This window comes from Rhodococcus sp. NPDC057297, from assembly GCF_042667435.1.
Classification (GTDB): Bacteria; Actinomycetota; Actinomycetes; order Mycobacteriales; family Mycobacteriaceae; genus Rhodococcoides.
Window position 1 is genome coordinate 57,672 of the sequence record NZ_JBHUZE010000004.1, and the last position, 115,343, is coordinate 173,014.

Here is a 115,343-nt window from a genome sequence, read left to right on the forward strand (position 1 = left end):
GGGTCGATGCGCGTTCGTGCGCAGGCCGAGAAAGAGGGGCTGGGCGAGATTTTCACGGCTGCGGGAGCCGAGTGGCGTCAGGCCGGGTGCTCGATGTGTCTGGGAATGAACCCGGATCAGCTTGCCGTGGGGGAGCGGTCGGCATCGACCTCGAACCGAAACTTCGAAGGCCGTCAGGGTAAGGGAAGCCGGACCCACCTCGTCTCGCCTTTGGTGGCGGCTGCCACCGCGGTGCGCGGAACTCTCTCGTCGCCCGCCGATCTCGTGGACGCACCCAGCAGCCATTAGTTCCGGAGCCTGAACCGGCGTCGCCCGATCAAGTCTTTCCGAAACCTGTACTTCTTAGGAGATTTTTCGATGGAACCCTTTACCCGCCATAAAGGAATCGGCGTCCCACTGCGTCGCTCGAACGTGGACACGGATCAGATCATTCCTGCCGTGTATCTGAAACGTGTGACTCGCACCGGGTTCGAGGACGGTCTGTTCTCGGCATGGCGCAATGATCCGGAGTTCGTGCTCAACGTTTCCCCGTACGACAAGGGCTCGGTTCTGGTTGCCGGCCCCGACTTCGGAACTGGGTCCTCCCGCGAGCACGCGGTGTGGGCGCTATCGGACTTCGGATTTCGGGTCGTGATCGCGTCTCGGTTCGCCGATATCTTCCGCGGCAACGCAGGCAAGGCCGGTCTGCTCGCCGCCGAAGTCGACCAAAGTGACGTCGAATTGATCTGGAAAGTGCTCGAAGAGCAGCCGGGATTGGAAATTCTCGTCGACCTGGAATCGAAGACGGTGACCGCTGGAACCTTGGTGGTGCGCTTCGCCATTGACGACTACACGAGATGGCGTCTGCTCGAAGGTCTTGACGACATCGGATTGACGTTACGCCAGGTAGAGGCCATTGCCGAGTATGAAAAGGCAAGGCCTTCATGGAAACCGACAACCCTCCCGGCGCGCATCGAGGAGCCGTCCGAAGGGTAGCGAAAACGGCCTTCGACACGCATTGAGCCCGTGAATCATTCCGCCACGCCGGATGAGAATTGGCGTGGCTCATAGACTCTTGACGCCTTGGGGTTTACCGTTGTAGTAGTCGGTCCGACGATGGGCCACAATATTGCGGAGGAAATCCATGAACAAGGCAGAGCTGATTGACGCCCTGACCGAGAAGTTGGGGTCTGACAGGAGGAGCGCCACAGAGGCTGTCGAGAACATCGTCGACACCATCGTGCGCGCGGTTCACCGTGGCGAGAGCGTGACCATCACCGGATTCGGTGTGTTCGAGCAGCGTCGTCGCGCAGCGCGCGTGGCCCGTAACCCGCGCACCGGCGAGACTGTCCGTGTCAAGCCGACCAACGTCCCGGCATTCCGCCCGGGTGCTCAGTTCAAGGCAGTCATCGCCGGTGGACAGAAGCTCCCCGCCACCGGACCCGCCGTCAAGCGTGGCTCGGCGTCCGCGCCCGCCAAGAAGACTGCGGCAGCAAAGAAGACCGCGGCCAAGAAGGCAGCCGTCAAGACCACTGCTCGCAAGACGACCGCCGCCGCCAAGAAGGCAGCTCCGGCCAAGACGACTGCTCGGAAGGCAGCCGCTCCCGCCAAGAAGGCAGCTCCGGCCAAGACGACTGCTCGCAAGACCACTGCTGCGGCCAAGAAGGCTCCGGCCAAGACCGCTGCGAAGAAGACCACCACCGCGGCAGCAGCTAAGAAGGCTCCGGCCAAGACTGCAGCGAAGAAGACCACCGCTGCAGCAGCCAAGAAGGCTCCGGCGAAGACTGCAGCAAAGAAGACCGCGGCCAAGAAGGCTCCGGCAAAGCGCACCGCACGCAAGTAATCTCGCGCAGCAGAAATCTTGCACAGCAGAAATCTTGCAGATCGGTGAGGGCCCCGGACGTACGACACGTCCGGGGCCCTCGTCGTGCACTGTCGACCGTCCGTGAAACATCAGCCGTCCGCGAAACATCAGCCGTCGGCGAAACATCAGCCGTCCGCGAACATCAACTGTCGGCGAACATCAGCCGTCCGCAGGAATGACCGGGAGCGGACTCGCGAGGTGATCCGCGGCGATCATGGTGCCGTCGTGGAACGACAGAACCCACACACTGCCCTTGCGATTACGGTTGGGCGGTAGTGCGACACCGTCCCTGTCCGCCCACCACTGCAGCAGATCCGGGATGACTTTTCCTTGGCTGCAGATGGTACGGACGCCACCGAGAGCGGAGATGGCGACCGCGCGGCGGCGAGCTTCGTGTAGCTCGGCCCAGTAGCCCTCCTCGGACAGCAGCGGCTCCAGCGTTATCTGCTCTCCCTTCTCGTCCGCCGAGGGTTGAATCGTCGATACACACCGTCGACGATTCGCGGCATGGAACTTGTCGGCCCCGAACGCGGACAACAACGGCACGAGCGCTGCTGCCTGTGTCTCGCCGACGGCATCGAGCGGGCGAAGTGCATCGTCTCCTCGATATCGTGATCGTCGACCGGCTTTGGCATGACGAACCAGCAGCACGGTGTCGGTGTCCGCCGGCTGCTTGAGGAAACGACGAAGGATCTTGTGATCCATCGGGTACGACAACTGGTCCGCCGCCTCGGACGGGGTGACCCAGCGAAGTTCGTCGACCTCGGAGTTCGGTTCGAACTCGCCTCCGATGGCTTCGGCCGCCCAGTAGTCCACCTTCTTCAACTTGCGGTGACCGGGAATGGGGTAGGTGACCTTCGAGAGGTAGCGACCGAGGCGTACGTCGAATCCGGTCTCCTCCGACACTTCTCGCACCGCTGCACCGACCGTCGTCTCACCCGGGTCGAGCTTGCCCTTGGGGAACGACCAGTCGTCGTACTTGGGACGGTGGACCAGTGCGACGGAGATCTCGCCGGCGCGGTTGGGTGTGTGACGCCACAGAACCGCACCCGCAGCGAAGATGTTGGCGCGCAACGAGTTGTCGGAACCCGACATCAGGAGCCTTGATTCCGCCGGCGTCGCATGGATTCCACCTGGTGCTCGCGGACGGTCTCGCCCTGTGCCGGTGACGCTGCCCATCCGCCGTCGGGGCGGAGGATCCAGCATCGTGTCGTCGGGTCGAGAGCCGATTCGAAGATCTCGTTCAGCTGACCGGTGAGGCGTGGATCCTTGACCTGAGCCATCACTTCCACCCGTCGATCGAGATTGCGGTGCATCATGTCCGCACTGCCGATCCAGAACTCGTCGGAACCCCGGAAATGCAGGACACGCGAGTGTTCGAGGAATCGACCGAGAATGGAACGGACCTCGATGTTCTCGCTGAGCCCCGGTACTCCCGGCTTGAGCGCACAGATCCCTCGGACGACGACGTGCACGGGGACACCGGCCGCCGACGCTCGATACAACGCGTCGATCACCTGCTCGTCGACCAAGGCGTTGGCCTTCAGCCTGATTCCGGAGTCACGTCCGTTGCGGTGGTGCTCCACCTCCGCTTCGATTCGCTCGATGATTCCACGGCGAACCCCGTACGGTGCGACGAGAAGGTTGCGGTAACTGGTCTTCCGCGAGTAGCCCGTCAACGAATTGAACAGATCCGTCAGGTCGGCGCCGATCTCCGGAGAGGAGGTCAACAAGCCGACGTCCTCGTAGATCCGGGCAGTCTTCGGATTGTAGTTTCCGGTTCCGATGTGGCAGTAGCGACGAATGACCGAGCCTTCGCGCCGCACCACGAGGCACGTCTTGCAGTGTGTCTTCAGGCCCACGAGACCGTAGACGACGTGGACACCCGCCTTTTCGAGCTTGCGCGCCCATTCGATGTTCGCCTGCTCGTCGAATCGGGCCTTGATCTCCACCAGCGCGACGACCTGCTTGCCCGCACCCGCGGCGTCGACCAGAGCGTTGACGATCGGCGAATCACCGGACGTGCGATACAGAGTCTGCTTGATCGCCAGGACCTGAGGGTCGGCCGCGGCCTGCTCGATGAAGCGCTGAACACTGGTGGAGAACGAATCGTACGGGTGATGCACCAGCACGTCGCCGTCGCGCAGCGTGGAGAACACGCTCTTCGGAGTCTCGCGCTCGCCGAACGCGGGGTGCGTCGCCGGAACGAACGGTGCGTCCTTCAAATTGGGCCGATCCACGCCGTACACCTGCCACAGGCAGGACAGGTCGAGCAGGCCCGGCACCTGAATCACGTCGCCGGGGTCGACGTCGAGTTCGCGCAGCAGGAGTTCGAGCATGTGCTCGGTCATGTCGTCGGCGATCTCGAGGCGCACCGGCGAGCCGAACCGACGACGAGCCAACTCGCGTTCCAGTGCTTGGAGCAGATCCTCGTCGCGATCTTCTTCGACCTCGAAATCCGCGTTGCGCGTGATGCGGAACGCGTGACTCTCCACCACGTCCATGCCAGGGAAGAGAACGTCGAGGTGAGCGGAGATGACCTCTTCCATGGACAGGAAGGCGTCCACGCTCTGGCCGCCGTCGCCGCGTCGAACGCGTACGAAGCGGTCCACGTTGTCGGGGACCTTGACGCGCGCGAAGTGTTCACCCGACGTTGCGTAATCCTTCACCGTGACAGCCAGATTGAGACTCAGGCCGCTGATGTAGGGGAACGGGTGCGCAGGGTCGACGGCCAGCGGTGTGAGGACAGGGAAGACCTGCTCGTGGAAGTACGTGGACAGGCGTTCGCGCTCGTTCGCGTCGAGGTCGGACCAGCGGATGATCTCGATCCCTACCGATGTGAGTTCCGGCAGGATCGAATCGAGAAGGACACGCGCGTGCCGGCGCGCCAGTTCCTGAGTGCGTTCACCGATGAGCGCCAGTTGCTCGCGAGGAGTGAGGCCGTCGGCGGAACGGACGGACAAGCCCGTCTCGTCGCGACGCTTGAGCCCCGCAACACGAACCATGTAGAACTCGTCGAGGTTCGACGCGAAGATCGCCAAGAACTTCGCGCGCTCCAGCAACGGAAGGGAAGAATCCTCGGCGAGAGCGAGAACACGCGAATTGAAGTCAAGCCAACTCAATTCGCGGTTGAGATAACGGTTTTCGGGAAGCGAATCCTTCGCGTTCGGGGCATGCGGCTCGGTAGCCGCGGGCAACGCCGCCGGGCTGCCCGCCGGCGAGGTCGCCGGCGGCGGAACGACCGGGCGCTCCTCGGCACCGGATGGTTGCCCTGAGGGGGAGGCTGCGTCGGTCTCGGTTTCGCTTTTGCTCACAGCTCGATCATCCCCTATTGCGGTGTCGGGTGAAACTCGGATCGGCGAATCTCGTGGAAGGAACGAGCGGCCGACGAATCTAGTTCCACCCGAGCGAACGCAGTACCTCACCGGTCGCAGGACCGACACCGAGCCGGTGCGCGGCACGGACGTCGTCGATCGTGTCGACGTCGAGTCGAAGCCCCGGCCACACCCCGGTCAGATCGAACGCACCCGATTCCAGATGTCTCTTCGCGGACGCCGGACCGAACAGCGGACTGAAATCTGCCGCGGCACCGTCGACGATCAGCGCGGCGGTTCCGGTGCCGTGGTGGTCGCTGACCACGGACCGGGAATGACCCGAGGACAGACGGTATGCCTCGGCGAGCTCGGACGTGCGCAAGGCAGGCAGATCGGCCTGCAGGGCGATGATGTCGTCCTTCCCCTCCTGTCGTACCAGCGAAGCGGCTGCCTCGAACGCGGAGTTGAGTCGTGCCACCGAATCGAGCGGGTCCTGGTCGCAGGGTTCACCGACGACACGGGCGCCGAGGCTCCGAGCGGCACCGGCGATCGACGGATCGGGAGTGACCACGGTGACGGCAGCGACCTGATCGACTGCCCTGGCTGCGACGACGGTGTCTCGGAACATCGCAACGACCAGACGGGCGCGGTCGTCGTCGGCGAAAGCATCGGCCAAGCGGGTCTTGGCTGCGGCCAGATCCTTGACTGCAATCACCACGTGCGCACTACTCATGGCCTCGATCCTGCCAGCGTCACCCGCAACGAGGCCGTTCGACCTCTCCGGCGCGATCGAACTACGCGGGCAATCACCGGACGTTAGTGTGAGGCGGCGGCGCGCGCGGGCCGCACGAGTGTGATCGAGACGTTCCGATACGGATCAAGAAGGTGGCCAGCGATGACGAGAGCAGCGGTACTCGGTTCAGGGTCCTGGGGGACTGCGTACGCGAAGGTGCTGGCCGACGCTGGAACCGACGTGACGATGTGGGCCAGACGCCCCGAACTCGCAGACGCGATCGCGTCCGAACACGTCAACTCCGACTATCTCCCCGGCATCACGCTCCCCGAGAACATCACTGCAACCAGTGATCCCGGGCGGGCGCTCGACGGTGCCGACATCGTGGTTCTCGCCGTGCCATCGCAGTCGTTGCGTGCCAACCTCCAGGACTGGACGGACGCAATACCCGCCCAGTCGACGTTGCTCTCTCTGGCCAAGGGAATCGAGACGGGCACCCTTCTTCGAATGAGTCAGGTCATCGCGCAAGTCACGGGAGCGGATCCCAGTCGCATCGCGTCGCTGTCCGGGCCGAACCTCGCACGCCCCATCGCGGAGGGTCAACCTGCTGCGACCGTCATCGCATGCTCGGACTCGCGCCGTGCCCTCGAAGTTCAGAAGGCATGTGCCACCGGCTATTTCCGTCCCTACACCAACACCGACGTCATCGGATGCGAAATCGGCGGCGCGTGCAAGAACGTCATCGCACTTGCCTGTGGCATGGCCAGCGGAGTCGGGTACGGCGAGAACACGCTGGCGTCGATCATGACGAGGGGCCTCGCGGAGATCATCAGGCTCGGAACCGCGCTGGGCGCGAAACCCGCGACACTCGCCGGGCTCGCGGGGGTCGGCGACCTCGTCGCGACGTGCTCGTCGACTCTGTCGCGGAACCGCACCTTCGGTGAGCGGCTCGGCGCGGGCGGGTCGATGGAGAGCGCTCAGGAGGCTGCACACGGTCAGGTGGCCGAGGGCGTCAAATCGTGTACATCGGTGCGCGCGCTCGCCGAGAGTTACGACGTCGAGATGCCGCTGACCGACGCCGTTCACCGTGTGTGCCATGCGGGACTGTCCGTTCCCGACGCCGTCGGTCATCTGCTCGGACGTCGGATCAAGCCCGAATAGCGCGTAAAGCACGTGAGGGTCGGCGCACTGAAATGCGCGGACGGTACGGTGGATGACCGTGAGTCAAACGCGTACCAGAGTCGCCGTGGTGTTCGGCGGACGAAGCAACGAGCACGCGGTGTCCTGCGTCTCCGCAGGAAGTGTCCTCCGGCACATCGATCGGGAGCGCTACGACGTGGTGCCCGTCGGAATCACGTCGGAGGGGTCCTGGGTTCTCGGTCCGTCCGACCTCGAAGAACTGGCCATTCACGGCCGGGTGCTCCCGAGCGTGGATCGGAATTCGCGCGCGCTCGCTCTGTCCACGGATCCTTCGCGCGCAGGCGACCTGCTCTCCCTCGACGCCGACGACGCCGGAGCCGTGCTGTCGTCGGTGGACGTGGTGTTCCCACTTCTCCACGGCGCCTACGGCGAGGACGGCACCATCCAGGGCCTTCTCGAACTCGCCGGAGTTCCGTACGTCGGCCCCGGTGTGCTCGCGAGCGCAGCAGGGATGGACAAGGAATTCACCAAGAAACTACTGGCGGCCGACGGACTGCCCGTCGGACGGCAGATCGTGCTCCGGCGAGGCGACGACACCGCCACTCCCGATCAGCGTGACTACATCGGGCTGCCTGCGTTCGTGAAGCCCGCCCGCGGCGGCTCCTCGATCGGCATCACGCGAATCACTTCCTGGGATCAACTTTCCGACGCGATCGCCCACGCCCGCTCCCACGACCCGAAGGTGATCGTGGAAGGCGCCATCACCGGCCGCGAGGTCGAATGCGGAGTTCTCGAATTTCCCGACGGCACCGTGCGCGCGAGTGTGGTCGCCGAGATCCGGTTGCCGGACGCACCGGCCGACGATCATTCGTTCTACGACTTCGACAGCAAGTACCTCGACGATGTGTGCGAATTCGACGTCCCCGCAGTGCTTTCCGAGGAGACGAGCAACGAGATCCGCCGGATCGCCGTGGACTCGTTCCGCGCGCTCGATTGCCAAGGGCTCGCGCGCGTAGACCTCTTCGTCACCGACGACGGGCCGGTCATCAACGAGATCAACACCATGCCCGGATTCACGTCGATATCGATGTTCCCCAAGATGTGGGGCGCCACCGGGCTGGACTACACGGCGTTGATCGACACGCTCATCGAGACAGCGCAGGCCCGAGGAACGGGCCTGCGCTGACGATCGAGATCCGAAGCGTCACTCACTCGAGCGGCGCCGGGTCCAGCGGGGTCTGAGGCAAGGCCGAGGAAATCGCGTCCGACGCATCCTGGAGCGGCGTCGGTCCCGAACCGCCGGGAACCGTCAGTGCCACGTACACCGGACGGTCGACGGTGTACCACGTGCTGGCATCCAGACCGGAGTCCGCACCGGAGACCTCGAACCACTGCACCCCGTTGATCACCTGCAACGACGACGCCACGTCGAATCCGAGCGGGCGGGGGAGTCCGCACCGCATCACGATCGGCTCGGACACGTCGTCGTCCGGTGCCCATGCTCTGGCACCGACCGGTGCCGGATCGACCAGCTCGGCGCGGGCGTACTCGCCCAGCGAATCGGGGAGAGCGTCGAGCACCGCGGTGCAGTCGGCGCTCTCGGCGGACGGGGCGTCGACCGGCCCCAATGCTTCCGGCGGACGCGTCGACGTCCCGGACACGGTCACGGCCACGACGATCACGCCGATCAGCAGAGCGACCGGTAGCGCAACGGCGGTCGCGATCACGGCAGGGTGGCGTCGTAGCTCGGTCGGTTCGGCGTCCGAGGAGACGGGTTCGGTCGAATTCGGTTCGCTGGTCATCGCTTCGAGTGTGACTGCCGGACGGTGCGCGTGTTCAGGCGGGGGTGTCCGCGATCTGGCAGGTCAGTGTCCGCGTGATCGCGTCGGTCTTCTGGATCACGCCGACGACGACTGCGAGCGTGCTGTCGTTCTCGGCTGCGACACGAACCACGACGTCGTACGGGCCGAGAACGGCCTCCGCGGACTCGACCCCGCGGACGTCGCGAAGCGCAGCCGCCACAAGAGCCGAACGTCCCACTTCGGTCTGTACCAGGATGAAGGCGTGCACCATGGTCGGCCCTTTCCTTTTCGTCCCCGCCGCACCCGAAGGTAAGGTCGGATGAATCACATTGCGTGCTGTCCGGCCGGAGCATGTCGTCCTGTCCTGGACGCTCACCGGTCGGTAAGAAGGTACCGCAGTGTCGAACCGTGCTCCGCGCAGACGGAAAAGAGGAAGACGATCGACTCCCGTACCGAACCCCGCGCCCCCGGTTCGACTGTTGCCGATGTCGGCGAATTCGGCGTCATCGACCGCATCACCTCCGGGTGGGCGCAGTCCTCGTACACCGTCCTCGGCCCGGGCGACGATGCCGCGATCGTCACCGCGAGCGACGGCCGAGTCGTCGCGGCGACGGACATGTTGGTCGAGGGCAGGCACTTTCGGCTCGACTGGTCCTCGCCGGAGGACGTCGGACGTAAAGCCATTGCCCAGAATGCTGCCGACATCGCAGCGATGGGCGCACGATGCACCGGCTTTCTCGTTGCTCTGGGATGCCCATCCGACACCGACGTCGATGTGGTGGACGGCCTCTACCGTGGCTTGTGGGCCGAGGCGCAGCGCGCGGGTGCATCGATCATCGGTGGCGATCTCGTTCGAACGGACAATGTGGTGATATCCATCACGGCGCTCGGCGATCTGGAAGGTCGGTCGGCTGTGCTGCGGTCCGGCGCATCAGTCGGCGACGTCGTCGCCGTCGTCGGCGATCTCGGTCGGTCGGCGGCCGGACTGGATGTGATCCGCGCCGGAATATCGGGGCACGACGGTCTCGTGTCGTCGCACCGAGTGCCCACTCCCGACTACGAGCAGGGTCGGATGGCAGCACTCGCCGGCGCCACCTCGCTCACCGACATCTCCGACGGACTCGTCGCGGACCTCGGGCATGTCGCCGCGGCATCGTCGGTCACCATGGATCTGGATGCGCACGCGCTCGACATCGGCGCCGATCTTCGTTCCGCCGCAGAAGAACTGGGGGCGTCGGCGCTGGCGTGGGTGCTCGGCGGCGGTGAGGATCACGCGCTCGCGGCCACGTTCGCCGACGCCGTGACCGTGCCGGACGGCTGGACGGTGATCGGGCGCGTCGGTGCGGAACCGTCCGACGGCTCGGCCGCCCAGCGCATCTCCGTCGACGGGGTACCGTTCGCCGGTATCGCAGGGTGGTCGAGCTTCGGTGCCTGACCCCGTCGTCGACGGACACAGCAGGGACTCACGAGAACAGGAGATGTCGATGACAGCACGGCCACTCGAGGACCTCGTCGACCCGGGATGGGCGGCAGCGCTGGATCCGGTGCGCGACGACATCGCCCGCATGGGGCAGTGGCTCCGAGACGAAATGGACGCCGGCCGTTCGTACTTGCCGTCCGGGGAGAACGTTCTGCGGGCTTTCGCTCGACCCTTCGACCGCGTCCGTGTCTTGATCGTCGGTCAGGATCCGTATCCGACGCCCGGGCATGCGGTCGGGCTCAGCTTCTCGGTTTCGCCGGATGTACGGCCGGTACCGCGTAGTCTCGCCAACATTTTCAAGGAGTACTCGGAGGATCTCGGTCTGCCCATTCCCTCCAGTGGTGATCTGTCGCCCTGGGCAGATCAGGGAGTGCTGTTGCTCAACCGTGTGCTGACGGTCGAGCCGGGTACCGCGGCGTCGCATCGCCGCAAAGGCTGGGAACCGGTGACGGAGCAGGCAATTCGAGCGCTGGTGGAACGGGAGGAGAAGGACGACTCGGCCGGACTGGTGGCGATCCTGTGGGGCCGAGATGCGGCGACGCTGAAGCCGATGCTGGGCCGGACGCCCGTCGTCGAATCGGTGCATCCGTCTCCGCTGTCTGCTTCCCGAGGGTTCTTCGGCTCGAAGCCCTTCAGCCGAGTGAACGAGATACTCGTCGCAGCCGGACACGAGCCGATCGACTGGGCGCTGCCGTGACGGTGTTCTGCCTCAGCTGAAGTCGGGGCGGCGCTTCTCTACGAACGCGTCCACACCTTCCCGTCCCGTCGGTCCGTCGGCGGCAGCCGAAATCGATGCGGCTTCGGCTTCCAGTTGCTCCGCGAGAGTGTTGGTTTCGGAGTTCTGGAGCAATGCTTTGGTTCCGCGGAACGCCTGGGTAGGCCCGGCCGCGAGGGTTCGTGCAAGACGCTCGGCTTCGCTTCCGATGATGTCGTCACCCACGAGCCGGCTGAGGATGCCGAGGCGAACTGCCTCCTCGCCGTTGAGGATCGCATCGTTCAGCAGAATGTCGCGTGCTCGTGCCGGGCCGACGATGCGAGGAAGCGTCCAGGTCAATCCGCCGTCGGGAGTGAACCCGATGCCGGGGTAGGCGGGACGGAGTTTGGTGGCGCGGCCCCCGATGGCCACGTCGGCGTGGCACACCAGGCTCATGCCTGCGCCTGCCGCCCAGCCTTGCACTCCGGCCACCACCGGCACGGTGGCGGCGGCGAGTTCGAGCACGAAACGGTGGAACGCGTCGGCGACGGTGCGCACGTACGCGCCTCGCTCGGGTGCGGAAGCGAATGCACGGACGTTCCCACCCGCGCAGAAATTCTTCCCGGAGCCGACGAGAAGGACGCTCCCCGCAGCAAGCTCACCGGAGTTGAGAGCATGCAGTGCGTCCGCACCGGCAACCATGGCGTTGCCGTCCAGGGAGGTGCCTGCAGCGTCCGTCGCCACGGTGATGTGCAGTACACCGTCGAGTAGTTCCACGTAGCCGGTACTTTCGGTTTCGATCACGCTTCGCACTGTAACGCGCACGTTCGCAGCGCACGAGAAAGCCCCCACCACCGATGTCGGTGGCGGGGGCTTTCGTCGTTGCTCGGGGGCTGAAATCAGCCGCGAACCACTTTGCCGGCCTTCAGGCAGGAGGTGCAGACGTTCATACGCTTCGAGTTACCGGGGGCAACCTGGGCGTGAACGGTCTGGATGTTCGGGTTCCAACGACGGTTGGTCCGTCGGTGCGAGTGCGAGACCGACTTACCGAAGCCGGGCCCTTTGGCGCATACGTCGCAGACGGCAGCCATAGTCGCGAACTCCTTGATAGATGATTGATCGTTAACAGTGGGGCGTACGCCCGACGAACCTCGACGTGCAGGAGCACGCCGCTCCTCATCGGGCAACCCTGCAAGAATAGCGGCGCGGTGCAGATTGTCCAAACCGCCAGCCCACCGTCGGTGCCTGACCGGCACTCGCGGGTGCTTCGAGTCTACTGTTGCTCGGGACGAAGCAGGCGAGATCGGGGGAGCGGCGCAGATGGGTGAGCAGTCCGGCGGCCGGATTCGTCGACCGCACACCGAGCTCACCGTCGACCTGATCAAGCAGTGGGCCTATCGGTGCGTCGACGGATTGAGCGACCGATGTGACGAGATGAACGAACTCAACGTCTTCCCGATCCCCGATTCGGACACCGGAACCAACCTGGTCTTCACCGTCCGCTCGGCCGTCGAGTGCATGCGCACCGTCGGAGCCGACGCCACGCTGTCGGAGGCGGCCGCGGCTCTCGCCCGCGGAGCCGTGTCCGGGGCGCGCGGAAACTCCGGTGTCATCGTGTCCCAGGTGCTGAGGGCGGTCGCCGAGCAGTGCGCCGCGGGTGCCCTCGACGGCGCAGGAGTGCAGGCTGCGTTGGCCCGTGCGGCGGACCTGGTTCTCGAAGCGGTGAGCGTTCCGATGGAAGGCACCATCGTGACCGTCCTCGCTGCTGCGTCGACGGCAGCGCAGTCCCGCCCGCCCGGCGACTTGGAGGCGGTCGCGTCGAGCGCGTCGGAGGCAGCGGCGTCGGCTCTGGACGCCACCCGCACCCAACTACCTGCCCTGGACGTCGCCGGAGTCGTCGACGCGGGTGCACTCGGTCTCGTCGTGATGCTCGACGCGCTCGCGTCGATCGTGACCGGCACCGAGGTGACGCGTCGGCGATACCACCGAACCGAACTCGGAACCGTGCGACCGGCTCCCGACACCACGGTCGAGCCCGTACATCGCCTCGCACGGCCTTCCCCTGGTTTCGAGGTGCTCTATTCCGTCCTCGGTATCGACGATCACGAGGTGCCGAGGTTGCGTGCCGCCCTCGGTGAACTCGGCGATTCCGTCGTGGTCGCGGGCGACGGTGCGGGATCGTGGACCGCCCACGTGCACACGGCGAATGCAGGCCTCGCGGTCGAGGTAGGTCTGCGGTTCGGGCAGCTGCACAATGTTCGAATCGAGGTACTCGACGCAGGGGGTTCCCACGACGGCAGCCACGGAACCGACGGCGAGCACACGGGAGTTGTCCGTGGACGCGACATCCTCGCCGTCGTTGCAGGCGACGGAGCGGAAGAGTTGTACAGCGTCGAAGGAGCCTCGGTGTTGCGCTGCGACACCGCCGAGGTCGGCCCGGCCGAACTGTGCGCCGCGATCGTCGGGGCACCGCACACCGAGGTTCTGGTTCTGCCGAACGGCGCGCTGTCCGCCCAGGAACTGGTGTCGGTGTCCATCGCGTCGCGCACGGCCGGGAAGGACGTCCTGATGCTGCCGTCGTCGTCGATGGTGCAGGGGTTGGCCGCGCTTGCCGTGCACAACCCAGCCCGCGCGGCCGTCGACGACGCCTACGCGATGTCCGAGGCCGCAGCGGGCACTCGGTGGGCATCGCTCAGAATTGCGGACGAGCGATCTCTGACCTGGGTGGGTACGTGTGAGCCCGGTGACGGCCTCGGTCTGGTCGGGCACGACGTCGTCGTGATCGGCGCCGATGTGATCACCGCGGGAAAAATATTGCTCGATCAACTTCTGTCGGTGGGAGGTGAGATGGTGACGATGCTGCGCGGTGCGCCCGGCACCGGCGACGGTGACGGTGAGAGGGAACCTGACGTCGTGGATGCGCTCGCTCACCATGTCGCGGAGCATCATCCCGGGGTCGAGGTGATCCTCTATACGGGAGGGCAACCCGGCGACGTGGTCCAGTTGGGCGTGGAGTGAACGAGAGAGGGTCGGGTAGGCAACGACGATGGTGAACATGGCAGATCGCCTCGATGCGGTACTCGGCAAGAAGATCGCCGAACCGTTCGCCCAGCACTTCGACCTGCACACCGTCGAAGATCTGCTGCGGTACTACCCCATCCGATACATGACCCAGGGCGCCGAGCTCACCGAGAAGGAGCCGCCCGAGGGTGAGCACATCACCATCGTCGCGACCATCACCTCCGCGGTTCTGAAGAACATGAAAGCAAGAAAAGGGCAGTTCCTGGCGGTGTCCCTCGCCGCCGAAGGGCAGGTCATCGACGCGACGTTCTTCAGCCCGCACAAGCTCAAGCACGTGCTGGTGCCCGGTAGGAAAGGCATGTTCTCGGGCAAGGTCAAGTATTTCGGCCGCAAGTGGAATCTCACCCATCCCGGCTACGTGATCCTCGGCGGTGACGACGAGGACGGAGCCGTCGTTCCCTCGGGTCGCATCGTCGGCGGCGGCGCACTGGCCGGCGTGGCGCGGGGCGCCGTCGACGACTCCGGCAGCGTCGACATGACGATCTTCGAGCGCAGTTTCGTACCGCTGTACGCCGCATCCAAGGACGTCGAGAGCTGGACGTTCATGCGGGGCATCCGGTGGATCCTCGACAGACTTGCGCCGGTGGAGGACCCGGTTCCCGACGTCGTGCTGGCCGAGCGAGGTCTGGTCTCGCTGGACACCGCGCTCCACTGGATTCACTTTCCTGATTCGGTCGAAGAGAAGCAGCACGCCAGGGATCGCCTCAAGTTCGACGAGGCACTGGCGGTGCAGTTGGTACTCGCCGCCAGGCGGCGCGACGTGTCGACGCGGACAGCCCCGGTATGCGCCGCACGCGACGACGGGATCGCGGCCGAGTTCGAGCGTCGGCTGCCCTTCACACTCACCGAGGGGCAACGCAAGGTCGCCGGTGAGATCTCGGCCGACCTGTCCGGTGGGCACCCCATGTCGCGGCTGCTGCAAGGTGAAGTCGGCTCGGGTAAGACGATCGTCGCGCTGCGGGCGATGCTGCAGGTGGTCGACGCAGGCCATCAGTGCGCACTGCTGGCCCCGACCGAAGTTCTCGCGTCCCAGCACGCGCGCTCGATCACCTCGATGCTCGGCACCCTTGCGGGCGCAGGCGAACTGGGTGCGGACGCACTCGCCACGCGGGTGACGTTGCTGACCGGGTCGATGGGAACGGCGGCGAAGAGGAAGGCTCTGCTCGACGTCGTGACCGGTGACGCGGGAATCGTCATCGGGACCCACGCACTGATCCAGGACCGGGTGTCGTTCATGGACCTCGGCATGGTCGTCGTCGACGAGCAACACCGATTCGGCGTCGAGCAACGCGACGCGCTGCGCGGGAAGGCGAAAGACGGCATCAGTCCGCATCTGCTCGTCATGACCGCCACGCCGATTCCGCGCACCATCGCTCTCGCGTCGCTCGGCGACCTGGAGACCTCGATCCTCGACGAACTGCCGCGCGGACGTTCGCCCATCGTCAGCAGCGTCGTCTCGTCCGCGGACAAACCGGCGTGGGTCGACCGTGCATGGCAACGTATCGGTGAGGAAGTCGCCCAGGGCAGGCAGGCGTACGTCGTGTGCTCACGAATCGGCGACGACGAGGAAAAACAGATGGAGAAGAGACGGACGCGGAGCGCGATGACGGATGGTCCGAACCTCCCGGAGACCAAGTCGGCGCTCCAGGTGTACGAGCTGCTGAGCACGGGGCCCCTGGCCGATCTTCGAGTGGGTCTTCTGCACGGGCGTATGCACCCGGACGACAAGGACGCCGCAATGTCCGAATTCAATGCAGGCGAGATCGACGTTCTCGTGTGCACCACCGTCGTCGAGGTCGGCGTCGACGTACCCAACGCGACGGTCATGGTCATCGAGGACGCGGACCGTTTCGGTATCAGCCAGTTGCATCAGCTCCGCGGCCGAATCGGGCGTGGCGGCCATCAGGGTCTGTGCATCATGATCAGCCAGCTCAGCCCGAACGGACAGTCCTTCTCGCGTCTTCAGTCCGTGGCCTCGACCAACGACGGCTTCGAGCTGGCCAATCTGGACCTCGCGACCCGTAAGGAAGGCGATGTCCTCGGCGCTGCACAGTCCGGAACCGTCAGCAGCATGCGCCTGTTGTCGCTGATCGAGGACGAGGACGTCATCGACGACGCGCACTCCTGCGCGCGCACCATCTTCGAGGGCGATCCCGAACTGGAACGTCACCCCGGAATCGCGTCGATGATGAAGTCTGCGTGGCGATCGGACCGAGCCGAGTATCTCGACAAATCCTGAACCGGTTCCCGATTCGGAGCGTACGAGCGCCGGTATTTTCGGGACTGCACCGTTTCAGATGCGGCAGTTGGGCTTTTCATCCCACATTTCGAGACGGGTTGCCCATCGGCGGGGATCTTCGGCGGTAGGTTTGGCCAATGTTCTCCAAAGTGTTGGTTGCCAATCGCGGTGAGATCGCCATCCGTGCGTTCCGCGCGTCGTACGAGTTGGGTGCCGCTACCGTGGCCGTCTTCCCGTTCGAGGACCGTAATTCGGTTCATCGGACGAAGGCCGACGAGGCATACGAGATAGGTGAGAAGGGGCACCCCGTTCGCGCGTACCTCTCGGTCGACGAAATCGTCGCTGCCGCGAAGCGCTCCGGCGCCGACGCGGTGTACCCGGGATACGGCTTTCTGTCGGAGAATCCGGACCTGGCCGCGGCCTGCGCCGAGGCGGGAATCACCTTCGTCGGTCCGTCGTCCGAGGTACTCGAGCTGACGGGCAACAAGGCCAGGGCGATCGCGGCCGCCAAGCGAGCGGGTCTGCCGGTGCTGGCGTCGTCGGAGCCGTCGAGCGACGTCGACGAGTTGGTTGCGGCGTCGGAATCGATGACGTTTCCGGTGTTCGTCAAGGCAGTGGCCGGTGGTGGGGGGCGCGGTATGCGCCGCGTCGCCGAGCCTGCCCAGTTGCGTGAGTCGATCGAGGCCGCTGCACGTGAGGCCGAATCCGCCTTCGGCGACCCCACTGTCTTCCTCGAGCAGGCCGTCATCGATCCGCGCCACATCGAGGTTCAGATTCTCGCCGATGGCCAAGGCAACGTGGTCCACCTCTTCGAGCGTGACTGCAGCCTGCAGCGTCGTCACCAGAAGGTCATCGAGCTCGCTCCCGCGCCCAACCTGCCCGACGGTGTTCGAGAGAAGATCTGCGCGGACGCCGTCGCCTTCGCGAAAGAGATCGGCTACTCCTGCGCGGGCACGGTCGAGTTCCTCCTCGACACCCGCGGTAACCACGTCTTCATCGAGATGAACCCGCGAATCCAGGTCGAGCACACGGTCACCGAAGAAGTGACCGACGTCGACCTCGTGCAGTCCCAGCTCCGAATCGCGTCGGGGGAGACCCTGGCCGATCTGGGCCTGAGCCAGGACACCATCGTGTTGCGCGGCGCCGCGCTGCAGTGCCGCATCACCACCGAGGACCCGGCCAACGGCTTCCGTCCCGACACCGGCCGCATCACCGCCTACCGCACACCGGGCGGCGCGGGTGTTCGCTTGGACGGCGGAACCACCCTCGGCGCCGAGGTGGGTGCCTACTTCGACTCGATGCTCGTCAAGCTCACCTGTCGAGGACGCGATTTCGACACTGCCGTCGCGCGTGCGCGTCGGGCAGTGGCCGAGTTCCGCATCCGCGGCGTCGCGACCAACATCCCGTTCCTGCAGGCTGTGCTCGTCGATCCGGACTTCACGGCCGGACGTGTGACGACGTCGTTCATCGAGGAACGTCCGGAGCTGCTGACTGCCCGCACTTCCGGCGATCGCGGCACGAAGATCCTGACGTACCTCGCCGACGTGACGGTCAACAAGCCGCACGGTGAACGTCCGTCGGCGGTCTACCCCCAGGACAAGCTCCCCGAGGTCGATTTCTCGGCACCGATTCCCGACGGCAGCCGCCAGCGTCTTCTCGAACTCGGGCCCGAGGGCTTCGCCCGGGATCTGCGCAACCGCAAGGCCGTCGGCGTCACCGACACGACGTTCCGCGACGCACACCAGTCGCTCCTCGCGACTCGCGTGCGCACGTCGGGCCTGTTGATGGTGGCGCCCTACGTGGCACGCACCACCCCGGAACTGCTGTCGATCGAGGCGTGGGGCGGAGCGACCTACGATGTGGCGCTGCGGTTCCTGCACGAGGATCCGTGGGAGCGGCTCGCGGCGCTGCGCGAAGCGGTACCGAACATCGCGCTGCAGATGTTGCTACGCGGGCGGAACACCGTCGGATACACCCCGTACCCGGAGAAGGTGACGCGCTCGTTCGTGGCCGAGGCGACCGACACCGGTATCGACATCTTCCGGATCTTCGACGCGCTCAACAACGTCGATCAGATGCGTCCCGCCATCGACGCCGTTCGTGAAACGGGAACGGCCGTAGCGGAAGTGGCGCTGAGCTACACCGGTGATCTGTCGAATCCGAACGAGTCGCTCTACACGCTGGACTACTACCTGAAGCTCGCGGAGCAGATCGTCGACGCCGGTGCGCACGTGCTCGCCATCAAGGACATGGCCGGTCTTCTGCGGGCCCCGGCGGCGAAGACGCTTGTGACGGCGCTGCGGTCCAACTTCGATCTGCCGGTGCACGTGCACACGCACGACACCCCTGGTGGTCAGCTGGCGACGTATCTCGCGGCGTGGGAAGCGGGAGCCGACGCGGTCGACGGTGCCAGCGCCGCGATGGCAGGTACGACGAGTCAGCCCGCGCTGTCCGCGATCGTCGCTGCCGCGGCACATTCCGAGTACGACACCGGCCTCGATCTGCAAGCAGTGTGCGATCTCGAACCCTACTGGGAAGCGTTGCGAAAGGTCTACGCGCCGTTCGAGTCCGGACTCCCTGCGCCCACCGGCCGCGTGTACACACACGAGATTCCAGGAGGGCAGCTGTCCAACCTTCGTCAGCAGGCCATCGCACTGGGACTCGGAGATCGATTCGAGACCGTCGAGGCGAATTACGCTGCAGCGGACCGGATGCTGGGACGTCTGGTCAAGGTCACCCCGTCGTCGAAGGTCGTAGGTGATCTCGCGCTCGCTCTGGTCGGCGCGGGCGCTTCGGCGGAGGAGTTCGCGGAGAATCCACGCAAGTACGACGTGCCCGACTCGGTCGTCGGCTTCCTGCGCGGTGAGCTCGGCACACCTGCCGGCGGTTGGCCGGAGCCCCTGCGGACCAAGGCATTGGAAGGACGGTCGGAGCCCAAAGAGGAAACACCGGTCTCGGCCGAGGACGAGAAGGCGTTGGACGGAACGTCGGCGCAGCGCCGAGACACCCTCAACCGCTTGCTGTTTCCCGGTCCGACCGCCGAGCTTGCTGCGCACCGCGAGAAGTACGGCGACACTTCGAGGTTGTCCGCCAATCAGTTCTTCTACGGTCTGCGCCAGGGCGAGGAGCACCGAGTCAAGCTCGAGAAGGGCGTGGAATTGCTCATCGGTCTCGAAGCGATATCCGACGCCGACGAGCGCGGTATGCGCACGGTGATGTGCATTCTGAACGGACAGCTGCGGCCCGTGTCGGTCCGGGACCGCTCGATCAGCTCGGACGTTCCGTCGGTCGAGAAGGCGGACAAAGCCAACTCGGGTCACGTGCCCGCACCGTTCGCCGGAGTGGTGACGCTGTCGGTGTCCGAGGGCGACAACGTTTCAGCAGGCGACGTCGTCGCCACGATCGAGGCCATGAAGATGGAAGCGGCGATCACCGCTCCCAAGGCAGGTGCGGTTTCCCGACTCGCCATCGGTGGTGTCCAGCAGGTCGAAGGTGGAGACCTGCTCATCGTCATCGGCGGTGATTCGGCGGACTAGCCGTGCACGCCGGATGCGTAAACTCCCGTGGATGACTCGGATCGTCGCAGGCATCGCGGGAGGCCGGAAGCTGAAGGTGCCGCCTCGCGGCACTCGCCCCACATCGGAGCGAGTGCGCGAGGCGGTGTTCAGTTCACTGGGTGCCCGAATGGATCTCGAGGGCGCATCGGTGCTCGACTTGTTCGCCGGATCCGGAGCGCTCGGACTCGAAGCGCTCTCCCGCGGGGCCGACAAAGTGGTGCTGGTCGAGTCCGACGCGCGTGCCGCGGCAGTGGCCCGTGAGAACGCCGCAGCGGTGGGAATCGCCGGGGCATCGGTCCGCTGTGCGCCGGTCGCGTCGGTGTTGGCAGGGTCGGCGGATACCGCGTTCGATCTGGTGCTGGCCGACCCGCCCTACGCGGTGACCGACGCCGCCGTCGGACACATGCTCGAAGCACTCCTGGAGGGAGGGTGGCTCGCGCGTGATGCCGTCGTCGTCCTCGAGCGATCGAGTCGCTCGGCCGAAACCGCGTGGCCCCCTGGGTTGCTGCCGGAGAAGGTGAAGAAATACGGCGAGACGCGCATCGAGATCGCCACCACGGACGACGAACCCGCCGGTGATAGCGTGCAGCCATGACTGGAGCGGTGTGCCCTGGATCCTTCGACCCGGTGACCAACGGTCACCTCGACGTCATCACAAGAGCTGCAGCGCAGTTCGACGAGATCGTGGTGACCGTCATGATCAACAAGAGCAAGCGGGGCCTCTTCACGGTGGACGAACGCATCGAGATGATCGCCGAAGCGACAGCGCATCTGGACAACGTACGGATCGCATCGTGGTACGGACTGCTGGTGGACTACGCCAAGGAGCAGGGGTACACCGCGATCGTCAAAGGCCTGCGTGGAGCGAACGATTTCGACTACGAACTGCAGATGGCTCAGATGAACCAGAAGCTCTCGGGTGTCGACACGCTGTTCATCCCAGCCAATCCGACGTACAGCTTCCTGTCGAGCTCGTTGGTCAAGGAGGTCGCGACGTTCGGCGGCGACGTCGCGGACATGGTGCCCGAGCACGTACACACGCGATTGCTGGCCAGAATCGAGGAGCGCGCGGCCGAGTGATCACAGCGCCCCGAGTCGCGACTGCGCCGCCCACATCGAGCGACACACCGACGTCGGTGTTTCGCGCACGTGGCAATCACCAGGCAAACTGGCAGTCACTGGACCGACCACGGCCAGTACCTAGAAGTACCTAGACGATTGGGGTGGGCGGTGTACCGCGTATTCGAGGCACTCGACGAACTCGTTGCCATCGTCGAGGAGGCGCGCGGAGTTCCCATGACTGCCGGCTGCGTTGTACCTCGTGGCGATGTGCTGGAACTTCTCGACGACGTTCGCGACTCCATTCCCGGAGAACTCGACGACGCCCAGGATGTTCTCGACCACAAGGACAAATTGGTCGGCGACGCGCGGGCGACGGCGGAGAAGACCGTCACCTCCGCGAACAACGAGGCACAGGACACGGTAGAGAACGCCCGGGACTCTGCCGACCGCATCCTCGCCGACGCCAAAGCGCAGGCGGATCGCATGGTCGCCGAGGCGAAGGCGCATGCGGAACAGCTCGTCGACGACGCCACCGACTCCGCCGAGCGCACCGTCGAGCAGGGGCAGCAGGAATACGACGCACTCACGAGCAGGGCGCGGTCGGAAGCCGATCGCATGATCGAGGCCGGCCAGGCGTCCTACGATCGGTCCGTCGCCGACGGTACCGAGGAGCAGGCACGCCTCGTCGCACAGACAGAGGTGGTGCAGGCGGCGCACGCCGAGTCCGCACGGGTGATAGACAGCGCCCACGCCGAGTCCGACCGCATGCGCAGCGAATGCGACGTGTACGTCGACACGAAGCTGGCGGAGTTCGAGGAGTTTCTCACCGGCACCATCCGATCCGTCGGACGGGGTCGTCAGCAACTGCGCACCGGATCCGGGGTCCCCGATTACGGATCCGACGCGGCGGACGACTTCCGTCGACCCAGACGCTGAATCGGGCGCCGGCGGGCCCCGAATTTGCTCACACATGCGTGAATGCGTATCGTCGAGTGGTTGCCCGCTCCCGTATCGACGGCGGCAGGCGACAGTTCGTGAGAACGTTCCCCTGTTTTCGAGAAGAAAGAATCGTTGTGTCTACCCGTCGCAGTACCCCCAGTTCCCCCGCGGGCTCGGGTTTCGCTCTGGATATCGACAACCTCGGCCGTCGGCCTGGCTCGATGAAGGAGATCCAGCGCACGGTGGCCGCGCCGACCCGAATCGGACTCGATGCAATCGCGATCGAAGCCGGTACGCCCGTCGAACTCGATCTGAGGCTCGAAGCAGTGTCCGAGGGCGTGCTGGTGACCGGCACCGTCCGTGCCGACACCGCAGGTGAATGCACCCGTTGTCTGGAGCCGGTGACCGGTTCGGTGGATCTGTACCTCACCGAGTTGTTCGCCTACCCGGACAGCGTCACGGAAGAGACGACCGACGAGGACGAGATTCATCGCGTTCTCGACGATCGAATCGACCTCGAACCGGTCATCGTGGATTCGGTCGGGTTGGAGCTTCCGCTCCACCCCGTCTGCCGCGAAGACTGCGAGGGATTGTGCCCCGAATGCGGCGTTCGCCTGGCGATTGCGGAATCCGGCCACAGTCATGACATACTTGATCCTCGCTGGGCTGGTCTTGCAGCCAAATTTGGCGTGGAATCAGAACCGAGCACAGAACTTGTGAACAACGAAGTCGAGGAGAAGTAAGTGGCTGTCCCGAAGCGCAAGATGTCGCGTTCCAACACGAGGTCGCGTCGTGCACAGTGGAAGACCACTGCGCCTACCCTCGTCACCTGCCCCAACCGTGGTTGCGGCGAGAAGACTCTGCCCCACATTGCGTGCCCGTCCTGCGGCACCTACAAGGGCCGCCAGGTCGCAGCAGCAGTCTGATCTTCTCGGGATCGGACGCGCTGTGATCGACAAAGGCAGCCCAGCTGTACGTAGCCCTGCTACGAAAAAAAGCGCAACAGCCGGCAGCGGCGAGGACGACCATGGGTCGCTCCTCGCCGCTCTCGGCGTTGTTCTGGAGAATTCACTTCTCACGCTGGCATTGACACACCGCTCGTATGCGTACGAGCGTGGCGGTCTGCCCACCAACGAACGACTCGAGTTCCTCGGCGACTCCGTCCTCGGCCTGACCATCACGGAGCGGCTTTACCTGGCGCACCCGGAGAAGTCCGAAGGTGAGCTCGCAAAGATCCGGGCAAGCGTTGTCAACATGCACGCGCTCGCGGAGGTCGCACGCGGCCTGGGCGAAGGCGGACTGGGCGCACACCTCCTGCTCGGCAAGGGCGAGGAGCAAACCGGTGGCCGAGACAAAGCGAGCATTCTCGCCGACGGCATGGAATCGCTTCTGGGTGCGATCCACCTCCAGCACGGTATCGACACCGCACGTGAAGTCGTGCTGCGACTCTTCGCGGAACTGCTCGAGCGCGCACCACGACTGGGTGCAGGACTCGACTGGAAAACGAGCCTGCAGGAGCTGACGGCAGAACAGTCTCTCGGTGTCCCCGCGTACGAGATCTCGTCGACCGGCCCGGATCACGACAAGGAATTCACCGCCACCGTTCTGGTCGGCGGCCGTGCACTCGGTGTCGGTGTCGGCCGAAACAAGAAGGAAGCGGAGCAGAAGGCAGCCAGCACTGCCTGGAATGCTCTGTCCGTCGACACCGACCCCGACGTGAATGCCTGAGCTTCCCGAGGTCGAGGTAGTCCGACTCGGGTTGGCCACACACGTGGTCGGCTCCACGATCGCATCGGTCGACGTCCTGCACCCCCGCGCGATCCGCAGGCACCTACCCGGTTCACGGGATTTCGTCGGACAACTGCGCGGGCGTCGCATCGCGGCGGCCGAGCGTCGTGGCAAGTATCTGTGGCTTCCCCTCGAACCCCGCGACATCGCCGTCGTCGTCCACCTCGGAATGAGCGGGCAGATGCTGGTGCAGCCTCCGACAGTGCCGGACGAGAAGCATCTTCGTATCCGCGCACGCCTGGACAACGGGGCAGATCTACGGTTCGTAGATCAGCGCACGTTCGGGGGTTGGGCAATTGCACCACTGACGGACGTCGACGGGACCATCGTTCCCGAACCGGTTGCGCACATCGCCCGGGATCCGGTCGATCCGCTGTTCGACGCAGAGTCGGTCGTGAACGTCCTGCGAGGCAAACACACCGAGATCAAGCGAGCGCTCCTCGATCAGACCGTTCTGTCCGGTGTCGGAAACATCTACGCGGACGAAGCATTGTGGCGGGCCAAGATTCACGGAAACCGGATCGCCGAGACCTTGAGCAGGCCGACGTTGCGTCGGTTGTTGACTGCAGCGCACGCTGTGATGGGTGAAGCGCTGGCACAGGGTGGAACGTCGTTCGACGCCCTGTACGTGAACGTCAACGGCGAATCGGGATACTTCGATCGCTCCCTCGACGCGTACGGGCAGGAAGGTTTGCCGTGCTCGCGGTGCGGAAGCCCCATCCGTCGTGAGAAGTTCATGAACCGCAGCTCGTACAGCTGCCCCAAGTGCCAACCCCGACCGCGCACGACCCGACCGGTGAGCTAGGCCCCTACAATCGGCTCTCATGGCTGAGACGAGCACTCCTACTTCACTCTGGGTCGAGCGCACCGGGACCCGCCGATACACCGGCAAGAGTTCACGCGGCGCCGAGGTTCTGATCGGATCGGAGTCGGTCGACGGCGTGTTCACGCCCGGCGAACTGCTCAAAATTGCACTCGCGGCCTGCACCGGAATGAGCTCGGATCTGCCGCTGTCCCGCAGACTGGGGGACAACTACGACGCCACCGTCGAGGTATCCGGTGCCGCCGACCGCGAGAACGAGCTGTATCCGGAGCTGAACGAGATCTTGAAAGTCGACCTGAGCGAACTGGATCCGGAGGCTCAGCAACGCCTCCTGACCGTCGTCGAACGCGCAATCGACAAGGTGTGCACCGTCGGTCGCACCCTGAAGGCGGGCGCCACGGTCAACCTCGATATCGAGATCGACCACTGAGGTGTGGACGCCTGACACGATGGTCGGTGCTGCGGTCGCGGCCGGAACGTTGGCCGCGGGACTGCTGGTGACTGCTCCCGCCGCGAGCGCAGCACCCGCGTGCACCGAATGGACGGTGAGCACCGTGGCCACCGGCTACGGCATGCTTGAGAACCTCGTGTTCGGCGACAACAGCACGATGTACCTGTCCGAGACCTCCCCTCTCGGTCCCGGGCGGATCCAGGCGCTCTCGCCGGACGGCGTCAGGTCCGTCGCCGTGGACGACGTGAGATCGCCCGGGGGACTCGTCGTCGACGGCTCGGTGCTGTACTTCACGACCGGAAACGGCACCGCAGCAGGTCTTTTCGATATTCCCGACGGGACCGTGGATACACTCGATCTCGTATCTGGAGCGCGTTCCACGTACGCCGCCCGTCTCGTGATGCCCAACGGTCTCGCACGGACGGACGACGGAGCATTGTTCACCACGCGCAACCTCGGACTCACGACAGGTCTGACCGTCGTTCCGTCGGCCTCACCGCACGTGCCGTCGGTCATCCGCACCGACCTCGGCACCGCCAACGGCATCGCGGTGGACGCAGACGCGCTGTACGTGGCCGACACGTTCGAACCGTCGTTGCGCATCACCGCACTCGACGTCGACGATCCAGCCGGCCCGGCGAGAATCCTGCCCGTCGACGGGTTCGGTCCGTTCGCTGCATCGGACGACATGACCGTCGGGCCCGACGGCATGATCTACCTGGCTCAGAATCTCGCCGGACGCGTTCTGCGTGTCGATCCCGCCACGGGTGACTCCTGCGTGGTCGGCACCGGTGTGCCGCTCACGTCCTCGGTGGAGTTCGGTGGACTGGGCTGGGACGAGAATTCCTTGTACGCAACGAGCTTCGACGGATCAGTGCGAAAGCTGACGCCATGACCGACCGACGATTGACGGCCTGGGTACACGGACACGTGCAGGGCGTCGGGTTCCGATGGTGGACGCGATCCCGCGCGCTCGAGCTGGGGTTGGTCGGATCAGCGACGAACCATGCCGACGGCCGCGTCCTGGTGGTCGCGGAAGGCCCGCGAGATCGGCTGGAGAGCTTGCTGTCACTTCTACGCGGCGGCACGACGCCCGGGTCGGTCACTCTCGTCGTCGAGAGCTGGGACCCGCCCCGAGGCGGAATCACCGGATTCGTCGAACGCTGAGGCATCGGTGTGATCTGACGCGCGTGTGACTCGATGTGCGTGTGACCGCGCGTCGGTGCGACCCGGTACTGTCAAACGCCATGCATCTCAAGAGTCTGACGCTGAAGGGCTTCAAGTCCTTCGCCTCGGCGACGACTCTTCGATTCGAACCGGGAATCACCTGCGTGGTCGGACCCAACGGGTCGGGTAAGTCCAACGTCGTCGACGCGTTGACCTGGGTCATGGGCGAGCAGGGGGCCAAAGCACTACGCGGCGGAAAGATGGAAGACGTCATCTTCGCCGGTACATCCGGGCGCGCACCCCTCGGCCGTGCCGAGGTGACGTTGACCATCGACAATTCCGACGGCGCACTTCCCATCGACTACACCGAGGTCTCCATCACACGGCGTATGTTCCGCGACGGTGCCGGTGAGTACGAGATCAACGGCAATTCGTGCCGCCTCATGGACGTACAGGAGTTGCTGAGCGACTCGGGTATCGGACGTGAAATGCACGTCATCGTCGGACAGGGTCGCCTGGCCGCGATCCTGGAATCGCGTCCCGAGGACCGACGTGCGTTCATCGAGGAAGCCGCCGGTGTCCTCAAGCATCGGAAGCGCAAGGAAAAGGCAGTACGCAAACTCGATGCCATGCAGGCCAACCTCGCGCGGTTGACGGACCTGACGGCCGAGCTGCGGCGTCAGCTCAAACCCCTCGGCAGACAAGCCGAGGTCGCGCGACGGGCACAGACCGTGCAGGCCGACCTGCGCGACGCACGGCTGCGGCTCGCTGCCGACGATCTGGTCGCTCGCCGTGAGGAATTCGCCAACCAGACACAGGACGAAGCCGCCGCGCGGGAGCAGTACGCAGCCGTCCAGGACACTCTGGAGGCAGGCAATGTCGCGCTCGGTGAACTGGAGCAGTCGGTGGCAAGACTGACCCCGAGCGCCGAGGCGGCCGGGCAGACCTGGTTCCAGCTGTCCGCGCTGTCCGAGCGGGTCAACGCGACCATCAGGATCGCGAAGGAGCGCGCCCGGCATCTCGACTCGGCTCCGACTGGAGGCCGCGGTCAAGATCCCGACGAACTCGAGCAACAAGCCGACCGCGTGGCGGAGGAGGAGCTCGAGCTCGTCGAGGCCGTCGAGATCGCTCGTGAGAATCTCGAAGTAGCACGCGAGCAACTGGCCGAGCGCGAGTCCGCCGCCGCGGAAGCCGAACGGGCGCACATGGCGGCCGTTCGTGCCGTCGCCGACCGCCGTGAGGGGTTCGCGCGGTTGTCGGGCCAGGTCGATACCTTCCGAACGAAAGCCGAGTCCATCGATGCCGAGGTCGCTCGGCTCTCCGTCGCGATCGACGAGGCACGCGAACGAGGTGACCGGGCGCAGGAAGAATTCGAAAGCGTCCAGGACCAGATCTCCGGTCTCGACGCGAGCGAACTGAGCCTCGACACACACTACGAGCGCGCTGTCGCCGCGCTGCGCAGTGCGGACGCTCGTGTCACGGAACTGCAGAACGAGGATCGTGTCGCAGGCAAGAAGGTGGCGTCGTACCAGGCTCGTATCGAAGCTCTGACGATGGGATTGGAGCGCAAGGACGGCGCAGGCTGGCTGACCTCTCGCGGCCAGGCGGGCGTTGCAGGCCTCCTGGCCGAGCGCATCACCGTCGAAGACGGGTTCGACGTGGCCGTCGCCGTGGCGATGGGGCCCGCCGCCGATGCAGTGTTCGCCGATTCTTACGAGGTCGCTCGCGATGCGGTCCGTGCGCTGCACGACGCCGACGGCGGCCGCGCCGTGCTGGTCTTCGAATCGGATTCGGCCGAGCGCCCGAAGCCGGGTGTCCTGCCCGACGGTGCGCGGTGGGCACTGGACGTGGTCCACTACCCCGAGTCGCTGGCATCGGCCATGCAGTCGCTGCTCGGCGACGTCGTGATCGTCTCGTCGTTCGACGACGCGCAGTCGGTCATGGGCACCGTGTCCGGTGTCCGCGCCGTGACCACTGCGGGCGACTACATCGATTCCGGCTGGGTGTCGGGCGGATCGGACCGCAGACCGAGCACGCTGGAAGTGCAGGCTGCGATCGACACGTCGACCGTCGAGCTCGCGGCGGCGGAACGTCGATCGGCCGAACTGGAAGCAGCGCTGTCCGGTGCACTGGCAGAACAATCCGATCGGCGAGAGTCCGCCGAACAGGCCCTGGCTGCACTGAACGAGTCCGACGCGGCGATGTCCGCGGTGTACGAGCAACTCGGTCGATTGGGCCAGCTGGCAAGATCTGCTCACGCGGAGTCCTCACGGTTGTCCGATCAGCGAGCGAAGGCCGAGAGCGGACGTGAGGACGCGCTGCAGGCTCTCGCCGAACTCGAAGAACGACTCCGGCTGGCCGAGGACGAACAATCCGATTCTTCGGGTGCTCCCGATTCGGAGGACTCGACCTACGCACGCGAGGCAGCGGCCGCAGCGCTGGCCGAGGTGCGATCGGTCGAGGTGGAAGCACGGCTGAACGTACGCACTGCCGAGGAGAGGGCGCAGTCCCTGCGCGGGAAAGCCGATTCCTTGCGTCGCGCGGCGCGGGCCGAGCGCGAGACCCGGGCCCGTGCGGAGCGGGAGATGGTCGCTCGACGTCACGCCGCAGCCGTCGCGGAATCGGTTGTCACGGCAGGGGAGCGGGTGGCGACCCGACTCGCCGATGTCGTCGCGGCCGCTGCATCCCGCCGGGACGAACTGGCCGAACAACGCGCCAACACCACGGCAGAACTCGAACGCGTCAAGGAACAGGTCCGTGCGCTACAGGGCCAGTTGGCGTCCATCACCGACGCCGTTCACCGTGACGAGGTGGCGCGCGCGCAGGCGGCGCTCCGTATCGAGCAGTTGGAGTCCACCATTCTCGAGCAACACGGCATCGGTCTGGACGATCTGATCGCGGAGTACGGACCCGATGTCGCGCTCGCGCCGACCGAGCTCGAGATGTCCGAGTACGAAGCCGCCAAGGAACGCGGGGAACAAGTCGTCGCACCGGCTCCGATGCCGTTCGATCGCCTCACTCAGGAGAAGCGAGCGAAGCGAGCCGAACGTGATCTGGCGACTCTCGGCAAGGTGAACCCGCTCGCGCTCGAAGAGTTCGCCGCACTGGAGGAGCGCTACAACTTCCTGTCCACCCAGTTGGAGGACGTGAAATCGGCTCGAAAGGATCTGCTGGACGTCGTCGCGGACGTCGACGAGCGCATCCTGCAGGTCTTCACCGATGCCTGGATCGACGTCGAGCGGGAGTTCACTCAGGTCTTCGCGAAGCTGTTCCCCGGAGGCGAGGGACGTTTGATCCTGACCGAGCCCGGAGACATGCTGACGACCGGAATCGAGGTCGAGGCACGTCCGCCGGGCAAGAAGGTCAAGAGGTTGTCGCTGCTGTCGGGTGGCGAGAAGTCTCTGACGGCTGTGGCCATGCTGGTGGCGATCTTCCGCGCACGGCCGTCCCCGTTCTACGTCATGGACGAGGTGGAGGCTGCGCTCGACGACACCAACCTCCGGCGTCTGATCGGGTTGTTCGAGCAGCTGCGGGAGAAGTCCCAGCTGATCGTGATCACCCACCAGAAGCCGACGATGGAGGTGGCCGACGCTCTCTACGGAGTGTCGATGCGGGGCGACGGCATCACGACCGTCATCTCGCAGCGGCTCAACCGCGATCGTGTGGAGACGATCGGCAGTGTGACCGCGCCGGACGAGGAAACGGCGGCCGCGCCCACTTCCTGACGGAGTGGCGTAGCGCACGCCCGCGCACTCGAAGAGCCCGCCGCCCTGACAAGATGGACACGTGAGTAGCCAAGCGTGGATCATCCTCGCGGCCGTTCTGGCCGTCCTTGTCGTCGCACTCGTCGCCGGGCTGGTGCTGTCCCGGCGGCGCCGTGTCTCGTTGAAGTCGTCCGACACCCCGACGATCGAGGAGCAGAAAGATCGTTCCGGTGGGTACAAGGCGGGCGGTGGATTCTCGTTCAGCCAGGGCACCGCAACCGCGGAGCCCGAGCCTGTCGTCAGGCCCGATCCCGTCGTCGAGCCCGATCCCGTCGTTAGACTCGAACCAGTCGTCAGACCCGAACCAGTCGTCGAGCCCACACCCGAGCCGCTGCCGACTCCGGAGCCGACACCCGAGCCGGAACCGACTCCCGAGCCTGCCCCGACACCGGAACCCCAGCCCGAGCCGACACCGGAACCCGAGCCGACACCCGAACCCGCCGGACGGGTTCTCGACGACATCGCGCCCACCGATGGGCGGCTCGATCGCCTCCGCGGCCGGTTGTCACGGTCGCAGTCCGCAGTGGGCAAGAGCTTGCTCGGCCTGCTCGGCGGTGGAGATCTGGACGAGGACTCGTGGGAGGAGGTCGAGGACACGCTCCTCATCGCAGATCTCGGCTCGACCACGACGCAGGAGATCATGACGGCTCTGCGACAGCAGATGGCAGCGAGGAGCATCAGAACCGAGGCCGACGCTCGGGCGTTGCTGAAGGAGATTCTGGTGTCGCAGTTGCGCCCGGAACTCGACCGCTCGATCAGGGCGCTGCCCCACGAGGGAACTCCCGCGGTTCTGTTGGTTGTCGGTGTCAACGGCACCGGCAAGACCACGACCACGGGGAAGCTCGCCCGCGTTCTGGTGGCGGACGGCCGTCGGGTTCTGCTCGGCGCGGCGGATACCTTCCGCGCTGCTGCTGCGGATCAATTGCAGACGTGGGCCGAGCGAGTCGGTGCCGACGTCGTGCGCGGCAAGGAAGGCGCTGATCCGGCCGCAGTGGCGTTCGACGCGGTGACCAAGGGCATCGAGCAGGGCGTGGACGTAGTCGTGGTCGACACGGCGGGTCGACTGCACACCAAGTCAGGGTTGATGGACGAGCTCGGCAAGGTGAAGCGGGTGATCGAGAAACGCGCACGAGTCGACGACGTGCTGCTCGTGCTCGACGCCACCGTCGGCCAGAACGGGTTGACCCAGGCCCGGGTGTTCGCAGAAGTGGTGAACATCACCGGCGTCGTCCTCACCAAGCTCGACGGTACGGCGAAGGGCGGCATCGTTTTCCAGGTGCAACGAGAGCTCGGTGTGCCCGTGAAACTCGTCGGTCTCGGGGAGGGCGCGGACGATCTCGCGCCCTTCGAACCGGAAGCATTCGTCGACGCGTTGCTCGGTTGATTCGGCCCCTCGATTTCGGACCGCGTGAGGGCTCACGCGGTCCGAAATCGGGTGAGCGCGGGATTGCAAAAAATGCGAACTGCCTGGACGAAACGTGTTGGCAACAGATTTCGCCCATGCGTTCACATGAGCGAAACACCAGAGTGTCATCGATGAAACTTCTTAAAACCACTCTTTGTTCTTGACGGCGCACCGACCGGTAGCGCAGGAGAAATGGAGGGTGTACGTGAGTCCCGAGGATGTATTGGCCAACTCCGGCAATGCCGCTTGGATGCTGATCGCAGCATCACTGGTGCTGCTGATGACGCCGGGCCTGGCGTTCTTCTACGGCGGAATGTCGCAGCAGAAATCCGTCCTGAACATGATGATGATGTCGTTCGGGTCGATGACCGTCGTCGCGATCATCTACTTCCTGTGGGGATGGTCGATGTCGTACGGAACCGAGGACGTCGGCGGTCTGTTCGCCAACCCCTTCGAGTTTTTCGGTCTCAAGGATTCCATCACCGACGCCGACGGTAACTTCATCGCCGGGGCTTTCGGATACGCCAACATCATCGATGTTGCTTTCCAGGTCACCTTCGCGATCATCACTGTCGCCCTGATCTCCGGATCCATCGCAGGCCGCGTCAAGTACGGAACGTGGCTCGCATTCGCAGGCATCTGGGTCACCCTCGCGTACTTCCCGCTCGCACACATGGTGTGGGGTGGAGGATTGCTTTCGGGTTCCGAGGACGGACTCGCCGCGAAGATCTTCGGCACCACCGACGACGGAGAGGGCGGACTGGTTGCGTCGGTCGCGCCGATCGACTTCGCCGGAGGCACTGTCGTTCACATCAACGCCGGTATCGCCGGCCTCGTTCTGGCCCTCATCATCGGCAAGCGCATCGGCTTCGGCAAGATCGCGTTCCGTCCGCACAACCTCCCGTTCGTCATGCTCGGTGCGGCACTCCTGTGGTTCGGTTGGTTCGGCTTCAACGCCGGTTCCGCATTCGCCGCCGACGGCGCAGCCGGTCTCGCCTGGGTCAACACCACTGCTGCCACCGCGGCCGCCATCGCGGGCTGGCTCATCACCGAGCGCATCCGTGACGGACACGCCACCAGCCTCGGTGCCGCGTCGGGCATCGTCGCCGGCCTCGTGGCCATCACCCCCGCCGCGGGAGCACTCACGCCCGTCGGCTCGATGATCCTCGGCGTCATCGCAGGTGTCCTCTCCGCACTTGCTGTCGGCCTGAAGTTCAAGTTCGGTTACGACGATTCGCTCGACGTCGTCGGCGTGCACCTCGTCGCCGGCCTCTGGGGCACCATCGCGATCGGCTTCCTCGGTTCCGAGACCGGCCTGTTCTACGGTGGTGATTACAAGCAGCTCGTCGTGCAGATCGTGATCGCGCTGTTCGCACTCATCTTCACCGCCATCGTCACTGCGGTTATCGCCTTCGCTCTCAAGCCGCTCGGGTGGCGTGTGTCCGACGAGGAAGAAGCCAACGGAATCGACGAGGCAGAACACGCCGAGACCGCGTACGACTTCGCCTGACAAGGTAGAGATAAGAGCGAGAACTCTCGCTCCGCATGCAACCGGGCACATCAAGAGCTTGTGAAGGGAAGCAGAACAATGAAGCTGATCACGGCAATCGTCAAACCGTTCACGCTGGAGGACGTCAAGACGGGCCTCGAACAGGCCGGCGTGCTTGGCATGACGGTCAGTGAAGTTCAGGGATACGGGCGCCAGAAAGGCCACACCGAGGTCTACCGCGGCGCCGAGTACTCCGTGGACTTCGTCCCGAAGGTGCGCGTCGAGGTCGTCGTCGACGACGCGGCGGTCGAGAAGGTCGTCGAGGTCATCGTCGAAGCCGCTCGCACCGGCAAGATCGGCGACGGCAAAGTATGGGTCTCGCCGGTCGACTCGGTCATCCGAGTGCGCACCGGAGAACGTGGCGCCGATGCGCTCTGACCCACACGGGTCTCGGACAGGCGGCCTCGATTCCTCGGCTAACGCCGGGGGATCGGGGCCGTCGGTCTCGAAGGGCTCCACACCGAAGGGCTCGGCGTCGAACGACAGGTCCGGCGCGGCCGCCGACCTCGCGCGCGCCAGGAAACAGCTGCTCGACGGCGGGGCACGCAACCGTCGACTCGACGCGCCCTCGCTGCGGCAAGCCCTCGTCGATCTACACGAGTTCTGGCTCACCACCAAGGGATCCGAGCTGGGAATCAAACCCGATTCGGGATTCGCGATCGTGGCTGTCGGTGGCCTCGCGCGGCGCGAACTGCTTCCGTACTCCGATCTCGACCTGATTCTGCTGCACGACGACATGAGCCCCGAGATCGTTGCCGAGGTCGCCGACAAACTGTGGTACCCGCTGTGGGACGCGCACATCAAGCTCGACCACAGTGTGCGGACGGTGCCGCAGGCACTGCAGGTCGCTGCGACGGACATGACCGCGGCGCTCGGGATGCTCGAAGCTCGTCACATTGCCGGTGACGTGGAACTCAGCAACTTGCTGATCGGCGGAGTACGTAGGGAGTGGCGCACCGGGATACGGTCGCGCTTCGACGAACTCATCACCCAGACCTCCTCGCGGTGGACCAGAAGCGGTGAAATCGCCCACCGCGCCGAACCGGATCTCAAGAGCGGCCGGGGCGGGCTCCGTGACGTCCAACTCCTCGACGCCCTCGCCATCGCGCAATTGACCGACGGCATGCCGGGTCTCGGCCCGTCCTCTCCCGGCGGTGGACTGGCCTTCGCGCACGGTCGACTTCTCGATGTCCGCACCGAACTTCACCGCGTCGCCGGTCGAGCGCGCGATCAACTGCGTGCACAGGACGCCGACGAGATCGGTGCTGCGTTGCGTATCGGCGATCGATTCGATCTCGCACGCGTTCTCAGCGACTCGGCCCGAACCATCAGTTATTCCGTAGACGTGGGTTTGCGTACGGCGGGGAACTCTCTGCCACGACGCGGGCTCTCGCGGCTGCGACGCGCGCCGGTCCGTCGCCCCCTGGACGAGGGAGTTGTCGAGCATGCAGGCGAAGTGGTGCTCGCGCGCGATGCACGTCCGGGGAAGGATCCGGGACTGATCACGAGAGTGGCCGCCGCATCGGCGCAGACGGGCATGCCGATGTCGGCGTCGACGCTCAATCGATTGTCCGACAGCGCACCCGAATTGCGCGAGCCGTGGCCGAAGGAAGCGTTCAACGACCTTCTGGTTCTGCTCGGTTCCGGACGTCGCGCCATCGCGGCGATCGAGGCGCTGGACCGAACGGGGCTGTGGGGTCGGCTGATTCCGGAATGGGGTGCCGTGCGGGATCTTCCGCCCCGCGACGCCGTGCACACCTGGACGGTGGATCGGCACCTCGTCGAAACCGCCGCGTACGCAAGTGCTCTGACGACTCGGGTGGCTCGTCCGGATCTTCTGGTGCTCGGCGCGTTGATCCACGACATCGGAAAAGGACGCGGGGGAGACCACAGTGTGGTCGGCGCGGAGCTCGCGACGCAGATCGGTAACAGGCTGGGACTGTGGCCGTCGGACGTCGCGTTGCTCAGTGCGATGGTTCGCTTTCACCTCCTCCTTCCGGAGACCGCGACCCGCCGCGACCTCGACGACCCGGCGACGGTGGAGACCGTCGTGAACACTCTCGGTGCGGACACGGTTCTGCTGGAACTGCTGCACGCACTCGCCGAAGCAGATTCCCTCGCGACAGGCCCCGGAGTGTGGGGTGACTGGAAGGCGTCGTTGATCCGGGAACTCGTGCGCCGATGCCGCATGGTGATGGCGGGCGAAAGCCTCCCGACGCCCGATCCGCTCGATCCCGCGCACATCGCTCTGGCGGAGAAGGGCGGCGTCCACGTCGATCTGCAGCCGACCGACGGAATGCACACCTATGTCGTGACCGTCGTCGCCCCGGACACACCAGGTCTGCTGTCCGACGCTGCCGGTGTGCTCGCGCTGCACTCGTTGCGGGTGCTGTCGGCGTCGCTGGGGAGTCACGAGGGTTCGGCGGTCAATTCCTTTGCCGTCGCTCCGCTGTTCGGGACTCCGCCTCAAGCCGGGCTGCTGCGTCAGGAGATCATCCGAGCTCAGGCAGGCGAACTGGACCTGATCGCGCTGCTCGACGCCAAGGAACGTGACGCTCAGCCGATTCCGCTCGACGATCGAGCCGGGGAGACGACCGAGCCGGAGGACGATTCGGCGGTTCCGGTCGTCTACGCGCAGGCGCCTCCGCGGGTGCTGTGGTTCGACGGGTCGGACTCGGGGCAGGTGGTGCTCGAGCTCAGAGCCGAGGACAGGCTGGGACTGCTGTGTCGTCTTGCGACTGCGTTGGAGAAGCTGGGCGCAGACGTGAGATGGGCACGGGTGGCCACGCTCGGTACGTCCGTCGTCGATGCGTTCTGCATCGATCTGTCGGGGACCGACACCCGGGCGACACGGGAGGAGATCGAGAGTGCGCTGCTCGATGTGGTCCCGGCCCCGGAACCGCCGAAACCTCCGGAAAAACCGGAAGGAACCTGACGAGGCCGACCGATCGACCCGCCGTACCGACTCCACTTGTGAGTTCTCATGAAGATTCGGTTACGGTGTTTCCGGGCGAGATCGTTTTGTTATGTTTCTCGCCACAGGAACAACTTGTGAACGAGAGCGCAATTCATGCGAAACAGCCCGGCTCGGGGTGACTTTCCATGTCTCGCCGACGACTGATGAGGTACTAACTGTGGGAGCCCACCGGCGGTCGAACATTTACGTTCCGGCCACGACAGATTCGACGACACCACGCGGGCGTCACAGAGCGCAGGAGGACACGAAGGACTCCGGTATCAAGACGGCGACCATCGTTGCCGCGACGGGTGCAATCGTCGCCGGTGCGGCGCAACTGGGAACCGGGACCGCCACGGCAGCTCCGGCTCCGCTGCCCGACGCCCCCGCGGCGAGCCAGGCGTTCGGCATTCCACAGAATCTGCTTCCCGCAGGTTTCGAATTACCAGCCGGAGTTCAATTGCCGGAGAACCTGATTCCGGGAGGCTTCCAGTTGCCGCCGGGTGTCGAGATCCCGGACACCTCTGATCTGCCCGCGCTGGGACTCCCCGACGTGGGGGCTGCAGCTCAGGATCTGCTGCAGGGGCTTGCACCGCTCAAGGACAAGGCAGTGCAGCCGGTGTCGGGAGTGCTGACATCGACGTTCGGCCAGCGCTGGGGTTCGCACCACGGCGGAATCGATATCGCTGCCCCGATCGGCACGCCGGTACTCGCAGCTGCCGACGGAGTGGTGACGGCCGCGGGACCTGCGTCCGGTTTCGGCCTGTGGGTGAAAGTACTGCACGCCGACGGGACCGAGACGGTCTACGGCCACGTGGACACCTACGAGGTCGCCGAAGGGCAGCAGGTCGCCGCAGGTCAGCAGATCGCGACGGTCGGAAACCGCGGCCAGTCCACCGGTCCGCACCTTCACTTCGAGGTGCACGACGCGTCCGGGACCAAGACCGATCCGTCCGTCTGGTTGGCCACGCGGGGAGTGTCCGTCACGTGGAACGACACCGCGCGCAACGCTTGACCGAGCACGCGCTGTCCACGCCTCGCCGCCGCGGGCGCTAGGCTGGGTGCGACGTACGTGGCGGGGCGGCAGGCTCGACCCGCTGTCGGCTAATACTCGCTATCGGCTCAGGAGTGCAATCGGTGTTCGAATCCCTTTCCGACAGGTTGACCGGAACCCTCAAGGACCTGCGGGGCAAGGGGCGGCTCTCCGGCGCCGACATCGACGCCACAGCCCGTGAGATCCGGCTCGCGTTGCTCGAGGCCGACGTGGCTCTGCCCGTCGTCCGCGAGTTCATCACCCGCATCAAGACCCGCGCCAAGGGCGCGGAGGTCTCGGGTGCTCTCAACCCCGCGCAGCAGGTCGTCAAGATCGTCAACGAGGAACTCGTCGGGATCCTCGGAGGCGAGACCCGCCGCTTGCAGTTCGCGAAGACCCCGCCGACGGTGATCATGCTCGCCGGTCTCCAGGGATCGGGTAAGACCACGTTGGCGGGCAAGCTGGCCAGGTGGCTGAAGGACCAGGGGCACACACCCCTGCTCGTCGCGTGTGACCTCCAGCGCCCGGGCGCCGTCAGCCAGCTGCAGATCGTCGGTGAACGAGCAGGTGCAACGGTGTTCGCGCCGCACCCGGGAACGTCCATCGGCGGCGGAGAGAACGCGCTCGGTATCTCGGCAGCCGATCCCGTCGAGGTCGCACGCGCAGGCGTCGCCGAGGCTCGCGCCAAGCAGTTCGACATCGTCATCGTCGACACCGCAGGCCGCCTCGGTATCGACACCGAACTGATGAACCAGGCCGCGGGTATTCGCGACGCGGTTCAGCCGGACGAAACACTGTTCGTCCTCGACGCGATGGTCGGCCAGGACGCGGTCAGCACCGCGCAGGCCTTCCGGGACGGTGTCGGATTCACCGGTGTCGTACTGACCAAGCTCGACGGCGACGCACGCGGCGGCGCGGCACTGAGCGTCCGCGAGGTGACCGGCGAGCCCATCATGTTCGCGTCGACCGGTGAGAAGCTCGAGGACTTCGACGTCTTCCACCCCGACCGCATGGCCAGCCGCATCCTCGGTATGGGTGACGTACTCAGCCTGATCGAGCAAGCCGAGCAGCACTTCGACGCCGAGCAGGCCGAGGCCACGGCCAACAAGATCGGCTCCGGCCAGCTCACGCTCGACGACTTCCTCGAGCAGATGATGGCGGTTCGCAAGATGGGCCCCATCGGCAACCTCCTGGGCATGCTGCCCGGCGCCGGCCAGATGAAAGAACTGGCCAACGTCGACGAGAAGCAGTTGGATCGAGTGCAGGCGATCATTCGCGGCATGACGCCGCAGGAGCGCACCGATCCCAAGATCATCAACGCGTCACGTCGTCTGCGTATCGCCAACGGCTCGGGCGTGAAGGTCTCCGACGTCAACCAACTCGTCGATCGTTTCTTCGAAGCTCGAAAGATGATGTCCGCCATGGCAGGCCGGATGGGTATGCCGGGCGCGCGCAAGCAGGTCAGGAACAAGAAGGGCAAGAAAGGCAAGAAGGGTGGTCGGGGGCCGACGCAGCCCAAGATCCGCGGCGGATTCCCGGGCATGCCCGGAGGTATGCCTGCGGGCATGCCGGACCTGTCGTCCATGCCCAAGGGGCTCGACCAGCTTCCTCCGGGACTCGAAGGTATCGACCTGTCACAACTGAAGCTGCCGAAGAAGTAGATCGGCCGTGGCCGCGTATCGGGTACGAGGACGGGCACTTCCGTCCGAGAGCCTCGTCGAGATCTGGATAGTCGACGGCGCGGTGTCGTCGGAGCCCGTCGCGGGGGCCGACACGCTGGCCGATGACGGTTGGATCCTTCCCGGCCTGGTCGATGCGCACTGCCACGTCGGCATCAAGTACGGCGGCGGTCACGAGGATCTGGCGGGGTCGATCGAGCAGGCCCGCACCGAACGTGACGTGGGTGCGCTGCTGTTGCGCGACGCCGGATCACCGGTGGACACCCGTGTCCTCGACGACTACGAGGATCTGCCGCGAATCATTCGGGCGGGACGGCACATAGCGTCGCCGAAGCGGTACATCCCCGGTCTGGCGGTGGACATCGAGGACGAGTCGCAGTTACCCGACGCCGTCCGTCAGCAAGCCCGATTCGGGGACGGTTGGGTCAAGCTCGTGGGGGACTGGATCGACCGCAGTGTCGGGGATCTGCGCCCGCTGTGGGACGAACAGATCTTGAAGGCCGCGATCGACGCCGCCCACGAGGAGGGTGCACGCGTCACCGCGCACGTGTTCGGCGAGGATGCGCTGCCCGGGTTGATCGGTGCCGGCATCGATTGCATCGAGCACGGTACCGGGCTGACCGACGAGACCGTGGACATGATGGTCGAGCACGGGACCGCGCTGGTACCGACACTCGTCAACATCGAGACCTTTCCGTCGATCGCCGATTCCGCGACGAAGTATCCGGTGTACGCACGCCACATGCGCGACCTGCATTCTCGCGTCGCGGACACGGTGGGTCGCGCGCACGACGCGGGTGTGCCTATCTTCGCGGGCACCGACGCAGGCGGATCGATTCGCCACGGCCGGATTGCCGACGAGGTCCATGCACTCACCCGTATCGGGATGTCTCCCACCGACGCACTCGGCGCTGCCAGTTGGAACGCGCGGAGCTGGCTCGGTCACCCCGGTCTCGAGCACGGAGCGCCGGCCGATCTACTCGTGTACTCCGAGGACCCGCGAACCGGGCCGGATGTATTGTCCTCGCCCGACGTGATCGTGTTGCGCGGAATTCCGACCAAGCGCCCGGCGTGACATCACCTTCCGGACCCGACCCGCGCACCGGCCCCGACTGGACCGGCGAGCCCAGCTGGACGGGAATGGCACCGATGAATGCGGTGCACCACGACAGTTCCGGTTCTGCCTCGTACTGGCGAGCCGAGGAGGCCGCTGCACGCCGACGGCCGGATGGTCGGTGGGGAATCCCGGCGGCGTCGACGGTCCTGCTCGTCAACCTCACGGGCTTTCTTCTCGCGCCCCTGGTGTTCGACACCGACGTGCCGGGCGTCTACGTGATGGCGATCATGCTTCCGAGCCTGGCAGCCCTGACCTTGTCGCTCGCGATCAGCTGGAGGCGCGGCAACGGGCCCGTCGTCGACTTCGGCCTTCCCACCTCCGCGACGGAGTTCGGCAACCAACTCAAAACGGGTCTGGTCTGGGGTCTTGCAGCGTTGGCGGGCGCGATCGTGCTGGCCTTGGTCGTGCTGTCGCAGACGGACCTGGGGGACCAGGTGCCCCTCGCCGGGCTCGGGGTGTTGTCGCCGACGTGGAAAATCGTTCTGGCTCTGTGGATCTGGCTCGGTGCACCGTTCTGTGAGGAGGTGATGTTTCGCGGCATGGCCTGGGGCGCTCTCGAACGGCGTGTACCCCCGATGCGGGGTGCGTGGCTGGGAAACAAGTGGGTGATTCTCGTCGTCACCGCTGTTGCGTTCGCGCTCTGGCACCGGGAGGGATGGCGGCTCGTGATTCTCGTGTGGGGAGGCTTGGCCATCGGTATCGCACGCATGAGATCCGGCTCGGTGATGTCGTCCACGATCGCCCACTCGACCAACAATGCGCTCCCTGCGCTGGCGATTCTGCTCGTCGCTTGACACCGATTAACCGACATCGGGGCGCGTCTGGCACAATAAGACGCTGTTCGCCCGTCACCGGTTACGTACCGTACGGCGGTCACAACACCCCCATCAACGCAAAACCGGGTGCGCAGTCCGTGCGCACCGCTGAATTGCGCCGTGACCACAACGAAAGAGGCTTCACCTTCATGGCTGTCAAGATCAAGCTCATGCGTATCGGCAAGATCCGCACCCCGCACTACCGCGTCGTCATCGCGGACTCTCGCACCCGCCGCAACGGCCGTGCGATCGAGACCATCGGCAAGTACGAGCCCAAGCAAGACCCCAGCATCATCGACATCGACTCCGAGCGCGCACAGTACTGGCTGGGCGTCGGCGCTCTGCCGACCGAGCCCGTCGAGGCTCTGCTGAAGATCACCGGTGACTGGCAGAAGTTCAAGGGCCTCCCCGGCGCCGAGGGCACCCTGCGCGTCGCAGAGCCCAAGCCGTCCAAGCTGGACCTGTTCAACGCAGCACTCGCTCAGGCCGACGCCGAGCCGCTCGGTGACGCAACCACGGCCAAGAAGAAGAAGGCCCCCAAGGCCGACGACGCTGCACAGGCCGACGACGCCGCTGCCACCGAGACGGCAGACGCGCCGGCCGCCGAGGCTGCTGAGAAGTGAGTGCAGTTGTCGCCGATGCCGTCGAACATCTCGTTCGCGGCATCGTCGCCAATCCTGACGACGTACGCGTGGAGCTGATCACCGGACGCCGCGGGCGCACCGTCGAGGTGCACGTGCATCCCGACGATCTCGGCAAGGTGATCGGACGCGGTGGCCGCACGGCCACAGCGCTGCGCACGCTCGTCTCCGGTATCGGCGGACGCGGAATCCGCGTCGACGTCGTCGACACCGATCAATAAGAACCGACGATGGAACTCGTAGTCGGTCGTGTTGCGAAGTCGCACGGCGTCAAAGGAGAGCTGGTCGTCGAGGTTCGCACCGACGATCCGGATGCCCGCTTCGCCGTCGGCTCGGAGCTTCGCGGACGTGCACCACGTAACCGAACCGACACGATGTCCTTCACAGTGGAAGCCGCCCGGGAACACTCCGGGCGGCTTCTGCTGCGCTTGAAGGGCATAGCGGACCGGACGGCCGCCGATGCCCTTCGCGGCACCCTGTTCTTCGTCGAGTCGGACGACCTGCCCCCGTCCGACGATCCGGACGAATTCTACGACCACGAACTGGAAGGCCTGTCGGTCCGCCACGTCGACGGCACCGAGGTCGGGACGGTGAAGGAAGTGCTCCACTCCGCCGCGGGAGAGCTGCTGTCGATCTCACCGGCCGACGGATCCCGCGCCGAGATTCTGGTCCCGTTCGTCGCGGCGATCGTCACGTCCGTATCGCTGACCGACGGTGTCGTGATCGATCCACCCGAGGGTTTGCTGGATCCGGAGCCGTGATGCGCCTCTCCGTGGTGACCATCTTCCCGGAGTATCTGGAGCCGCTTCGAACAGCGTTGCTGGGCAAGGCGATCGACAAGGGCCTCGTGTCCGTCGACGTGCACGATCTGCGCGCCTGGACCCACGACGTTCACAAGGCCGTCGACGATTCTCCGTACGGCGGTGGACCGGGAATGGTCATGAAGCCCACGGTGTGGGGTGATGCGCTCGACGACGTTCTGACGCCGGAGTCTCTTCTGGTCGTTCCCACCCCTGCCGGGGTGCCGTTCACGCAGCGCACAGCCGAAAGATGGTCTCGGGAACAGCATCTGGTGTTCGCGTGCGGACGTTACGAGGGTATCGACCAACGGGTCTTCGACGAAGCCTCGACGCGTGTACGCGTCGAGGAAGTGAGCATCGGCGATTACGTGCTCATCGGCGGTGAGGCCGCCGTGCTCGTCATGAGCGAAGCCGTCGTGAGACTGATGCCGGGCGTACTCGGAAACCAACAATCGCATCAGGAGGATTCGTTCTCCGACGGGTTCTTGGAAGGGCCGAGCTACACGCGACCGGTGACGTGGAGAGGGCACGATGTCCCCGACATTCTGCTCTCCGGTGATCACGCCAGAATCGCGGCGTGGAGGCGCGAGCAGTCCCTTGCCCGGACGCGGGAACGACGACCGGATCTGCTCGCCGATTCGAACGGGCAGTCCGACCTGTAGAACCCGGGTCAGTCGACCTTCCCGTCGGGGAACAACATCGTCACGAACCCGGTGAGTGTGTCGCGCGCATGCTGAGCGCTGCTGTCGTCGGTCACGTCCACCACGGCGGTATCGGGGTAGTGATCCATGTCGTCCTCGTAATGGATCTCTTCCCGCGAGATCAAGGCCACCACGAAACGGTTGTCGACACCGACGGTGCCGGTGGACAGATGCAACCAGCGATCCGCGATGCAACACATCCACCCCTGCTTGATGGCGTGCACCGGCTCACCGGGAAGTCCGTCCACGATGCCGAACTGCTGGTGATAACCGTCGGTGGCCACGGGAGTCGACTCGCGGAGAAGGCCGATCATGAGCGAGGTCGACGCGGGGGACAGCCCACCGGACCCGTCGAGCACCGCACGGTAGTAGCGGACGAGTTCGGCGGCCGTCGTCGTCGTGTTCCACCACTGGCCGTCCCACGGCGGCGCCGTTGCGGTCAGGCCGTATCGCTGCGCGACGCGGGTAACGATGTCACCCGCGCCGTACTTGTACCAGAGGGTGTTCGCGGCGTTGTCGTCCGACGACTCGAGCATCGTCGTCATTGCCTCCAGGTCGTCGGCGGCGACCGGTACGCCTGCCAGTTCCGCGCCCTTCAGTACGTCGTCCGCGATGAAGAGCTTCGACACCGACGCCGTCTCGATCTGCTCGGTGTCCCCCGCGGCGAAGTAATCTCCAGTTACGCGATCCAACAACGCGAAGTCCACGTCTGCGCCACGTTCGGCGGAGGAACGGAGTGCTTCGGGGATGCGGGAGTCGAGGTCGAGGTCGTCGACGACCTCGGTATCGGGAAACGGTGATTCGCTCGTGCTCGGAGTGCCGCTGACGGCCGAGTCCTCGGGGACGCTGCAGCCCGAGAAGAGAACCGTTACCGCGGCGACGAGTGCGGCGCAGGAAACTGCCAGGACTTGCATCGGCCTGGACATCTCGAGTTCTCCCACACTGGTCCGTCGAACAACATGTCCCACACTAGCTGTAGGGTCGTGCGCCGTGACGATTGCTCTGAAAACTGTGAACAAGCGCATAGCCGAGGAACTCGACGTCCGCGAGGATCAGGTCACCGCAGCGGTGGACCTTCTCGACGGCGGATCGACGGTCCCGTTCATCGCCCGGTACCGCAAGGAAGTCACCGGCATGCTCGACGACGCGCAACTGCGGCAACTCGAAGAGCGCCTGCGCTACCTGCGTGAGCTCGACGAGCGTCGTGACGCAGTCATCGAGTCCATTCGCTCGCAGGGAAAACTGGACGAGGCGCTCGAACAGTCGTTGATGCTGGCCGAGACCAAAGCCCGCGTCGAGGACATCTACCTGCCGTTCAAGCCGAAGCGGCGCACCAAGGCTCAGATCGCTCGCGAAGCCGGCCACGAACCGGTCGCCGACGCGCTCATCACGAACCCGGATACCGATCCTGCATCGTTCGACACCGAGCAGCTCGACGGTGCGCGGGCCATTCTGGTCGAGCGGTTCGCCGAGGACGCCGACCTCGTCGGTGAGCTTCGTGAGCTCATGTGGACCCGTGGCCAGTTGACGTCGACGGTGCGCAAGGGCAAAGAAGACGAGGGCGCGAAGTTCGCCGACTACTTCGAATTCTCCGAGCCGTTCACGACGCTGCCGTCGCACCGCATTCTCGCTGCACTGCGTGGAGAGAAGGAGGAGGTGCTCTCGCTCGGTCTCGAACCCGAGCAGGAGGAGCAGGCCCCCGGTGTCCCGACGGTGTACGAAGGTCGAATCGCCGCGAAATTCGGCATCGCGGATCGTGGTCGTCGTGCGGACCGCTGGTTGCTCGACACCGTCCGGTGGGCGTGGCGAACCAAGCTCGTCGTGACGCTCGCGATCGACGTTCGCATGCGACTACGTCAGTCCGCGGAGAAAGACGCCGTCGACGTGTTCGCCTCCAACCTGAAGGATCTGCTGCTGGCGGCACCAGCAGGCAACCGCGCGACGATGGGGCTCGACCCGGGGTTTCGTACCGGAACCAAGGTCGCCGTCGTCGATTCCACCGGAAAGGTCGTTGACTACGACACGATCTATCCGCACAAGCCGCAGGGCAAGTGGGATCAGGCTCTGGCCACCCTGGCAGCGTTGGCGGCCAAGCATTCCGTGCAGCTCATCGCCATCGGTAACGGCACTGCGTCACGCGAGACCGATTCGTTGGCCGCGGAGCTGATCGCGAAGTACCCGGCAGCAGGTCTGACCAAGATCGTCGTGTCCGAGGCAGGCGCGTCGGTCTACTCCGCTTCGGCCTACGCATCGAGCGAGCTTCCCGAACTCGACGTGTCCATCCGCGGTGCGGTGTCGATCGCGCGTCGTCTCCAGGATCCGTTGGCCGAGCTGGTCAAGATCGATCCCAAATCCATCGGTGTCGGCCAGTATCAGCACGACATCTCCGAGTCCCTTCTCGCGCGCTCGCTCGGTGCCGTCGTCGAAGACGCGGTGAACGCGGTGGGCGTGGACGTCAACACGGCTTCGGTGCCGCTGTTGTCCCGTGTGTCCGGCATCGCCGGTTCCTTGGCGGAAAGTATCGTGGCGCACCGCGATCAACACGGTCCGTTCGCCAGCAGGTCCAAGCTGAAGGATGTTGCGCGCTTGGGCCCCAAGGCATTCGAGCAGTGCGCGGGCTTCCTCCGTATCTCCGGCGGGGACGATCCTCTGGACCGTTCGAGTGTCCACCCCGAGGCATACCCCGTAGTGCGCAAGATCGTCGATTCGGCAGGAGTCGGCGTACGCGAGGTCATCGGCAACATGTCGCTGCTCCGCGGACTGGACCCACGGACCTTCGCCGACGACCGGTTCGGAATCCCGACCGTCAGCGACATCATCACCGAACTCGAGAAGCCCGGCCGTGACCCGCGCCCCGAATTCAAGACGGCCACCTTCGCCGCCGGAATCGAGAAGGTCGCGGATCTGCAGCCCGGGATGACCCTGGAGGGCGTGGTCACCAACGTCGCGGCGTTCGGCGCATTCGTCGACGTCGGTGTGCACCAGGACGGGCTCGTTCACGTCTCCGCGATGTCGCACAACTTCGTCAAGGACCCCAGGGAAGTCGTCAAGAGCGGCGACGTCGTGAAGGTCAAGGTCATGGAGGTCGACATTCCGCGCCAGCGCATCGGGCTGAGTCTGCGTCTCGACGACGAGCCGGGTGTGTCCGCGAAGGACAAGCCGCGCAGCACCGGTGGTCCCCGCGGTGGTGGTTCCCGCGGTGGGGGCGCTCCTCGCGGTGGTGACGGGCAGGATCGTCGTCAGCAGCCCCGGCGGGACAACCGCGGTGGACGACAGGCCTCCGTGCCTGCCGGTGGGTCGATGGCCGATGCGCTGCGCAAGGCAGGATTCGGTAAGTAGCATACGACCGGTGGCACGCCCGTCCACGAGGAGCACGATGCAGCGGTGAGTTGGTTGGATCGCGAGATCGTCGCGCACGGACGGCTGCCGTTGCTCTGCTTCCTTCTCGGCTTCCTTGCCGGTTTCCTGCTGATCAGGCTCAGCGTCAGGATGATTCGAGCCCAGGTGAAGTGGTGGCCGGGCAACATCACTCCCGGCGGACAGCACATCCACCACGTCGTCTTCGGGATCGTGCTCATGCTCGTGTCCGGCATCTCGCTGGTTGCGGTGTTCGAGGACGGCACTCGGGAGACCGGAGCCGTCCTCGCAGCCCTGTTCGGTGTGGGCGCTGCACTCGTTCTCGACGAGTTCGCGCTGGTGTTCTATCTGAAGGACGTCTACTGGTCCGAGCAGGGCAGAGCATCCGTCGACGCGGTGTTCGTCGCCGTGGCAGGGACGGGGTTGTTGCTGCTCGGGTTTCACCCGCTTGCTCTGCTGAACATCGCCGATATCCGCGCGGACGCCGACCCGGTGGTTCGTGCGGGGTTCGTTGCACTGGCGATGGCCCACCTCGCACTGTGCGCCGTCGTGTTGGCGAAGGGGAAGATCTGGACCGGACTGATCGGGTTGTTCTTCGCCCCCATTCTTTTCGTGGGGGCACTTCGTCTGGGTAGACCAGGCTCGCCGTGGGCGCGGTGGCGTTACACCCGCCGACCCCGGAAGATGGAACGCTCGTTGCGGAGAGAACGCACCATTCGTCGTCCGGCGATTCGGGCGAAGATCTACCTGCAGGATCTGGTGGCCGGAAAACCCAGCATCGACCACGTGCTCGCGGCGACGGAGGACGAATTGGATCGGACCGTTCAGGCAGCGCCTGCCCCGACCGAGTGACACCGGATTGCCCGCCGGCGGTCGCCGTGGCGATTTCGCGTTACCGTCGGTGGTCTGGCACAATGGTCGGGTTGCCTGTACCAGGCACAGACCTAATCGGAGTACGAACCAGCCGAGTTCCGTGTAGTCGGATTTCTGTCCGAACGTGCGGTACCGCTCGGTTCCTCTACTCGTGCGAAGAACGCAAGGATGGCCACACCGATGAACACTCTGGATTTCTTGGACAAGCAGTCGCTGCGCAGCGACATTCCTGACTTCCGCCCCGGCGACACGCTCAACGTGCACGTCAAGGTTATCGAAGGCTCGAAAGAGCGCGTGCAGATCTTCAAGGGCGTCGTGATTCGCCGCCAGGGTGGTGGCGTTCGTGAGACGTTCACCGTTCGTAAGGTGTCGTTCGGCGTCGGTGTCGAGCGCACCTTCCCGGTCCACAGCCCCAACATCGCGCAGATCGACGTCCTCACCCGCGGTGACGTTCGTCGCGCCAAGCTGTACTACCTCCGCGATCTGCGTGGCAAGGCCGCCAAGATCAAGGAAAAGCGCTGACGTAAGCGCGTCCGGCCGTATTTCCACGACAGCCGCATTACCCCGTCAGGGGTGGTGCGGCTGTCGTGCTTTCGGTGTACCGGTCGATGACGAAAACCGGGTGCGGTTAATCTGGTGCGGTGTCAGATGCCCCGCAGGATCCACACGATCGATCCGAGTCGCGCTCCGATGAGCCGAATGCACCCCGGAAGGAAAAGAAAAAGCAGCGTTCGTTCTGGCGTGAGCTGCCGATTCTCGTTCTGGTCGCTCTGGTCCTGAGTTTTCTGCTGCAGACCTTCATCGCACGCGTGTATCTGATTCCGTCCGAATCGATGGAGCCGACGCTGCACGGTTGTGCCGGCTGCACCGGGGACCGGATCGTCGTGGAGAAGATCGGCTACCGCTTCGGTGATCCGAAACCCGGGGATGTCGTCGTCTTCCGTGGGCCGGATTCGTGGAACAGCGACTTCGTGTCCACTCGGTCGGACAACACGATCGTCCGCGGGGCTCAGGAAGTGGGTTCGCTCATCGGCATAGTGGCTCCCGACGAGAACGATCTGGTCAAACGAGTCATCGCGACCGGAGGCCAAACAGTCGAGTGCTGCGATGATCAGGGACGGGTTCTCGTCGACGGCAAACCGCTGGACGAGCCGTACGTACAAATGGATTTCCCGTTCACGCCGGGTGTGTTGACGTGTGACACCGAGTTGAAGTCCGGTCGCTGCTTTCCTGCGGTGACGGTCCCCGAAGGCAACCTGTGGGTGATGGGCGACAATCGCAGCAACTCCGCGGACTCCAGGTTTCACGTGTCCGACGAGCTGATGGGCACGGTTCCCGTCGACAACGTCATCGGCAAGGCGTTCCTCATTGCACTTCCGCCCTCGCGCTGGGGAACTCTCGATTCACCGGACATCCAGGGGCAGTGAGCCGACAGCACCGATGGTCAGTACCAGTCGATCGCGTGGCCGCCCGCCGTGGCCACCTCGTCCTGTCATCCGTAGGTCCTCGGGCCTGCGGACGATGGAGTCGGCCCTCGATCGAGGCGGTCTGGGACCGGTGGCGGGCGTCGACGAGGCGGGTAGGGGTGCGTGTGCGGGTCCGCTGACCGTTGCGGCCTGCATCCTGGGCCCTAAACCGTACGCGTCGCTGGCCGATCTGAACGATTCGAAGAAGCTGACCGAGAAACGCCGCGAGGAACTGTTCCCCAAGATCACCCGGTTGGCCCTCGCGTGGAGCGTCGTGTTCATCGAGGCCGAGGAAATCGATCGGATCGGCGTCCACGTCGCCAACATCGAAGGGATGCGTCGCGCCGTGGCAGGTCTGGGAACGACTCCCGGTTACGTGTTGACCGACGGGTTCCGGGTGCCCGGACTGCCCGCTCCGTCACTTCCGGTGATCGGCGGGGACGCGACGGCGGCCTGCATTGCGGCGGCAAGCGTCCTGGCCAAAGTGTCCCGAGATCGAGTCATGGTCGACATGGACTCGCGCTATCCCGGATACGGTTTCGCGGTGCACAAGGGATACAGCACGAAGATTCATGCGGCAGCGATGACCGAGCTCGGCCCGTGCGCCGAGCATCGGATGTCCTACGCGAACGTGGCCGCAGCACAAAAGGGTGTCGATGCAGTTGCGTCCGTGCTGGGCCGAATGGACCTGGACGAACGGAGTGCGCGATGATGAACGTTCGATGCCGAGCAAGAACGAGGATGAGAGAAAACCGATGAGTGCCGAAGATCTCGAAAAGTACGAAACCGAGATGGAGCTCTCGTTGTACCGGGAGTACCGGGACATCGTCGGGCAATTCAACTACGTCGTCGAAACCGAACGACGTTTTTATCTCGCCAATTCGGTGGAGCTGATTCCGCACAACGCGGACGGTGAGATCTATTTCGAACTTCGTATGTCCGACGCCTGGGTGTGGGATATGTACCGCCCGGCCCGTTTCGTCAAGCACGTCCGGGTGATCACGTTCAAGGACGTCAACATCGAGGAACTCGAAAAGCCGGACCTCCGGCTGCCCGAGTAGCGGGAACAGTCGGTGTCGGTCACCGTCTGGTTGCTGGTGCTCGCGTCCATCGTGTACCTCTTCGGCCGCCGTCGGCGCCGACGGAACGTAATGGTCGTTGCGCAGTTGATCGGCGTCGCTGCGGTGTGCTTGGTGGTAGGTCAGGTCGCCTGGCAGTTACTCGGTTCGTAGATCGAGTGCAGCTCCGTTCGGTGTCGAATTGTGTTGTGGTGCAACAGATCGAAGAATTCGAAGCGGAATTCGCACGTCGATCCCGCTTTTTTCTTTCCTGACACCGTGCTGTGAATCGCACTCATTCTTTTGAAACCGGCGATACACGGTGGTAAAAAGAATCGATCAGCACATTCCTTTGACGGTTAGAGGTTCGGACATGGCGCGCAAGACTCTCGTCCAAATGATCGATGATGTCGACGGATCGGTCATCAAAGAGGGGCAAGGGGAAACCATCGAATTCGGTATCGGTGGTAACCAGTACCGGATCGATTTGAACTTGAAGCACGCAAACGAACTTCACGAACAACTTGCGTTCTGGATCGAGCACGCAGAAAAGGTGTCCGGTCGTAAACCTCGCAAAGGATCTGCGTCTTCTTCCCGAGCCAAGGCAGATCTTCAGGACATCCGAGCCTGGGCGCGGGAGAACGGTCACGAAGTGAGTGCCCGCGGACGAATCAGCCAGGACGTACAGGCTGCGTACGAGGCCGCACACTAGCGTCACTGCCTGGTCTCTTTCGGATGCCCCCGCTGTGCACAGCGGGGGCATTGTCGTGTTCGGGTGCTGTTCGGCGCCGCGTTCGCCCCTATCATTCGAGACCGACATCATCCGAACTATTTCGGTCGCGGGGCCGTGCCTCATCCACAGTCTTCTTGAATTCCACAGGGCAGAATTCGACGTGGGAATTCACCGTTCTGCCGATCATCCGCTCGTGCATCGTTCGATCAGGTTCTGCCCACACGGCGAACCGACGACCGCGAGGGGGACGAGTGTCGAATCAGGAATTGGGGGCGCGCGGCGAGGCCTTGGCCGCGCTGCATTTGGTCGACAACGGGATGGAGTTGATCGATCGCAACTGGCGGTGCAGACACGGCGAACTCGACATCGTGGCCCGCGACGGGGACGTCACGGTCTTCGTCGAGGTGAAGACGAGGTCGGGTATCGGATTCGGGACTCCCGCAGAGTCGGTGACCTACACCAAACAGCAGCGAATCAGACGGTTGGCTCTCGCGTGGCTCGACGAACGCGGGGGCCCGTGGGTTCGTATCCGGTTCGACGTGGTCGCGATCGTGATGACCGACGAGTGTGATCCCGCGGTATCGCATCTGCGCGGGGTGTTCTGATGGCGTTGGGGCGCGCATTCTCGGTGGCCGTCAGCGGCGTGGACGGGCAAGTGGTCGAGATCGAAGCAGACATCGGACGTGGCTTGCCGGGCATTCACCTCGTCGGGCTACCGGATACGGCGTTGAACGAATCCAGGGACCGTGTGAAGGCCGCGGTCAGCAATTCCGGTGCGACCTGGCCGGACACACGAGTCGTGTTGGCGTTGTCGCCGGCGACACTGCCGAAAGTCGGATCCGTCTACGACCTCGCACTGTCTCTGGCAGTTCTCGACGCGGCGAAGCAGATACCGCCGCGATCGTCGGAAAGCGCCGTGTTTCTGGGGGAGCTGGCGCTGGACGGTCGACTGCGAGGCGTTCGCGGAGTACTTCCCGCGGTCATGGCTGTCGAACGGGCCGGGTGGCGACGGGTGGTCGTGCCGTCGTCCGTGCTCGCGGAAGCCGGTCTGGTCGAGGGCATCGAGGTGCTGGGCGCGGTGTCGTTGAAGGAGGTCGTCGAGTGGCTTCGCGGCGAGACGGTGCTCGATCGGGGTGTTCCGTCGGTGCCGAGCGACGATGCCGTGTACCCGGACATGAGTGAAGTCGTCGGGCAGGAGGAGGCGCGGTGGGCACTGGAGGTCGCCGCAGCAGGTGCGCACCACATCATGTTGACCGGTCCTCCCGGTATCGGCAAAACGATGCTGGCGCAACGACTTCCCGGCATCCTTCCTCCGCTGACCGATGCGGAGTCGCTGGAGGTCACGGCAATCCACTCGGTGGCAGGCACGTTGACGGGGGATCGGCCGCTGATCACCGCGCCGCCGTTCATCGCACCTCACCACTCGACCACCGTGAGTGCGCTGGTCGGCGGTGGCACGGGAATGGCCAAACCCGGCGCCGTCAGCCGTGCACACAGGGGAGTGTTGTTCCTGGACGAATGCGCCGAGATGGGTGCGAAGACGTTGGAAGCGCTACGGACACCGCTCGAAGACGGAGAGATCCGGATCGCGCGACGCGACGGAGTCGCCCGGTACCCCGCCCGGTTCCAGCTGATTCTCGCGGCCAACCCATGTCCGTGTGCACCTGCCCGAAGTGCCGACTGTGTCTGCGCACCGACGGTTCGGCGCAAGTATCTCGGAAAACTGTCCGGACCTCTGATGGATCGGGTGGATCTACGCATCGCGATGCACGCGGTCGCGACGGGTGCGTTGGTGGACGACGTGGGCGAGTCGACCGACGCGGTTCGATCACGTGTGACGGGTGCGCGAGACGCCGCAGCGGAGCGATGGCGTGAATTCGGATGGACGACCAACGCGGAGGTACCGGGGCCTGCTCTGCGGCAGAAGTTCAGGTTGAGCAACGCCGCGCTGCGTCCGCTCGAACGTGCTCTCCGCACCGGTTCGTTGACGGCGCGAGGGGCGGACCGAGCACTTCGAGTGTCGTGGACGCTCAGCGATCTTGCAGGTAGCGACGCACCGGGCCTGGAAGAAGTGGGAGCGGCATTGGATTTCAGGGACAGGGGTATCTCGTGAGTACGCACGATCCGCGAAAACTGGCCTGGGCGTACCTGTCTCGGGCGGCGCAGGGTCCACACCGTCCGCTGCTGGACTTCGCGCTGGCCGCCGGACCCGAGGAGGCTCGAGCGGCGGTCGTCGGCGGCGCGTTGGGTGAGCGGCTCGCCGCGCGATCGCACGTCGACACCGCCGCCGCCGACCTGGACCTGATGGACACACTGGGCGGACGGTTGGTGACTCCGGACGATCCGGAATGGCCGATGTGGCGACTGCTGGCGTTCGACGGAGCCGGACTGAGCGAGGGTGCCGATCGGTGCGGGCCGTGTGCGTTGTGGGTCCTCGGCACCACACCCGTCGACGAACTCGTGGAGCGGTCCGTCGCGATCGTCGGCACCCGAGCGGCAACGGCATACGGGGAACACGTCACCGCCGAGATCGCCGGCGATCTTGCCGTCGACGGGTGGACCATCGTGTCGGGTGCCGCGTTCGGAATCGACGCAGCTGCGCATCGTGCCGCCCTCGGCGTGTCCGGCAGTACGGTCGCCGTACTGGCCTGCGGCGTCGACCGTGCGTATCCGTCGGGGCATTCGAGGTTGTTGCAGAGGATCGCCGGCAGCGGTGCCGTCATCAGCGAGTACGGGCCCGGTACCACCCCGGCTCGCCATCGCTTCCTCTCACGCAATCGGATCGTCGCTGCTTTCGGGTCCGCGGTCGTCGTCGTCGAAGCGGGGTGGAGGAGCGGTGCACGCAACACCGCAGCCTGGGCGAACAGACTCGGAAAGCCGGTACTGGCGGTACCAGGACCCGTCACCTCCGCGTCGTCCAAAGGGTGTCATCGGATGATTCGCGAAGGTGAGGCGCGCCTCGTGGCCGACGCTCACGACGTCGTGGCCGAGGCCGGGCCGTCCGGGGAAGTCGGAGAGGGTCGTCCCTCGATGTTCCGTGACCTCGACGCGTTGTCCGACAACGCTTTGCTGGTGTACGAAGCGCTGCCCGCGACAGGAACGCGCTCGCCGCAGGAGTTGTCGGAGGCATCGTCCGTGCCCGTCGCGAAGGTGCGATCGGTGTTGCCGCTGCTCGAACTCGAGGGCTTCGTCTCCAGTGACGACACCGGCTGGTTCCGGCTGGTGCGGCCATGACAACGCCGGGACCGGTAGCCTATTTAGGTAATGCTTACTCACCGATAGCACGAGACAGCTCGGAAAGGCTGAAAACACGTGGCACGCGAGAAAATTGTTCTGACCGTCCTCCGTACCGAGGCCTTGACGCCCCACATGCATCGGGTCTATCTCGGCGACCCGGGCTTCGACGCATTCACGCCGACCGACTTCACCGATTCCTACGTCAAGCTGATCTTCGGTCAGGGTGACGACGAGGTGCTCCGGACCTACACGGTTCGATCGGTCGACACTCGGAAGCGCGAGATCGCGATCGACTTCGTCGTGCACGGTGACGAGGGCGTTGCCGGTCCGTGGGCAGCCCGCGTGCAGCCTGGTGAACAGATCGGTGTGTACGGCCCGAACGGGGCCTACCGTCCGAAGCCCGAGGCGGACTGGCATCTGTTGGCCGGCGACGAGTCCGCGATCCCAGCGATCGCCGCGGCGGTCGAATCGCTTCCCGAGGACGCGATTGCCAAGGTGTTCGTCGAGGTCGCTGACCGCAAGGACGAGATCTATTTCGAGACACTGGCCGTTGTCGACGTCACCTGGGTGCATCGGGGCGCCCCGTCCAACGCCGTAGAAGACGACAAGGCAGGGGACAACGCTCCGCTGATCGAGGCCGTGAAGTCGACGGAGTGGCTGCCGGGCCGTGCGCAGGTTTTCATTCACGGCGAGGCGCAGGCCGTGATGCACAACCTGCGCGGGTACGTCCGTAAGGAACGCGGAGTGCCCGCCGACTGGGCATCGATCTCCGGGTACTGGCGTCGCGGACGTACCGAAGAGAAGTTCCGCGAGTGGAAGCGCGAGTTGGCTCAGGCCGAGTCCGGCGCATCTGCCTGACGCCCGCGCGCCCGCTTGCCGTCGGGCGTCGAGGCGGAGAGTCTTACGGGTATGGACGCTTTGCCGACGACTCTGAGAGTCCATCTCGACGAGTACGCGGAATATCTGACGCTGGGTCGGGACCGTTCGCCGCACACGGTTCGCGCTTACCTGCGCGACGCCGAATCACTGCTGCACTACCTCGTCGACGTGAACGAGACAAGTGATCTGAGTGCGCTCGACCTGCAGGTGCTTCGATCCTGGCTGGCCTCGCAAGCCCGAAGCGGGGCGGCCAGAACCTCGCTGGCTCGACGGACGTCGTCGGCGAAATCCTTCACGGCCTGGTGCGTCGGAACGGGCCGGTTGGACACGGATCCAGCACTTCGCCTGTCGGCTCCCCGGGCGGGGCGGCATCTCCCGTCCGTTCTGAAGCAGAACCAAGCCGACGAAGCGATGGCGTGGGCGAAGATCGGAGCCGAGGAGCTCGATCCCGTCGCAGTGCGGGACCGGCTCGTCGTAGAACTGCTCTACGCCACCGGAATCCGCGTCAGCGAGCTCTGTGGACTCGATATCGGCGACGTCGACGATCAGCGACGCGTGGTCCGCGTGGTCGGCAAGGGCGACAAGGAGCGATCCGCGCCGTTCGGGGGCCCGGCGGCGGAGTCGTTGAACCAGTGGCTTGCGTACGGACGCCCGGAACTGGCCACGGAGCGGTCCGGCGGCGCGCTACTGCTGGGGCGTCGTGGAGGGCGCTTGGATCCGCGTCAGGCCCGCACGGCCGTTCACGAGGTCCTGGCCTCCGTTCCGGGAGCACCCGATCTCGCCCCGCACGGGTTGAGGCACTCCGCAGCTACCCATCTTCTCGAAGGTGGAGCCGACCTGAGGGTGGTGCAGGAGCTTCTCGGGCACTCGTCGCTCGCCACCACTCAGATCTACACCCACGTGTCGGTTGATCGTCTGCGTGCGGTCCACGACAGGGCGCACCCCCGGGCGTGACCGGGTCGATGCGTGAGCTCTGCCACATGCTGATTCGTGAGTGTTTGGTAGCGTCGTGGGAAACAGACCGCTTGCGAAGTATTCTGGGCTCGAAGAGATGTCGTGTTCGGATATCAGGTGTCCTTCCGGCACTGCCGTGAGTGACCCAGAACATGCCCATGATTGTGGAGACGGGGGGACCGTGGACCGCGAGCACACGCACGGCGCATCGGCCGCGTGGTCGATACGTGCCCAGACCGGCTCGAACGGTGCAGCGCGACCCAGCACTACGCCTGTGGAGCCGGTGCGCGCTGCTCATCAGGTTCCGTTCACCGGGACGTCGATGAACGGGGAGCGTCAGGCTCCCCCCTGGCAGACTCCGCGCGGATCGGAACGGCAGCCGGCGCCGCCGAGGTTCACGTCGCCGTCCCAGCCCGACGCACCCGCTCCGACCGCTGATCGACAGCCCGCTGATCGACAGCCCGCTGACCGGCCCTCAGGCACCCCGCGTCCGGAGGAGTGGACCCCGCCGTGGGCGCCGGGCCCGGCCGGTACTTCCGACGACCGTGATCGTGGCGGGTACCCCGGTGGCCAGCCGCACGACCCTCGCTTTCAGCCGACCAGTCAGGACCTTGCCCCGGACAGTTTGCTCCGGCGACCCAAACGTGCGTCCACGTCCGGGTGGCGCCGGGGTGTTCACCGGCTCACCGGCGGCGTCATCAATCCAGGCGAGTCGACTGCCGAGGAGCGCTACCGCAACCAGGTGGAACGCATTCGGCAGCCCGTCCTCGGTGACTACCGCATCGCTTTCCTCTCCTTGAAGGGTGGCGTCGGCAAGACGACCACCACGCTCGGTCTCGGTGCCACCTTCGCGTCGCTCCGCGGGGACTGCGTGATCGCTGTGGACGCGAATCCGGATTTCGGCACGCTCGGCGAGAGGGTTCCGAGGCAGACGTCGTCCACCGTGCGCGATCTGTTGGCGGACGCCCCGAACATCCGCCGGTACTCGGATATCCGTGCACACACGTCGCAGGCTCCCAGTCGGTTGGAAGTCCTTGCCGGAGAACGTGATCCTGCCGCGTCGGAGATGTTCGGCGAGCAGGACTACCGGTCCGTCATCGAGATGCTGCAGGTGTATTACAACCTCATTCTGACGGATTGCGGTACCGGCATCATGCACTCGGCGATGAACGGTGTGCTGCAGCTCGCCAACGCGCTCGTGCTCGTGTCTTCACCGGCCGTCGACGGTGCCCGAAGCGCGGCCGCCACCCTGGATTGGCTGCAGCTGCACGGGTACGGCCACCTCGTGGAGCGCACGGTCGTCGTCATCAGTTCGGTCCGTCCAGGTTCGTCCGCCGTCGACATGAACTTGTTGACTCAGCACTTTCTGGAACGGTGTCGTGCGGTGCTCGTCGTGCCGTTCGACGAGCACCTGGCCGAGGGCGCTGTGGTGGACCTCGATCTTCTGCGACCTCAGACCAGGGCTGCCTTCGTCGAACTCGCGGCGATGGTCGCGGACGATTTCCCCGCTGCGTCGGGCCGCCACTCCGGACCCAGCTGGCGTTAGGACGTCAGCGGCTTGAGCCGGACGGGTGCCCGTTCGACGAGGACGGTCGGATCCAGATATTCGCGTCCGCGACGCACCCCCCAGTGAAGGCATGCTCCATCGCAGCCGGGGTGTTCCGCTTCCAGAAACCCGATCACGTCGCCACGTCCGACCCGGGTACCTGCGGACGTCGCCGCACGTACCGGCTCGTACGTGGTCCGCAGGCCACTCGGGTGATCTATCGACACCACGGGCTTGCCCGCGACGGTTCCGGCGAACACGACGATTCCTTCGCCTGCAGCCAGAACGTACTGTCCGTCCGCGCCCGCGAGATCGACACCCCGATGACCGGGTAGCCAGTCGTGCTCGGGTGGGTCGAACGCGCGGAGCACGTGCGGGCGAGGTGCCAGCGGCCAGGTGAATCCGGTGCCGTCGGCACGGGGCGGCGCTGCGCCTACCGTTGGGAGGGCGGCGACCACGAGGACGATCGTGACGAGAAGAGCTGTCGCTGAACGACCGACGAGGTTTCGCATCGCTTCAGCGTGCACGAACAGGGGGCACCGACCGACGCTGTGAGGCCCTGCCTGTGGATAACGACACCGTTCATCCACAGGGCCGTGCGCGCCTCCCGGCAGAGGTCGGTTATGACCAGGGACGCGGACGTCGTACACTGTGTGAGCGACCTGTGCCTGCACGGGTCGACTTCGCGCGTCCGCGTAACGCAAGTATCCACCTCGGTGGCACGTACTTCGTAACCGGTTGTCGGCGGTCCCGCATCGATGCGAGCGGGTCCGGCAGCCAGCGGTCGCCAGGGCAGAGGTCACACGACACTCTGCGTCAACCGGCAATCGAAAGAGAGTTCTTCAGCCATGGCTGTAGTAACCATGAAGCAGCTGCTCGACAGCGGCACACACTTCGGACACCAGACCCGTCGCTGGAACCCGAAGATGAAGCGATTCATCTTCACCGACCGCAACGGTATCTACATCATCGACTTGCAGCAGACTCTGACCTTCATCGACAAGGCCTACGAGTTCGTCAAGGAAACCGTCGCTCACGGTGGCACGGTTCTGTTCGTCGGCACCAAGAAGCAGGCGCAGGAGTCCATCGCCGCCGAGGCGACCCGCGTGGGAATGCCCTACGTGAACCAGCGCTGGCTGGGTGGCATGCTCACCAACTTCCAGACGGTCCACAAGCGCCTTCTCCGCCTCAAGGAGCTCGAGGCAATGGAGCAGACCGGTGGCTTCGAGGGACGCACCAAGAAGGAAATCCTCATGCTCACGCGTGAGATGACCAAGCTGGACCGCACCCTCGGCGGTATCCGTGACATGGCCAAGGTTCCCTCGGCCATCTGGATCGTCGACACCAACAAGGAGCACATCGCCGTCGGCGAGGCTCGCAAGCTGAAGATCCCGGTCATCGCGATCCTCGACACCAACTGCGATCCCGACGTCGTCGACTACCCGATCCCGGGCAACGACGATGCGATTCGTTCCGCAGCCCTGCTGACCAAGGTCGTCGCCTCTGCAGTGGCCGAGGGTGTCCAGGCTCGCGCGGGCCAGAACACCTCGACCGATGCGAAGCCCGAGGTCGGCGCAGGCGAGCCCCTCGCCGAGTGGGAGCTCGAGCAGCTCGCTCAGGCTTCGCCCGCTGCCGAGGCTACGCAGGAAGCAGCTGCCGAGGCTCCGGCCGAGACGCCTGCTGCGGAAGCACCTGCAACACAGGCTTGATCGAACGGGTCCTGGGCCGGGGGATACACCCCGCCCAGGACCCTTCGCGCGTGACGACCCATACCCACAGCATTCGAGGAGGCTCGCTCAACATGGCGAACTACACCGCCGCTGACGTCAAGCGGCTCCGTGAGCTCACCGGCTCCGGAATGATGGACTGCAAGAACGCACTCGCCGAGACCGACGGCGATTTCGACAAGGCCGTCGAGCAGCTGCGCATCAAGGGCGCGAAGGACGTCGGCAAGCGCGCCGAGCGGTCCACCGCCGAAGGCCTGGTCGTCGCCAAGGGCGGCGTCCTCGTCGAGATCAACTCCGAGACGGACTTCGTCGCGAAGAACGAGGAGTTCCAGGCGTTCGCGGATTCCGTCGCCGCCGTTGCCGCCGATGGCAAGCCCGCCGACGTCGATGCGCTGAAGGCACTCGACTTGGACGGCAAGACCGTCGACAACGCCCTGCAGGAGCTCTCGGCCAAGATCGGTGAGAAGCTCGAGATCCGTCGCGTCGTGTCCTTCGACGGACCCGTGGCCACCTACCTGCACAAGCGCAGCGCAGATCTTCCCCCCGCCGTCGGCGTTCTCGTCGAGTACACCGGCGAGGGCGAAGCCGCAGCCGAGGCCGCTCGCGGCGCAGCCATGCAGGTTGCCGCACTCAAGGCCAAGTACGTCACGCGTGACGAGGTTCCCGAGGAGATCGTCGCGTCCGAGCGTCGCATCGCCGAGGAGACCGCACGCGAGGAGGGCAAGCCGGAGCAGGCTCTGCCGAAGATCATCGAAGGCCGCGTCAACGGCTTCTTCAAGGACGTCGTGCTGACCGAGCAGTCCTCGGTCCAGGATTCCAAGAAGTCCGTGAAGGCCATCCTCGACGAGGCGGGCGTGACGCTGGTGCGTTTCGCGCGCTTCGAGGTCGGCGCGAACTGATCGACTTCTCGTAAGTCGACGAAATCGGTCACCCACGATGCCGCCCGCTCGACACATGTCGAGCGGGCGGCATCGTCCGTGTCGGCACCAGCGCGGTCGAGTGCCGACGCGTCGCGGGCGGTGTCGCCCGCGACGCTGCCGATAGGGCAGGATGAGACCGTAGGCGCTTCGATGCGCCTTTTTCACCGTGCGCATTCGAGAAGGCGAGAACCGAGGAGAGCAATGACCGATCCCGCCACCGACCGCCCCGGATTCAAGCGAGTCATGCTGAAGCTGGGTGGTGAGATGTTCGGAGGAGGCCAGGTCGGCCTGGACCCGGATGTCGTCAACAACGTAGCCGAACAAATCGCCGAGGTGGTCTCCACTGGCGTCCAGGTAGCCGTCGTCATCGGCGGTGGAAACTTCTTTCGCGGAGCAGAGCTTCAGGTTCGCGGTATGGATCGCTCGCGCTCCGACTACATGGGCATGCTGGGTACGGTCATGAACTGCCTCGCACTGCAGGATTTTCTGGAGAAGCAGGGCGTAGCGACCCGCGTGCAGACCGCGATCACCATGGGGCAAGTCGCGGAGCCGTACCTCCCGCTACGCGCGAGGCGTCACCTCGAGAAGGGCCGAGTGGTCATCTTCGGTGCCGGCATGGGAATGCCGTACTTCTCGACCGACACCACGGCCGCTCAGCGTGCGCTCGAGATCGGCGCGGAAGTGCTGCTCATGGCCAAGGCCGTCGACGGGGTGTACTCCGCCGACCCCAAGCTCGATCCCGAGGCCACGATGTACGACTCCATCACGCATCGGCAGGTGCTCGAGAAGGGCCTGAAGGTCGCCGACGCCACTGCCTTCAGCCTGTGTATGGACAATCAGATGCCGATCATGGTGTTCAACCTGTTGACGCAGGGCAACATCGCGCGTGCGGTTGCAGGCGAGAGCATCGGTACTTTGGTCAAGTCGTGAACGACGTGACCGACGAACGAGGAGCCGGGATCCCGGCAAGGACTATGGAGGACAGACCGTGATCGACGAAGCGCTCTTCGACGCAGAAGAAAAGATGGAGAAGGCTGTCACCGTCGCCCGCGACGATCTGTCGGGCATCCGTACCGGCCGCGCGAATCCCGGCATGTTCAATCGCATCGTCGTCGAGTACTACGGGGCGCCCACCCCGATCACCCAGCTCGCGAGCATCAATGTCCCCGAGGCCCGGCTCGTCGTCATCAAGCCGTACGAGGCGGCCCAACTCGGCCCCATCGAGACTGCGATCAGGAACTCGGATCTGGGCGTGAACCCCACCAACGACGGCAACCTGATCCGCATCGGTGTGCCCCAGTTGACCGAGGAACGGCGCCGCGAGTTCGTCAAGCAGGCCAAGGGCAAAGGCGAGGACGCGAAGGTGTCCATTCGCAACGTCCGTCGCAAGACCATGGACGAGCTCAAGCGCATCCAGAAGGACGGCGAGGCCGGCGAGGACGAGGTCGTTCGCGCGGAGAACGAGCTCGACAAGACGACCTCCAAGTACACCGCGGCGATCGACGAGCTCGTCAAGCGTAAGGAAGCGGACCTGATGGAGGTCTGACCTTCCGCGCTGCGGAGGTCGGGTCCTCGCGGAACCGAAGTGGAACACGTGAAGCAAGGAGACAGCGTCGTGGCGGGTACGGAACGACCACTGGGGTCTGCCGCATCCGACCCGACCGGTACGGGCAGTGCAGCTGCCAAGTCGCCCGGCAAGGCCGGCCGTAATCTTCCCGCCGCCATCGGTGTCGGTGGTGGCCTGGGGATCTCGCTGATTCTGATCATGGTGTTCGCGCCGCGGGTGTGGATCGGAGTGGTCGCCGTCGCACTTGCGGTCGCGACGTACGAGGTGTCCAAGCGTCTCCGCGAAGCGGGCATTCTGGTTCCGCGCATTCCGCTCATCGCCGGTGGGCAAGCGATCATCTGGTCCGGATGGCCGTGGGGTACGACGGGCGTGTTGAGTGCAACGGCGGCGACCGTGCTTGTGTGCATGGTCTGGCTGCTGCTGCAGCAGGGGCTTGGATCGGCACCCAAGAATTACCTGCGCGAACTCGCAGTCACCGTTCTCGTGGCCTGTTGGCTACCGCTTCTGGCCTCGTTCGCCGTGCTGATGGTGCTGGAAGAGAACGGTGCCGGACGGGTTCTGGTGTTCCTGATCGCGGTCGTCTGCTCCGACGTCGGCGGATACGTCGCCGGGGTGCTGTTCGGCAAGCACCCGATGGCTCCGGCGATCAGTCCCAAGAAGTCCTGGGAAGGTCTGGCCGGGTCGTTGCTGTTCTGCGTGATCGGCAGCCTTCTGACGGTCACACTCATCCTCGACGCCAACTCCATGATCGGCGTTCTCCTCGGCGTCGTACTCGTGGTGACAGGTACGCTCGGCGACCTCATCGAGTCTCAGGTCAAGCGGGATCTCCGCATCAAGGACATGGGTACGTTGCTGCCGGGTCACGGCGGCATCATGGATCGTCTGGACTCGTTGCTCCCGTCGGCTTTCGTAGCGTGGCTGGTGTTCGCGATCCTGCTGTGACGGATCCCCGCACCATCCCCAGTCCGAACATCTGGCACTGGCCCGAGATCTACGAGGCCGAGAACCTGGCGCAGGACATCGACGGAAACATCCCACGGTATCTGCGCGCGGCGGTTCCCTGGGACGGCCGCGTCGTGGTCGATGTTGGATGCGGAACAGGATTCCACCTACCGGACTTCGCAGCCGACGCGAGTCGGGTCATCGGCGTCGAGCCGCACGAGCCACTCCGGGCGGCTGCCGCGATGCGAGTAGCCGGTCTGGACCACGTGGAGGTGGTCGCAGGCCACGCGGAATCGTTGCCGCTGCCGGACTCGTCCGTGGATCTGGTGCACGCCCGGACGGCGTACTTCTTCGGGGTCGGGGCGGGGCCGGGGATCACCGAGGCGCTGCGAGTGCTCGCTCCAGGCGGAAGCCTCGTCGTAGTGGATCTCGACGTCTCGGCGTCGCCCTACGGAGACTGGATGCGTGCCGATCTGCCGAAGTACAACTGCAGCGCTGTGGAAGCATTCTTCGAGGCGCAAGGATTCGCGTTGACCCGTGTCGACACTCGGTGGGAGTTCTCGAATCGCCGAACGATGCGGGAGGTTCTGGGGATCGAGTTCACCCGAAGCACAGCGGCCAGGGCTGCACGAAGCATCCCTGGCCTTGACTTCGACGTCAGATACCGAGTCCATGTCCGCCGCAAACCTGCCGGCATCGAACTGGCCTGACCGTTCGGCTCACCCGGCGCGAACTCCGAAGATCTCGGCGGCGTCCCGAATTTTCAGTGCTTTGGCGAGACGTGGAAGGTCGCTGCCGTCCTTCACCCGTGCGCCGTCGGCACCGAGTGCGTCGACGACCTCGTCGGCCCAGGTCACGTCGGACGGCGACGGTGCGAGCTCACGGTTGACGGTAGGAGCCTGCTCGGCGTGCATACACAGTTTGCCGGTCATGCCCATCGACACAGTGAGGGCCGAGTCGCGTGCGAGGATGCTCTCGTTGGCGGTGAGCGTGGGGCCGTCGATCGGACCGGGGAGGCGTGCCGCACGCGAAGACACGACGAGCCGCGAACGCGGGTATGCCATGGCGAGGGGCTCGTCGCTCATTCCGGTGTCGCGCCGGAAGTCGCCGCTGCCGAACGCGAGTCGGAACGTGGAGTCCGCGCGGGCGATCTCGGGTGTTGCTTCGAGGCCCATGGCGGATTCCACGAGTGCGAGGATGCGGGTTCCCTCGGCCAGGCGCGACGCTGTCGCCTCGACCTGGCTGCCGCTCTCGGTCTTCGCCAGCATGATGCCCGCGAGTCCCTTCAAACCGGACAGCGCGGCGAGATCGTCGGCCCAGAAGTTCGTCGTCGCGTCGTTCACTCGCACCCATGCGGAGTTTCCGGCTTCCAGCCAGGAGACGACGGCGTCACGGGCAGCAGGCTTCGCGGTCGGTGCGACGGCGTCCTCGATGTCGAGAATGACGGCATCGACTTCGGATTCGGCGGCGGCGGTGAACGTGTCGGGTTTGGTGGCGGGTACCAACAGCCACGAGCGGGCACGCTCGGGCGCAACGCCAGACGTCACGGGTGTCTCCATGAAAGTGGTCACAAAAGGCTCCTTGTGGTGAAATCGGGCACTTCCAGCATTATCGATTCAGTTCGACGACGCCAGCTTGTGTGCATACTGTTCACCGTTCGATCTCTTACTTGCGTTTTGCCGCACGCCGAATCTGAAGGATTCGGACTCCGCCCGCCAAGGCCATCACGAGGGCACCGGCGATCGCGGCGAGCAACATACTCACGCCGAGCGGAAGCTCGAACGTCCACACGAATATTTCCACAGGCACAGCGTCGAGATTCTGCAAGATGAATATGAGAAGGATCACCAGTACGATCGCGCCGACCACGAGGCCGGTCCATGTAGCTGCGGCTTTGGTGTGCGCGATGCCGTCCGGCGTCGTCCCGGCGGCTGGCCTCGTGTCACGAACCGCTTCCGGATCGGGTGCACTGTGCTGGTCCGAATCCGGCGTCGTGATCGCCGACGGACCCGAGTCCTCGTACGGCGCCACCGCGTCCGAGTACGAACCGTCGTCGCGATCTCCTGCTGGTGTGGACATTGTTCGATCCTTTCGTACGCGAGGCGGGAATGCACGCGTATCTGCTGTCGATTCGGTTACCCCTCCGCATCGAGCTGGAAACGGACGGCGTCGACGGTGAACTGTGCTGAATAGGCGTCGGTGCGCAGGAGTGGGACACTGGAGGCACTATGAGTGACTCCGCTTCCGTTTCCGACGCACACGCTGCTACCGGGACTGCTCCCTCGCCGGACTCGGCCGAGGGCACGTCCACACCGACGAGGGCTGCGCTTCCGCTGGTGTTCGCGGATCGCAAGCGCGGTATGCCTGCGCGTCACCTGGCGGATCTCGATCGTGACGGCCTGAAGGACGCGGTGAAGGCACTCGGGCTGCCTGCATTCCGTGCCGACCAGTTGGCCAGGCACTACTACAGCCGCCTCGAAGCGGACACGAGCAAGATGACGGACCTTCCCGCCGCTGTGCGTGACAAGGTCGGCGCCGATCTGTTCCCCACGCTGCTCACGCCGATCAAACACCTGGCGTGCGACGACGGCGACACCCGGAAGACGCTGTGGAAGGCGAACGACGGCACTCTGCTCGAGAGTGTCCTGATGCGATACCCGGACCGCGCGACGCTGTGCATCTCCAGTCAGGCGGGCTGCGGAATGGCGTGCCCGTTCTGCGCGACGGGGCAGGGCGGTCTCGATCGCAACCTGACCACAGCCGAGATCGTGGACCAGGTTCGCTCGGCGGCGGCGGATCTGCGCGACGGCGTAGTGGCCGGCGGTGAAGGCCGATTGTCGAACGTGGTGTTCATGGGTATGGGCGAGCCTCTCGCGAACTACAAGCGAGTCGTCGCAGCCGTCCGCAAGATCGTCTCGCCCGCGCCGGACGGGCTCGGTCTGTCGCAGCGGTCGGTGACGGTGTCGACCGTCGGACTTGCGCCGGCGATTCGCAAGCTCGCCGACGAGGGGTTGTCGGTGACCCTCGCAGTGTCGCTCCACACTCCTGACGACGAGCTGCGTGACACCTTGGTGCCGGTGAACAATCGGTGGTCCGTGGCCGAGGTCCTGTCGGCGGCTCGGTATTACGCCGATCGAACCGGTCGTCGTGTCTCGATCGAATACGCGATGATCAAGAATGTGAACGACCAGCCGTGGCGTGCCGACATGCTCGGCAAGAAGCTGCACAAGGCGCTGGGTTCGCGAGTGCACGTCAACCTGATTCCGCTCAATCCGACGCCGGGCAGCGAGTGGGACGCGAGCCCGAAGGACGTCGAGCGTGAATTCGTGCGACGAGTCATCGCCCAAGGTGTGTCCTGCACGGTCCGCGATACTCGCGGTCAGGAGATCGCCGCTGCATGCGGTCAGCTCGCCGCCGAGAACTAGGCGCGCTACTTACCGAAACGTGAACGCCCGGTACGACTTCGAGTCGTACCGGGCATTCGACGTAGGAAGGCTGGGACCTGGAAGACCTGGGACCTGGAAAGGCCTGGGACCTGGAAAGGCCTGGGACCTGGAAAGGCCTGGAAATTCGTCAGCGAGGCTTGCGTCGCACGATCACGTCGCGCACCACGATGCCGACCAGCGCGATCGCGAAGCCGATGAGCCACAGGTCCTCGACCAGGCCCGTGTGGTTGCCGTGAATCATGAACAGCAGCATGGCCGCCACGACGATCGCCGCGACGCGCATGGCTTTGCTGGACTCACCGCTCCATCCCCACTCGGCGGACGGGACCTCGGCGATGTCCTCGTGGGTGTACTCGACCGGGTCGTACGAAGCGGGGTTCAGCTCGGTTTGTGCCACCGGTCGATCCTCTCGGGTCATGTCTCACGCCGTCGGCAGGCGCGCTCGTCATCGACAATATTTGCATACGACCGTCCGTCGTAGCCACCAGGGTCCGTATCCTCGGCGCGCCGGCGCGATTGCTGGAAGACTCGACTTCCGTGACTCCGGAACCACTGTCCCACTCCCGTGTGCCCTACCCGCGCGACATGGTCGGCTACGGCGCGCATCCTCCTGATCCGCGGTGGCCGGGTGGGGCACGGATCGCCGTTCAGTTCGTGCTCAACTACGAGGAAGGGTCCGAGAACAACGTTCTCGACGGCGATACCTCATCGGAGACCTTTCTGTCCGAGATGATCGGGGCTCAGGCGTTTCCCAACCGGCACATGAGTATGGAGTCGTTGTACGAGTACGGATCTCGCGCCGGCGTATGGCGAGTGCTTCGAGTGTTCGAGCGCCGCGGACTGCCGTTGACCGTGTTCGCCGTCGCCCGGGCGATGCAGCGCAATCCGGACGCGGTGGCGGCCTTCGTCGAACAGGGGCACGAAATCGCGAGTCATGGATTGCGTTGGATCGGTTATCAACTGATCGACGAGCACGTCGAGCGTGAACACATGGCCGAAGCCATGGAGATCTTGACCGAGCTGACGGGATCGGCTCCCCTCGGGTGGTACACCGGCCGCGACTCACCCAACACTCGGTCGCTCGTCGTCGAGCACGGAGGGTTCCTGTACGACTCCGATTCCTACGCCGACGACCTGCCGTATTGGGCTCGGGTGAATCGTGGATCGGACACCGTGGACCACCTCGTCGTTCCGTACACGCTCGACACCAACGACATGCGTTTCTCGTCGCCCGGTGGATTCTCGACAGGGGAGGAGTTCTTCGCCCATCTCCGCGACGCGTTCGACGTTCTGTACGCCGAGGGTGAAGCCGGTTCACCGAAGATGCTGTCGGTCGGGTTGCACTGCCGACTCGTCGGACGTCCGGCCCGCATCAGGGCGCTGGAGCGTTTCCTCGACCACATCCAGTCGCACGAGAAGGTGTGGATCGCCCGACGTGTCGACATCGCCCGGCATTGGATCGCCGAGCATCCTCCTACGGCGCACGGGTGGACGTGAGGGAACGGACGGTGCGGGCGACGACCACCGCCCAGGCAGAGACCAGCACCACGTAGAGGACTACGGCCACGGCGTCGACAGCTGCGGAGCCCAGAGTGCCGCCGAGCGCGGTCGCGCCGGTGACGCACGTACCGATCGGGAACGTGAACGACCACCAGCTCATGGAAAAGCTTCGTTCGCGACGCAGGGAGCGCATTGTCACGGCCGCGGCGAGGGCGAACACGAACACTCCGAAGCCGCCCATCACCAGCCCGTGGACGATCCCGAACACACGTAGACCTGTGGCGATCGTCGCGTCGTCGCCGGTGAACACCAGCGCTGCATCGTTGCCGAGAAGCACTGCCGCCGTGACGGATTGGCCCACGATCCCGAGGGTGATCCACATCGTGGGGGCCGCCTGAGCAGCCGGTGCACCGCGGTGGAGCAGACGCCCGTACACCAAAGCCACGGTCAGCATGCCGACGACGAGCGAGAGCCCGAACATCGCGTAACACCCGACGAGCATGGCCGACCGCCACTGGCCGGGTGCGATGTGCGGGAGCAGTAACGCGCCGGTGGACGCGGACACCATCGGGGGAACGACGGGGATCAACCACGCTGGTAGAGCAGCCACGTCGGTGTGGTCGTGCGTGGTGATCATGAGGTACGGAACAGTCACGCTCGCGAGGACCCCGAGCACGGTCCCGGTCGTCCACAACGTCGCGAAGACGGCCGTCGCCGTCGCGTCGCCCGCGACGTCGCCGCCGAGAAGTTCCGCACCCGCGCCGACAGTGAGCAGGGCCATCGGGGGAGCGCCGTAGAACTGCACCGTCACCGGATTCGCCGCATGTGCTCGTGCGTGGACGCGGTGTACCACCCAGTGAACGGCCAGCGCGGCCGTCAGTGCTGTCAGGACGAAGGCCGCCGATGCCCAGACGATCGTCGCGAACACTCGTAGCCCGGTGAACTGGACGGGGAGCGTTGCCGCCGCGTTGGCGACGATGCCCGTCCCCATCACCGTGGTGAACAGATTCGGGGTGATGTCTCGAAACATCGAGGAGGAGACGACGGAACCTCGTCGGGTGGCGGGTGCGTTCGCGAGGAGCGTCGTGGTCATGACACTCACGGTGCCCGTCCGCGGGCGGCGACGGTAGACGTCGATTGCCTATCGCGCCCAAACCACAGATTATGACTCGGCGGCCGCTACGGCGATGGTCACCAGCGTCGACGACGGCCCGTTCGGACGAGTGCCGGTGGGCCACACGGCACGCAGAGAGCGGCGCAGGTCCAGCCCCTCCGTGCGGACACGGACAAGCGTGCCTGCCGTCAACTCGGCGGACACGGCAAGTGAACTGAGCACTGCGGGCGCCATTCCGCCGCCGACTGCGGCCTTGATCGCCGTGGTGGACGACACCTCGAGCAACGGCGGAGCCGAGTCGGCGCTTCCCAGCGCTCGTTCGAGGGCGCGGCGGGTGCCCGACCCGGATTCTCGGGTCACCAACGGCGTCGACGACAGTTCGCGTGCGGTGATCGTGCGGCCCACCCACTCGTGGCCCGGGGCGACGACCACGACCAGTTCGTCGTGCGCGATACCGCGGTGCTCGAGGCCGGACGGCACGTCGGGACTCTCGACGAAGCCGATGTCCGCGCGGCCGGCGAGAACGGAGGCAGAGACGTCGGCGGAATTGCCCGACGACAGCGTCGGTGTGACCGACGGCTCCTGCGCACGCAGAGTGATCAGCCACCGGGGGACGAGGTACTCGGCGATCGTGAGGCTCGCCGCGACTCTCACCTGGCTGTTTCGGTCGGTGCGAAGTGATTCGATGGACGTCGCGAGGTGTGCGGCTTCGACGACGACGCGCTCGGCCCAACTCGCCACGAGTTCTCCGGTCGCCGTCAGCGTGGCGCCGCGGGGCGTCCGTTCGAGAAGCGGGACGCCGACGCGTCGCTCGAGCGCTGCCAGCCGTGCGCTGGCCGCGGGTTGAGACATACCGTGCGCCTCTCCGGCGCGTCCGATGCTGCCGAGTTCTGCCACGGACAACAGCAGTTCGTAGCTGATCAGATCGGTCACATGGGTCGGTAGTGGCACGGTGTCAGCTTAGGGACGGCACACGCATAGCGAACTCTCAGACTCGATCAGGAACAATGGACGGGTGCCGGAGCCATTGCGAGTCGAAGATTCACCGTCGGGCAGCCCGAAGAGGGTGCTGCTGCTGGGTAGTACCGGATCGATCGGTACCCAAGCGCTCGACGTCATCGCGGCCAACCCGGACAAGTTCGAGGTGGTGGGGCTTGCGGCGGGTGGTGGAAACATCGACGTGCTTCGTCAGCAGATCGGTGAGACGGGCGTCGACGCGGTCGCGGTGGCGAACCCCACGGCCGGCGCCGAGCTGAACCTGCCGAACATTCTCACCGGCGACCGAGCTGTGACGGACCTCGTCGAGTCGGTGCAGGCAGACATCGTGTTGAACGCCCTGGTGGGTTCTCGCGGCCTCGAACCGACCCTCGCCGCCCTGAAGTCGGGTGCAACACTCGCCCTCGCCAACAAGGAATCACTGGTGGCGGGCGGCTCGCTGGTGACGTCCGCGGCCGCACCCGGCCAGATCGTGCCCGTCGATTCCGAGCATTCCGCGCTGGCTCAGTGTCTGCGCGGAGGCCGCGCGGCGGAGGTCGATCGCCTGATCCTCACCGCCTCGGGTGGCCCGTTCCGCGGATGGTCCGAGGTGGAACTGAAGTCGGTGACGCCGGAGCAGGCTGCAGCGCACCCGACGTGGTCGATGGGGCCGATGAACACCCTCAATTCGGCGACACTGGTCAACAAGGGCCTCGAACTCATCGAGACCCATCTGCTGTTCGACATTCCGTACGACCGCATCGACGTGACGGTTCACCGGCAGTCCATCGTTCATTCGATGGTCACGTTCTTCGACGGGTCGACCATCGCTCAAGCCAGCCCGCCGGACATGCGCCTGCCCATCGCGCTCGCGCTCGGGTGGCCGGACCGCGTCCGGGACGCGGCTCGAGCGATCGATTTCACCACGTCGTTCACCTGGGATTTCGAGCCACTCGACGACCGGGTGTTTCCTGCGGTTCACCTCGCCCGTGAAGCCGGAGTGCTCGGAGGATGCATGACGGCGGTGTACAACGCGTCCAATGAGGTTGCTGCCGAAGCATTCCTGGCGGGACGGATCGATTTCCCGCAGATCGTGGAGACGGTCGGACAGGTACTCGACTCCGGCACGGGCCGATGGACGTCCGAGCCCACCAGCGTCGGCGACGTCCTCGCTGCAGATTCGTGGGCCCGCGCCCACGCCCGCGAACTCCTGAACCAGAAGGACTGAGCCAGATGGTGTTCGTATTCGGGGTGATCCTGTTCGCCCTCGGAATCACGGTGTCGATTGCGCTGCACGAGGCGGGGCACATGTGGACCGCCCGCGCGACGGGAATGAAGGTCCGCCGCTTCTTCGTCGGTTTCGGTCCCAAGGTCTTCTCGTTCCGTCGAGGCGAGACCGAGTACGGGCTGAAAGCCATTCCGGCGGGCGGGTTCTGCGACATCGCCGGCATGACCGCGATCGACGAACTCGCTCCCGACGAGATCGACCGTGCCATGTACCGCCAGAAGACCTGGAAGAGGCTCGTCGTCATGATGGGCGGCATCGGGATGAACTTCGTCCTGGGCTTCGTGCTGATCTTCACCTTGGCCGTCGGGTGGGGACTACCGAATCTGAACCCGCCGGCCGGCGCGATGGTCGGGGAGATGCAGTGCGTTCCGCCGACGCAGAACGACGATCTGACCTTCCCGGAATGCAGCGGCCCGAGCCCGGCGTTTCAGGCGGGCATTCGGCAGGGCGACGTCATCGTCTCGGTGAACGGCACCGAGACACCCGAATTCACGGACGTCGTCGCGGCGACACAGCCTCTGTCCGGCACCGCGACCTTCGTCGTCGAACGTGACGGTGCCGAGTTGACGTTCCCCGTTCAGGTCCAGCAGGTGCAGCGCTGGGTGTCCGACGGTACGGAAACCGGCCGACGGTCGGCGACGGTCGGCGCTGTCGGAGTGTCGATGGAACGGTTCTTGCCGACCCAGTACAACGCTCTCGCCGCGGTTCCCGCGTCGTTCGCGTTCACCGGCGACATGTTCGTCGAGACCGCGCATCGACTGGTTCAGATGCCGAGCAAGGTAGCGGATCTGTGGACGTCCATCACCGGCGGTGAGCGTGACGCCGAGACTCCGATCAGCGTGGTCGGTGCGTCGGTGATCGGTGGACAGTTGGTGGAGCGGTCGATGTGGCCGGTGTTCGTGCTGCTTCTCGCGAGTTTGAACTTCTTCCTCGGCATCTTCAATCTGCTGCCGTTGCTACCTCTCGACGGCGGGCACATGGCGGTGACGATCTACGAGCGGATTCGCAACTTTTTCCGCAACCGACGCGGGCTGCCCAACGGCGGACCGGTCGACTACATGAAGTTGATGCCCGTCACGTACGTAGTGATCGTGATCGGCGGCGCATACATGTTGCTGACGCTCACAGCGGACATCGTGAACCCGATCCAGTTGTTCTAAGTAGACTCATGGGTGAAGCTCACCGGAAGAAGGCAACGAAGTGACTGTGTCAGTCGGATTGGGAATGCCGGCACCGCCGGTTCCCGTACTCGCACCTCGCCGTAAGACTCGTCAACTGCAGGTCGGCACCGTCGGTGTCGGCAGCGACCACCCCATCTCGGTGCAGTCGATGACCACCACCAAGACTCACGACATCAACGCCACCCTGCAGCAGATCGCAGAGTTGACGGCGTCCGGATGCGACATCGTGCGTGTGGCATGTCCCACACAGGACGACGCGGATGCGCTGTCCATCATCGCCAAGAAGAGCCAGATTCCCGTCATCGCGGATATCCATTTCCAGCCCAAGTACATTTTCGCCGCGATCGACGCCGGCTGCGCTGCTGTCCGTGTGAACCCCGGCAACATCAAGGAATTCGACGGCCGAGTCAAAGAGGTGGCGAAGGCCGCGGGCGATGCGGGCATCCCCATCCGCATCGGCGTCAACGCCGGGTCGCTCGACAAGCGGATGATGGACAAGTACGGAAAGGCAACCCCGGAAGCGCTCGTCGAGTCCGCACTGTGGGAAGCAGGCCTGTTCGAAGAACACGGCTTCGGTGACATCAAGATCTCGGTCAAGCACAACGACCCGGTCGTGATGGTCGCGGCCTACGAGCAGTTGGCGGCACAGTGCGATTACCCGCTTCACCTCGGTGTGACCGAGGCGGGGCCGGCGTTCCAGGGCACCATCAAGTCCGCCGTGGCGTTCGGCTCGCTCCTGTCCCGCGGTATCGGCGACACCATCCGAGTGTCCCTGTCCGCGCCGCCCGCCGAGGAAATCAAGGTCGGAAACCAAATTCTGCAGTCACTCAACCTGCGGCCACGCAAGCTCGAGATCGTGTCGTGCCCGTCCTGCGGTCGCGCGCAGGTCGACGTCTACACGCTCGCCGACGAGGTCACCGCGGGTCTCGAAGGTATGGAGATCCCGCTGCGCGTCGCTGTGATGGGATGTGTCGTCAACGGTCCGGGTGAAGCTCGCGACGCGGATCTCGGTGTGGCCTCCGGAAACGGCAAGGGCCAGATCTTCGTCAAGGGCAAGGTGATCAAGACCGTGCCCGAGGCCCAGATCGTGGAGACTCTCATCGAGGAAGCGATGCGCATCGCCGAGGAGTTCGACGAGGGTGAGGGTGCCGACTCGGGAGCGCCGGTCGTCACGGTCGGGTAAGTGTTCGAAGTGGGGCCCGAATGTCCCACCCGTAAAGTCCCCGATGCATGCGTCGATCTGGCAATCTATCTCCATGACGGTGGACGCGCATAGCTCGGGAGGTGAGGGACGGTGCTCAAGCTCCTCGGCGCGAAGCCACTGAGCAACAAGGACACTGCCAGTGTTCTCCGCGTGCTCGACGCCGATCCGATTGCCACCTGCATGATCGCCGCGCGTGTGCAGGAATCCGGGCTCGACCCACGGTCGTTCCACGGCGAGATGTGGAGTCGAGGCGGACCGCAGGAGTCTCTGTGCTTCTACGGTGCCAACCTCGTTCCACTGCTCGGCGACGTCGACGATCTGCGGTCGTTCGCGGACCGCGCCTGCCGAGGCCCACGTATGTGTTCCTCGCTCGTCGGGCGCGCCGAGTTGACGCTTCCGCTGTGGGAAATGTTGGAAGCCGACTGGGGAGCGCCGCGTGAGTTGCGAAGCGAGCAACCGCTCCTCGCCACCTCCCAGCTCTCGGAGTTTCCTCCGGACCCTTCCGTTCGGTTGGTTCGCGCCGACGAACTCGACGTGTACTTGACGGCCGCCGTGGCGATGTTCATCGAGGAAGTGGGTGTGGACCCGCGGGCCAACGACGGTGGCCGTGGTTACCGTCGTCGGATCGCGAGTCTCATCGCGGCGGGTAGAGCTTGGGCACGTTTCGAGGACGGTCAGGTCGTGTACAAGGCCGAAATCGGTTCACGCTCGGCCACAGTGGGCCAGATCCAAGGTGTGTGGGTGCATCCTCTCTACCGAGGCCGGGGTCTGGGGTCGGCGGGGACGGCAACCGTCGTCGACGCGGTGGTCAGGAGCGGGCGCGTGGCCAGCCTCTACGTCAACAGTTTCAACTACCCCGCTCGGCGCGCGTACGCGCGGATCGGGCTCACTCAGGTTGCGACGTTCACGACGGTCCTCCTGGACTGACTGCGATTCGTTGCCGGGGACGCGGGCGTCGCCGAACTACGATGAGCGCAATGAAATTTTCGGGTGTTCGTCGTTGCCTCGTAGTCGCGGCTGCGGGTGTGGTGGTGTCGGGATCGGCGGTGGCCTGCACGCCGAGTCCGGCGGGACCCGAACCCGCGGCGCAGGCTTTCCTCGATGCATTCTCCTCGCAGAACATCGACGCCGCCGCGGCCGACACCGATCGTCCGGACGTCGCGTCCGCCGCGTTGTCGGACGCCTGGAGCAACCTGCAAGCCGAATCGCTGGAAGCTACGACAACTTCGGTTCGGGTCGACGGGGACACGGCCACGGTCGGCTACACCTACGAGTGGCACCTGCCGAAGGACCGCGTGTGGACGTACGACGGCGAACTGCGTATGGGACGCACAGACGGGCAGTGGGGCGTGCGGTGGACCTCGACCGACATCCACCCTGGCCTGGGAGAAACGCAAACCATGGCTCTGCGGTCGACGGCACCGCCGCGTGCGCGTGTGAACGAACGCTCCGGTACCGACGTGTTGGTTCCGGGCGTCGTACATCGCATCAAGGTCACCGCCGACGAGTCGGACAACATCGTCGCGACGGCCACGAACCTCGCCAGGCTTCTCGCTCCGTTCGACTCCAGCATCTCAGCGCAGAGCATCGTGGAGTCCGCGACGTCCGTCGACGGCGCGTACCCGGTTGCGTTGCTCCGGGACGAGGACTACCAAACGGTCGCGTCGGCACTCGCGGGATTGTCGGGAGTATCGGCGTCGGATGAATCGGATCTGCTGTCCACCGACAGGAACTTCGCTCCCGACCTGGTCTCTCAGGTCAAGAAATCCGTTATCGACGAGGTCGATGGCAAGGCCGGGTGGAGCGTGGTGACGGTCAACCGGAACGGCGTCGACATCGACGTGTTGACCGACACGCCGCCCGAGCCCGCGCCGTCGTTCTCGATCAGTCTGGATCGCAACATCCAGGTTGCAGCACAGAATGCGGTGGATGCACGCGCCGAGCAGGCGATGACGGTGGTGATCCAACCGTCGACCGGTGCCGTCCTTGCCGTCGCGCAGAACAAGGCAGCAGACAGGGATGGTCCTGTTGCATCCGCCGGCCTGTATCCGCCGGGATCGACCTTCAAGATCATCACTGCCGGTGCCGCCATCTCCAACGGACTCGCGGGCCCGGAGACCACGGTTCCGTGCCCGGGCCGCATCGAGATCGGCGAACGCAGCATCCCGAACTACAACGAGTTCTCGCTCGGAAACGTCTCCATGGGAACGGCGTTCACGAGGTCGTGCAACACGTCCTTCGCGAAGTTGGCGAGCGAGATGGCGCCCGACGCGTTGACGGTGGCGGCGTCGCAGTTCGGCATCGGTCCGGAGTACGACGTGGTCGGCCTGCCGACGGACTCCGGCTCGGTTCCTCCGGCGGAGGAGTTGGTGCAGCGCACCGAGGACGGCTTCGGCCAGGGCAAGGTGGTGGTGTCCACCTTCGGCATGGCGTTGGCGGCGGCCACGGTGGCCAACGGCTCGACGCCGGTGCCGACTCTCATCGTCGGACGGGAGACCACGATCGAGGGGGAACACCCGCAGATCGAACCTGCGATGGTCGACGGTCTTCGCGGCATGATGCGCTCGGTGGTGACCAGCGGAACAGCCGAGCGGATCGCCGACCAGGGTGAGGTATACGGCAAGACCGGTGAAGCCGAGGTCGACGGTGGATCACACGCGTGGTTCGTCGGCTATCGAGGCGATCTGGCGTTCGCGACCCTGGTGGTTCGCGGCGGCAGCTCGGACAACGCGGTGGCGGTCACTCGTCAGATGTTCGAGGAATTGCCTGCCGGCTACTAAGGGAGAAGACCCAAACGGCGTGCGGCGACGACGGATTCGTGGCGTGTGCGCGTACCGGTCTTGCTCATGATCGACCGAAGGTAGGACTTGACCGTCTCCGGCCTCAGCGACAGCCTCGCGGCTGCCTCGGCGTTGGTGCACCCGAGTGCGATCTGCGCGAGAACGTCGGTTTCGCGAGCGGAGAGTGTCACGTCCGACTCCACGTCGGGACCGCGCAACGAGCCTGCGATCCGGTCGGACAGTTCCACGAGGCGCGCTGCCACGGCTTCGTCGATGTCGGATCCCGATAGGGTACGCAACTCGGCGTGGATCTCGCGCAGGGTCTCCGTCGCCGACGTCGAGGGCGCAGCCGGGTGTGCGGCGACACTGTCCATCAAACGCAGCCGACGGTCTACCTCGTCGCGGACGGCGATTTCCTGCGCCAGTCGCTTCGATGCGCGGATCATGCTGTCCGCGACGCGGTCGCCCATCGGTCCACGCTCCCGGATCGCCGCGTACATCACCGCCCGCGACGCCCCCGCGACGACGACAGGAACGGCCAGAATCGATTGCAGACCCTCGCCGAGGACCGGCTGATCGTAATCGTGGGTGATGTACATCGACGCTCGGTAGTCACTGACCGCGGCAGGCCGACGCTGATCCAGAACTCGTCCGCCGAGGCCGGATCTGCTCGGAATGACGAGTCCGTCCAGGCCTCGTGTTCTGGTGCCGTGAAAGTGGCTGAGGCACAATGTGTGCGAGTCGACTTCGCCGCCGAACACGACCGGAACCCCCGACGCGTCGGCGATGTGCCTCAATTCGGCGCGCAGCGCATCCCCATCACGTGGACGGAGAACGCCGTCACGTGTGCGGGGTCGTGGGACTTGGTCGGTCGACACGTCGGGCTCCTCGGGGTGCTGTGACCTGCATCATAGCTGGTGACGTGTCGGGCCGTGACAATCGGGTTCGACCCTCACCGACTACCCTGGACACATGTCTGTGACCGCCGAGAGCAAGCCGCGCCAGCCACTCGTGCCGGGTGTCGTATCACCGGTTCTGTCCGTTCCAGCGTCGATCGAAAGACCGGAGTACGCGTGGAAGCCGACGGCGAACGAAGGCAGCGAGCCGTGGGTTCAGACGCCCGAGGTGATCGAGAAGATGCGAGTTGCGTCCACGATCGCCGCTCGCGCACTCCAGGAAGCGGGAAAAGCCGTCGCGCCAGGTGTGACGACCGATCAACTCGACCGCATCGCGCACGAGTACATGATCGACCACGGTGCGTATCCGTCGACGTTGGGATACAGGGGATTCCCGAAATCCTGCTGCACCTCTCTCAACGAGGTCATCTGCCACGGCATCCCCGATTCGACCGTCGTTCAGGACGGCGACATCGTCAACATCGACGTGACCGCCTACATCGACGGTGTTCATGGGGACACCAACGCGACATTCCTCGCCGGGAACGTATCCGAAGAGGCGCGGTTGCTCGTCGAGCGCACGCACGAAGCGACGATGCGTGCCATCAAGGCGGTCAAGCCTGGCCGCGCGCTCAACGTCGTGGGCCGCGTCATCGAGTCGTACGCGCATCGGTTCGGCTACGGGGTCGTGGAGGATTTCACCGGCCACGGCATCGGCACCACGTTCCACAACGGTCTGGTCGTGCTGCATTACGATCAGCCGTCGGTGGACACCGTCATCGAGCCGGGTATGACCTTCACGATCGAGCCGATGATCAACCTGGGCACCATCGACGGCGAGATGTGGGACGACGGCTGGACAGTGGTGACGAGGGACCGCAAGTGGACCGCGCAGTTCGAGCACACCCTCGTCGTCACGGATACGGGCTGCGAAATTCTCACCCTGCCGTGAGTGGAGCCTGCGGAATGAACGTTGCGTTGGCCGTGAGTGGAGCCTGCGGAATGAACCTCGCGTTGGCCGTGAGTGGAGCCTGCGGAATGAACGTTGCGTTGTGATAGCTCTGAGTGGTGCGCTGCTGGTCGCGGGTACGACGTCCGACGCAGGTAAGAGCGTGTTGGTGGCGGGCCTGTGCCGGATGCTGGCGCGCCGAGGCGTGTCGGTGGCGCCGTTCAAGGCGCAGAACATGTCCAACAACTCGGTGGTGACGCTCGACGGCGGGGAGATCGGGCGGGCGCAGGCACTGCAGGCGGCGGCGTGCGGTCTGGAGCCGAGCGTGCGGTTCAATCCGGTTCTGCTCAAACCGGGAAGCGACCGCACCTCGCAGTTGGTGGTGCGCGGACGCGCGGTGGCGCAGGTGTCCGCGTCCAACTACATCGAGCACCGGCAGGCCCTACGCGCGGTCGTCGCCGCGGAACTCGAGTCCCTCCGCGGTGAATTCGACGTGGTGATCTGCGAGGGCGCTGGTTCTCCTGCCGAGATCAACCTACGTGCAACGGATCTCGCGAACATGGGACTGGCCACCGCTGCGTCGATACCGGTGGTGGTAGTCGGAGACATCGACCGCGGGGGAGTACTGGCTCATCTCTACGGAACGATCGCCGTGCTGTCGCCCGAGGATCAAGCGTTGGTCAAGGGGTTCGTGATCAACAAGTTTCGAGGTGATCCGGCGTTGCTGGAGCCGGGACTCGATCAACTTCGATCACTCACGGACAGGCCGACGTTCGGCGTCGTGCCGTATTGCGACGAACTGTGGATGGACGCCGAGGATTCGCTCGGGGTGGTAGCCGACGCGCCGGTGGGCCGTCCGTCACGTCCGGTGGGCGAACAATGGCTGCGGGTGGCAGCGATTCGGCTGCCCCGCATATCCAACACGACGGACGTCGAGGCGCTCGCGTGCGAGCCAGGTGTGTCTGTTCAGTGGGTGACGGAGCCGTCGCGGCTGCCCGACGCCGATCTTGTCGTCGTGCCGGGAAGCAAAGCGACGTTGTCCGATCTGGCGTGGCTGCGCAAGACAGGTCTGGCGGAGGCGCTCGAGGAACGTGGCCGCACCGGGCGGCCCGTTCTGGGCATCTGCGGCGGGTACCAGATGCTGGGGCAGACCATCTCGGATGGAGTCGAGTCCGACGTCGAAAAGATCGACGGACTCGGTCTTCTCGACCTCGACATCGAATTCCGTGCGGACAAGGTGCTGGCGCGTGTGCAGGGTTCGTCGCCTCGGTTTGCCGATTCGGCGGTGTCCGGTTACGAGATTCATCACGGCCGCGTTGTACGCGCCGGCGATTCGCCGCTGCTGACGTACGCCGATGGCAAGTCCGAGGGCAGTGTGCGAGGGTCGGTGATCGGTACGCATTGGCACGGTGTGCTCGAGTCCGACGACTTCCGTCGCGAGTTCCTGCGCTGGGCCGCTCGACTTTCGGGGCGGTCGGGGTTCGCGGTGTCGCCGGATACCAGCGTCGCGCAGCTTCGTCAGGACCAACTGGATCTGCTGGCCGACCTCGTCGAGAACAACGTCGACGTCGACGCCCTGCTCGGTGTCATCGAGCGAGGCGTCGACGCCTGAGCGTCAGGTTACGGTGTTGCCGACCGCAACCCTGCCCATCCGGTGACCGCGAACAGTCCAGCCAGAACCAGGGGTATGACGCCGAGCAGAACGAGCGCAGGCGTGTCGAGGAAGAAGCGTCCGACCTGCGGCCACCAGCGTTGCCACGTGACGAGGATGGCGCCACCTCCGACGAGGACGACGGTGCCCAGGCCGATGGCGAGGACGCCGTTCACTCGGTATTGCTGGTAGGCGACCCCCAGGAACAGTCCGATCGCGGCGACGAGCAGCAGCGTCGCGAACAAGCCGAACCATTGCACGGCTGGATTGTCCGTCACGTATCGGACGATTCCGAACATCCGCAGCTTGACGCCGAAGCCTCCGGTGGCGGCTTCCACGGCGGACAGAATCCACACGACAGTTGCCAGTACCGCAGACTGAACGACGCCGACCAGTGCAGTGGCGGTGAAGAATTCGCGTCTGGTCACCGATATTCCGAGCGCGAACGGGAACGTCTGGGTCACGGCCTGCAGATAGAACCCCACCGCAAATCCGTACATCGAGAACAGTGCACCGGTGAAGTTGTAGTCGCTGTCGGTGGTGGGTATCAACGCGAAGATGACGTAGCAGATGGCGAACGAGATGGCGAGAATTCCGAGGGGCCAGCCGATGATCAGCGGCCACGCGACCGTATGCAGACGGGCGACGTCGAACGTTCGTTTCATGAGACCGACTCCTCGGTGGCGTGATCGGGCGTGAGGGAGGCGCCCCGGCCGTACGCGGTGGTGTTCCGAATGACCAACTGCTGCAGCGACAGTGGCTCGGTGGCGAGGCCGAGGGAAGATGCATGTGCTCGTTGTGCGTCGGTGAGGGCAGCGTCGATACTGACCCTGGCCATGGACCCGAGTGACTCTCGGTGCAACACAGTGTGATCGGCGACGAGCTTCTCGACTGCGTCCGCGGCGCCCGAGATCACGAATGCGCTGTGGCGTAGATCGTCGGCGTCGGCATCGATGACGATGCGCCCCTTGTCGATCAGCAGCACGTGCTCGATCAGGTCGCTCACCTCGTCGATCAGGTGGGTCGACAGCACGATCGTGCGCGGGTTCTCGGCATAATCCGCCAACAGGCGGTCGTAGAACATGTGTCGCGCAACGGCGTCGAGTCCCAGGTACGGTTCGTCGAAGAAGGTCAGCGGTGCACGTGACGCCAGCCCGATGACGATTCCCAGCGCGGAGGTCATACCGCGTGAGAGCTTCTTGACCTTGCGGGAGGGCGGCAGATCGAAATCGCGGACCAGTTCGTCGGCGAAGGTCCGATCCCAGTGCGGGAGAAGCCGTGCAGCGCACGTGAGTACGTGACGGACCCTGAAGTCGTCAGGATACTTCTGGCTTTCCTTGACGAAGCAGACGTCGGCCGAGACCGCACTGTTCTCGAACGGCGGCATCCCGAACACCTCGACGGTGCCCGCGCTCTGGCGATTCTGCGCTGTGAGCAACTGCATGACCGTCGTCTTGCCTGCGCCGTTGCGACCGAGCAGACCGTAGATCTTGTCGGCGTGCAGGTCGAAGTCGACACCGTCGACGGCGGTGAAGTCCCCGTAGGTCTTGGTGAGGTTGCGGACCGAAGCGATGACTGGAGAGTCGTCGACCACGGTGAGGTCGTGACGGGCGTTCATGGTGCTTCCTCCCAGTTGTCGAGCATGGACTTGAGTTCGTCGACGGTCATGCCGAGCTTGCGTGCCTCGGTGACCAACGGCCTGATGAATTGATCGGCGAAGCCGTCTCGTCGACGAAATCTCAGCGCGTCGCGTGCACCGGTGGTGACGAACATGCCGATACCTCGTTTCTTGTAGAGGATGCCGTCGGCAACCAGCTTGGTCAGGCCCTTACCTGCGGTTGCGGGGTTGATGCGATGGAAGGCCGCCAGCTCGTTGGTCGAGGGGACCTGGCTTTCCTCGGCGAGTCCGCCGTCGATGATCGAGTTCTCCACCATCTCGGCGATCTGGATGAAGAGCGGGCGACCTTCGTCCATCAGCGCGAGGTCCACGAGCTTGGTTGCTTAAGCGGTTCATTACTCATGTAACTAACCATAGAACCCGAACGGGTCCGAGGCAAGGGCGGCGAGCGAAGAGGTCCGTTGTGGATCGTGGGCATCGGGGTGCAGTAGCGTCGTATCCCATGGATCACAAGCACGTTGCAGCCCGCGGCGGGAGCTGCACCCTGCGCATCGCCGGTCCGGAATCGCGGCACGTCGTGCTGCTGCTCCCCGACGCAGGCGATGCCCCCGATGTGTACGACAGCGTAGCCGAGCGGTTGCACAACTCGGACCTCAAAACCGTTGCGGTGGAGGACATCAACGGGCTCGACCACGATGGAGTGCTCGAGTTGCTGACCGAACTCGGGTTGCCCTGGGTGCATCTGGTCGGCAGCGGAGTGGGTGCCGAGCTGGCCTGGGGCCTCGCAGCACGCACGTTCGGCAAGTTCACGTCGCTGGTGGTGTGCAACCGAACCCACCCAGCCATCGCCGACGAGAACGGAACCGTGCGCGCAGCCGACTGCCCGGCCGTGGAGATCCCGACGACCCTCGTGGTCGGGAGTTCACTCCGGGCACCGGGTGCGGACGCCAGTGGCCGCCTCGTCTACGGCGATTTCCGTGTCGTCCGACTCGACGGGGTGGACAACATTCCCTCGGCCGCATCGGCCGAGCTCGCCACGGAGATCGTGCTGCGCACCAGCCCCTGGTGATCTACTCGGTCAGATGTCCAGGCCCAGAAGCGCGTTCTCGACCACCTCGGGTAGGCCCGGGTGGATCCAGTACTGGCCGCGCGCCATCTCCGGGACGGTGGTCCCGAAACTCATTGCCTGGATGAGTGGCTGGATCACCGTCGGGGCCTGAGCTCCGATCACGTGGGCGCCGAGAATCCGACCGGTCTTCTTCTCCGCGACGATCTTGCAGAACCCGTCACGATCCTCCATCGCCCAGCCGTACGCCACATCGCCGTAGTCCTGGATCTTGACGGCGATGTCGAACCCTTCGTCGCGTGCCTGCTCCTCGGTGAGGCCGACCTCGGCGATCTGAGGGTGTGTGAACACCGCCGCGGGCACGAATCTGTGGTCGAAGGCCAGGAACGACGAGGTGTCGTTCCACTCGTGCTGCAGAAGGTTGTGTTGGACGATCCGGGCTTCGTGGTTCGCGACGTGCTTGAGCTGATACTCCGACGACACGTCGCCGAGGGCGAACACACCGTCGGCGGTGGTGCGGCCGAACTCGTCGACGACGATTCGTCCTTCGTCGTCGAGTTCGATGCCTCCTGCCTCCGCGCCCAGTCGATCACCGTTCGGCTCACGCCCGACGGCGACGAGCAGGACGTCACCCAGCACGCGGGTTCCGTCCTTCAGCTCGAGGCCGACACGATCGCCGTCGGAGACTGCGGACACCTCGCCCGAGTCGAGGTGGACGTCCCAGCTTCGCTGCGCCAGCTCGGTGAATCGGGTGGACACATCGACGTCCAGCCCTCGCAGCAAGGCGTTCTTGCGTGCCACGATCGACACCTTGGAGCCGAGTGCGCCGAAGACATGAGCGAATTCGGCTGCGATGTAGCCGGATCCGAGGACGACGATGTGCTCGGGGAGCTCGGGCAGCCGCATGATGTCGCTGTTGGTGTAGTAGCGAACGCCGGACTCGGCGACCGCGTCGGGAATCACCGGACGGGACCCGGCGGCGACGACGACCTGGTCGGCGGTGATGACCGAGCCGGTTCCGGTGTCGATCGTGCGGGGACCGACGAACGTGGCGTGACCGCTGAAGAGGGTGACGTTGGGGCTGCCGTTCTCGCGGTAGTCCTTGCCTCCGGCGGCGATGGGATCGATGCGGCCGAACACTCGGTTCACGATGTCCGGCCAGCGCACCTTGTCGATCGACGCGTCGATCCCGTAGCGCGAGGAATCGCGGATGGTCTGCGCGACCTCGGAGGCGTACACGAACATCTTGGTGGGAATGCACCCGACGTTGAGGCAGGTGCCGCCGAACGGCGAATGCTCCTCGAACAACGCGACTTTCAGGTCGGCGAAGCGATCGTCGGCAATGGAATTTCCTGACCCCGATCCGATGATCGCGATGTCGAAGTGCTCGGGTGTGGTCATCGAATGGTTCCGATCTCGCTGTGGTTCTGTCCGGATTCGCGGTCTATGTGGGCGCTGCGGTACAGCCAGTCGATCCACTCGTTCATCTCGTCGAACGCTTGCCTGCGTGGCGTCTCCTTGGACAGGAAGACGTCGTGACGAGCCCCCTCGATGGGAACGATGGTGGTCCGGTCGCCGAGACACCCGGCCCACCGCGCAATCTGACGCACGTCCAGAACGGCGTCGGCTGCATCGGTCTGCGAGCTGTACTTTCGCGAGAAGTGCGTGACCTTGGAGCGGAGAATCAGCGAGGGTACCCCGATGTCGAGGCCCCGGTGCAATGTCGCGTGCCCGTGCCGGATCGCTCGGATCCAACCGAACGTGACGGGGAATCCGGCCAGCGGCTTCCAATCGAGGTTGTACTCCCATTCGCCCTGCTCCGACGCGGCGAGCGACACGCCGTAGGTGTCGAGGCCGGTGCCCGGCACGGGAGTCTTCGCCTTCACCCGGCCGATGACGTCGATCGCGGTCGTTCCGACGCTTCTGATCGCAGGAGGTCCCTGCAGGTCGAACCATGGACTGTTGAGGACGACTCCGTCGATCCCCTGCGCGGCTGTGCCGCCGCTCCTGCGATTGAGCCTGTCCAACCACAGCGGAAGGATCAGCCCTCCGGTGGAGTGCGCGGTGAGCAGTACCGACCCGCCTCCGGTGTCCTCGCGCACCAAGGCGAGAGCCTCGGTGAGTTCGGCGTCGTACATCCCGAGGTCGGTCACGAAGTGCGGTGTCTGGCCCTCGCGCAGCGACCGTCCACATTTGCGCAGGTCGAGCGCGTAGAACGCGAACCCTTTGGCCGCGAAGTGCTCGGCGAGGTGTTGCTGGAAGAAGTAGTCGGTGTACCCGTGCACGTAGATCACCGCGCGGCGAGCAGAATCCGTCCCCGACGGTTGATACCGCACGAGGGTCGCTTCGACCGTCCCCTCGCCGTCGGGGTCGTCGCCGAGCGCGATGGTGGTCTGTTCGTAGCCGTCGCCGAGGACATCGGGCACCCAGGTAGTCACAGATCACAACTGTAGTAGGAGCGTCGGGCGGCATACGAGGAGCACAATCGGAGCAGGGCTTTTCAGGCGCGTCGAATCGGGTACGTACGGACGGGTAACGTAACCGCCACCGAAAAGTAGACAGTCGAAGCAGTCAGTCGCCGAGCGAGAACTCACGGACAAGGAAGTCGATTCTCCAGTGTCAAAAGAACAGCAGGTCAAGACCGACGTGGTTCTCGTCGGCGCCGGAATCATGAGCGCCACCCTCGGGGCTTTGCTGAAGCAGCTCGAACCCGAGTGGTCGCTGGACGTGTACGAGCGACTCGACGCGGCCGCTGCCGAGAGCAGCGACGCGTGGAACAACGCAGGTACCGGTCACTCCGCTCTGTGTGAGCTGAACTACACCCCGCAGAACAAAGACGGTTCCGTCGACATCGCCAAGGCGCTGAACGTCAACGAACAGTTCCAGGTGTCGCGTCAGTTCTGGGCGCACAGCATCGAATCCGGCGTGCTGAGCGACCCGAAGAACTTCATCAACCCCATTCCTCACGTCAGCTTCGTCCACGGCGAGTCGAACGTGAAGTACCTTCGCGCTCGATACGACGCACTGGCGTCGAACCCTCTGTTCGAGGGCATGGAATACATCGACAGCCCGGACGAGTTCACCCGGCGGCTGCCGCTGATGGGCGCGGGCCGAGACTTCTCCGACCCCGTCGCGTTGAACTGGAGCGACGAGGGCACCGACGTCGACTTCGGCGCGCTGACCCGTCAGCTGCTCAACTACATCTCCGGGTCCGGGGGCACGGTCCACTTCGGCACCGACGTCACCAACATCACCAAGCAGTCCGACGGCACGTGGAACGTGAAGATCGCGAACCTGCGGACCGGTGAAAAGAAGACCGTCAACGCCAAGTTCGTCTTCGTCGGAGCAGGCGGCGGTGCCCTGCATCTGCTGCAGAAGTCCGGGATCAGCGAGATCAAGGGCTTCGGTGGGTTCCCCGTCAGCGGCGAATGGCTACGTTGCACCAACCCCGATCTCATCGCCCAGCACTCGGCGAAGGTGTACGGCAAAGCGTCCGTCGGCGCGCCGCCGATGTCGGTGCCGCACCTCGACACTCGCGTCATCGGGGGCAAGCCGGGACTCCTCTTCGGCCCGTACGCAGGGTGGTCGCCGAAGTTCCTGAAGCAGGGCAAGTTCACGGACCTCCCCAGCTCGGTCAAGCCGGGCAACCTGATGTCCATGCTCGGCGTCGGTGTGACCGAGCTCGGCTTGGTGAAGTACCTCGTCGGCGAACTCGCCCAGTCGGCAGCCGATCGCGTCGAGACCCTGCGTGAGTTCGCGCCCCAGGTCGTCGGCAAGGACTGGGAGCTCGTCACGGCCGGTCAGCGTGTGCAGGTGATTCGCAAGAAGGGCCGCGGCGGAGTGCTCGAGTTCGGAACGGCCGTCATCAACGCGGCCGACGGCTCCATCGCGGGTCTGCTCGGCGCGTCGCCGGGTGCGTCCACCGCGGTGCCGGCGATGCTCGATGTGCTGCAGCGCTGCTTCGGTGACCGTTACGACGGTTGGCAGCCGAAGCTGAAGGAAATGGTGCCGTCCCTCGGCAAGAAGCTCGCCGAGGACCGGGCGTTGTTCCGCGAGGTCTTCGATTGGACGTCGGCTCGCCTCGAGCTCGGGCAGACCACCCAGGTCGCACAGCCCAGCGGCGTGTGATAGCAAGAGCTGATGACTACGCAAGCGGCTGCCCTCAAGCGTTCCTGGGCTCTGGACCTGTCCAACAAGACGTTGTACGACCTGTTGAAGTTGCGTGTCGAGGTTTTCGTCGTCGAGCAGGCGTGCGCCTACCCTGAGCTCGACGGTCGAGACCTCCTCTCCGAGACGCGGCATTTCTGGCTGGAACGAGACGGCGAGGTCGTCTGCACGTTGCGCCTGCTGGAAGAGCACGACGACGGTGAGAAGGCATTTCGTATCGGCCGGCTCTGCACGCAGCGGTCCGCGCGCGGACAGGGCCACACCACTCGCATTCTGCGCGCAGCGCTCGCCGAGGTGGGCTCGGCGCCGTGCCGCATCAACGCACAGAGCTACCTCGTCGACATGTACGCCAAGCACGGATTCCTTCCCGACGGGGAGGAAGTGCTCGAGGACGGAATTCCGCACACACCCATGCGTCGCGGGGGCGGAACTCCGTGGAGCGAGGCGTAACCTCACCGGTCGTCGAACGATCAGGAAGTTGATGCGGGGAAGTCCTGTGTGAATCAGGCACGGTCCCGCCACTGTGTAGGTGCTTCGGTCCCGTGGGGCCGAAGCGCCGAAGTCAGATCACCGCACAACTTCGCAGCAGGCCCGCCGGACCGGCGGGCCGTCACCTCTCCGGCGCGGAGTCCGCCGGGACGAAGGAGTTCTCTCGTGCAGCAGCCCGGCTATCCGTTCAGTGCGATCGTCGGCCAGGAGCAGCTGCGGTTGTCCCTGATCCTCTGCGCAGTGCACCCCGGTATCGGCGGCGTGTTGGTCCGGGGCGAGAAGGGGACCGCCAAATCCACCGTCGTCCGGGCGTTGGCCGCTCTGCTGCCCGCCGTCGACGACGAGGGTGTCACCAGGCCTGCACGGCTCGTCGAACTGCCCGTCGGTGCAACCGAGGATCGCGTGGTGGGCTCGCTCGATCTCGAGAAAGTGCTGCGCGACGGCGAACGTGCGTTTCAGCCGGGCCTGCTCGCCGCGGCGCACCGTGGAGTGCTCTACGTCGACGAGGTCAATCTGCTGCACGACCACCTCGTCGACGTCCTGCTCGACGCAGCGGCGATGGGCCGCGTGCACATCGAGCGTGACGGTGTGTCTCATTCGCACCCAGCCCAGTTCGTGCTCGTCGGAACCATGAACCCGGAAGAGGGAGAGCTTCGTCCTCAGCTGCTCGACCGGTTCGGACTGGCGGTCGAGGTCACCGCGTCCCGCGATGTCGACACCCGGATGAACGTGGTGAGGCGGCGACTGAACTACGAACAGAACCCCGAGAAGTTCGCGGCCGAGTACTCCGACTCCGACGCGGAGATCGCGCGGAAGATCGTGCACGCCCGGGCGGCACTGGCCGACGTGGTGCTCGACGACACCGAGCTGCGCCGAATCGCCGCTCTTTGTGCCGCTTTCGACGTCGACGGTATGCGAGCCGACCTGGTCGTGGCTCGCACGGCGACAGCGCACGCCGCCTGGCGCGGCGCCGACGCCGTCGACGAATCCGATGTCCGGGTCGCTGCAGAACTCGCACTGCCGCACCGGCGTCGGCGAGATCCCTTCGACGAACCGGGTATCGACGAGTCGGCCCTCGACGACGCGATGCGGGATGCCGCCGAGCAGGCGGAGTCCTCCGCCGAGTCGGATCCGGGACCCGACGACGACGGTGGCGGAGACGACGGTGGCGGAGACGACGGTGGCGGCGAACCGCAGCCCGATCCCGGGCCACAGTCCGGCACATCGTCGACGGACAAGCCCGACGCCCCCGAGAGAAAACCGGGTGAGCGGGACGCCGCAACACCCGGCGAGAAGTTTCGTGCGCGATCGATCGAGGTTCCCGGCGTCGGGGAGGGAGCCCCGGGTCGTAGGTCCAGGGCGCGCTCCCCGCAGGGACGCGTCGTGCGGTCGACGACGGAGCCGGGCAAGGGACTGCACCTCGTGGGGACACTGTTCGCTGCCGCGGAGTCCCAGGTCGCGCGAGGTCGACAGTCCGGCCGATTCGTGTTGCAGCCTTCCGATCTCCGGGGTGCGGTGCGTGAAGGCCGCGAAGGCAACCTCATTGTCTTCGTCGTCGATGCATCCGGTTCCATGGCGGCACGGGATCGTCTCTCCGCGGTGACCGGTGCAGTTCTGTCGTTGTTGCGCGATGCGTACCAGCGCCGAGACAAGGTCGCGGTCATCACCGTTCGAGGCCGGGACGCGGAGCTGGTGCTGCCCCCGACATCGAGCGTCGACGTCGCCGCCACACGGTTGCGAAGGATGAAGACCGGCGGCAGGTCACCGCTCGCTCAGGGCTTCGTCACAGCCCGGGACGTCGTGCTCCGTGAGAAGGTCCGCGACCCTCTGCGCCGTGCACTCGTCGTGGCGATGACGGATGGGCGAGCGACGGGCGGACCGGATCCGGTGGGCCGCGCGCGCACAGCGGCATCCCGCATCGCGGGTGATCACATCGGCTCGGTCGTCGTCGATTGCGAGTCGGGAATGGTCCGGCTCGGATTGGCCGCCGATTTCGCCCGCCACCTGCGCGGCGGGTACGTACGTCTGGCCGATCTGTCGGCCGAGCGCGTCGCCGCTGTCGTACGCGCGGCCGCATAGGAAGGCGAGAAGCATGCCTCGAGGAGTTCCTCTTCCCGGATCGGTACCGCAGGACGGATTGACCACCCGGCAGCGTCGCAATCAGCCGGTCCTGGCCGTGCACACCGGGCCGGGCAAAGGGAAGTCGACCGCTGCGTTCGGGATGGCGTTGCGCGCATGGAACCAGGGTTTCGACGTTGGTGTGTTCCAGTTCGTGAAGAGCGCCAAGTGGAAGGTGGGGGAGGAAGCGACTTTCAAGATGCTCGGCGAACTGCACGAATCGTCGGGTGTCGGTGGCGCGGTCGAATGGCACAAGATGGGCGAGGGCTGGTCCTGGACCCGAAAGAAGGGGTCCGAGGTGGACCATGCCGCGGCCGCCGCCGACGGGTGGGCGGAGATTGCGCGCCGGCTGTCGGAGCAGGAACATCGGTTCTACGTACTGGACGAATTCACGTATCCGTTGAAGTGGGGATGGGTCGACGTCGCCGAGGTCGTCGACGTCCTTCGGAGTCGGCCGGGTAACCAGCATGTCGTGATCACCGGCCGTGATGCACCTGCAGCGCTGATCGAGGCAGCCGATCTGGTCACCGAAATGGCCAAGATCAAGCATCCGATGGATGCGGGCCGCAAGGGCCAACGCGGTATCGAATGGTGACCACCTCCGTTCCCGCCGTCGTCATCGCCGCTCCGGCATCCGGGAGCGGAAAGACCACGGTGGCAACGGGTCTGATGGGTGCGCTGCGCGGCGCCGGGCGTCGTGTCGCACCGTTCAAGGTCGGCCCCGACTACATCGACCCCGGCTACCACGCCCTCGCGACCGGACTACCGGGCCGCAATCTCGACGCGGTCATGGTCGGCGCCGAGCGCATAGGTCCGCTGTATCGACACGGAAGCGCGGGCTGCGACATTTCCGTCGTCGAAGGTGTCATGGGCCTGTTCGACGGAAAGATCGACATGTCCGGTGGCGGCGCCGCCACAGCCGAGGGCTCGACTGCAGCCGTCGCTGCCATGCTCGGCGCGCCGGTCGTGTTGGTCGTCGACGCGCGCGGCCACAGTCAGAGTCTTGCCGCTGTGCTGCACGGGTTCTCGACGTTCGACACGTCCGTTCGCATCGGTGGAGTGATCCTGAATCGAGTGGGAAGTCCTCGCCACGAGGAGGTGCTCCGCCAAGCGTGCGACCGTGTCGGCGTGCCGGTTCTCGGGTCGCTGCCCCGGATGGCGGAACTGGCCGTGCCGTCCCGGCATCTCGGACTGATCACCGCGCTCGAGCACGGAGGCCGGGCACGGGCGGCCGTCGATGCGATGTCCGATCTCGTCGCCGCGCACGTGGACATCGCCGCAATCGTCGCCCTGGCTCGTTCGTCGGTGCAGGATCATTCGTGGGACCCCGCGGCCGAGGTGGGCACCAGAGACGAGGCACGCCCCGTGGTGGCCATGGCAGGGGGACCCGCGTTCACCTTCGGTTACGCCGAACACATCGAACTTCTCCGGGCTTCGGGAGCCGATGTCGTGGTGTTCGATCCTTTGACGGACGGACTACCCGACGGCACGGCCGGCGTCGTCGTCCCTGGCGGTTTCCCGGAGGAGCACGCCGAACAGTTGGCGTCGAACACTGCGTTGCTCGCCGATGTCCGCGCCGCGGCAGGCCGCGGCATTCCGATCCACGCGGAATGCGCCGGGCTCCTGTACCTGGCGCGCAAACTCGACGGGCACACGATGGCCGGAGTGCTCGACGTCGAAGCACGTTTCGGAACGTCGCTCACTCTCGGCTATCGCGACGCGGTGGCGCTGGAGACGTCCGTCCTGTTCGACGCCGGGCAACGCGTCAGCGGCCACGAGTTCCATCGGACCAGGCTCGTGGATCCGGCGCCCTCGGCCGATCTGCATTCCGCGTGGGGGTGGCGGAACCCCAGCGCTGCGGCAGAGCGGGCATTCGTGCAGGAGGGATTCGTGCATGGTGGCGTGCACGCGTCGTACCTGCACACGCACCCGGCGGGAAGTCCGGATTCGGTCCGTCGTTTCGTCGGTGCCTGCGCAACATTCTCCGCCGGGCGTACCCACGGGACCAGAGCAGGCGCGTGACACCGGTGGCCGTGTACGTGGTCGTAGGTATCGGGGCGACGTCGACGGCATCGGTGTCGGATTGCCTCGCCGTCCTGGATGACGTCGTACCGACGTCGTTCACGATCGGGGCGTTGTCCACGCTGGCCTCGAAGGAGATTCAGATGCTGCCCGTCGCCGCGTCCCTCGGTGTGACGCTGCACCTGTGGTCCGCGGAGGAACTTGCGGCGGTGACGGTCACCGAACCGTCCGTTCGGACGCAGGCCGCCACCGGAACGCCGAGTGTCGCCGAAGCGGCGGCGCTGCGCGCGGCCGGAGGACGACTCGTACTCGCGAAGACCAGCGCGCGCGGTGTGACCGTCGCTGCAGCGCTGCTGTGACCGGCCACAGTAGCGCGTCAGGCGGAGTCAGGGCATCGTGTTAACGATGACGTCTTCACCGCTCGTACTCGGTCCTCTCGTCCGCTATGTCGGTGCGCACGATGCGACGTTCTGGTTCGAGTTCGACAGGCCGGGAACCGTCCGAGTCACCACCGATACCGGCGTGCACGGTGAGGCTTCGACGTGGGGCGTTCACGGTCACCACTACGCGCTCGTCGCGCTCACCGATCTGCCTGCCGACACCGCCATCACCTACGACTCGACGTTCGACGGCCGCGTCGTCTGGCCCGAACCGGGTGCAACCGCGGCAATTCATACCATCGACCGGCACGGTCCGGTGACCTTCGCATTCGGATCCTGCAGGCGCGGAGACAATTACAGCGACGAATCCCTCCAGCGAATCGGCGCGGATGCGCTCGCGGGCCTCGGCACCCGCATGGCCGGGCAGGGACCGGAGGAATGGCCGCAGGCGCTGCTCCTGCTCGGCGACCAGGTCTATGCCGACGACCCGTCGCCGGAGATCATCGAGAGGTTGCGCGCTCGACGAGCCGCGGGCGACGGCCCGGCGAGTGCCCGCGACACCGACGCGGCCGACGAGATCTGCGACTTCGAGGAGTACTCGTGGCTCTACCACGAGTCGTGGGGAGTCGAGCCGGTCAGGACACTGCTCGCGAGCGTGCCGTCGTGCATGATTCTCGACGATCACGACCTGCGCGACGACTGGAACTCGTCGGCGTCGTGGCGCGCCGACATCGAGACCAGGCCCTGGTGGAAGGACCGCGTCGTGGGTGCGTTCTCGTCGTACTGGGTGTATCAGCACCTGGGCAATCTCTCGCCCGACGAGCTCGGTCGAGACGAGCTGTACGCACAGGTGAAGGCCGCTGCGACCGACGAGGATCGCGAACGCTTGCTCTCGGAGTTCTCGCTTCGAGTCGACGAGGTACCCGAGACGGGCCGGTGGAGCTTTTACCGAGACTTCGGTGACACTCGGTTGATCATGATCGACTCCCGGTGCTCTCGTGACCTCGACCCCAGCAGTCGCGCGATGGTCGACGACGTCGAGTGGGCGTGGGTCAGGGAACGCGCGCTCGAGAAGTCTCCGAGGCACCTGCTCTTCGGCTCGTCACTGCCGTATCTCATGCTGCCCGCACTGCATCACCTCGAACAGTGGAACGAGGCTGTGGCACAGGGAAGCTGGGGCAAGCTCGCGGCGCGAGTAGGAGAGAAGCTTCGAATCGACCTGGATCTCGAGCACTGGGCTGCGTTCGGAAAGTCGTTTCTGGACATGGCGACCCTCGTGCGCGAGATCTCCCGAAGCGACGACGCACCCGCCAGCATCATGTGGCTTTCCGGCGACGTGCACTGCTCGTACGTCGCGCGTGCCGAGTTCGGCGTGGGAGGCGACGTTCCTGCGACGTACCAGTTGACGATGTCGCCGTTCCGCAACCCGCTGAACCTGCCGATCCGTGCCGTCAACCGGCTCGCGATCAAACGTCCGGCCGCCCGTGTACTGGCCTCGCTCGCACGGGGAGCCAAGGTGCCGCCGCCCGACGTCAGCTGGGAAGCCGAAGCCGGGCCGTGGTTCGACAACGGCGTCATGCTGCTCACGACCGAAGGGGAGACGGCGCGCGTGAGCGTCGAGCATGCGCACGTCGATCCCGTCGGCCGACAGACCTTGACCACCACTCGAAAAATGACGTTGACTCCCTGACATAGATTTGTCGGCGTGGCTCACCTCGAACTGACCGACATCGACTACTTCCTGCCCGACGGCAGGCAGCTTCTCAGCGGCGTCGGATTCCGTGTCGGAGACGGCGCCAAGATGGCGTTGATCGGACCGAACGGCACGGGCAAGACCACGTTGACTCGCATCGTCTCCGGCGACATCGAACCCGAGGACGGCGCTGTCACCCGATCGGGTGCGCTCGGGGTCATGCGTCAGTTCGTCGGGAGTGGAGCCGGCGGAACGACCAGTGGGGTTGGGAGTGGAGCCGGCGGAACGACCAGTGGGGTCGGGAGTGGAGCCGGCGGAACGACCAGTGGGGTCGGGAGTGGAGCCGGCGGAACGACCAGTGGGGTCGGGAGTGGAGCCGGCGGAACGACTGTTCTGGATCTGTTGCTGTCGGTGTCCGCGCCCGCGGTGCGCCGAGCCGCCGAGGCTCTGGACGCGGCCGAGAACGCGATGATGGAGACGGACGACGAGAAGACGCAGATGAAATATGCTGCAGCGCTCTCGGATTGGGGCGACATCGGGGGATATGACCTGGAACCGTTCTGGGACAAGGTGACGATGGCGGCGCTCGGTACGCCGTTCGATGTCGCGAAATGGCGTGATGTGTCGACGTTGAGCGGTGGCGAGCAGAAGCGTGTCGTGCTCGAGGCGTTGTTCGCCGGTTCCGACGAGTTGCTTCTACTCGACGAGCCGGACAACTACCTGGATGTTCCCGGTAAGCGGTGGCTGGAGAAGACGATTCGTGAATCGGACAAGTCTGTTCTCTTCATCAGTCACGACCGCGAGCTCATCGCGAATGCGGCGACCCGCATCGTCACTCTCGAACCAGGAATCAACGGGGCCACCTCCTGGGTCCACGGCGGAGGCTTCGCCACCTACTACGACGCGCGAGAGGACAGAAACGCCCGGCTCGACGAGCTTCGACGTCGCTGGGACGAGGAACGAGTGAAACTGCGGGCGCTCGTTCTCCGTTTGCGGGAGAAAGCGAAGTTCAACGACGGTATCGCCGCCCGCTATCAGGCCGCACAGACGAGGCTCGCGCGATTCGAGGACGCAGGCCCTCCCGAGGCGGTTCCACTGAAGCAGAAGGTGACGGTACGGCTGCACGGTGGGCGCACCGCCAAACGCGCGCTGGTGTGTACCGGCCTGGAGCTGACCGGGTTGATGAAGCCGTTCGACACGGAGATCTGGTTCGGTGATCGGGTGGCCGTGCTCGGTTCCAACGGATCCGGCAAATCGCACTTTCTTCGGCTGCTCGCGGCGGGTGGTACCGACCCCGAGCGGGAGCACCTCCCGGTACAGGAACTCGAGATCGCGCCCGTACCGCACAGCGGCACCGCCGTGCTGGGTGCGCGGGTGCGGCCAGGACTGTTCGCGCAGACTCACAGCAGGCCGGATCTCCACGGCAAGACGTTGCTGGACATACTGCATCTCGGCAACGAGCACCGTGACGGAATGGGACGCGAGGCCGCGAGCCGTGCACTCGATCGTTACGGCCTGTCACTCGCCGCAGAGCAGTTGTACGACAACCTGTCCGGTGGGCAGCAGGCACGGGTTCAGATTCTTCTGCTGGAGCTGTCCGGTGCCACCCTGCTGCTACTCGACGAGCCGACGGACAACCTCGACCTGGTGTCCGCGGACTCGCTGCAAGACGCCATCACGGCATTCGAGGGGACCGTCGTCGCCGTCACCCACGACCGATGGTTCGCGCGCAGCTTCGACCGGTTCCTCGTTTTCGGATCCGACGGGCAGGTCTACGAATCGAGTGAGCCTGTCTGGGACGAAACACGGGTCGAGCGCAAGCGAGGCCTACGGGAGCGAGCCCTGAAGGCAACGCGGTAGCGTTTCGTCCCGTGAATGTCTCCACATCGAGTGAGTCCGACGCGACCGATTCTCCCTATCTGGTCGGCCTGAATCTGTCCGGGCGGCGTGTTGTCGTCGTCGGCGGTGGCACTGTTGCGCAGCGTCGGCTGCCGTTGTTGATCTCGTCGGGTGCGGTGGTTCATGTCATCACTCGTGAGGCGACGCCCGCGGTGGAGGGCTGGGCGACGGCAGGTCAGGTGACGCTGGAACTGCGGGACTACCGCGACGGAGACATTGCGGACGCGTGGTACGCGATCGCGTGCACCGACGAAGCCGAGACCAACGCGGCCATCGTCGCCGAGGCCGAACGGGCCAGAACCTTCTGCGTCCGGGCGGACGTCGCGCGCGACGGAACCGCGGTCACGCCTGCGTCGGCGGATTACGACGGTCTCACGCTCGGTGTGCTGGCCGGGGGCCAGCACCGTAGATCGGCAGCGGTGAGGACCGCGGTGCTCGAAGCTTTGCAGTCCGGTGTCGTCACCGACGCCGCACACGCCCCGCACACCGGCGTCGCACTCGTCGGCGGTGGTCCAGGCGATCCCGACCTCATCACCGTTCGCGGGCGTCGCCTGTTGACCTACGCCGACGTCGTGGTCACCGACAGACTCGCGCCGCCGGAGTTGCTGGCCGAGCTCGGCCCCCACGTCGAGGTCATCGACGCATCGAAGATTCCGTACGGGCGCGCGATGGCCCAGGAGGCAATCAACCAGGCGCTGATCGACGGAGCGAAGGCAGGGAAGTTCGTCGTCCGGCTCAAGGGCGGAGACCCGTACGTCTTCGGCCGTGGTTACGAGGAACTCGAAGCTCTCACCGACGCGGGAATCCCGGTCACCGTCGTGCCGGGAATCACCAGTGCGATCTCCGTGCCGTCCGCTGCGGGCGTGCCGGTGACGCATCGAGGTGTGACTCACGAATTCGTCGTCGTCAGCGGACACGTCGCGCCGGACCACCCCGACTCTCTCGTCGACTGGGACGCACTGGCGCGACTCAAGGGCACGATCGTGCTCCTGATGGCCGTCGAGCGGATCGACAAATTCGCGGCGGTGCTGATGAACGGCGGAAGAGCCGCGTCGACGCCGGTCCTCGTGGTCCAGGAGGGGACGATGCGTACCCAACGCGAGGTACGGGCGGACCTCTCCACGGTGGCCCAGAAGGTCAAGGACGAGGGCATACGTCCACCTGCGATCGTCGTAATCGGAACCGTTGCTGGTTTTTCTGTGAACTCTCGGTAACGTGAACCCCCGTGCCTGATCACACGCAGCCCGCAGCGCCCACGACGCAGATCGTCTACCCGGTCACCACCAGGGCATTCGGTCTGGCGATCATCGTTCTCAGCGGACTGCAGCTCATGGTGGTTCTCGACGGGACGGTCGCCAATCTGGCTTTGGCGCCGCTGCAGGCGGATCTGGGATTGAGCGACGCGGGTCGCAACTGGGTGTTGACGTCGTACGCACTGGCGTTCGGCGGCCTCATGCTTCTGGGCGGGCGCCTCGGCGATGCGTTCGGTCGCAAGAAGATGTTCCTCGGTGGCGTCGTGCTGTTCACCATCGCGTCGCTGTTGTGCGGGCTCGCCGTCAACGAAGCGACGTTGGTCGCCGCGCGTGCACTGCAGGGCGTGGGCGCTGCGGTGGCGTCGCCGACGGCCTTCGCGCTCGTGGCCACGACGTTCGCGCCGGGCCCGGTTCGTAATCAGGCCATCGCGATCTACGCCGCGATGACGGGTGTCGGTTCCATCGCCGGACTGATCATCGGCGGCGCTCTGACGCAAGTGTCCTGGCGCTGGATCTTTCTGATCAACGTGCCGATCGGCATCCTGATCGTCATCCTCGCGGTGGTGTCGCTGAAGGAAACCGCAGGCGTCCGCCTGACCCTCGATGTTCCTGGCGCGATACTCGGCACCCTCGGCTGTACCGGCGTGGTCCTCGCGCTCAGCGAAGGCACCGAACTGGGGTGGCTCAGCCCATTGGTGATCGGTTCCCTCGTCGCGGGTCTGATCCTGCTGGGGCTGTTCCTCGTCGTCGAGCGTCGAGCGGCCAACCCGCTGCTCCCATTTTCTCTGTTCGCCAGCAAGGACCGCGTCGCTACCTTCGTCGCGATCTTCTTCGCCGGCGGCGTCATGTTCTGCCTGGCCGCGTTCGTGGCTCTGTTCGTTCAGGACATCCTCGGCTACAGCCCACTCGCCGCAGGTCTCGCGTTCGTGCCGTTCGCCTTCGGCCTGGGTGCTGCCGCGTTCATCACCTCCCAACTGGTCGTGCGCATTCAGCCGAGATGGTTGGTCATGACAGGCGCACTGATCATGATCGGGTGGCTGCTGTTCTCGGTCGCCACCATGGACGCAGAGTCGTCGTACTTCCCCGGCATCTTCTTCCCGGTCATCGGTATCGGATTCGGCGTCGGCATGGCATCGATACCGCTGCCGCTGTGCGCGATCGCCGGGGTGCAGGCCACCGAAATCGGCCCACTGACCGCCATCGCCCTCGTCGCGCAGACCCTCGGCGGCCCGGTAGCGCTCGCGATCGTCGGCGCACTGGTCACTTCTCGGACGCTCTCGCTCGGCGGCACCACGGGCCCGGCAACGTTGATGAACGACGTCCAGCTCGGCGCCCTGAGCTCGGGCTACATGTTCGCTCTCTTCTGCTGCTCCATCCTCGCCGTCGTGGCAGGCCTCGCGGCGTTCTTCATTCGCTTCACCCCCCAACAGGTCGCCCAGGCCCAGGCCGCGCAGGAGGACGCCCAATCGGCCTAGACACCCAATCGACCTAGACGCCCAGCACGAGCTTCGCGATCGCGAAGTAGACGATCAATCCCGTTGCGTCGCAGAACGTCGAGATGAACGGCGTCGAGAACACCGCGGGATCGACGCCGATCTTCTTGGCCAACAGCGGCATGGCACCGCCGACCGTTGCGGCCAACGTGCAGATCGCGAGGAGAGTGGATCCGATGACCAGGCCGAGGTGCCAGTCGTAGACCAGGCCTGCGATGACGAAACCGAGCGTTCCGCGCATCGCGCCCATGGTTGCGCCCACGCGAATCTCGCGGAACAGTACCGCGCCGATATCGCGTGGGCGTACGTCGCCGACGGCAAGTGCTCGAGTCACCGTGGTGGCGGCTTGGGATCCGGTGTTGCCACCGGTTCCGGTCAGCAGCGGAATGAACAGCGCGAGCGTTACCACCGCAGCCAGCGCATGCTCGAAGATCTCCAGCACTTGCACGGTGAGAATGGCGGACAGTGCGAGGACGAGAAGCCACACCACACGCGATCGGACGATGCTGAGCACCGGAGTGGCCAGGTACGGCCGGCGCAGAGGCTCGGTGCCGCCGGCACGGGCCGCGTCCTCGTCCTCGGCGTCCTCGAGAATGCGTGATGCCTGGTCGATGGTGAGGATGCCGATCAAGCGATTCTCCGAATCGACGACCACGACGGCTGGGCTTCGATGGTCGAGGCACGAACGGGCGGCTTCCTCGGCGGAGACGTCGGCCGTGACGACGGGCCGGCTCGTGGAGAGGTTGTCGACGACTGTCGTGGGGTCGGCGGTGGCGACGTCGGCGAGGGTCGCGACGCCGACGAGCCGTCGGCTGTCGTCGGTGATCGGAAGCAGATAGACGGACTCGGCACCGGCTCCGATCGCCCGAACCTGAGCCAGGGCCTGGTCCGCCGTCGTGGTGGGGTGGACACGGACGTACTCGGGGCTCATCCGCCGTCCGACGGATCCTTTCGCGTAGCCGAGCATCGGCGCGGTGAGCTCACGCTCCGTCCGTGAAAGTCCCTGCATCAACCGGTGCGCCACATTGGAGGGAAGTTCGTCGACGAGTTCGACGCGATCGTCGGGATCCAGTTCGGCGAAGAGCGTGACGACGTCGTCGTCTCGCAGCGCGTTGACGAGTTCGCTGCGGACCGACGCGTCGAACTGCTCGAACACATCGAGTGCGCGATCCTTCGGCAGCAATCGGTACAGCACCGCTCGTTCGGCGGAGTCCGTACGTTCGAGAATTCGCGCTGCGTCGGCAGGCGGCAGGTCCGCGACGAGCTGGGACATGCCGGCGAGATCTTTCGCGCGAAGCAGTTCCGTCGAGCGGGTGATGACGTCGTCGAGAGTGTGGTGCACTCGTCCATTGTGCCGAGTGCACCGAGCGTGAACGTGTGGGCTGCTTCCCTTCGGGGTCCGTCGAAAGGAGGACGCGATGAATGCATCGATGTCGTTACCGTCGAGCCATGGCGACGCTCGAACGGTATCGATCATTGGATGTATTGCGCGGCATCGCGATTGCAGGCACGCTCGGCACCAACGTCTGGATCTTCACCAGCGGATCCGGGCTCGTCGGATATCTCGATGCTGTCGGGAAAGGTGACGGTGGGTGGGGTCTGGTCGAACGAATTCTGCAACAATGCGCCCAGGGCAAGTTCCTCGGTCTTCTGACCGTCATGTTCGGTATGGGGCTTGCGATCCAGCAGCGGTCGGCGTCGACGCGAGGGGAACCGTGGCCAGGTCGATACCCCATCCGGGCGGCACTGCTCTTCGTCGACGGGGTACTGCACTTCCTTCTGTTCACCGAATTCGACGTGCTGATGGGGTATGCCGTCACCGGTTTCGTCGTCGCGTACGTTCTCGTCGGTGGGGAACGTGCTCAGCGGCGGTGGATGATCTGCGCCGCCGGCGTACACGTCGTGATGATCTCGGCGATCGCAGCACTGCTGGCCTCCGCGTCGGAGGGTACGCAGCCGTCACCGCTGCAGCCCAACCCGTACGCGGACGGCTCGTTCTGGGATCTGGTGCTCTTCCGTATCGACAACGCTGTGGTGTTCCGCTCCGAGACGGTGTTGATCCTTCCGATGTCGATTGCACTGTTCTTGTTGGGGGCAAGCCTGTTTCGCGCGGGAGTGTTGTCCGCATCGGGGAGAACTCTTCGACGGAGGATGATGGTTCTCGGGACGGCCGCGCTGCCTATCGACTTCGCGTTAGGACTGGTGGGCGGAGACCCTGGAATCATCGTATCTCGATACCTGACAGCACCGTTGGTATCCCTTGGGATTCTGGCGTTCGTGGCCGCTTTGTACGTTCGAGGTGATCGCGACGGCTTCGTGACCGCGCGGCTCACCGAGATCGGACGAATGGCATTGTCGAGCTACGTTCTCCAGAACGTGGTGGCCTCGGTGCTGTGCTACGGGTGGGGATTCGGGATCGCGGCGAAACTCGATGCGCCCGCGCAGAAGGTCCTCGGTACGGTCGCGGTTTACCTGGTGACGGTGTCGATCCTGAGCCTGTTCGCACACCTGTGGCTGCGGCGCCACCGACGTGGGCCGATCGAATGGTTGTGGAACTACTCGGCGGGAATCGGCGTGGCTACGACAGGTTGGCCTCGTCGGCGGCAGCCTGGCCGGAGTGCCATCCTTCGGCGTCGAGTCTGGGTCCTCGCATGGCCCGGACCCGGGGGAACAACCGATCGAATTCCTCTTCGACGGCCGCAGTCTGTGCGGCGAGCATCGGGAGCAGGCTTCCCGACTGTTCTGTTGCCTCCTCGAGGGCGAGTGCGCCGACGTCGGCGAGACGCTCGCCGATCCTGACGGCATAGGCGAACAGAAACGCCTTGCCGAACGCAGCAGATGCAGCGCCCTTGCGTCGCTTGGCTTTCGGCGAGTGCGACAGTGCCCGCGTCGCCTGGACGAGCAACGAGGTGAACAGCAGTTCGGTCTGCTCGACGTCGACGGGGGAGCCGACGAGAGTAGCGACGGCGAACTCGGGATCCCAGATGGACTTGACTCGATTGACGTCGCCGACGGCGTGCAGCAACTGTGCTTTCGCAGGTGCATGAGGGTTGTCGACGTGGACTCGACGGCTGATCACGTCGACGTTGCCTTCGGTCAACAGCAGCGAGTCGATCGAGTACCGCGTCATCAGTTCCTGCGCCTTGGCGGTCAGGGTCTCGGCTTCTTCTTCGAAGTCAGTGGCGTCCGCTTTCGCGAGCAATCCGCGGATCCTGCCGAGCACCTTGCCGTTCGGTGATTCACCGGTCGTCACGCCGCGGTCCATGCGAGGAGCACGCTTGCGTGGCCACTGTGAGGGCAGCGGCCCGATCTGCGGCCATCTCGGCAATTGTTGCCATTGCCCCAGAAGCGCGAGCACCGCGATCCATTGATCACTGGCAGCGATGTAGTCCGATTTTCCGCTCGCCGACAACTGTGCCGCCAGGAAGCTCGGAGACGCTTCGACTCGGGCCGCAGCTTTGGGATACGCGGCACAGATCTCCGAGAGCTGATCGACCCAGCTCTGCGGCGCCCGGTCGTCGGCGTCGGTCAGATCCGATTGGTGCAGAATTGCCGCTGCCGCAAGCGAAGACACAGCGACCGTTTGTTGGCGTCGCACGATGTGCAGCAGGTCGAACGGTTGCCATCCTGCTTCGTACATCGTCTGGATCATGTTGGTGAGAGCCAGCGACCCGAGTGCCTGCGGGTCGAACTCGTCGAGCGCGATCAACCGGTCGGCGATGTCGTCGACGAGTCGCAGGTCCTTGCTGCGGCCGAACGAAGCGTCGGCGCCCTGCCTCAGGAGCGAAGGAACCGGGTTCATTCGGTGAGCACGATCAACTCGGTCGGCGACGCGACCTCTACGCGAAGCCCGGACTTCGCTGCGACCCGTGCCACTCCGTTGACGTCCTTCGGTTCGGCGGTCGTCAACGTCAGTGCCCGAGCCAGCAGACCTTTGTGGTGCTTGTTGAAGTGGCTGACGACGGACCGGGTGCCATCGGGCTTCTCGGTCAGCACGGTCGCAGTCACCGCCCCTGGCACCGGCCCCAACTGCTGATAGGTCCCGGATCGAAGATCGACCACCAGCTCGTCGGCCTCGGCCAGAAGTGCCTCGGTCAGGTCCGGCTTCCACAGTGAGCGCAGCGTGCCGAATCCGGGGATCTTCGACCCGCCGGACAGGCGGTACGACGGGATGGGATCGGTCGCACGGACCACTCCGAACAGAGCGGAGCCGATCCACAGGCGTGCCGCGGCCCGGGCGCGGCCCGCACGCGTGAACGAACCGGCGTCGAGTGCGTCGTACAGTACGCCGGTGTAGCGGCTGAGAGCAGGAGCGGTCGGCGACGTCCACAGCACCGCGTTGCGCTGGATTTCGTCGGCCTGGGTCGGACCGAGTCCGAGGGCCGCGCTCGAGGCCTCGACGTCCGCAGCCAACTCGACCAGGGCATCCGCGAGCTTCTGCCGCAACGGCGTGAGGTCCGGCAACGACAGCTCGCCGAGGTCGAGAGGTGATCCCGCACCGCCGTCGGACTTCGTTTCGGAGGGTGGGAGCAGGATGAGCACGGGGAGCAACGTTACCGTTTCGCCGGGCACCGACTACTCTCGTACCCCGTGATCACCCGTCTTTCGCAGTTGTTCCTTCGCACCCTCCGCGACGACCCCGCCGACGCCGAGGTGGACAGCCACAAGCTTCTGGTTCGTGCCGGCTACGTCCGTCGTATCGCACCGGGTGTCTACTCGTGGCTGCCACTGGGTCTGAAGGTGCTCCGGAAGATCGAGAACGTCGTCCGTGAAGAGATGAATGCGATCGGCGCACAAGAGATCTCGTTGCCTGCCCTGCTGCCTCGTGAACCGTACGAGTCCACCAATCGATGGACCGAGTACGGCGACGCGCTGTTTCGGCTGAAGGACCGCAAGGGCAATGACATGCTGCTCGGTCCGACTCACGAGGAACTGTTCGCGCTCACGGTCAAGGGTGAGTACAACTCCTACAAGGACCTGCCGGTCACCCTGTACCAGATTCAGAACAAGTACCGCGACGAGGAGCGTCCCCGCGCAGGCGTTCTGCGTGGTCGTGAGTTCATCATGAAGGACTCGTACTCCTTCGACCTCGACGAGGACGGGTTGAAGGCGTCCTACCACGCCCACCGCGAGGCCTATCAGCGCATCTTCGCGCGGCTCGGTATCAAGTACGTCATCGTCGCGGCCACGTCCGGCGCCATGGGCGGCAGTGCCTCCGAGGAGTTCCTCGCCGAGAGCGAGGTCGGTGAGGACACCTACGTTCGCTGCATCGAGTCCGGCTATGCGGCCAACGTCGAAGCCGTCACCACCGCCCGCCCGGACTCGCTGCCCATCGAGGGTCAGCCCGAGGCGGTCGACTACGAGACCGGCGAGACCCCGACCATCGCGACACTGGTCGACTGGGCCAACAGTGCAGATCTCGGCCGGACCGTCACCGCCGCGGACACGCTGAAGAACATTCTGCTCAAAGTGCGGCAGCCCGATGGTGAATGGGAACTGCTCGCCGTCGGCGTCCCGGGAGACCGCGAGGTGGACGAGAAGCGTCTCGAAGCGTCGCTCGAGCCCGCCGAGTACCAGTTGCTCACCGACGCGGACTTCGAGGCCAACCCCTTCCTGGTCAAGGGGTACATCGGGCCTCGTGGCCTGCAGGCCAACGGTGTTCGGTACCTCGTCGACCCCAGGATCGTCGACGGAACGTCGTGGATCACCGGCGCGGACGTCAAGGGCAAGCACGTCGCGAACCTCGTCGCCGGCCGCGACTTCACTCCGGACGGAACCATCGAGGCGGCCGAGGTGCGCGACGGTGACATGTCGCCTGACGGGCGCGGACCGCTCGTCAGTGCGCGCGGAATCGAGATCGGCCACATCTTCCAGCTCGGTTACAAGTACACCGACGCGTTCACGGTGGACGTTCTCGGTGAGAACGGCAAGCCGGTGCGGCTCGTACAGGGTTCCTACGGTGTCGGCATCACGCGTGCCGTAGCCGTGGTGGCCGAGCAGATGCACGACGACAAGGGCTTGCGTTGGCCTGCGGAGATCGCGCCGTACGACGTTCACTTGGTCATCGCGAACAAGGACGAGGCTGCGCGCGACGGTGCCGAGGCGATCGTGTCGGAGTTGAACCTGCAGGGACTCGACGTGCTGTTCGACGACAGGAAGGCGTCGCCTGGCGTCAAGTTCAAGGACTCCGAGCTGCTCGGCATGCCTCTGGTGGTCGTCGTCGGCCGCGGATGGGCAGACGGCAAGGTCGAACTTCGGGATCGGTTCTCCGGTGAGAGCGTCGAGTTGGACAAGGAGACGGCCGTCGCGGACATCGTGAAAGCGGTTCGGGGCTCCTGATTCCTCTCTCCCTGTCGGTTACTCACTGGTAGCTTTGGCGGGAGCGGAGTCTGCGAAGTGAGTTCGCGGGAACCGCACCGACAAGGAGAGGTGACAATGGTGTCGCAGATTTCTCTGTTCGATCCCACGAAGCTCGACGTGACGCGTTTGGACGACGAGACTGCTCGGCAGTTGCGCGCGCTGATCGACTGGTTCGAGAGTCGTGGCAAAGCGAAACTGCTCTCCGACGACCTCGACGCGGTCTGGACGGCGGATTTCCTCGCATTCGTCGCGAAGGAGAAACTGTTCGCCACGTTCTGCACGCCCGCTGCGTACGCGGACGGTGACCCGAACAAGCGGTGGGATGCCTCGCGGAACGCGATGCTCAGCGAGATCCTCGGCTTCTACGGCCTGTCCTACTGGTACGCGTGGCAAGTCACTGTCCTCGGGCTGGGTCCAGTCTGGATGAGCGACAACGACGCAGCCAAGCGCCGGGCTGCGGAGTTGCTGGACGAGGGCGGCGTCGCGGCGTTCGGTCTGTCCGAACGGGCACACGGTGCCGACGTCTATTCCACCGACATGCTTCTGGCTCCCGGCGGGGGAGACGGGGTCGAGTTCATGGCGTCGGGCGAAAAGTACTACATCGGCAACGGCAACGTGGCAGGGACGGTGTCCGTGTTCGGTCGTCGCACCGATGTCGAGGGTCCCGAAGCGTACGTCTTCTTCGTTGCGAACAGTAACCATGACAACTATGTGTTGCGAGACAACGTGGTTCACGGTCAGATGTTCGTCAGCACGTTCGCGCTGGAGAACTACCCGGTCCGGGCCGAGGACATCCTGCACACCGGCGCCGACGCGTTCTCGGCGGCGCTGAACACCGTCAACGTCGGCAAGTTCAACCTGTGCACCGGGTCGATCGGGATCTGCGAGCATGCCTTCCACGAGGCGATCACTCACGCGCACAATCGCATCCTCTACGGCAACCGGGTCACCGATTTTCCGCACGTGCGAGCAAGTTTCGTCGACGCGTACGCGCGGCTGATCGCCATGAAACTGTTCAGCGCTCGTGCCCTCGATTACTTCCGATCCGCTTCGGTGGAGGACCGTCGGTATCTCCTGTTCAATCCGATGACCAAGGCCAAGGTCACGTCGGAGGGCGAAACCGTGGTTCGTACATTGCACGACGTCATCGCAGCGAAGGGGTACGAGAAGAACACGTACTTCAGAGAGGCGGCGCAACTGATCGGCACGTTGCCCAAACTCGAAGGCACGGTCCACGTCAACGTGGCGTTGATGCTCAAGTTCATGCCGGCGTACATGTTCGCGCCCACGGAGTTTCCGGCGGTCGAGGTTCGCGACGACGCGTCGGACGACGCCTTCTTCTTCGCTCAGGGACCGGCGCGCGGCGCGAGCAAGGTCCGGTTCCAGGACTGGGTGCCCGTGTACGAGAAATACTCGGCCGTGCCCAACGTCGGGCGTTTCTACGAGCAGGTGTTGGCGTTCAAGCAGTTTCTGACCGAGTCGGCGCCCAACGAGGAGCAGCAGCGTGATCTCGACTTCCTGCTGAACGTCGGGCACCTGTTCTCGCTCGTGGTCTACGGTCACTTGATTCTCGAGAGCGCGGACGCGGTATCGACCGACGTTCTCGATCAGATCTTCGACTTTCAGGTACGCGACTTCTCTGCGTATGCCGTTGCGTTGTACAGCAAGCCGTCCTCGACGGAGGCGCAGCAGGCATGGGCTGTCGGCGCGCTGCGCAAGCCCGTCGTGAACGCCGCGAGATTCGACGCAGTGTGGGGCGAAGTCCTGGCGTACGACAATGCGTACGAGATGCAGCCCTAGCCCGAGGTCTTGACGAACTGGGCCAGCTTCGGCCCGAATGCACAATCGGCGAGTTCGGCGAGGGGAGACTCGTCGGAGGAGTGTTCGACCGCCTGGATTGCCAGCAGGCAGTTGAGCAACATGCCGTGCGCGATGAAGTCGCGTGCCTCGTCGGGCGTGCACCCGGTGCGTTCGCGTATCTGGGTGTAGATCGCGGACATGCCGTCACGCGCTTGGGTGCCGATCTCCGGTGTGGTGCTCGCGGTGAAACCGTGCATCATGACCAGGAGAAGGTCTCGGTCGGTGACGAGATCCGCGTACGCCCGACCCAGTGCGGGCCAGACGTCGGGCTCCGACGGTGACTCGTCGAGAACGCGATCGAACGCGCGCATGATCCCGTCGATCGCGCGCTGGAACACGAGGCGGAACAGTTCGCTCTTGGTGCCGAACATCCGGACGACGTAGGGCTGAGACACGCCCGCTTCCTTGGCGACGGCGTCTGTGCTGGTTCCGGCGTAGCCGCCCCTGGCGAACGCTCGGGTGGCGGCGTCGAGCACCAATTCACGGCGGTCGGCTGCGTCCATGCGGGTGGTCTTCGTCGGCGCTGGCATGTTGACAGGTTATCAGTTGATAACTAGCGTCCCCAGTCAAGTAATCATTCGATGCTTACAACCTTCGGAGGCTTGCCATGTCCACGACGACCGCTCCGCCGCACATCGACACCCAACGGCGAATTCCGATCTGGGTCGGAATTCTCGCCGCGTCGCTACCGATGTTCATGGCGACCCTCGACAACCTGGTGATGACCAGTGCGCTCCCGGTGATCCAGGCAGACCTGTCGGCCTCGGTCGGAGAACTGCAGTGGTTCATGAATGCGTACACGCTGAGCTTCGCGACGCTGATGCTCGCGGCCGCGACGCTCGGCGACCGGTGGGGCCGCCGCAATGTCTTCCTCGGGGGCATCGCCGTGTTCACGGTCGCCTCGATCGGCTCCGCGCTCGCGACGACACCGGTGATGCTCATCGCTGCCCGAGCGATTCAGGGCGCGGGAGCCGCTGCCATCATGCCACTGTCCCTGACGCTGCTCGCCGGAGTCGTGCCCGCCGCGAAACGTGCACTTGCCATCGGGATCTGGGGCGGAGTGTCCGGGCTCGGTGTCGCGCTCGGTCCGGTCGTCGGCGGCGCAGTCGTCGACGGTGTCTCGTGGGAAGCCATCTTCTGGATCAATGTCCCCGTGGCACTCGTCGCGGTGCCCCTCGCACTCGTGGCGCTGAAGGAGTCCTACGGACATCGTCAGCCGCTGGACCTCGTCGGAATCCTGCTCGCAGGCGCGGGCGTCTTCCTGCTGGTGTGGGCGGTGGTGCACGGAAACGAGGACGGATGGGCCTCGGCGACGGTGCTTCTCTCGTTCATCGGATCGGCGGTGTCCATGGTGGCGTTCGTGATGCGACAGAGGTCGACGAAATTCCCGGTCGTTCCACTTCGGTTGTTCCGCTCTCGTAGTTTCTCCGTCGCCAACATCATCGGTGTGTCGTTCACTCTCGGGATGTTCGGCGCGGTCTTCCTTCTGTCTCAGTATCTGCAGATCGTCATGGGATACACCCCGTTCCAAGCTGGTCTTCGGACGTTGCCGTGGACGGCTGCCCCGATGATCGTGGCACCCCTGGCAGGAGTGCTGGCACCTCGGCTGGGTCTACGGACGCTGCTCGTCGCAGGTCTGACGCTGCAGTCCGGAGCCTTGGTGTGGATGGCCGCGATAGTGGAACCGGGAACCTCGTACATCAGCATGATTCCCGCCCTGGCCATGGCCGGAATCGGCATGGGCCTGACATTCGCGCCGTCGGCGACGGCGGTGCTCACCGACATGTCTGCTGTCGATCACGCCACGGCCAGCAGCACCAACTCGACCATTCGCGAGATCGGTATCGCGCTCGGAATCGCTGTTCTCACAGCGGTCTTCCTGGGCAGCGGGGGAGCGTTGACTCCCACCGGGTACACCGACGCGTTGGCTCCCGCATTGTTGGTCGGCGCCGCAGCTGTCGCGGTCGGAATTCTGGCCGCGCTGTTCATGCCCTCGGGCATTGCCGCGACGACGCCTACGGCTGACCCGGAAACGCCACCGTCGCCGGAACCACTCCCAGGATCGTCCGCCAGTTCGCAAGTCTCAGCGCAGCTTCGGTCAGCGCGGTGATTCCGATCTCGCGAGTGGGGCCGGACCGGCTGCGCTCGATCACCGAGCGCCACGCGACCGACGTGTCCGCTTCGGCCTGAGCGGCAAGCTGGACGGCGGTGACGGGATCGGTCACCGGAAACGGTGTGGTGTACGCGGTCGCGGGCTGCGGCGGGGTGACGCTCGCCGCAGTCAGTGCATCGATGGTGGCGTCACGTCGTGCCCGGTGAGCAGCCGCGTAGGTTGCCACAAGGTCCGCGCGCGCAGGATTGGAGAAAGCGCCGACGATGCCGTAGGCGAACACCGCGGCGTACTCGGCCTGCAGCGCATCGACGAGCGCCTGCTGCTCTTCACCTAGCTCGTTCACGACAACACCACCTCCACGGAGGTCGTGCACGCGGCGCTGATCGAACCCAGCAAGCCGGCGCGGAAGCCGGATTCGTTGCGCGCCGAATCAGCGGCGCTGCGTGCAGAATCGGTCAGCGCAGCCACCAACTCGTCCCACGTCGGAGGCGGGCCGGAGGAATCGGTCGTGACCGAAGCAGCAGGCGTCGTCGTCGACCCGCCTGCGACGCGGTCTATCTCCGTCGCCAACGCGTCGGCATGTGCGGTGCGCTCGAGTTCCACGACCGACAGTGCAGCAGCACGATCCGGGATCGAGGCAGCGAGCGCCGCGGCCGACCGCGCGTCCTGGCGAGCCTGCCGCAAGTGCGTGGTGAGTGTGTCCACCGTCTCGGCGGTGTCCTGGCCCGGCGTGCAGGCTGTGACCGAGGTGAGCCCGGCCGCCGCGAGGGCCGCCCCCGCTACCAGTCGAAACGACGCGCGACGTGTGAGTGGGCGAGATAGCGCGGGCGTCAGCACGCGTCCATGCTGCCAGGTCTCACTTTGCCGGTGCGCACCCGCACCTGGTCACGGGCCGCCGCGATGGGCGCTAGGCTGTACGTTCACCGTCTGAGGAACCGATCCGCCCACAACTTCACGAGGAGTGCACACCACGATGCCTGTTCCGTCCAAGGAGAGGGTCGTCGAGCTCCTGTCCGACCTGATCGACGCACACGGCTTCGACCTCGAGGACGTCACCGTCGTTGCAGCCGGCAAGCACAGTGCCGTTCGGATCATGGTCGACCGTGAACAGGGAATCGATCTGGACACCCTGCCGTCGCTCAGCCGAGAGATCTCCGACGTGTTCGACGGGGTGTCGGACTTCGGCGAGGCGCCGTACACGCTCGAAGTCACCACTCCCGGAATCGACCGACCGCTGACGCTCGAACGGCATTGGCGTCGGGCACGGGGTCGAGCGGTGCGGATCGAATTGGCGGACGAGAAGTTCGACGCCAGGATCGGCGCACTCGACACGGGCGTCGTGACGGTTGTGACGAAGACGAAGGGTGTTCTCTCGACACGCCGGGTGGCGTTGACGGACGTCGTCAAAGCAGTTGTGCAGGTGGAATTCTCGCGGCCGAAGTCCGAGGAGATGGAACTGGCGGGCGGCGTCGTGGACGGGCGGCCTGCGCCGGCCGACGCCGAGAACACCGTGAACGTGGAAGAACCGGAAGAAGGGTCCGACAAGTGAATATCGACATTGCGGCGCTGCGCGCCATCGAGGCGGACAAGGGAATTTCGATCGAGACGGTCATCTCGACTATCCAGACCGCTCTGTTGACCGCATACCGCCACACGGAAGGTCACCAGCAGCACGCATGGATCGACGTCGACCGCAAGAGTGGCTCGGTCAAGGTCATGGCCAAGGAGATCGACGAGGACGGGAACACGATCTCGGAGTGGGACGACACTCCTGAAGGCTTCGGCCGTATCGCAGCGACCACTGCTCGCCAGGTCATTCTGCAGCGTCTGCGTGACGCCGAGCACGAGCGTTCGTTCGGAGAATACTCGACCCACGAAGGCGAGATCGTCGGCGGCGTCATCCAGCGAGACACCCGCGCGAACGCGAAAGGCACCGTGATCGTACGGATCGGAAGCGACGCCAACGGCGCCGATGGCTTGTTGCCTCCTGCCGAGCAGGTTCCGGGCGAGTCGTACGAGCACGGTGAACGCATCAAGTGCTACGTCGTGGGCGTCGCCCGCGGAAACCGTGGACCTCAGATCACGTTGTCGAGAACCCACCCGAACCTCGTACGCAAGCTGTTCGCCCTCGAGGTGCCCGAGATCGCGGACGGTTCCGTCGAGATCATCGCCGTCGCCCGAGAGTCCGGTCACCGGTCGAAGATCGCGGTGACCTCCACGGTGTCCGGCCTCAACGCCAAGGGCGCGTGCATCGGTCCGATGGGCCAGCGTGTGCGCAACGTCATGAGCGAACTTGCGGGGGAGAAGATCGACATCATCGACTTCGACGAGGACCCCGCTCGCTTCGTCGGGAATGCTCTGTCGCCGTCGAAGGTTGTGTCGGTGACGGTGGTCGACGCCGCCGCTCGTGCCGCACGTGTCATCGTCCCCGATTACCAGTTGTCTCTGGCGATCGGCAAGGAAGGGCAGAACGCTCGATTGGCTGCCCGTCTGACCGGATGGAGAATCGATATCCGCAGCGACGCGGCCGTGGCACCCGAGGCGACCAGCGGGTAAAGACAGAATGCGGGGTTCGGGGCAATACAGCGGTAGAGTAGTCGGTGGTTCGGAATTGAACTCCACGCCCTTCCGTCATGGGAGCACCGGTTCGACGCCTACACGTCTGCCGGTGCGCACCTGTGTCGGATGCAAGGAGCGGGTTCCGGCAGTCGATCTGCTGCGAGTCGTGGTCGGTCGGACGGGTGATTCGGATTCCTCGGAATTCGTGATCGTCCCGGACGTCCACCGCAGGCTTCCAGGTCGGGGCGCTTGGCTGCATCCCGTCTCGGAATGTCTGGTCAATGCGGAACGACGCCGAGCATTCGGCAGAGCACTACGAGTACAAGGAGTGGTCGACGTGACCGCGGTGGAAGCCTTCATCGGAAACGGTGCAGAGGCCCACACCGAGGAACCGGTGGCTCCGAATACAGAGCAGTGAATGCAGAGCAGTGAATGCAGAGCTACACCCGTCGAGAAGAACAGGCAACAGCACTGATGAGCACACCGTGAAGCACCAACGATGAACGTCCATCGGAGATAACCCGAGGTCGTGCGGGCACCATGCCTCGCTCGGCCTCTCAGTGAGGAGAGCAGTGGCAGGCAAGGCCCGCGTACACGAGTTGGCCAAAGAACTCGGTGTCACCAGCAAGGAACTACTCGCACGGCTCAAAGAGCAGGGCGAGTTCGTGAAGTCAGCATCATCCACCGTCGAGGCGCCGGTTGCGCGTCGACTTCGTGAGTCCTTCCCGTCCGGAGCATCGGACTCGGCTCCAGCCGCAGGCGCATCGAACGGGTCGCCCAAGCCGGCACCGTCCGCCAAGCCTGGTGGAGGACCCCGTCCGGGCCCGAAGCCCGCGGCACGTCCGGCGGCTCCGGCCCCGTCCGCTCCGGCGGCATCGGCTCCCGCTCCCACAGAGGAGAGCACCCCCCAGCAGTCGGCACCCCAGCCGTCCGCTCCGGCACGCCCGGCTGCTCCGGCGCCGTCGCGTCCCACTCCGGCTCCTGCTCGCCCCGCGGCGCAGGCTCCGGCGACCGAGAACGCAGCACCGGCGGCTCCCGCCGCGTCTGCTGCGCCGGCGGCTCCCGCAGGACCCAAACCGGGCGCACCCGGCCCGAAGCCTGGCCCCAAGGCGCCCCGTGTCGGCAACAACCCGTATTCGTCGGCTCCGGCCGAGCGTCCGGCTCCGCGCCCCGCACCGGGCGGACCTCGCCCCGGCGGCGGTCGTCCGGCACCCGGTCAGGGTGGACCTCGCCCGGCTGCGCCCCAGGCGGGCAGCCGTCCGGCACCCGGCCAGGGCGGCCCTCGTCCGGCTCCGGGCCAGGGTGGTCCACGTCCGAGCCCCGGCTCCATGCCTCCGCGCCCGAACCCGGGTGCGATGCCGACTCGTTCGGCACGTCCGGGACCTGCAGCAGGTCGACCGGGACGCCCAGGCGGCGCTCCAGGTGGTCGACCGGGCGGCGGCGGTGGCTACCGCGGCGGCGGCGCACCCGGCGCGCCCGGTGGTGCTCCTGCAGGTGGAGCTCCCGCAGGCGGATTCCGCGGTCGCCCAGGTGGCGGCGGTCGTCCAGGCCAGCGCGGTGCAGCAGCCGGTGCCTTCGGGCGTCCGGGTGGTGCTCCTCGGCGTGGACGTAAGTCGAAGCGTCAGAAGAGGCAGGAATACGACTCCATGCAGGCGCCCGCCGTCGGCGGCGTCAGGCTGCCACGCGGCAACGGCGAAACGATTCGCCTTGCCCGCGGTGCGTCGCTGTCCGATTTCGCGGAGAAGATCGACGCGAACCCGGCGGCACTCGTGCAGGCTCTGTTCAACCTCGGCGAGATGGTGACGGCCACTCAGTCGGTCAACGACGAGACGCTGGAACTGCTCGGCGGCGAGATGAACTACGTGGTTCAGGTCGTCAGCCCGGAGGACGAGGACCGCGAGCTGCTCGACAGCTTCGACTTGACCTACGGTGAGGACGAGGGTGGCGAGGAAGACCTCGAACAGCGTCCTCCTGTGGTCACCGTCATGGGCCACGTCGACCACGGTAAGACCCGGTTGCTCGACTCGATCCGTAACACGGCCGTTCGTGAGGGCGAAGCCGGCGGAATCACGCAGCACATCGGTGCCTACCAGGTGTTGACCGAGCTCGAGGGCAACGAGCGTCTCGTGACGTTCATCGACACCCCGGGTCACGAGGCCTTCACGGCCATGCGTGCTCGTGGTGCCAAGGCCACCGACCTCGCGATCCTGGTCGTCGCGGCCGACGACGGCGTCATGCCGCAGACGGTCGAGGCCATCAACCACGCGCAGGCTGCGGATGTACCGATCGTGGTCGCGGTCAACAAGATCGACAAGGAAGGCGCGAACCCGGACAAGATCCGGCAGCAGCTGACCGAGTACGGACTGGTTGCCGAGGAGTACGGCGGCGACACCATGTTCGTCGACATCTCCGCCAAGCAGGGCACCAACATCGATGCCCTCCTCGAAGCGGTGCTGTTGACGGCGGATGCCGCCCTCGACCTGCGGGCCAACCCGGACATGGACGCTCAGGGTGTCGCCATCGAGGCACACCTCGACCGTGGCCGTGGACCGGTGGCGACCGTGCTCATCCAGCGCGGAACGCTCCGCGTCGGTGACTCGATCGTGGCGGGTGACGCCTACGGACGTGTTCGTCGCATGGTCGACGAGCACGGTGCCGATGTCACCGAGGCACTGCCGTCGCGGCCGGTTCAGGTCGTCGGCTTCACCTCGGTGCCCGGCGCAGGCGACAACCTCCTCGTCGTCGACGAGGACCGCATCGCCCGTCAGATCGCCGATCGACGCAACGCACGCAAGCGCAACGCGCTCGCTGCGAAGAGTCGCAAGCGCATCAGCCTCGATGATCTCGATGCAGCTCTGAAGGAGACTTCGCAGCTCAACCTGATCCTCAAGGGTGACAACTCCGGAACGGTGGAGGCCCTCGAAGAGGCTCTCCTCGGTATCGAGATCGACGACGAGGTAGAACTGCGGGTCATCGACCGCGGTGTCGGTGGCGTCACGGAGACCAACGTCAACCTGGCGTCGGCATCCAACGCGATCATCATCGGCTTCAACGTGCGCGCGGAGGGCAAGGCCACCGAGCTGGCCAACCGCGAGGGCGTCGACATCCGGTACTACTCCGTCATCTACCAGGCGATCGACGAGATCGAGAAGGCCCTCAAGGGCATGCTCAAGCCGATCTACGAAGAGGTAGCACTGGGCCAGGCCGAAATCCGTGCGCTGTTCCGTTCCTCCAAGGTCGGAAACATCGCAGGTTGCCTCGTCACCTCCGGTACGATCCGTCGCAACGCCAAGGCTCGGTTGCTTCGTGACAACGCGGTGGTCGCCGAGACCGTCACCATCTCCTCGCTTCGCCGCGAGAAGGACGACGCGGTCGAGGTGCGCGAGGGATACGAATGTGGTCTCACGGTGACGTACTCGGACATCAAGGTGGGAGATGTCATCGAGGCGTACGAGCTTCGTGAGAAGCCTCGCGACTAGTGACGTGCTCACTGGTGGCAGTGGTGTGTAGGGGAGTGACACTGCATTGAGATCTGCTCCGGCGGCGGTACGGCACACGTACCGCCGCCGGAGCGTCTCACGCGAACCGATCGAAGGAAGGCCTCGTGTACCTGGGTGCTCTGGAGCTGGACGTACTGCTGGGGGACATACGTTCGCTTGCCGACAAGCGGTCGACCGTGGAACCGGTTCTTTCGGAGCTGCAGCGGTTCGGTGTTTCCGCGGCGGAGACGGGTGAGCGCGACCGATTTCGGCGCTCGCTGTTCGGCATAGCCGCGGTCGGATCGGATGTCGACGGTCTGCACGACAAGCTGGACGAATGCGAGCGACACGTCGCCGAGCGTCATGATCTGGAATTGTTGGCGGTAAGAAGAAGAATTTTCGGTCCCGAGGACTGACTCGGACACCGTGTGTGAGGAGCGTGGAGTTCATGGTGGATCAGGCGAGAGCTCGGCGGCTCTCCAAGCGAATTGCCGCCATCGTTGCGACGGCCATCGACCACGAGGTCAAGGACCCGCGGTTGGCGTTCGTGACCATCACCGATTGCAAGGTCACGGCTGACCTGCACGACGCGACGATCTACTACACCGTGATGGGTGAGGACCTGGACACGGCACCTGATCTCGAGGGTGCAGCCGCCGGTCTGGAGAAGGCGAAGGGGGTTCTCCGGTCGAAGGTCGGCGCAGGTACTGGAGTGCGGTTCACCCCCACCTTGACGTTCGTGACGGACACCGTTCCGGACACGGCGCGGCACATGGAAGAGCTGCTCGCTCGCGCTCGCGAAGCGGACAGCGAGGTTGCCAGGGTTGCGGCGTCCGCCAAGCCGGCGGGTGACCCGGACCCGTACAAGGCTCCACGTGAAGCAGCGTCGGACCCGAACTCCGATCTGGACTGATCGACGTGACGACGACACCCGACATCGAGTCGGTGCAGACCGAGCTCGCCTCGGCTGTGTCCATGTTGGACACCGCGCAGAGCGTGACCGTGCTCTGCCATGTGCATCCGGACGCCGACACGATCGGGAGCGGCCTGGCCCTCGGTCTCGTCCTGCATCGCCGAGGTGTCCCGGTCCAGGTGTCGTTCGCAGCCCCCGACTCACTTCCCGAGTCGATGAACGAGCTACCCGGGTGCGAGCTGCTCGTCCCGTCGGATGAAGTCCGGTCCAAGGTGGATTTGGTGGTGACGGTCGATGCGGGCAGCCGCGAGCGTCTCGGCAGCTTGGCGAGTCGGATCGACTCGGCGCGCGCGTCGCTGGTGATCGACCATCACCGTTCCAACACTCGATTCGGATCACTGAACGTGGTCGACGTGGACGCCGAGTCCACGACAGCCGTCATCACCCGCCTTCTCGATCTCTGGAACGTCGACATCGATTCCGAGTTGGCGCACTGCCTGTTCGCGGGCCTGGTGACCGACACAGGCTCGTTTCGGTGGGTACGTCCCGGCTCGCATCTGTTGGCCGAGCGCCTGCTCGCGACCGGTATCGACGGTGGTGCCATCGCACGCAAACTTCTCGACAGTCACCCCTTCGGTTGGCTGCCCATGCTCGGTTCCGTCCTCGGTTCGGCGACGCTGGTGCCCGACGCGGTCGGCGGTAGGGGCCTGGTGTATGCGGCGATCCTCCGTGAGAACTCCGAAGGGCTCCGGTCCGAGGAGATCGAAAGTGTCATCGACATTGTCCGAACCACCACGGAGGCGGAGGTAGCGGCGGTGCTGAAGCAACAGGCGGGTGACGAATGGACGGTGTCGCTCCGGTCCAAGGCATCTGTCGACGTGTCCGCGGTGGCGGCAACCCTGGGTGGCGGTGGCCATCGCAACGCTGCCGGCTTCACTGCATTCGGCTCGAAATCGGACGTGATCGAGACTTTGACAGATGCCCTCGGGTGACGTCGACGCCGCCCAGGACGCGTCACCTCGTCGGATACTCGGGCTTGCGCTTC

At 65.3% G+C, this 115,343-nt stretch carries 109 protein-coding genes, 2 pseudogenes and 1 riboswitch (2 of these 112 cut by a window edge); of the genes and pseudogenes, 85 read left to right on the forward strand and 26 right to left on the reverse strand.

Translation table 11 applies throughout. The features are described 5' to 3' along the window. From leuC to ACFULT_RS13695, 3 genes are all read left to right on the forward strand, one after another. A protein-coding gene (gene leuC / locus ACFULT_RS13685; protein WP_037111372.1) for a 3-isopropylmalate dehydratase large subunit crosses the window boundary here: on the forward strand, positions 1 to 288 show its final stretch. Its footprint begins 1,155 nt before the window's first position; only the last 288 of its 1,443 coding nucleotides appear in the window; its start codon lies off the left edge, out of view; its stop codon occupies positions 286 to 288. Between the two features lie 69 nt (positions 289 to 357). Beyond that, on the forward strand, positions 358 to 975 hold the full coding sequence (leuD, locus tag ACFULT_RS13690; RefSeq protein ID WP_037111373.1) for a 3-isopropylmalate dehydratase small subunit: 618 nt from the start codon (positions 358 to 360) through the stop codon (positions 973 to 975). Between the two features lie 148 nt (positions 976 to 1,123). Next, positions 1,124 to 1,822 (forward strand): HU family DNA-binding protein, encoded by a 699-nt coding sequence (locus ACFULT_RS13695; protein ID WP_019664298.1) that lies wholly within the window; start codon positions 1,124 to 1,126, stop codon positions 1,820 to 1,822. A gap of 180 nt (positions 1,823 to 2,002) precedes the next feature. Here the strand turns inward: ACFULT_RS13695 and ACFULT_RS13700 are convergent, their stop codons facing one another. From ACFULT_RS13700 to cofC, 3 genes are all read right to left on the reverse strand, one after another. Then, positions 2,003 to 2,938 carry an NUDIX domain-containing protein gene (locus tag ACFULT_RS13700; RefSeq protein ID WP_378481705.1) on the reverse strand — a complete coding sequence of 312 codons (936 nt, stop codon included), beginning with the start codon at positions 2,936 to 2,938 and terminating at the stop codon, positions 2,003 to 2,005. Beyond that, entirely contained in the window at positions 2,938 to 5,040 is a 2,103-nt protein-coding gene (locus ACFULT_RS13705; protein WP_241483840.1) for an RNA degradosome polyphosphate kinase, read from the reverse strand. Before ACFULT_RS13705 ends, ACFULT_RS13700 begins: the two co-directional genes overlap by 1 nt. 196 nt (positions 5,041 to 5,236) lie before the next feature. Next, entirely contained in the window at positions 5,237 to 5,890 is a 654-nt protein-coding gene (cofC, locus tag ACFULT_RS13710; protein ID WP_378481706.1) for a 2-phospho-L-lactate guanylyltransferase, read from the reverse strand. 162 nt (positions 5,891 to 6,052) lie between these two features. On the opposite strand from cofC, the gene ACFULT_RS13715 reads away from it, so the two are divergent. Further along, a complete protein-coding gene (locus ACFULT_RS13715) occupies positions 6,053 to 7,051 on the forward strand; it encodes an NAD(P)H-dependent glycerol-3-phosphate dehydrogenase (RefSeq protein WP_037111377.1) in 999 nt (332 codons plus the stop codon). A gap of 58 nt (positions 7,052 to 7,109) precedes the next feature. Beyond that, positions 7,110 to 8,216: a D-alanine--D-alanine ligase family protein gene (locus tag ACFULT_RS13720; RefSeq protein ID WP_275041286.1), complete on the forward strand. Its 1,107-nt coding sequence runs from the start codon at positions 7,110 to 7,112 to the stop codon at positions 8,214 to 8,216. 22 nt (positions 8,217 to 8,238) lie between these two features. Here the strand turns inward: ACFULT_RS13720 and ACFULT_RS13725 are convergent, their stop codons facing one another. Both ACFULT_RS13725 and ACFULT_RS13730 read right to left on the reverse strand, forming a co-directional pair. Further along, positions 8,239 to 8,832 carry a DUF3515 domain-containing protein gene (locus ACFULT_RS13725; protein WP_037111380.1) on the reverse strand — a complete coding sequence of 198 codons (594 nt, stop codon included), beginning with the start codon at positions 8,830 to 8,832 and terminating at the stop codon, positions 8,239 to 8,241. A gap of 34 nt (positions 8,833 to 8,866) precedes the next feature. Then, on the reverse strand, positions 8,867 to 9,103 hold the full coding sequence (locus ACFULT_RS13730; RefSeq protein ID WP_378481707.1) for an Lrp/AsnC ligand binding domain-containing protein: 237 nt from the start codon (positions 9,101 to 9,103) through the stop codon (positions 8,867 to 8,869). A gap of 48 nt (positions 9,104 to 9,151) precedes the next feature. Between ACFULT_RS13730 and ACFULT_RS13735 the strand changes: the two genes are divergently transcribed. Beyond that, positions 9,152 to 10,267 (forward strand): thiamine-phosphate kinase, encoded by a 1,116-nt coding sequence (locus ACFULT_RS13735; protein ID WP_378481708.1) that lies wholly within the window; start codon positions 9,152 to 9,154, stop codon positions 10,265 to 10,267. A 49-nt stretch (positions 10,268 to 10,316) separates the two neighbouring features. Continuing rightward, positions 10,317 to 11,009, forward strand: coding sequence for a uracil-DNA glycosylase (locus ACFULT_RS13740; protein WP_378481709.1), 693 nt, complete (start codon positions 10,317 to 10,319; stop codon positions 11,007 to 11,009). A gap of 12 nt (positions 11,010 to 11,021) precedes the next feature. Here the strand turns inward: ACFULT_RS13740 and ACFULT_RS13745 are convergent, their stop codons facing one another. Continuing rightward, the gene (locus ACFULT_RS13745; RefSeq protein WP_378481710.1) at positions 11,022 to 11,810 is read right to left on the reverse strand and encodes an enoyl-CoA hydratase-related protein; all 789 of its coding nucleotides are present in this window, start codon (positions 11,808 to 11,810) and stop codon (positions 11,022 to 11,024) included. A 95-nt stretch (positions 11,811 to 11,905) separates the two neighbouring features. Then, a complete protein-coding gene (gene rpmB, locus ACFULT_RS13750; protein WP_008717389.1) occupies positions 11,906 to 12,097 on the reverse strand; it encodes a 50S ribosomal protein L28 in 192 nt (63 codons plus the stop codon). A 229-nt stretch (positions 12,098 to 12,326) separates the two neighbouring features. On the opposite strand from rpmB, the gene ACFULT_RS13755 reads away from it, so the two are divergent. From ACFULT_RS13755 to trmD, 26 genes are all read left to right on the forward strand, one after another. Continuing rightward, complete coding sequence (locus ACFULT_RS13755; protein WP_378481711.1) at positions 12,327 to 14,024, forward strand: DAK2 domain-containing protein; 1,698 nt, start codon at positions 12,327 to 12,329, stop codon at positions 14,022 to 14,024. 28 nt (positions 14,025 to 14,052) lie between these two features. After that, entirely contained in the window at positions 14,053 to 16,326 is a 2,274-nt protein-coding gene (recG, locus tag ACFULT_RS13760; protein ID WP_378481712.1) for an ATP-dependent DNA helicase RecG, read from the forward strand. Positions 16,327 to 16,463: 137 nt separating this feature from the next. Further along, positions 16,464 to 19,862, forward strand: coding sequence for a pyruvate carboxylase (locus ACFULT_RS13765; protein WP_094721837.1), 3,399 nt, complete (start codon positions 16,464 to 16,466; stop codon positions 19,860 to 19,862). A 31-nt stretch (positions 19,863 to 19,893) separates the two neighbouring features. Next, on the forward strand, positions 19,894 to 20,478 hold the full coding sequence (rsmD, locus tag ACFULT_RS13770; RefSeq protein ID WP_176460125.1) for a 16S rRNA (guanine(966)-N(2))-methyltransferase RsmD: 585 nt from the start codon (positions 19,894 to 19,896) through the stop codon (positions 20,476 to 20,478). Then, on the forward strand, positions 20,475 to 20,963 hold the full coding sequence (gene coaD / locus ACFULT_RS13775) for a pantetheine-phosphate adenylyltransferase (RefSeq protein ID WP_094721835.1): 489 nt from the start codon (positions 20,475 to 20,477) through the stop codon (positions 20,961 to 20,963). The genes rsmD and coaD overlap by 4 nt, the downstream gene beginning before the upstream one ends. Before the next feature lie 150 nt (positions 20,964 to 21,113). Then, positions 21,114 to 21,881, forward strand: a complete 768-nt coding sequence (locus ACFULT_RS13780; RefSeq protein ID WP_094721834.1) for a DivIVA domain-containing protein — start codon at positions 21,114 to 21,116, stop codon at positions 21,879 to 21,881. Between the two features lie 137 nt (positions 21,882 to 22,018). After that, positions 22,019 to 22,627: a YceD family protein gene (locus ACFULT_RS13785; protein WP_378481713.1), complete on the forward strand. Its 609-nt coding sequence runs from the start codon at positions 22,019 to 22,021 to the stop codon at positions 22,625 to 22,627. Continuing rightward, entirely contained in the window at positions 22,628 to 22,810 is a 183-nt protein-coding gene (gene rpmF / locus ACFULT_RS13790) for a 50S ribosomal protein L32 (protein WP_080733022.1), read from the forward strand. A 22-nt stretch (positions 22,811 to 22,832) separates the two neighbouring features. Beyond that, positions 22,833 to 23,612 (forward strand): ribonuclease III, encoded by a 780-nt coding sequence (rnc, locus tag ACFULT_RS13795; protein WP_037111392.1) that lies wholly within the window; start codon positions 22,833 to 22,835, stop codon positions 23,610 to 23,612. Further along, positions 23,605 to 24,477, forward strand: coding sequence for a bifunctional DNA-formamidopyrimidine glycosylase/DNA-(apurinic or apyrimidinic site) lyase (gene mutM, locus ACFULT_RS13800; protein ID WP_378481714.1), 873 nt, complete (start codon positions 23,605 to 23,607; stop codon positions 24,475 to 24,477). Before rnc ends, mutM begins: the two co-directional genes overlap by 8 nt. Positions 24,478 to 24,496: 19 nt before the next feature. Then, positions 24,497 to 24,925, forward strand: coding sequence for an OsmC family protein (locus tag ACFULT_RS13805; protein ID WP_037111396.1), 429 nt, complete (start codon positions 24,497 to 24,499; stop codon positions 24,923 to 24,925). A 19-nt stretch (positions 24,926 to 24,944) separates the two neighbouring features. Continuing rightward, positions 24,945 to 25,841 (forward strand): SMP-30/gluconolactonase/LRE family protein, encoded by an 897-nt coding sequence (locus ACFULT_RS13810; protein WP_378481715.1) that lies wholly within the window; start codon positions 24,945 to 24,947, stop codon positions 25,839 to 25,841. Next, entirely contained in the window at positions 25,838 to 26,113 is a 276-nt protein-coding gene (locus tag ACFULT_RS13815) for an acylphosphatase (protein WP_378481716.1), read from the forward strand. Before ACFULT_RS13810 ends, ACFULT_RS13815 begins: the two co-directional genes overlap by 4 nt. A gap of 80 nt (positions 26,114 to 26,193) precedes the next feature. Beyond that, positions 26,194 to 29,838 carry a chromosome segregation protein SMC gene (smc, locus tag ACFULT_RS13820; protein WP_378481717.1) on the forward strand — a complete coding sequence of 1,215 codons (3,645 nt, stop codon included), beginning with the start codon at positions 26,194 to 26,196 and terminating at the stop codon, positions 29,836 to 29,838. A gap of 61 nt (positions 29,839 to 29,899) precedes the next feature. After that, a complete protein-coding gene (gene ftsY / locus ACFULT_RS13825; protein ID WP_378481718.1) occupies positions 29,900 to 31,261 on the forward strand; it encodes a signal recognition particle-docking protein FtsY in 1,362 nt (453 codons plus the stop codon). 271 nt (positions 31,262 to 31,532) lie between these two features. After that, positions 31,533 to 32,792: an ammonium transporter gene (locus ACFULT_RS13830; RefSeq protein WP_170945376.1), complete on the forward strand. Its 1,260-nt coding sequence runs from the start codon at positions 31,533 to 31,535 to the stop codon at positions 32,790 to 32,792. Between the two features lie 78 nt (positions 32,793 to 32,870). Further along, on the forward strand, positions 32,871 to 33,209 hold the full coding sequence (locus ACFULT_RS13835; protein WP_019664269.1) for a P-II family nitrogen regulator: 339 nt from the start codon (positions 32,871 to 32,873) through the stop codon (positions 33,207 to 33,209). Further along, a complete protein-coding gene (locus ACFULT_RS13840) occupies positions 33,199 to 35,766 on the forward strand; it encodes a [protein-PII] uridylyltransferase (RefSeq protein WP_176460124.1) in 2,568 nt (855 codons plus the stop codon). The genes ACFULT_RS13835 and ACFULT_RS13840 overlap by 11 nt, the downstream gene beginning before the upstream one ends. A gap of 199 nt (positions 35,767 to 35,965) precedes the next feature. Next, positions 35,966 to 36,802, forward strand: coding sequence for a M23 family metallopeptidase (locus ACFULT_RS13845; protein WP_378481719.1), 837 nt, complete (start codon positions 35,966 to 35,968; stop codon positions 36,800 to 36,802). A gap of 122 nt (positions 36,803 to 36,924) precedes the next feature. Then, complete coding sequence (gene ffh, locus ACFULT_RS13850) at positions 36,925 to 38,481, forward strand: signal recognition particle protein (protein WP_037111571.1); 1,557 nt, start codon at positions 36,925 to 36,927, stop codon at positions 38,479 to 38,481. Between the two features lie 7 nt (positions 38,482 to 38,488). Continuing rightward, a complete protein-coding gene (locus ACFULT_RS13855) occupies positions 38,489 to 39,574 on the forward strand; it encodes an amidohydrolase family protein (protein WP_037111408.1) in 1,086 nt (361 codons plus the stop codon). After that, positions 39,571 to 40,410 carry a CPBP family intramembrane glutamic endopeptidase gene (locus tag ACFULT_RS13860; protein ID WP_378481720.1) on the forward strand — a complete coding sequence of 280 codons (840 nt, stop codon included), beginning with the start codon at positions 39,571 to 39,573 and terminating at the stop codon, positions 40,408 to 40,410. The genes ACFULT_RS13855 and ACFULT_RS13860 overlap by 4 nt, the downstream gene beginning before the upstream one ends. Before the next feature lie 170 nt (positions 40,411 to 40,580). After that, on the forward strand, positions 40,581 to 41,054 hold the full coding sequence (rpsP, locus tag ACFULT_RS13865) for a 30S ribosomal protein S16 (RefSeq protein WP_037111410.1): 474 nt from the start codon (positions 40,581 to 40,583) through the stop codon (positions 41,052 to 41,054). Then, positions 41,051 to 41,293, forward strand: coding sequence for an RNA-binding protein (locus ACFULT_RS13870; protein WP_003939023.1), 243 nt, complete (start codon positions 41,051 to 41,053; stop codon positions 41,291 to 41,293). Before rpsP ends, ACFULT_RS13870 begins: the two co-directional genes overlap by 4 nt. A gap of 9 nt (positions 41,294 to 41,302) precedes the next feature. Beyond that, complete coding sequence (gene rimM / locus ACFULT_RS13875; protein ID WP_378481721.1) at positions 41,303 to 41,833, forward strand: ribosome maturation factor RimM; 531 nt, start codon at positions 41,303 to 41,305, stop codon at positions 41,831 to 41,833. After that, positions 41,833 to 42,534, forward strand: coding sequence for a tRNA (guanosine(37)-N1)-methyltransferase TrmD (gene trmD, locus ACFULT_RS13880; protein WP_378481722.1), 702 nt, complete (start codon positions 41,833 to 41,835; stop codon positions 42,532 to 42,534). Before rimM ends, trmD begins: the two co-directional genes overlap by 1 nt. A gap of 8 nt (positions 42,535 to 42,542) precedes the next feature. On the opposite strand, the gene ACFULT_RS13885 is transcribed toward trmD, so the two are convergent. Beyond that, on the reverse strand, positions 42,543 to 43,499 hold the full coding sequence (locus ACFULT_RS13885) for a serine hydrolase (protein WP_378481723.1): 957 nt from the start codon (positions 43,497 to 43,499) through the stop codon (positions 42,543 to 42,545). A gap of 64 nt (positions 43,500 to 43,563) precedes the next feature. On the opposite strand from ACFULT_RS13885, the gene ACFULT_RS13890 reads away from it, so the two are divergent. The 14 genes and pseudogenes from ACFULT_RS13890 to ACFULT_RS13955 all read left to right on the forward strand — a co-directional run bounded on the left by ACFULT_RS13890 (position 43,564) and on the right by ACFULT_RS13955 (position 56,676). Next, the gene (locus ACFULT_RS13890; RefSeq protein ID WP_378481724.1) at positions 43,564 to 45,912 is read left to right on the forward strand and encodes a Tex family protein; all 2,349 of its coding nucleotides are present in this window, start codon (positions 43,564 to 43,566) and stop codon (positions 45,910 to 45,912) included. 45 nt (positions 45,913 to 45,957) lie between these two features. Then, a pseudogene (locus ACFULT_RS13895) lies at positions 45,958 to 46,877 on the forward strand (hypothetical protein); the annotation flags it as partial. Positions 46,878 to 46,983: 106 nt separating this feature from the next. Further along, the gene (gene rplS / locus ACFULT_RS13900) at positions 46,984 to 47,325 is read left to right on the forward strand and encodes a 50S ribosomal protein L19 (RefSeq protein WP_026347639.1); all 342 of its coding nucleotides are present in this window, start codon (positions 46,984 to 46,986) and stop codon (positions 47,323 to 47,325) included. Between the two features lie 119 nt (positions 47,326 to 47,444). Further along, positions 47,445 to 48,230 carry a signal peptidase I gene (gene lepB, locus ACFULT_RS13905; RefSeq protein ID WP_037111416.1) on the forward strand — a complete coding sequence of 262 codons (786 nt, stop codon included), beginning with the start codon at positions 47,445 to 47,447 and terminating at the stop codon, positions 48,228 to 48,230. 13 nt (positions 48,231 to 48,243) lie between these two features. Further along, a complete protein-coding gene (locus tag ACFULT_RS13910; RefSeq protein ID WP_080733024.1) occupies positions 48,244 to 48,981 on the forward strand; it encodes a ribonuclease HII in 738 nt (245 codons plus the stop codon). Between the two features lie 43 nt (positions 48,982 to 49,024). Next, positions 49,025 to 49,330, forward strand: coding sequence for a DUF2469 domain-containing protein (locus ACFULT_RS13915; RefSeq protein WP_019664254.1), 306 nt, complete (start codon positions 49,025 to 49,027; stop codon positions 49,328 to 49,330). A gap of 12 nt (positions 49,331 to 49,342) precedes the next feature. Beyond that, positions 49,343 to 49,501 (forward strand): Loki-CTERM sorting domain-containing protein, encoded by a 159-nt coding sequence (locus ACFULT_RS13920; protein WP_176460122.1) that lies wholly within the window; start codon positions 49,343 to 49,345, stop codon positions 49,499 to 49,501. A gap of 199 nt (positions 49,502 to 49,700) precedes the next feature. Further along, on the forward strand, positions 49,701 to 50,039 hold the full coding sequence (locus tag ACFULT_RS13925) for an Lsr2 family protein (RefSeq protein ID WP_037111419.1): 339 nt from the start codon (positions 49,701 to 49,703) through the stop codon (positions 50,037 to 50,039). 272 nt (positions 50,040 to 50,311) lie between these two features. Next, the gene (locus ACFULT_RS13930; protein ID WP_378481725.1) at positions 50,312 to 50,665 is read left to right on the forward strand and encodes a YraN family protein; all 354 of its coding nucleotides are present in this window, start codon (positions 50,312 to 50,314) and stop codon (positions 50,663 to 50,665) included. Continuing rightward, positions 50,665 to 52,173, forward strand: a complete 1,509-nt coding sequence (locus ACFULT_RS13935; protein WP_378481726.1) for a YifB family Mg chelatase-like AAA ATPase — start codon at positions 50,665 to 50,667, stop codon at positions 52,171 to 52,173. Before ACFULT_RS13930 ends, ACFULT_RS13935 begins: the two co-directional genes overlap by 1 nt. Continuing rightward, positions 52,170 to 53,294, forward strand: a complete 1,125-nt coding sequence (gene dprA, locus ACFULT_RS13940) for a DNA-processing protein DprA (RefSeq protein ID WP_378481727.1) — start codon at positions 52,170 to 52,172, stop codon at positions 53,292 to 53,294. Before ACFULT_RS13935 ends, dprA begins: the two co-directional genes overlap by 4 nt. A 78-nt stretch (positions 53,295 to 53,372) precedes the next feature. Next, entirely contained in the window at positions 53,373 to 54,155 is a 783-nt protein-coding gene (locus ACFULT_RS13945) for a siderophore-interacting protein (protein WP_094721816.1), read from the forward strand. 51 nt (positions 54,156 to 54,206) lie between these two features. Beyond that, positions 54,207 to 55,130, forward strand: a complete 924-nt coding sequence (locus ACFULT_RS13950; RefSeq protein ID WP_378481728.1) for a tyrosine recombinase XerC — start codon at positions 54,207 to 54,209, stop codon at positions 55,128 to 55,130. Positions 55,131 to 55,311: 181 nt separating this feature from the next. Next, complete coding sequence (locus ACFULT_RS13955) at positions 55,312 to 56,676, forward strand: MinD/ParA family protein (RefSeq protein ID WP_037111427.1); 1,365 nt, start codon at positions 55,312 to 55,314, stop codon at positions 56,674 to 56,676. Here the strand turns inward: ACFULT_RS13955 and ACFULT_RS13960 are convergent. Further along, positions 56,673 to 57,188, reverse strand: a complete 516-nt coding sequence (locus ACFULT_RS13960; protein ID WP_378481729.1) for a M23 family metallopeptidase — start codon at positions 57,186 to 57,188, stop codon at positions 56,673 to 56,675. The two genes, ACFULT_RS13955 and ACFULT_RS13960, sit on opposite strands and share 4 nt — an antisense overlap. Positions 57,189 to 57,524: 336 nt before the next feature. Here ACFULT_RS13960 and rpsB point away from each other — a divergent pair, with 336 nt between their 5' ends. The 6 genes from rpsB (at position 57,525) to ACFULT_RS13990 (ending at position 62,542) form a co-directional block, all read left to right on the forward strand. Then, positions 57,525 to 58,385 (forward strand): 30S ribosomal protein S2, encoded by an 861-nt coding sequence (rpsB, locus tag ACFULT_RS13965; RefSeq protein WP_019664244.1) that lies wholly within the window; start codon positions 57,525 to 57,527, stop codon positions 58,383 to 58,385. 92 nt (positions 58,386 to 58,477) lie between these two features. Continuing rightward, positions 58,478 to 59,302, forward strand: coding sequence for a translation elongation factor Ts (gene tsf / locus ACFULT_RS13970; RefSeq protein ID WP_037111430.1), 825 nt, complete (start codon positions 58,478 to 58,480; stop codon positions 59,300 to 59,302). 222 nt (positions 59,303 to 59,524) lie between these two features. Continuing rightward, entirely contained in the window at positions 59,525 to 60,253 is a 729-nt protein-coding gene (gene pyrH / locus ACFULT_RS13975; protein WP_019664242.1) for a UMP kinase, read from the forward strand. Between the two features lie 58 nt (positions 60,254 to 60,311). Next, positions 60,312 to 60,869 carry a ribosome recycling factor gene (frr, locus tag ACFULT_RS13980; protein WP_037111432.1) on the forward strand — a complete coding sequence of 186 codons (558 nt, stop codon included), beginning with the start codon at positions 60,312 to 60,314 and terminating at the stop codon, positions 60,867 to 60,869. Positions 60,870 to 60,959: 90 nt separating this feature from the next. Then, positions 60,960 to 61,832, forward strand: a complete 873-nt coding sequence (locus tag ACFULT_RS13985) for a phosphatidate cytidylyltransferase (RefSeq protein ID WP_052059347.1) — start codon at positions 60,960 to 60,962, stop codon at positions 61,830 to 61,832. Further along, entirely contained in the window at positions 61,829 to 62,542 is a 714-nt protein-coding gene (locus ACFULT_RS13990; RefSeq protein WP_037111435.1) for a methyltransferase domain-containing protein, read from the forward strand. The genes ACFULT_RS13985 and ACFULT_RS13990 overlap by 4 nt, the downstream gene beginning before the upstream one ends. Positions 62,543 to 62,551: 9 nt before the next feature. Here the strand turns inward: ACFULT_RS13990 and ACFULT_RS13995 are convergent, their stop codons facing one another. After that, positions 62,552 to 63,391: a CoA ester lyase gene (locus ACFULT_RS13995; RefSeq protein ID WP_037111436.1), complete on the reverse strand. Its 840-nt coding sequence runs from the start codon at positions 63,389 to 63,391 to the stop codon at positions 62,552 to 62,554. Between the two features lie 106 nt (positions 63,392 to 63,497). Beyond that, on the reverse strand, positions 63,498 to 63,911 hold the full coding sequence (locus ACFULT_RS14000; RefSeq protein WP_378481730.1) for a lipopolysaccharide assembly LapA domain-containing protein: 414 nt from the start codon (positions 63,909 to 63,911) through the stop codon (positions 63,498 to 63,500). A 281-nt stretch (positions 63,912 to 64,192) separates the two neighbouring features. Between ACFULT_RS14000 and rlmN the strand changes: the two genes are divergently transcribed. Further along, positions 64,193 to 65,257: a 23S rRNA (adenine(2503)-C(2))-methyltransferase RlmN gene (rlmN, locus tag ACFULT_RS14005; protein WP_217900789.1), complete on the forward strand. Its 1,065-nt coding sequence runs from the start codon at positions 64,193 to 64,195 to the stop codon at positions 65,255 to 65,257. Between the two features lie 148 nt (positions 65,258 to 65,405). On the opposite strand, the gene ACFULT_RS14010 is transcribed toward rlmN, so the two are convergent. After that, positions 65,406 to 65,675 (reverse strand): DUF2631 domain-containing protein, encoded by a 270-nt coding sequence (locus ACFULT_RS14010; RefSeq protein WP_094653453.1) that lies wholly within the window; start codon positions 65,673 to 65,675, stop codon positions 65,406 to 65,408. Between the two features lie 188 nt (positions 65,676 to 65,863). On the opposite strand from ACFULT_RS14010, the gene puuE reads away from it, so the two are divergent. After that, positions 65,864 to 66,775, forward strand: a complete 912-nt coding sequence (puuE, locus tag ACFULT_RS14015; RefSeq protein WP_378481900.1) for an allantoinase PuuE — start codon at positions 65,864 to 65,866, stop codon at positions 66,773 to 66,775. Here puuE and ACFULT_RS14020 read toward each other — a convergent pair. Together ACFULT_RS14020 and ACFULT_RS14025 are read right to left on the reverse strand one after the other, a co-directional pair. Then, positions 66,753 to 67,871: a TDT family transporter gene (locus ACFULT_RS14020; RefSeq protein ID WP_378481731.1), complete on the reverse strand. Its 1,119-nt coding sequence runs from the start codon at positions 67,869 to 67,871 to the stop codon at positions 66,753 to 66,755. The two genes, puuE and ACFULT_RS14020, sit on opposite strands and share 23 nt — an antisense overlap. 69 nt (positions 67,872 to 67,940) lie before the next feature. Then, positions 67,941 to 68,825: a LysR family transcriptional regulator gene (locus ACFULT_RS14025; RefSeq protein WP_094721807.1), complete on the reverse strand. Its 885-nt coding sequence runs from the start codon at positions 68,823 to 68,825 to the stop codon at positions 67,941 to 67,943. 82 nt (positions 68,826 to 68,907) lie between these two features. Here ACFULT_RS14025 and dxr point away from each other — a divergent pair, with 82 nt between their 5' ends. The 5 genes from dxr to ACFULT_RS14050 all read left to right on the forward strand — a co-directional run bounded on the left by dxr (position 68,908) and on the right by ACFULT_RS14050 (position 75,320). Next, positions 68,908 to 70,095 (forward strand): 1-deoxy-D-xylulose-5-phosphate reductoisomerase, encoded by a 1,188-nt coding sequence (dxr, locus tag ACFULT_RS14030; RefSeq protein WP_371828875.1) that lies wholly within the window; start codon positions 68,908 to 68,910, stop codon positions 70,093 to 70,095. A 5-nt stretch (positions 70,096 to 70,100) separates the two neighbouring features. Continuing rightward, positions 70,101 to 71,315 (forward strand): M50 family metallopeptidase, encoded by a 1,215-nt coding sequence (locus ACFULT_RS14035; RefSeq protein ID WP_378481732.1) that lies wholly within the window; start codon positions 70,101 to 70,103, stop codon positions 71,313 to 71,315. A 64-nt stretch (positions 71,316 to 71,379) separates the two neighbouring features. Further along, positions 71,380 to 72,519 carry a flavodoxin-dependent (E)-4-hydroxy-3-methylbut-2-enyl-diphosphate synthase gene (ispG, locus tag ACFULT_RS14040; protein WP_019664228.1) on the forward strand — a complete coding sequence of 380 codons (1,140 nt, stop codon included), beginning with the start codon at positions 71,380 to 71,382 and terminating at the stop codon, positions 72,517 to 72,519. A 111-nt stretch (positions 72,520 to 72,630) separates the two neighbouring features. Continuing rightward, positions 72,631 to 73,467, forward strand: coding sequence for a GNAT family N-acetyltransferase (locus tag ACFULT_RS14045; RefSeq protein ID WP_037111449.1), 837 nt, complete (start codon positions 72,631 to 72,633; stop codon positions 73,465 to 73,467). A 50-nt stretch (positions 73,468 to 73,517) separates the two neighbouring features. After that, the gene (locus ACFULT_RS14050; RefSeq protein ID WP_378481733.1) at positions 73,518 to 75,320 is read left to right on the forward strand and encodes a penicillin-binding transpeptidase domain-containing protein; all 1,803 of its coding nucleotides are present in this window, start codon (positions 73,518 to 73,520) and stop codon (positions 75,318 to 75,320) included. On the opposite strand, the gene ACFULT_RS14055 is transcribed toward ACFULT_RS14050, so the two are convergent. Then, on the reverse strand, positions 75,317 to 76,198 hold the full coding sequence (locus ACFULT_RS14055) for a LuxR C-terminal-related transcriptional regulator (protein WP_037111454.1): 882 nt from the start codon (positions 76,196 to 76,198) through the stop codon (positions 75,317 to 75,319). The two genes, ACFULT_RS14050 and ACFULT_RS14055, sit on opposite strands and share 4 nt — an antisense overlap. 94 nt (positions 76,199 to 76,292) lie before the next feature. Between ACFULT_RS14055 and map the strand changes: the two genes are divergently transcribed. Both map and ACFULT_RS14065 read left to right on the forward strand, forming a co-directional pair. Beyond that, positions 76,293 to 77,168: a type I methionyl aminopeptidase gene (map, locus tag ACFULT_RS14060; RefSeq protein WP_052059331.1), complete on the forward strand. Its 876-nt coding sequence runs from the start codon at positions 76,293 to 76,295 to the stop codon at positions 77,166 to 77,168. A 109-nt stretch (positions 77,169 to 77,277) separates the two neighbouring features. Next, positions 77,278 to 78,777 (forward strand): cobyric acid synthase, encoded by a 1,500-nt coding sequence (locus ACFULT_RS14065; RefSeq protein WP_378481901.1) that lies wholly within the window; start codon positions 77,278 to 77,280, stop codon positions 78,775 to 78,777. Positions 78,778 to 78,785: 8 nt separating this feature from the next. On the opposite strand, the gene ACFULT_RS14070 is transcribed toward ACFULT_RS14065, so the two are convergent. Genes ACFULT_RS14070 through ACFULT_RS14080 form a run of 3 tightly spaced genes read right to left on the reverse strand, consistent with a single transcriptional unit; the run spans position 78,786 to position 80,793 of the window. Continuing rightward, positions 78,786 to 79,481, reverse strand: a complete 696-nt coding sequence (locus tag ACFULT_RS14070; RefSeq protein WP_037111455.1) for a hypothetical protein — start codon at positions 79,479 to 79,481, stop codon at positions 78,786 to 78,788. Continuing rightward, complete coding sequence (locus ACFULT_RS14075; RefSeq protein ID WP_037111456.1) at positions 79,478 to 80,434, reverse strand: ABC transporter ATP-binding protein; 957 nt, start codon at positions 80,432 to 80,434, stop codon at positions 79,478 to 79,480. Before ACFULT_RS14075 ends, ACFULT_RS14070 begins: the two co-directional genes overlap by 4 nt. Continuing rightward, complete coding sequence (locus ACFULT_RS14080; RefSeq protein ID WP_176460127.1) at positions 80,431 to 80,793, reverse strand: GntR family transcriptional regulator; 363 nt, start codon at positions 80,791 to 80,793, stop codon at positions 80,431 to 80,433. The genes ACFULT_RS14075 and ACFULT_RS14080 overlap by 4 nt, the downstream gene beginning before the upstream one ends. 143 nt (positions 80,794 to 80,936) lie before the next feature. Between ACFULT_RS14080 and ACFULT_RS14085 the strand changes: the two genes are divergently transcribed. After that, positions 80,937 to 81,503 (forward strand): alpha/beta fold hydrolase, encoded by a 567-nt coding sequence (locus ACFULT_RS14085; RefSeq protein WP_037111461.1) that lies wholly within the window; start codon positions 80,937 to 80,939, stop codon positions 81,501 to 81,503. A gap of 9 nt (positions 81,504 to 81,512) precedes the next feature. Here the strand turns inward: ACFULT_RS14085 and mtr are convergent, their stop codons facing one another. Continuing rightward, positions 81,513 to 82,901, reverse strand: coding sequence for a mycothione reductase (gene mtr / locus ACFULT_RS14090; protein ID WP_378481734.1), 1,389 nt, complete (start codon positions 82,899 to 82,901; stop codon positions 81,513 to 81,515). Then, the gene (locus tag ACFULT_RS14095; RefSeq protein WP_378481735.1) at positions 82,898 to 83,938 is read right to left on the reverse strand and encodes an alpha/beta hydrolase; all 1,041 of its coding nucleotides are present in this window, start codon (positions 83,936 to 83,938) and stop codon (positions 82,898 to 82,900) included. The genes mtr and ACFULT_RS14095 overlap by 4 nt, the downstream gene beginning before the upstream one ends. Before the next feature lie 178 nt (positions 83,939 to 84,116). Here ACFULT_RS14095 and mqo point away from each other — a divergent pair, with 178 nt between their 5' ends. The 10 genes from mqo to ACFULT_RS14145 all read left to right on the forward strand — a co-directional run bounded on the left by mqo (position 84,117) and on the right by ACFULT_RS14145 (position 96,996). After that, positions 84,117 to 85,628 carry a malate dehydrogenase (quinone) gene (mqo, locus tag ACFULT_RS14100; protein WP_020110277.1) on the forward strand — a complete coding sequence of 504 codons (1,512 nt, stop codon included), beginning with the start codon at positions 84,117 to 84,119 and terminating at the stop codon, positions 85,626 to 85,628. A gap of 12 nt (positions 85,629 to 85,640) precedes the next feature. Continuing rightward, complete coding sequence (locus ACFULT_RS14105) at positions 85,641 to 86,117, forward strand: GNAT family N-acetyltransferase (protein WP_019664215.1); 477 nt, start codon at positions 85,641 to 85,643, stop codon at positions 86,115 to 86,117. A 10-nt stretch (positions 86,118 to 86,127) separates the two neighbouring features. Continuing rightward, positions 86,128 to 86,279, forward strand: a riboswitch (adenosylcobalamin (AdoCbl) riboswitch). A 42-nt stretch (positions 86,280 to 86,321) separates the two neighbouring features. Beyond that, the gene (locus ACFULT_RS14110) at positions 86,322 to 88,235 is read left to right on the forward strand and encodes a magnesium chelatase subunit D family protein (protein WP_378481736.1); all 1,914 of its coding nucleotides are present in this window, start codon (positions 86,322 to 86,324) and stop codon (positions 88,233 to 88,235) included. A gap of 13 nt (positions 88,236 to 88,248) precedes the next feature. Continuing rightward, positions 88,249 to 88,869, forward strand: coding sequence for a cob(I)yrinic acid a,c-diamide adenosyltransferase (gene cobO / locus ACFULT_RS14115; RefSeq protein WP_378481737.1), 621 nt, complete (start codon positions 88,249 to 88,251; stop codon positions 88,867 to 88,869). Then, positions 88,863 to 90,296: a cobyrinate a,c-diamide synthase gene (locus tag ACFULT_RS14120; protein WP_378481738.1), complete on the forward strand. Its 1,434-nt coding sequence runs from the start codon at positions 88,863 to 88,865 to the stop codon at positions 90,294 to 90,296. The genes cobO and ACFULT_RS14120 overlap by 7 nt, the downstream gene beginning before the upstream one ends. After that, positions 90,293 to 90,655, forward strand: coding sequence for a cobalamin biosynthesis protein (locus ACFULT_RS14125; protein WP_378481739.1), 363 nt, complete (start codon positions 90,293 to 90,295; stop codon positions 90,653 to 90,655). The genes ACFULT_RS14120 and ACFULT_RS14125 overlap by 4 nt, the downstream gene beginning before the upstream one ends. Before the next feature lie 46 nt (positions 90,656 to 90,701). After that, positions 90,702 to 92,366, forward strand: a complete 1,665-nt coding sequence (locus ACFULT_RS14130) for an alkaline phosphatase D family protein (protein ID WP_241483834.1) — start codon at positions 90,702 to 90,704, stop codon at positions 92,364 to 92,366. 15 nt (positions 92,367 to 92,381) lie between these two features. Further along, a complete protein-coding gene (locus ACFULT_RS14135; protein WP_378481740.1) occupies positions 92,382 to 94,229 on the forward strand; it encodes an ABC-F family ATP-binding cassette domain-containing protein in 1,848 nt (615 codons plus the stop codon). An 11-nt stretch (positions 94,230 to 94,240) separates the two neighbouring features. Further along, complete coding sequence (gene cobA / locus ACFULT_RS14140) at positions 94,241 to 95,482, forward strand: uroporphyrinogen-III C-methyltransferase (protein ID WP_037111485.1); 1,242 nt, start codon at positions 94,241 to 94,243, stop codon at positions 95,480 to 95,482. Between the two features lie 11 nt (positions 95,483 to 95,493). Then, positions 95,494 to 96,996 (forward strand): MFS transporter, encoded by a 1,503-nt coding sequence (locus tag ACFULT_RS14145; RefSeq protein WP_037111488.1) that lies wholly within the window; start codon positions 95,494 to 95,496, stop codon positions 96,994 to 96,996. Between the two features lie 13 nt (positions 96,997 to 97,009). Here ACFULT_RS14145 and mgtE read toward each other — a convergent pair whose 3' ends face one another. Further along, the gene (gene mgtE / locus ACFULT_RS14150) at positions 97,010 to 98,356 is read right to left on the reverse strand and encodes a magnesium transporter (protein WP_378481741.1); all 1,347 of its coding nucleotides are present in this window, start codon (positions 98,354 to 98,356) and stop codon (positions 97,010 to 97,012) included. 107 nt (positions 98,357 to 98,463) lie between these two features. On the opposite strand from mgtE, the pseudogene ACFULT_RS14155 reads away from it, so the two are divergent. Beyond that, positions 98,464 to 99,576, forward strand: a pseudogene (locus ACFULT_RS14155) (DUF418 domain-containing protein); the annotation flags it as partial. A 16-nt stretch (positions 99,577 to 99,592) separates the two neighbouring features. Here ACFULT_RS14155 and ACFULT_RS14160 read toward each other — a convergent pair. Then, entirely contained in the window at positions 99,593 to 100,816 is a 1,224-nt protein-coding gene (locus tag ACFULT_RS14160; RefSeq protein ID WP_378481742.1) for a DUF2786 domain-containing protein, read from the reverse strand. Then, the gene (gene yaaA / locus ACFULT_RS14165; protein ID WP_378481743.1) at positions 100,813 to 101,556 is read right to left on the reverse strand and encodes a peroxide stress protein YaaA; all 744 of its coding nucleotides are present in this window, start codon (positions 101,554 to 101,556) and stop codon (positions 100,813 to 100,815) included. Before yaaA ends, ACFULT_RS14160 begins: the two co-directional genes overlap by 4 nt. Positions 101,557 to 101,604: 48 nt before the next feature. Between yaaA and ACFULT_RS14170 the strand changes: the two genes are divergently transcribed. Both ACFULT_RS14170 and ACFULT_RS14175 read left to right on the forward strand, forming a co-directional pair. Then, a complete protein-coding gene (locus ACFULT_RS14170) occupies positions 101,605 to 103,353 on the forward strand; it encodes a proline--tRNA ligase (protein WP_037111494.1) in 1,749 nt (582 codons plus the stop codon). 96 nt (positions 103,354 to 103,449) lie between these two features. Beyond that, positions 103,450 to 105,174 (forward strand): acyl-CoA dehydrogenase family protein, encoded by a 1,725-nt coding sequence (locus ACFULT_RS14175; protein ID WP_378481744.1) that lies wholly within the window; start codon positions 103,450 to 103,452, stop codon positions 105,172 to 105,174. Here ACFULT_RS14175 and ACFULT_RS14180 read toward each other — a convergent pair. Beyond that, a complete protein-coding gene (locus ACFULT_RS14180) occupies positions 105,171 to 105,764 on the reverse strand; it encodes a TetR/AcrR family transcriptional regulator (protein ID WP_037111498.1) in 594 nt (197 codons plus the stop codon). The genes ACFULT_RS14175 and ACFULT_RS14180 overlap by 4 nt on opposite strands. Positions 105,765 to 105,841: 77 nt before the next feature. On the opposite strand from ACFULT_RS14180, the gene ACFULT_RS14185 reads away from it, so the two are divergent. Beyond that, entirely contained in the window at positions 105,842 to 107,344 is a 1,503-nt protein-coding gene (locus ACFULT_RS14185) for a DHA2 family efflux MFS transporter permease subunit (protein WP_037111500.1), read from the forward strand. Here ACFULT_RS14185 and ACFULT_RS14190 read toward each other — a convergent pair. Further along, positions 107,250 to 107,690 (reverse strand): ferritin-like domain-containing protein, encoded by a 441-nt coding sequence (locus ACFULT_RS14190; protein WP_094721868.1) that lies wholly within the window; start codon positions 107,688 to 107,690, stop codon positions 107,250 to 107,252. The two genes, ACFULT_RS14185 and ACFULT_RS14190, sit on opposite strands and share 95 nt — an antisense overlap. Continuing rightward, complete coding sequence (locus ACFULT_RS14195; RefSeq protein ID WP_037111502.1) at positions 107,687 to 108,184, reverse strand: hypothetical protein; 498 nt, start codon at positions 108,182 to 108,184, stop codon at positions 107,687 to 107,689. Before ACFULT_RS14195 ends, ACFULT_RS14190 begins: the two co-directional genes overlap by 4 nt. 136 nt (positions 108,185 to 108,320) lie before the next feature. Between ACFULT_RS14195 and rimP the strand changes: the two genes are divergently transcribed. From rimP to ACFULT_RS14235, 8 genes are all read left to right on the forward strand, one after another. After that, complete coding sequence (gene rimP / locus ACFULT_RS14200) at positions 108,321 to 108,896, forward strand: ribosome maturation factor RimP (RefSeq protein WP_037111585.1); 576 nt, start codon at positions 108,321 to 108,323, stop codon at positions 108,894 to 108,896. Then, positions 108,893 to 109,903 carry a transcription termination factor NusA gene (nusA, locus tag ACFULT_RS14205; RefSeq protein WP_037111503.1) on the forward strand — a complete coding sequence of 337 codons (1,011 nt, stop codon included), beginning with the start codon at positions 108,893 to 108,895 and terminating at the stop codon, positions 109,901 to 109,903. The genes rimP and nusA overlap by 4 nt, the downstream gene beginning before the upstream one ends. A gap of 112 nt (positions 109,904 to 110,015) precedes the next feature. Further along, complete coding sequence (locus ACFULT_RS14210) at positions 110,016 to 110,324, forward strand: YlxR family protein (RefSeq protein ID WP_378481745.1); 309 nt, start codon at positions 110,016 to 110,018, stop codon at positions 110,322 to 110,324. Positions 110,325 to 110,478: 154 nt separating this feature from the next. Continuing rightward, the gene (gene infB, locus ACFULT_RS14215; RefSeq protein ID WP_378481746.1) at positions 110,479 to 113,385 is read left to right on the forward strand and encodes a translation initiation factor IF-2; all 2,907 of its coding nucleotides are present in this window, start codon (positions 110,479 to 110,481) and stop codon (positions 113,383 to 113,385) included. 125 nt (positions 113,386 to 113,510) lie between these two features. Further along, positions 113,511 to 113,801 carry a DUF503 domain-containing protein gene (locus tag ACFULT_RS14220; protein WP_019664192.1) on the forward strand — a complete coding sequence of 97 codons (291 nt, stop codon included), beginning with the start codon at positions 113,511 to 113,513 and terminating at the stop codon, positions 113,799 to 113,801. A 32-nt stretch (positions 113,802 to 113,833) separates the two neighbouring features. Then, the gene (rbfA, locus tag ACFULT_RS14225) at positions 113,834 to 114,298 is read left to right on the forward strand and encodes a 30S ribosome-binding factor RbfA (RefSeq protein WP_037113323.1); all 465 of its coding nucleotides are present in this window, start codon (positions 113,834 to 113,836) and stop codon (positions 114,296 to 114,298) included. Between the two features lie 62 nt (positions 114,299 to 114,360). Then, complete coding sequence (locus ACFULT_RS14230) at positions 114,361 to 115,290, forward strand: bifunctional oligoribonuclease/PAP phosphatase NrnA (RefSeq protein WP_241483923.1); 930 nt, start codon at positions 114,361 to 114,363, stop codon at positions 115,288 to 115,290. After that, positions 115,277 to 115,343, forward strand: the 5' end (the start) of a protein-coding gene (locus ACFULT_RS14235; RefSeq protein WP_378481747.1) for an MATE family efflux transporter. Its footprint extends 1,283 nt past the window's final position; 67 of the gene's 1,350 nt are visible here — the first part of the coding sequence; its start codon is at positions 115,277 to 115,279; the stop codon falls past the right edge of the window. Before ACFULT_RS14230 ends, ACFULT_RS14235 begins: the two co-directional genes overlap by 14 nt.

Bases quoted from the DNA above. Each gene is read 5' to 3' on its own strand.
- leuD (WP_037111373.1), top strand. From the start codon at position 358: ATGGAACCCTTTACCCGCCATAAAGGAATCGGCGTCCCACTGCGTCGC.
- ACFULT_RS13695 (WP_019664298.1), top strand. From the start codon at position 1,124: ATGAACAAGGCAGAGCTGATTGACGCCCTGACCGAGAAGTTGGGGTCT.
- ACFULT_RS13700 (WP_378481705.1), bottom strand. From the start codon at position 2,938: ATGTCGGGTTCCGACAACTCGTTGCGCGCCAACATCTTCGCTGCGGGT.
- cofC (WP_378481706.1), bottom strand. From the start codon at position 5,890: ATGAGTAGTGCGCACGTGGTGATTGCAGTCAAGGATCTGGCCGCAGCC.
- ACFULT_RS13715 (WP_037111377.1), top strand. From the start codon at position 6,053: ATGACGAGAGCAGCGGTACTCGGTTCAGGGTCCTGGGGGACTGCGTAC.
- ACFULT_RS13725 (WP_037111380.1), bottom strand. From the start codon at position 8,832: ATGACCAGCGAACCGAATTCGACCGAACCCGTCTCCTCGGACGCCGAA.
- ACFULT_RS13730 (WP_378481707.1), bottom strand. From the start codon at position 9,103: ATGGTGCACGCCTTCATCCTGGTACAGACCGAAGTGGGACGTTCGGCT.
- ACFULT_RS13735 (WP_378481708.1), top strand. From the start codon at position 9,152: ATGAATCACATTGCGTGCTGTCCGGCCGGAGCATGTCGTCCTGTCCTG.
- ACFULT_RS13740 (WP_378481709.1), top strand. From the start codon at position 10,317: ATGACAGCACGGCCACTCGAGGACCTCGTCGACCCGGGATGGGCGGCA.
- rpmB (WP_008717389.1), bottom strand. From the start codon at position 12,097: ATGGCTGCCGTCTGCGACGTATGCGCCAAAGGGCCCGGCTTCGGTAAG.
- ACFULT_RS13755 (WP_378481711.1), top strand. From the start codon at position 12,327: ATGGGTGAGCAGTCCGGCGGCCGGATTCGTCGACCGCACACCGAGCTC.
- recG (WP_378481712.1), top strand. From the start codon at position 14,053: ATGGTGAACATGGCAGATCGCCTCGATGCGGTACTCGGCAAGAAGATC.
- ACFULT_RS13765 (WP_094721837.1), top strand. From the start codon at position 16,464: ATGTTCTCCAAAGTGTTGGTTGCCAATCGCGGTGAGATCGCCATCCGT.
- rsmD (WP_176460125.1), top strand. From the start codon at position 19,894: ATGACTCGGATCGTCGCAGGCATCGCGGGAGGCCGGAAGCTGAAGGTG.
- coaD (WP_094721835.1), top strand. From the start codon at position 20,475: ATGACTGGAGCGGTGTGCCCTGGATCCTTCGACCCGGTGACCAACGGT.
- mutM (WP_378481714.1), top strand. From the start codon at position 23,605: ATGCCTGAGCTTCCCGAGGTCGAGGTAGTCCGACTCGGGTTGGCCACA.
- ACFULT_RS13805 (WP_037111396.1), top strand. From the start codon at position 24,497: ATGGCTGAGACGAGCACTCCTACTTCACTCTGGGTCGAGCGCACCGGG.
- ACFULT_RS13810 (WP_378481715.1), top strand. From the start codon at position 24,945: ATGGTCGGTGCTGCGGTCGCGGCCGGAACGTTGGCCGCGGGACTGCTG.
- ACFULT_RS13815 (WP_378481716.1), top strand. From the start codon at position 25,838: ATGACCGACCGACGATTGACGGCCTGGGTACACGGACACGTGCAGGGC.
- smc (WP_378481717.1), top strand. From the start codon at position 26,194: ATGCATCTCAAGAGTCTGACGCTGAAGGGCTTCAAGTCCTTCGCCTCG.
- ACFULT_RS13830 (WP_170945376.1), top strand. From the start codon at position 31,533: ATGCTGATCGCAGCATCACTGGTGCTGCTGATGACGCCGGGCCTGGCG.
- ACFULT_RS13835 (WP_019664269.1), top strand. From the start codon at position 32,871: ATGAAGCTGATCACGGCAATCGTCAAACCGTTCACGCTGGAGGACGTC.
- ACFULT_RS13840 (WP_176460124.1), top strand. From the start codon at position 33,199: ATGCGCTCTGACCCACACGGGTCTCGGACAGGCGGCCTCGATTCCTCG.
- rpsP (WP_037111410.1), top strand. From the start codon at position 40,581: ATGGCTGTCAAGATCAAGCTCATGCGTATCGGCAAGATCCGCACCCCG.
- rimM (WP_378481721.1), top strand. From the start codon at position 41,303: ATGGAACTCGTAGTCGGTCGTGTTGCGAAGTCGCACGGCGTCAAAGGA.
- trmD (WP_378481722.1), top strand. From the start codon at position 41,833: ATGCGCCTCTCCGTGGTGACCATCTTCCCGGAGTATCTGGAGCCGCTT.
- ACFULT_RS13885 (WP_378481723.1), bottom strand. From the start codon at position 43,499: ATGTCCAGGCCGATGCAAGTCCTGGCAGTTTCCTGCGCCGCACTCGTC.
- rplS (WP_026347639.1), top strand. From the start codon at position 46,984: ATGAACACTCTGGATTTCTTGGACAAGCAGTCGCTGCGCAGCGACATT.
- ACFULT_RS13910 (WP_080733024.1), top strand. From the start codon at position 48,244: ATGGTCAGTACCAGTCGATCGCGTGGCCGCCCGCCGTGGCCACCTCGT.
- ACFULT_RS13915 (WP_019664254.1), top strand. From the start codon at position 49,025: ATGAGTGCCGAAGATCTCGAAAAGTACGAAACCGAGATGGAGCTCTCG.
- ACFULT_RS13925 (WP_037111419.1), top strand. From the start codon at position 49,701: ATGGCGCGCAAGACTCTCGTCCAAATGATCGATGATGTCGACGGATCG.
- ACFULT_RS13935 (WP_378481726.1), top strand. From the start codon at position 50,665: ATGGCGTTGGGGCGCGCATTCTCGGTGGCCGTCAGCGGCGTGGACGGG.
- ACFULT_RS13950 (WP_378481728.1), top strand. From the start codon at position 54,207: ATGGACGCTTTGCCGACGACTCTGAGAGTCCATCTCGACGAGTACGCG.
- ACFULT_RS13960 (WP_378481729.1), bottom strand. From the start codon at position 57,188: ATGCGAAACCTCGTCGGTCGTTCAGCGACAGCTCTTCTCGTCACGATC.
- rpsB (WP_019664244.1), top strand. From the start codon at position 57,525: ATGGCTGTAGTAACCATGAAGCAGCTGCTCGACAGCGGCACACACTTC.
- tsf (WP_037111430.1), top strand. From the start codon at position 58,478: ATGGCGAACTACACCGCCGCTGACGTCAAGCGGCTCCGTGAGCTCACC.
- pyrH (WP_019664242.1), top strand. From the start codon at position 59,525: ATGACCGATCCCGCCACCGACCGCCCCGGATTCAAGCGAGTCATGCTG.
- ACFULT_RS13995 (WP_037111436.1), bottom strand. From the start codon at position 63,391: ATGGAGACACCCGTGACGTCTGGCGTTGCGCCCGAGCGTGCCCGCTCG.
- ACFULT_RS14000 (WP_378481730.1), bottom strand. From the start codon at position 63,911: ATGTCCACACCAGCAGGAGATCGCGACGACGGTTCGTACTCGGACGCG.
- rlmN (WP_217900789.1), top strand. From the start codon at position 64,193: ATGCCTGCGCGTCACCTGGCGGATCTCGATCGTGACGGCCTGAAGGAC.
- puuE (WP_378481900.1), top strand. From the start codon at position 65,864: ATGGTCGGCTACGGCGCGCATCCTCCTGATCCGCGGTGGCCGGGTGGG.
- ACFULT_RS14020 (WP_378481731.1), bottom strand. From the start codon at position 67,871: ATGACCACGACGCTCCTCGCGAACGCACCCGCCACCCGACGAGGTTCC.
- ACFULT_RS14035 (WP_378481732.1), top strand. From the start codon at position 70,101: ATGGTGTTCGTATTCGGGGTGATCCTGTTCGCCCTCGGAATCACGGTG.
- ispG (WP_019664228.1), top strand. From the start codon at position 71,380: ATGCCGGCACCGCCGGTTCCCGTACTCGCACCTCGCCGTAAGACTCGT.
- ACFULT_RS14050 (WP_378481733.1), top strand. From the start codon at position 73,518: ATGAAATTTTCGGGTGTTCGTCGTTGCCTCGTAGTCGCGGCTGCGGGT.
- map (WP_052059331.1), top strand. From the start codon at position 76,293: ATGTCTGTGACCGCCGAGAGCAAGCCGCGCCAGCCACTCGTGCCGGGT.
- ACFULT_RS14070 (WP_037111455.1), bottom strand. From the start codon at position 79,481: ATGAAACGAACGTTCGACGTCGCCCGTCTGCATACGGTCGCGTGGCCG.
- ACFULT_RS14075 (WP_037111456.1), bottom strand. From the start codon at position 80,434: ATGAACGCCCGTCACGACCTCACCGTGGTCGACGACTCTCCAGTCATC.
- ACFULT_RS14085 (WP_037111461.1), top strand. From the start codon at position 80,937: ATGGATCACAAGCACGTTGCAGCCCGCGGCGGGAGCTGCACCCTGCGC.
- mtr (WP_378481734.1), bottom strand. From the start codon at position 82,901: ATGACCACACCCGAGCACTTCGACATCGCGATCATCGGATCGGGGTCA.
- ACFULT_RS14105 (WP_019664215.1), top strand. From the start codon at position 85,641: ATGACTACGCAAGCGGCTGCCCTCAAGCGTTCCTGGGCTCTGGACCTG.
- cobO (WP_378481737.1), top strand. From the start codon at position 88,249: ATGCCTCGAGGAGTTCCTCTTCCCGGATCGGTACCGCAGGACGGATTG.
- ACFULT_RS14120 (WP_378481738.1), top strand. From the start codon at position 88,863: ATGGTGACCACCTCCGTTCCCGCCGTCGTCATCGCCGCTCCGGCATCC.
- ACFULT_RS14130 (WP_241483834.1), top strand. From the start codon at position 90,702: ATGACGTCTTCACCGCTCGTACTCGGTCCTCTCGTCCGCTATGTCGGT.
- ACFULT_RS14160 (WP_378481742.1), bottom strand. From the start codon at position 100,816: ATGAACCCGGTTCCTTCGCTCCTGAGGCAGGGCGCCGACGCTTCGTTC.
- ACFULT_RS14175 (WP_378481744.1), top strand. From the start codon at position 103,450: ATGGTGTCGCAGATTTCTCTGTTCGATCCCACGAAGCTCGACGTGACG.
- ACFULT_RS14180 (WP_037111498.1), bottom strand. From the start codon at position 105,764: ATGCCAGCGCCGACGAAGACCACCCGCATGGACGCAGCCGACCGCCGT.
- ACFULT_RS14185 (WP_037111500.1), top strand. From the start codon at position 105,842: ATGTCCACGACGACCGCTCCGCCGCACATCGACACCCAACGGCGAATT.
- rimP (WP_037111585.1), top strand. From the start codon at position 108,321: ATGCCTGTTCCGTCCAAGGAGAGGGTCGTCGAGCTCCTGTCCGACCTG.
- rbfA (WP_037113323.1), top strand. From the start codon at position 113,834: ATGGTGGATCAGGCGAGAGCTCGGCGGCTCTCCAAGCGAATTGCCGCC.
- ACFULT_RS14230 (WP_241483923.1), top strand. From the start codon at position 114,361: ATGTTGGACACCGCGCAGAGCGTGACCGTGCTCTGCCATGTGCATCCG.